Raw genomic sequence first — 109,984 nt, 5'->3', positions numbered from 1 at the left:
CGTGCTTTTTCTTCCGGGGTGCTGTCGATCTGGTCGAACGCACGCGCCTGGCCACCGTTGGTTTTAGCCAGAACGGTAGTGATAGCTGCAGTCAGGGTGGTTTTACCGTGGTCGACGTGACCGATGGTGCCCACGTTTACGTGCAGTTTGTTACGTTGAAATTGCTCTTTCGCCATGGCGATATTCCTTACGTTATGCCTTCATCACTTTGGATGAAGGCATCAGTTCAAATTTAAACCGTAGCTTATTTGCTACGAGCTTCAATAACGGCCTGCGCAACGTTGTTCGGCGCGTCGTCATACTTCAGGAACTCCATGGAGTACGAAGCACGACCTTTGGTCAGAGAGCGCAGCTGAGTTGCATATCCGAACATTTCAGACAGCGGGACTTCAGCGTGGATCTGAACGCCAGTAGCGTTAGATTCTTGCCCTTTGAGCATACCACGACGACGGCTAAGGTCACCGATTACGTCACCGGTGTTCTCTTCTGGGGTCTCGACTTCAACCTTCATGATAGGCTCAAGCAGAACTGGCTGCGCTTTCTTAAAGCCATCTTTAAAGGCAATAGACGCGGCTAGTTTAAACGCCAGCTCAGAGGAGTCAACGTCATGGTAAGAACCGAAGTGCAGACGAACACCCAGATCCACAACCGGATAACCGGCCAGTGGGCCTGATTTCAGCTGCTCCTGGATACCTTTATCAACCGCAGGGATGAATTCGCCAGGAATTACACCACCTTTGATATCGTTGACAAATTCGTAACCTTTCGGGTTCGAACCTGGCTCCAGTGGGTACATGTCGATAACAACATGACCGTACTGACCACGACCACCAGACTGCTTGGCGTGCTTACCTTCAATACCGGTAACTTTAGAGCGGATCGCTTCACGATAAGCAACCTGTGGTTTACCCACGTTTGCTTCAACGTTGAATTCACGCTTCATACGGTCAACGATGATGTCGAGGTGCAGCTCACCCATACCGGCGATGATGGTCTGGTTGGTTTCTTCATCAGTCCATACGCGGAATGATGGATCTTCCTTCGCCAGACGACCCAGAGCCAGACCCATTTTTTCCTGGTCAGCTTTGGTTTTCGGCTCAACGGCGATAGAGATTACCGGCTCAGGGAATTCCATGCGCTCAAGAATGATGACGTTGTCTGGATCACACAGCGTGTCACCCGTGGTTACGTCTTTCAAGCCGATCGCTGCTGCGATGTCGCCCGCACGAACTTCTTTGATCTCTTCACGTTTGTTGGCGTGCATCTGAACAATACGGCCCAGACGCTCACGGTTTGACTTAACCGGGTTGAACACGGTGTCGCCAGTGTTAACCACACCAGAGTAAACGCGGAAGAAGGTCAGGTTACCAACAAACGGGTCGGTAGCGATTTTGAACGCCAGTGCAGCAAACGGCTCTTTGTCGTCTGAGTGACGCTCAGCCGGCGTGTCTTTACCGTCGTCCAGCATACCGTTAATCGCGGTAACGTCAGTCGGTGCTGGCAGGTATTCAACAACCGCATCCAGCATCGCCTGAACACCTTTGTTCTTAAATGCAGAACCACAGGTAACCAGGATGATTTCGTTCTTCAGAACGCGTTTGCGCAGAGATGTTTTGATCTCTTCTTCTGTCAGTTCTTCACCGCCGAAGAATTTCTCCATCAGCTCATCAGAACCTTCAGCTGCAGCTTCAACAAGCTTCGCACGCCATTCTTCAGCCAGTTCCTGCATATTAGCTGGGATATCTTCGTATACGAAGGTAACGCCCTGATCGGCATCGTTCCAGTTGATAGCTTTCATTTTCACCAGGTCAACAACACCGGTAAAGCCGTCTTCTGCGCCGATGGCCAGCTGAAGTGGAACTGGGTTTGCACCCAAGCGCGCTTTCATCTGATCAACAACTTTCAGGAAGTTAGCACCCATGCGGTCCATTTTGTTAACGAACGCAATGCGTGGAACTTTATATTTGTTCGCCTGGCGCCATACGGTTTCAGACTGTGGCTGAACACCACCAACCGCACAGTAAACCATGACTGCGCCATCAAGCACACGCATAGAACGCTCAACTTCGATGGTGAAGTCAACGTGTCCCGGGGTGTCGATGATGTTTACGTGGTGTGGTTCAAACTGCTTAGCCATACCAGACCAGAAACAGGTGGTCGCAGCAGACGTGATGGTAATACCACGTTCCTGCTCCTGCTCCATCCAGTCCATGGTTGCTGCGCCGTCATGGACTTCACCGATTTTGTGGTTTACACCGGTGTAGAACAGAACACGTTCGGTAGTTGTAGTCTTACCGGCGTCGATGTGGGCACTGATACCAATGTTACGGTAGCGCTCAATGGGTGTTTTACGAGCCATTTGATTCCTCTGATTCTTAGACGTTCTAAGTTAAAAAAGCCCAGCAGGTGAGTCACTGGGACGCCCGCTGGGTTAATAACAACTACGAAGCTGTTACCAGCGGTAGTGTGCGAACGCCTTGTTGGCTTCTGCCATGCGGTGAACGTCTTCACGTTTCTTAACTGCAGTACCTTTGTTTTCTGCAGCATCAGAAAGTTCGTTCGCCAGGCGGAGAGCCATAGATTTATCACCGCGTTTACGAGCAGCTTCTACGATCCAACGCATTGCCAGGGCATTACGACGAACCGGACGGACTTCAACTGGAACCTGGTAGGTAGACCCACCAACGCGACGTGACTTAACTTCGACAGTCGGACGCACGTTCTCGAGAGCAACCTCGAACGCTTCCAGGCCATCTTTACCAGCGCGTTGAGCCAGGGTCTCAAGCGCGGTGTAGACGATAGTTTCGGCAGTAGACTTTTTACCATCTACCATCAGGATGTTTACAAATTTAGCCAGCAGCTCTGATCCGAACTTAGGATCCGGCAGAATTTTACGCTGACCAATGACGCGACGACGTGGCATGGAAATACTCCGTTGTTAATTCAGGATTGTCCAAAACTCTACGAGTTTAGTTTGACATTTAAGTTAAAACGTTTGGCCTTACTTAACGGAGAACCATTAAGCCTTTGGCTTCTTCACGCCGTACTTGGAGCGTGACTGCTTACGGTCTTTAACACCTGAGCAGTCCAGCGCGCCACGGACGGTGTGGTAACGCACACCTGGCAAGTCTTTAACACGACCGCCACGGATCAGGATCACGGAGTGTTCCTGCAGGTTATGACCTTCACCGCCGATGTAGGAGGTAACTTCAAAACCGTTAGTCAAACGCACACGGCAAACTTTACGCAGTGCTGAGTTTGGTTTTTTAGGAGTGGTAGTGTACACACGAGTACAAACACCACGTTTCTGCGGGCAAGCTTCCAGCGCCGGCACGTTGCTCTTTGCAACTTTGCGGACGCGTGGTTTGCGAACCAGCTGGTTAACTGTTGCCATTAAATAGCTCCTGGGATTTAGCTTTTTGCTTCGTAAACACGTAATAAATCACCTCGTAGAATTACGAGGAGGCAGAATTTTAGGGCTGTGTCAAAAGGGTGTCAAGAAATAACCAGGGGGTCAGCGAATTACCAGGCCATTTGTTGTCGATGTTTTACCGTTAACGCAACGAAAAAAGTATAGTCTACTGGCTGCACAATGGGAGAAATTTGCTCACTCAGCCCGCGTGCGCTCAGATCGTCTTGCAGCGCCCAGAGTTTTACACCGCAGGCGCTCAGTTTTTCCAGCGCCCTACTGCCCTGGATCGCTGCCAGTACGCCGTCCTGCAACAATAACAGGTCGTCGTCCGGGCTCAACAGTAATGACAGCGTATCAATGTCGCTGTAAGCCGGCGAATGAAATAAAGTATGCAGCATGACTCGCTCTTAAAAAGTCAGGATTCGGTCAAAGCCAGCCAGTTTTTGACGCAGTAACGGCGCATCTAAAATCTCAGCATCCAAAATACGCGGAGCACTTTCCGCTAAACCGCGAACCCGCAACGCGTCCCGACACAGGTAACATTGCTCGATATCATACAGCGCCAGCACACCAAAGGTCGCGGCATAATGACGACTGTGAATATTTTCTGGCTGTTGCCCGCTGTTGAGCTGAAGTACACCGTCACCAATAAAAAACAGGCCGATGTCATCGCTTAATGCACCGGTCGCCAAGGCAGCATCCAGCCCTTCACGACCTGCACTGGTGCCATGCGGCGCACGGGTAAAGACAAACGCAACACGATTCATCAGAACTGCACCATGCGTTCGCACCGCAGTGCCGCTTCAGCCAGCGCACCCAAGCCGGCCAGCATGAAGCCGGGTTGCAGATTAGCGCCGGGCAACGCCAGCCTTGACGCTTCCTGTTGATCGGTCACGCCGCGCCGTAATGCTGCTGCGACACAGATATTCAGCGCGACGCCCTGTGCCTGGCTCAGTGACTGCCACGCCCGGACCAGATCAAACTCATCACTGGCCGGTGCCGTCAGCTGATTCGCATTCAGCACGCCTTCCCGGTAAAAAAACACACTGTCCAGTTGATGGCCGGCTGCCAGCAACGCGTTGGCAAACAGCAGAGCGCTGGTCGCCTGTTGCGTGCCATAGGCGGGGCCCGTGACCAACAGCGCGTAACGCATTAGCGATCCTGCCCCTGGAAGTCACCGTTTTTAAACTGACGGATGTAGAGATACACGGTGTGCTTGGAAATATTTAAGCGGTCTGCAACCTGGTTGATGGCATCTTTGATGTCGAAAATACCTTTCTCATACAGGTTTAATACGATCTGACGGTTCTTGGCATTATTCGACACATTGCGATCGGCGCTCACTTCTTCAATAGTAAATTCCAGCGTTTGCATGACCAGGTCGTCTACCGAACTGGCAAAGTTAACGTTGGAGTCAACCTGCTGCATTTCAGGCGGCAGAAATGTCGACATAATCTGTGAAAACGGCACATCAAGGTTCATGTTGATACACAACAGCCCAATAACCCGCTGCTGACGATTGCGAATCGCGATTGTCACTGACTTCATCAACACACCGCTTTTCGCACGGGTAAAGTAAGCGCGGGAAACATTGCTGTCTGCGCCCTGCATATCATGCAGCATGCGCAACGCTAAGTCCGTAATGGGCGATCCGACTTTACGACCAGTGTGCTCACCGTTAGCAATACGCACAGCCGAACAGTTCAAATCCTCCAGTGAGTGCAGGACGATTTCACAATGCGAGCCGATCAGCATGGCAAGGCCATCTACGACAGCCTCATACGACTTTAAAATATCGTAATCAGTTTGCTCGAACGGATGCTGCTCCAGAAGATCGAAGTCGCTCAGTTCACCGGGATTGAATGGATTAGACATTGAAGACATCACCCTACATGGCTGGAGCCTGTCACAGCGGCTTACGGGCAGACTCAATATTGGGATAATTATGCAGGCGATAGTCTGGCAAATGTCGCGGGCTTATGCCAGAGGTTTGTCATAACGCGCAGAAACCGCCACCCGAAGGTGGCGGCAGACAGATTACTGGGATTTCTTCGCGTCAGCAGCAGGTGCCTGCGTTTTTTCATCTGCTTTTGGTGCAGGTTTGATATCAAGCAGTTCAACATCAAAGACCAGGGTAGAGTTCGCTGGAATACCCGGAACGCCGTTCTTACCATAGGCAAGATTCGGTGGGATAACCAGTTTGATCTTACCGCCTTTCTTAACGTGCTTCAGGCCTTCGGTCCAGCCTGGGATCACGCCATCAAGACGGAATGACAGTGGCTCACCGCGGGTGTAAGAGTTATCGAACTCCGTACCGTCGATCAGCGTACCTTTGTAGTTTACGACCACGGTATCGCTGTCTTTCGGCGCATCACCGGTGCCTTCTTTCTCTACTTTGTACAGCAGACCGCTGTCGGTTTTCTTCACGCCGCTCTCTTTGGCAAACTTAGCGCTGTAAGCTTCACCTTTCTCGGCATTTTCTTTCGCATCTTTTTCCATCTTGGCTGAAGCCGCGCCTTTCACACGCACTTCAAACGCCTGCAGTGTTTGCTCGATCTCTTCGTCAGACAGTTTGCTCTTGCCACCAAACGCATCCTGAACACCGGCAATCAGCTGCTGTTTGTCCAGTTTGATGCCCAGCTTCTCTTGTTCTTTCAGAGAGTTGTCCATATAACGGCCCAGTGACGCACCCAAAGCATACGCAGATTGCTGATCTTCATTTTTGAAGGCTGCATTTTTTGGAGCCTGAGGAGCAGTCTGAGGCGCATCGGCTGCTGCCGGTGCCGCTGCAGTTTCTGCAGCCATTGCCAGCGGAGCATTCAGCGCGACGGCCATGGTGGTAGCTAACAATGTGACTTTGAACAGTGATTTCATCCTTTCTCCAAAACCGAAGCCTGACACCTCGGGAATCATTGCGGACTGCGGGCCCACACTATAACTTTACGTGGCAGTGGCGAACACTCCCACAGCGTAATTATCTGGTCTACTTCCGACCTTTTTTGCGTCAGGAAGTTTCACCAGAGATGATGCCATCTGGGCCTTTTTCAAGCTAAACGCTAAATAAAACATAAAAAATAGGGCAATTCTGCAACGTCAGCCTTTAGAATTATGCGCTGAGTAGCACCTTAACAGGAGAACAGGTCATGCAACAGTCAGAGTGGGAACAACGTATTGAAACGCTTGAAAGCAAACTGGCTTTTCAGGAGATGACTATCGATCAACTGAACAATACCGTGGTCCAGCATGAACTTGAAATGAGTAAGATGCGCGAACATATGCGTCTGTTGCTTGAGAAGTTTAAAGCCAGCGCGCCATCGATGATTGCCGATCCGTCAGAAGAAACCCCACCGCCGCATTACTGATACAGGCCTGGGTCCCCGAACATCTGGCGCGATCCGAAAGACGCAAAAAAGTAAGGCCACCCGGAGGTGGCCTTGAAATGCAGAGTCGAACTTAGTGGCTGCAACCGCAACCGCCAGTGCCGCAACCACCCTGACCGTGGTCATGATCGTGGTCGTGGTCATGGTCATGGTCGTGATCGTGGTGATGGCCATCAGCACCGTGAACGTGGCCATGAGCCAGCTCTTCCGGTGTGGCTTCACGAATCGCAACCACCTCAACATTGAAATTCAGGTTCTGACCCGCCAGCATGTGGTTACCGTCAACCACAACATGCTCGTCTTCAACTTCGGTGATTTCAACCGGCACTGGACCCTGGTCGGTTTCCGCCAGAAAACGCATGCCAACCTGTAATTCGTCAACGCCCATAAAGACGTCTTTAGGTACGCGCTGTACCAGGTTGTCATCGTACTGACCGTAAGCGTCGTTTGCCGGGATATGCACGTCAAACTTATCGCCCGCTACGTGGTTTTCCAGCGCGTTTTCCAGACCAGAAATCAGGGAACCATGACCGTGCAGATAGTCTAACGGTGCACTCACCGGTGACTCGTCAACCAACACACCGTCTTCTGTACGTACCTGATAGGCCAGGCTTACCACCAGGTCTTTTGCTACTTTCATGATATCTCCTAACCGTTGAGAACTAAGATCCCGTCTCATTGGTCTATTCTTGCGTGCAATAACACCAACCAGAAAGGTTCGGGGCTGAGTACAAGAGGCTGTCTTTTTCTCTTGCGACCACAGCGTTAATGGCGTCAATTGTAACGGAATTCAATCCCGCTGTGTGGTTAAGCTTAAAAAAAGCTGGGCCATTTCGCTACTCTGGATGGAAAATTCCTATCACTTGCTCATTGCCACGAACCTGATCGCGCGCCTGTTTATCCGCTTCGCGCATTTGGTGGCCGCACTTCACACACTCAACGACATCGACATTGTTTTCGCGCCACATAGCCAGCGTGTCTTTTTCCTGGCAGTGCGGACAAACCGCACCGGCAATAAAACGTTTACGCATGATGCTCTACCTGCCTCTTCTGATTACTCATCGTCGTCCCAGTCATGGATCTGACGCCTTTCGTGCTGCATTTCGCGCTGAAAAATATCTTCAAGTTCACGCCGAGCTTCACGTACCCGAGAAATCTGTGCCTTGTCAGATTGGGCGGGCACCAGTTCCCGCAACATACGCATATCCAGCCGACGGAAGTGCTGCTGCGCACGGTGCGCCTGATGCGGATGCATCCCCAGCGACATCAATGTCTTGCGGCCCAGCTCCAGCGCACTGGAGAAGGTTTCACGCGAGAACTGCGTGACGCCTGCCTGCAGCAGTTCATGGGCTTCTACGCGGCCGCGAGCCCGCGCCATGATATGCAGATGCGGAAAATGCTGCTGGCAGAGATGCACAATCGTCATGGCATCTTCAGGATTGCTACAGGTAATTACGATGGATTGCGCACTGGCCGCACCCGCCGCACGTAGCAGCTCCAGCTCGGTGGCATCACCATAATAAACCTTGTAGCCATATTTTCGCATCAGGCTCACTGCGCTGATATCCCGCTCCAGTACCGTGATACGTTTATTGTTCGCCATCAGTAAACGACCAACGACCTGACCAAAACGACCAAAGCCCACCACGATGACCTGGGGCTGATCGTCCTCGACGAACGGTTTTTCGGCATCTTCGTCAATTTCATTAAAACGACGCGCTAACAGCCGATCGATGACCTGCATCAGAAGTGGCGTGGTCATCATGGACAGGGTTACGGTAACCAGCAGGAGCGGCAGTTGATCGCCCGAAAACAGTTTGGCCGATGAGGCCGCAGAAAACAGCACAAAGGCAAACTCTCCGCCCTGGCTCAGTACACCGGCAAACTGCTGGCGCTCCGAGCTGCGCAAACCATAAATCCGTCCCAGCACATACAAAACCAGGATCTTCACCGCCACCAGCACCAGTACGCCCAGCAAGATCGCGATAATATGGGTATAGAGCACGCCAAGATTCAGCGCCATGCCTACCGAAATAAAAAACAGCCCAAGCAGTAAACCTTTAAACGGCTCGATCGCCACTTCCAGCTCGTGCCGGTATTCACTTTCCGCCAACAGGATGCCGGCGATAAATGTCCCTAACGCCATGGATAAGCCCAGCGCATCCATAAACAGCGCCGAACCCAGCACCAACAGCAATGACGCCGCGGTAAACACCTCGCGTACGCCCGAGGCCGCGATATAGCGAAAAATGGGGCGCAGCAAATAGCGGCCCCCAATTAACATGCCGGCAAAGGCCAGCACCTTCATGCCCACTTTCATCCAGTCGATGCTGCCGCTGTCATTTCCTGCCAACAGTGGAATCAACGCCAGAGCCGGTATCACCGCCAGGTCCTGAAACAGCAGCACCGAAAAACCTAACTGCCCGGATTCGCTGCGATTCATGCCTTTATCGCGCATCAGCTGGAGCGCCATCGCCGTGGATGACATTGCCAGGCCAATACCGCCAATGACCGCGGCTCGCCAGTCAAACTTCGTCAGCCACAGCAATGCGCCCAGAATCGCCGCTGAAAAAATGACCTGCGCCGCGCCAATACCAAAAATGGAACGGCGCAGCGCCCACAGCTTTGCCGGATTAAGTTCCAGCCCGATGATGAACATCAGGAACACGACGCCCAGCTCGGAAAAGTGCAGGATCTCGTCAACGTCGCTAATAAAACCCAGTCCCCAGGGTCCGATAGCAATACCGGCCAGCAAATATCCCAAAACTGCGCCAATACCGAGGCGCGCCGCTACCGGTACGATCAGTACCGCCGCGACCAGATAGATCACTCCCGCGGTCAGCAGCGTTTGTCCTTCCATTTATAACCCTCCATTCGGCAGCGGTGCTGCCAGCCAGTCGCTGTATGCGCGGGCATAATTTTTCAGTAAATCGGGGTGCTGGCGGCGGGCCCAGTAGACAATCATCGGCGGCATCCAGTGCATACGGCACATCTGCGCCGTCAGCTCAAAGGGGCGCAAAATGTCATTCATGGAATAACGGTTAAGCCCGTGCTTCTGGAACGCCGTTTCTGGCTCTCCTGTGGTCACAATGCTGCGCCAGTATTTTCCTTCCAGCGCATTACCATCTACGCCGTTGGCAAACCCCCGCGACAGTACGCGATCCAGCCACTCTTTTAACAGCGCCGGACAGCTATAGGTATAGAGCGGATGCTGAAAAATAATCACATCATGCTCACGCAGCAGCTGCTGCTCGTGGTAGACATCGATAAAAAAATCCGGGTAGGCAGCATAGAGATCGTGAACGGTGACATGTTCTGTTTTCTCAGCCGCCTCCAGCAAAATGCGATTTGCTTTCGAATCCTGTGCTTCAGGATGAGCAAATAGCAGCAAAATCTTAGGTGGCTGCGACATCCTTTCCCTCCAAAGCGTCGTCATTGGTGCAGATTTCCGCTACCATGCACAACGCAACAAGAACCCAATTATGTTGCAGGTAAATTAACATATTCTGACGATACGGCGCTTATGATTGTCTTCTCTGCCCTACAAATTCGCCGCGGTATTCGCGTCCTGCTCGATAACGCGACCGCTACCATCAATCCCGGCCAAAAAGTCGGGCTGGTGGGTAAAAACGGCTGTGGAAAATCCACGCTGCTGTCGTTGCTGAAAGGCGAGATCAGCAGCGATGCTGGCTCCTTCACCTTTCCCGGCAACTGGTCACTCGCCTGGGTTAATCAGGAAACTCCTGCCCTGAGCCAGGCTGCCCTTGACTATGTCATCGATGGCGATCGTGAGTACCGCCAGCTTGAAGCGGAACTGGCAGAGGCGAACATCAGCAATGACGGAAATGCCATCGCCCTGTTGCACGCTAAGCTCGACACCATTCAGGCATGGACGATTCAGTCACGTGCCTCAAGCTTGTTGCACGGGCTGGGATTTAGTCAGGAACAGCTTCAGCGTCCGGTGAGTGATTTTTCTGGCGGCTGGCGCATGCGACTTAACCTGGCGCAGGCGTTGCTGTGTCGTTCAGACCTGCTGTTGCTGGATGAACCGACTAACCACCTCGATCTGGATGCGGTTATCTGGCTGGAGCGCTGGCTGAAAAGCTATGAAGGCACGCTGATTCTAATCTCGCACGATCGCGACTTCCTTGATCCTGTGGTGGATAAAATTATCCACATCGAACAGCAAACGATGATCGAGTACACCGGCAACTACAGCTCCTTCGAACGCCAGCGCGTAGCCAAGCTGGCACAGCAGCAGGCGTTATATCAGAGCCAGCAGGAAAAAGTGGCTCACCTGCAAAAATATATTGATCGCTTCCGCGCTCAGGCGACCAAAGCGAAGCAGGCCCAAAGCCGCATTAAGATGCTGGAGCGCATGGAGCTGATTGCGCCTGCGCACGTCGATAATCCCTTTAGTTTCAGCTTCCGCGCCCCGGAAAGTCTGCCTAATCCGCTGCTGAAAATGGAAAAAGTGACCGCAGGCTATGGCGATCGCATTATTCTTGATGCCATTAAGCTTAACCTGGTGCCCGGCTCACGTATTGGCTTGCTGGGCCGCAACGGTGCCGGTAAATCCACGCTGATCAAGCTGTTGGCTGGCGAGCTTAGCGCGAAGGCGGGCGAGATTGGCCTGGCAAAAGGCATTAAGCTGGGTTACTTCGCCCAGCATCAGCTCGAATTCCTGCGTGCCGACGAATCGCCTTTACAGCACCTTTCCCGTATCGCACCGAAAGTGTTAGAGCAGCAGCTACGTGATTACCTTGGCGGCTTTGGCTTTCAGGGCGATAAAGTCACGGAGATCACCGAACGGTTCTCCGGTGGAGAAAAGGCTCGCCTGGTGCTGGCGCTCATCGTCTGGCAGCGCCCTAACCTGCTGTTGCTGGATGAACCCACCAACCATCTGGATCTGGATATGCGTCAGGCATTAACCGAGGCGCTCATCGATTTCGAAGGGGCGTTAGTGGTGGTCTCGCACGATCGCCATCTGTTACGCGCCACAACGGACGATCTCTATCTGGTTCACGATGGCAGCGTCGATGTGTTCCCCGGCGATCTGGAAGATTATCAGCAGTGGCTGAGCGATCTGCAAAAACAGCAGACGCAGCAGGACGCGGCACCTAAGCAGGACAATGGCAACAGCGCCCAGGCCCGTAAGGATCAGAAGCGCCGTGAGGCGGAGCTACGGACGCAAACCCAGCCGCTGCGCAAAGAGATAGAGAAATTAGAAAAGCAGATGGCGAAATGGCAAAGCCAGCTCGCCGACGCCGAAGCACTCCTCTCGGACAGCGCCATCTACGAACAACAGCGTAAGGCCGATCTCACTGCCGCGCTACAGAAGCAGGCCGAGAGTAAATCGGCGCTGGAAGAGGTGGAGATGGCCTGGCTGGAGGCGCAGGAGCAACTGGAAACGATGCTCACCGCCTGATCCAGGCGGCTGCGTTGGGACGTCTTCATCCCATCTGAGTTCACACCGCCGTACCGGCTCAGCGTCCGGTACGGTTCAATAGGGTTTATCGCCCAGCACCGTTGCCCGTTGCATCACCCGCCGTGTTGGATAATAGTCCGCATTCGCATAGTGCTGTGTGACCCGGTTGTCCCATATGGCCAAATCGTTTGGCTGCCAGCGCCAGCGCACCTGAAACTCCGGTTTCGTCACGTGGGCAAACAAGAAGCCCAGTAGCGCCTCGCTCTCTTTCTGACGGATATCCATGATTCGGGTAGTAAATCCCTCATTCACAAACAGGGCTTTTTTGCCGCTGACGGGATGCGTACGGATCACCGGATGGTACACCGGTGGGTTTTTCGCGACGGCCTGTTGCCAGCGCTGATGCTCCTCTGGCGTATTGCGGTGCTTGTATTCCGGAAACGATTTTGTAAAGTCATGTTCAGCCTGCAGTTCAGCCAGTAAGGTTTTAAAAGGCGCAGACAGCGCCTCATACGCCGCGATGCCGCTGGTCCACAGCGTGTCACCGCCACACTCCGGCAGCACTTTGGACGCAAGCAACGCCACGGCTGGCGGCGTTTGAATAAAGGTCACATCGGTGTGCCAGTTATCATTATCTGGCGGATTATCCTGATGCGTATCCAGAACAATGATCTCTTCAACGCCTTCCGCATGCGGATAAACCGGGTGGATATGAAGATCGCCAAAGCGAATCGCCAGCGCACGATGCTGTTCGGGCGTAATAACCTGCTCACGCAGGAACAGGACCTGGTGGCGCAGCAGCGCATGATAGAGCTGTTCAAACTGCGCATCACTGAGCGGACGGGATACATCAAGGTTGCCAACCTGGGCACCAATAAAAGGCCCGAGTGGCTTAATCTCTAACTTTTCGTTCATTTTTGCTCTCCATTCCAGGGCGTCAGGCGGCGCTGCAGCGCACGCAGACTCAGCTCTAAACTAAACGCAACCACGGCAATGACCGCGATCCCCGCCAGCACCACATCTGTCGCCAGAAACTCACCCGCCGACTGCACCATAAAACCTAAACCCCGGGTGGCCGCGATAAGCTCGGCGGCCACCAGTGTTGACCATCCCACACCAAGGCCAATTCGTAATCCCGTCAGTATCTCTGGCAAGGCGCCGGGTAAAATGACCCAACGTAGCTGCTGCCAGCGGTTCGCTCCCAGCGATGCCGCCGCGCGCAGACGCACCTGCTGCGCATTGCGCACGCCAGCGACCGTCGACAGCACCACCGGGGCGAACATCGCCAGAAAAATCAACAATATTTTCGATGTCTCACCAATACCGAACCAGATGACCATCAGGGGCAAATACGCCAGCGGCGGCACGGGCCGGTATAGCTCAATCAGCGGGTCGACCAGCGCACGCACCACCGGGCTGATGCCCATGGCAATCCCCACCGGGATGCCGATGGCCGCTGCCGCAGTTAAGGCAATCAGCATACGTGTCAGGCTGGCGGCCAAATGCTGCCACAGCGTGGCGTCCATAAAGCCTTGTGAACCGGCAACCAACAGCAGCTTTCGCACCACCTGCTGTGGCGAAGGTAAAAACAGCGGTGCAATCAGCCCCAGCGCGGTCACACTCCACCAGATGAACAGCAGCAGGAGCAGGCTTAGCGCGCTCAACGTAAACGGGGTGGAAAAAGGCCAGCGCAGGCGACGCTGGCGCACGCTTGTCGGCTCGTCATTGAGCAGCGCACTCATACAAATGCCTCCCGTTGTTCAAATACCCGACTCAGTACATATTCCCGCTGAGCAATAAAATCAGGATCGGATTTGATGCTGCGGCAGGGTTCGCCCTCCACAAAACGCTGACCGAAATTAAGCGTCAGTTTTTCCTGTACCCGGCCCGGCGACGGAGAGAGCAGCACCAGCTCGCTGGCCAAAAAGATGGCTTCTTCAATGTCATGGGTGATAAGCAGAATCTGCTTACCGCTGTTACGCCACAGGGTTAATAACAGCGTTTGCATTTGCTCACGGGTGAACGCGTCAAGCGCGCCGAAAGGCTCATCCAGCAGCAATAACTGTGGATCGGCCGCCAGCGCCCGGGCGATACCAACGCGCTGACGCTGACCACCGGATAGCTGCCAGATCTGCCGTTTTTCCGCGCCTTCCAGCCCAACGCTTTTGATAAAGCGCCGCGCAATCACCTCACGCGGCTGGCGCGCCATGCCGGCGAGCTGTAAACCGAAAGCCACATTATCCAGTACGTTACGCCACGGCAGCAGGCCTTCACTCTGAAACACCACGCCACGCTCTGCGCCCGGCCCGAGAACAGGCTTTCCGTCCAGGGAAATCGCGCCGGATTCGACCGGTAAAAACCCGGCAATCAGGTTAAGTAAGGTGGTTTTGCCACAGCCTGACGGCCCCAGAACCACCATCAGCGCTTTTTTATCAAGCTGCAGCGTGATGTCCTGTAACACAGGCTGACCGGCATAACTCGCGTTCAGGTGAGCGATACGTAACATGCTGTTCTCCTCAGGGTTTAACCAGGGGCGCAACAAAACGGCTGGTCACATAACTGCTGTAATCATTGCCCGCCTGCGGCACTTTGCCCTGCGCTTTCAAAAACTGCGCCGTATCCACAATGGCTTGATTAACAGGCTGTTCCAACTGCGTAACCTGTTGCGCGGCGGTGAGGTAGGTATTGCCCTTAACCAGCGCCGGAACCTGCTGTTCTGGCACGCCGCTTAAACGCGCGAGTTTGCGCAGATTGTCGGGCTGTTTAAGCCACTGCTCAGGATTGTCGAGATAGGCTTTCTGCGCCTCAAGGGCGCTGCGGGCAAAGGCGGTAACGATATCAGGATGCTGCTGAGCGAAGTCTTTGCGCACGACCCAGACATCCAGCGTGGGCGATCCCCAGCGGCCAACCTGTGAAGAGTCCGTTAAGACGTGGCCGTCCTTTTCCAGCGCATTCACTGCGGGCGCCCAAACGTACGCACCGTCAATGTCGCCGCGTTGCCAGGCTGCCACAATGGCGGGCGGTTGTAGATTCACCAGTTGAACCTGGGAAGGCTTGATGCCCCAGTGTTTTAAGGCGGAGAGCAAGCTGTAGTGCGTGGTGGAAATGAACGGGACGGCGATGCGTTTACCTATCAGGTCCTGAGGACTGGCGAGGTTTTTTTTGACCACCAGCGCCTCTGAATTCCCTAACTGTGAGGCCAGTAAAAAAGCTTCGACAGGCAGCTGTTGCGTCGCCGCCACGGCTAACGGACTGGACCCAATATTGCCGATCTGGACATCACCCGAAGCCAGTGCCCGCAGTACGCCCGCGCCGCTGTCGAATTTGCGCCACGCAACCGTCGCACCGCTCTCTTTGGCAAAGGTGTTATCTGCCTGCGCCACTTTGGCCGGTTCCGCCGAGGTTTGATAAGCCACCGTCACGTTGACCGCGCAGGCCTGAAAGGCCAGCAGTGACAGCACAGAAGCCAGAATCGTTAATCGCCCTTTCAACATGATTTTTTCCCATCACTTTTATGATGTGGGCAGTGTTGCTGGCGGGATTAATTTCACAAAGGAATTAAAAGTTATCCCTAATAGAAAGAAATTCTTAGATCATCATCTGCAATAGATTGCCGTTATATGCAAATTAAAATTCAGACAAAAAGCCATAAATTTGTCAGGCGCTCACATGCAGGTTGTGCTATTGATATGCGCTATTATTTGCTCCCTGGTGAGGTCTGCGAGTTCGATGTCGATCGACAAAGTTGCCCTGTTAGCTGGCGTGTCTAAGGCCACGGTATCCCGCGTGCTTAACGCTCACCCAGGTGTGAAGGCGGATACGCGTCAGAAAGTGCTGGATGCCATTTCCACAAGCGGCTATCAACCCAACCTGTTAGCCCGTCAACTGCGTACCTCGCAAAGCCATATGTTGCTGGTGCTGATTTCAGATATCACCAATCCCTTTTGCGCCAGAGTGGTGCAAGGCATTGAAGCGGAAGCAGAAATGCACGGTTACCACATCCTGCTGTGTAATTCTGCCTCACAGTTTAAACGTGAGGCCGCTTACCTGACGCTGTTAACGGGCAAAGTGGTTGATGGCGTCATTACGATGGACGCGGCGGCCGGCCTGCAAAGCCTTATTGATATCATCGGCGATTCGCCCTGGATTCAGTGCTGTGAGTTTGACCCACAGATTGCGGCCTCCTCGGTCTCCATTGATCATCTTGAAGCCGCCCGTGACACCATACATTACCTTGCCGCCAGGGGCCGCAAGCGCATCGCGCTGGTGAATGGCGACCTGCGTTATCTGTATTCCCAGTATCGTGAGCAGGGCTATCGCCAGGCCATCGAACAGTCGGATTTAGGCTGGGCAGAGGTGGTGTATACCGAAGGCATTTCCTGTGAGGAAGGCAGCCGGGCGTTACAGGAGATGTTGCGCCTGCCAGAACGACCGGACGCCGTCTTTGCCGTTTCCGATGTGCTGGCAGTTGGCGTGGTCCATGCGGCGCTGGAAGCTGGCTTGCGCGTACCGGACGATCTCGCCGTGGTCGGTTTTGACGGTATCCCGTTTACCAGTAGCCTGAATCCGCCGTTGACCACCATAGAGCAACCGATGTATCAGCTGGGTGCACGCAGCGTACAGTTGCTCCTGAAGAAAATTCGCCAGCCGCACGCGCCGGTTGTCAGGGAAGTGTTACCCTGGAAACGCCTGGAGCGAGCGTCCAGTTAGGATCAGTGCCAGATCAGCAGTACGCACGCCGCCGTTAACAGCCCCATGCTGAGGTTAAATATTTTCCACGCGCGCGGACTGCGTAAAATACGGCCGATCATGGCGCCAAAGCCCATCCAGATAATGCCCGCCACCAGATTGACCATAAACATCCCCCCGCTGATTAACAGTACAGAGTGATGATAACCGGCACCGGCCAGGCTAAAGCTCGCTATCGCCCCCAGGGCCATTAACCAGGCTTTGGGATTGATCAGCTGCAACAATCCTCCCTGCCAGAAAGGCATGGGCGCGACCGGCACCGCATCGGTCTCGAGCTTTTCATAGGCCGCGGTGGCGATTTTCCATGCCAGCCACAGCAAATAGAGGCTACCGGCCACTTTCAGAATCAGGTGCAATGAGGGATAGAGCAGAATCAATCCCCCTACGCCAAACGCCACCATGAGGAGCATCAGCTGCATACCAATCATGATGCCAACCATCAACGGAATGGTGCGAATAAAACCAAAGTTGGCACCTGAGGCGGTGAGTAACATATTATTAGGTCCGGGTGTTATCGCCGCGACCCAGAGAAACCCTAACAGTGATAAAAAAAGACTGAGTTCCATTTAACCGGGTTCTCCCTCCATTATGTAAAAACTTATCGAAGCTAACAGTGTGATATGGAACAGACAAGCCTTTACAACATGAAATTTTCGGGCCCGGATGGCGCGGCGTTTATCCCTGTGCGCGGCCTGGCGAATCCTCATCTGCAAACCCTGCTGCCGCGCCTCCTCCGCCGTACGATAAGAGTCACGCCTCACTGGCAACGGCTTGATTTACCCGATGGTGATTTTGTCGACCTGGCCTGGAGTGAAGATCCGCAGTTTGCACAGCATAAACCGCGCGTCGTGTTGTTTCATGGTCTGGAAGGCAGTTTCCACAGTCCTTATATCCACGGCCTGATGCAGGTTTGCAAGCAACGTGGCTGGCTGGCCGTAGTGATGCATTTTCGCGGCTGCAGCGGCGAGCCGAATCGTCTGAACCGGATTTATCACTCAGGAGAAACCGAGGATGCACGCTTTTTCCTGAACTGGCTGACGACGCGCTGGGGCCGCGTTCCGACCGCCGCGGTGGGGTTCTCACTGGGCGGGAACATGCTGGGTTGCCTGCTGGGGCAACAGGGCAATGATGCCGTCATTGATGCCGGCGTTATTGTTTCTGCGCCGCTGCTGCTTGAGCCCTGCAGCGCCCGACTGGAACGTGGATTTTCCCAGGTTTATCAGCGTTACCTGCTGAGCCAGCTTAAAAAAAATGCCCAACGCAAACTGCACGCATGGCCTGACACTTTGCCGATAGATCTTAAACAGCTCAGCGCGCTGCGCCGCCTGCGAGACTTCGACGACGCGATCACCGCCCGCGCACATGGCTTTGCCGATGCCACAGATTATTATCGCCGCGCCAGCGCCATGCCGCTGCTTCGCTCGGTGGCAAAACCGTTGCTGATCATCCATGCGAAAGACGACCCGTTTATGAGTGATGAGGTGATCCCGCAGAATGACCAATTATCTGCCACTATTACCTATCAGCTGACGCGCCATGGCGGTCATGTTGGCTTTGTTGGTGGCACCTTGCGTCAGCCTCAGTTGTGGCTCGAACAGCGCGTGCCACAGTGGATTTCCCCTTACCTGGATAGCTAACCCTGTGATGATTCCCTGGCAACAGGTTTCCCCCGAAACCCTCGAAAATTTAATTGAAGCCTTTGTCCTGCGCGAAGGCACCGACTACGGTGAACAGGAGCTCAGCCTGACGGAAAAAGTCGCCGATGTGCGACGTCAGCTGCAGCAAGGTGAGGTGGTTCTGGTCTGGTCTGAGCTTCACGAATCGGTAAACATCATGCGCAAAAGCGAGTTTCGCGGCTGATGCACAGAATGAAAAATCGTGCTAACAATGCTCATCGCCCGACTTCACAGGGAGTTTTACTATGTCTGCACGCCATCCGATCATTGCGGTAACGGGTTCCAGTGGCGCGGGAACCACCACCACCAGCCTGGCATTCCGTAAAATTTTTCAGCAGCTCAATTTGCACGCTGCCGAGCTGGAAGGTGACAGCTTTCACCGTTTTACCCGGCCAGAAATGGATATGGCGATTCGTAAAGCACGCGATCTGGGTCGTCACATCAGCTATTTTGGCCCGGAAGCGAATGACTTTGGCCTGCTGGAACAAACCTTTATTGAATACGGTGAGCACGGCAAAGGCCAGTCACGGAAATACCTGCACACCTACGACGAAGCCGTGCCCTGGAATCAGGTGCCGGGCACCTTTACGCCGTGGCAGCCGCTGCCCCCGGATACGGACGTGCTTTTTTATGAAGGACTGCACGGCGGGGTGATGACGGCTCAGCATAACGTCGCTGAAAAGGTGGATTTACTGGTCGGCGTGGTGCCGATTGTCAACCTGGAGTGGATTCAGAAGCTGGTCCGCGATACCGGTGAACGCGGTCATTCCCGTGAGGCCGTCATGGATTCAGTTGTGCGCTCAATGGAAGATTACATCAACTTCATAACGCCACAATTCTCACGCACCCATATCAACTTTCAGCGCGTCCCTACCGTGGATACCTCCAACCCGTTTGCGGCCCGCACCATTCCTTCGCTGGATGAGAGTTTTGTCGTCATTCACTTTCAGTGTCTGGAAGATATTGATTTCCCTTATCTGCTGGCCATGCTGCAGGGATCGTTCATTTCCAATATCAATACGCTGGTGGTACCGGGCGGAAAAATGGGGCTGGCGATGGAGTTGATTATGGCGCCGTTGGTGAAACGGCTCATGGAAGGCAAACGCATTGAATAAAATCAGAGGCCGCGCGGGCCTCTGAGAGATCACAGCTCGATAACCTCGTAGCTGTGGGTGATCGCGACCCCTTTGCCTAACATAATGGCAACCGAGCAATATTTTTCCGCCGACAGGTCGACCGCACGCGCCACGGCTTTATCTGAAAGTGCTTTTCCACTCACGATAAAATGCAGGTTGATACGGGTAAAGATGCGAGGGGCTTCTTCCCGACGCTCTGATTCGAGTTTTACTTCGCAATCAGCCACATCGTTGCGGCCTTTTTGCAAAATTGAAACCACATCGATTGCGCTGCAACCACCGGCCGCCATCAGCACCATTTCCATAGGACTGGGCGCTTTATCACCGGAATTACCATCCATTAAGACCTGATGGCCGGATGATGATTCGCCGAGGAATGTTAACCCTTCAACCCATTTGACTCTTGCCTGCATAATTTCGCCCCCAGAATACCCTGTTTTTGCGCCAGAGTACGCTTTTGCCTGGTAAACAGCAATCCAGAGAAATCAGCCTCATTGCTGAAGCGAGACAACACAAGACAGTCGGCGAAAGCTGTGCTACAAACAGTGCTGAAAATATTTTTTCGTCATCCGAAGATGAAGCCGGGAAGAATTATGCGCTCTGCGCCGAATGCAGCCCGAATAATTTCCTGAATGGAAACACGCTTAACGCTTTCATCGCCTGGCAGGGAAACAGAGCCCTGTATTTTGGGCACGATTACAATAGAGGATAATAGCGAATGGTTCTCGGCAAACCGCAAACAGACCCTACACTTGAATGGTTCCTGTCCCATTGCCATATTCACAAGTATCCATCCAAAAGTACGCTGATTCATCAAGGTGAAAAAGCCGAAACGCTTTACTACATCGTGAAAGGTTCCGTCGCGGTACTGATTAAGGATGAAGAAGGCAAGGAGATGATTCTTTCTTACCTGAATCAAGGCGATTTTATTGGTGAGCTTGGCCTGTTTGAAGAAGGTCAGGAACGCAGCGCCTGGGTACGTGCGAAAACGGCGTGCGAAGTAGCAGAAATTTCCTACAAGAAATTCCGTCAGCTCATCCAGGTTAACCCGGATATTCTGATGCGTCTTTCTTCACAGATGGCGCGCCGTCTCCAGGTGACGTCAGAAAAAGTGGGAAATCTCGCGTTCCTGGATGTCACCGGACGCATTGCACAGACGTTGCTTAACCTGGCTAAACAGCCTGACGCCATGACGCATCCTGACGGCATGCAAATTAAAATTACTCGTCAGGAAATTGGCCAAATCGTTGGTTGTTCACGTGAAACCGTGGGCCGTATCTTGAAGATGCTGGAAGATCAGAATCTGATCTCCGCACACGGCAAAACCATCGTTGTTTACGGCACCCGCTAAGCCTTATTATTCACGGCGTGATGGCAACATTATGCCGTGAATATCTTGTGTTGAGCCCATGTGGCGAAGAATAATTTATCACCCCGAAGTTAACTATGCGCTGCGCCAGACTCTGGTGTTGTGCCTTCCGGTCGCGCTCGGCTGGCTGTTTGGCGATCTGCAAAAAGGGTTGCTGTTCTCATTAGTTCCCGCCTGCTGCAATATTGCTGGCCTGGATACACCGCACAAACGTTTCTTTAAGCGCCTGATTATTGGCGGCAGCCTGTTTGCCTTTGGCAGTTTGCTGATGCAGTGGCTACTGCTCAAAGACGTCCCTCTGCCGTTGATTCTGTTTGCGATGCCGTTACTCCTTGGCGTCACCGGTGAAATCAGCCCGCTGCACGCCCGACTGCTGCCCGGTACGCTGATTGCGGCGATTTTTACCATCAGCCTGATTGGTCGTATGCCCATTTACGTGCCCCCGCTGCTCTATATCGGCGGTACACTCTGGTACGGCGTATTCAACTGGTTTTGGTTCTGGCTGTGGAAAGAGCAGCCGATGCGCGAAAGCCTGAGTTTAATCTACCGTGAGCTGGCAAATTACTGTGACGCAAAGTACAGCTTGCTGACGCAGCTTACCGATCCTGAAAAAGCCCTGCCGCCCCTGCTGGTGCGTCAGCAAAAAGCGGTCGACCTGATTAACACCTGCTACCAGCAGATGCATATGCTGTCCGCAAGTCGCGATCACAGCCATAAACGTCTGACCCGGGCATTTCAGGTGGCGCTGGATTTACAGGAACATATCTCCGTCAGCCTGCATCAGCCGGAAGAAGTCCAGAAGCTGGTGGAACAAAGCCATGCGGAAGCCGTTATCCGCTGGAATGCCAGGACGATTTCAGCCCGACTGCGCGAGCTGGCCGACGATATTCTGTATCACCAACTCTCCAGCCGTTTTGATATGGACAAACAGCTGGGTGCGCTGGAAAAAATCGCCCGCCAGCATCCGGACAATCCGGTGGGTAACTTCTGCCTCTATCATTTCAGCCGCATCGCCCGGGTACTTCGTACCCAAAAGCCGCTTTATCAACGTGACCTGATGGCCGATCGCCAGCGTCGTTTGCCGCTGCTGCCCGCGCTGCGAAGCTATCTGTCGTTGCGTTCTTCCGCGCTGCGCACCGCCGGTCGTTTTGCCGTCATGCTGATGCTGGGCAGCGCCCTGGCGGTGTTTTTCTCCATTCCAAAGCCCTACTGGATTTTGATGACAATCATGTTTGTCAGCCAGAGCAACTACAGTGCAACCCGGGTTCGTATCCAGCACCGGGCCCTGGGCACCTTTGCCGGGTTGGTCATTGCGGCAGCCTCGCTGCGCCTGGATGTGCCAGAGCCGCTGGTGTTGAGCATCATGCTGGCCATTACCTTTATCAGCTATCGCTTTACCCGACAGTTTTACGGCTGGTCGATGGTAGGATTTACGGTCACGGCCGTTTATACGCTGCAACTGCTCTCCCTTAACGGGGCACAGTTTTTATTGCCCCGCCTGCTGGATACGCTGATGGGTTGCCTGATCGCCTTTGGTGGCATGTTATGGCTGTGGCCGCAGTGGCAGAGCGCGCTGTTGCGTCAGAATGCGCATGATGCACTGGAGGCCTGTCAGGACGCACTGCGGATGTTACTCGGCCCGGAGCAGTCTCCAGATAAGCTGGCTTACCAGCGGATTAAGGTCAACCAGGCCCATAACGCGGTGTTTAATTCCCTGAATCAGGCGATGCAGGAGCCGGGATTTAACTCACGCTACCTGCAGGATATGCGCTTATGGGTCACGCACTGCCAGTTTATTGTTGAACACATCAATGCCATGACAATTCTGGCGCGCGAACACACCATGCTGCCACCCACGCTGGCCGAGCACTATCTGCAATGGTGCGAGATTGCACTGCAACGTTGCCAGCAACGACTGGAATATGATGGGGAAAGTTCGCAGACGGATCTGCTGCAGGGCGTTGAAGATATTAACGAGGGGCCCGTCACGGTGCTGGAGCAGCACGTCCGGCGCATTCTTGATCATCTGAAAGTGATGCACACGATCTCATCTTTGGCCTGGAACCAGCGGCCTCATCATGGCCGCTGGCTGATGCGCAGTCTGCGCCGGAAATAACTCAGGCCGACAGCACCTTCTCTACCGCGTTGGCAAAGCGCGTCATGCCCTCTTCTATATCGGCAGGCTCGATAATCAGCGATGGCGCAAAGCGCATCACATCAGTCCCGGCCACCAGCACCATCACGCCTTCTGCGGCTGACGCATTCAGGATATCGCGCGCCTTGCCCGCATGTTGCGGTTTCAGGGCTGCACCAATCAGTAGACCTTTACCCCGGATATCGCTGAACAGATCGTGACGCGCATCAATCGCCTTAAGGGCCTCCACAAACTGCTGACGACGGATTTCCACGCCATTCAACACCTCTGGTGTATTGATGATATCCAGCGCGGTTTCTGCAATCGCACAGGCCAGCGGATTTCCGCCATAGGTGGTGCCATGAACGCCAGGTGCCATAGTTGAGGCCACCTCATTCGTGGTCAGCATCGCACTGACCGGAAAACCACCGCCCAGCGCCTTCGCCGAGGTCAGAATGTCTGGCGTCACGCCATAGTGCTCATAGGCAAACAATTTACCGCTGCGTCCCATGCCGCTTTGTACTTCATCCAGTACCAGCAGCGCCTGGTGTTTGTCGCACAGTTCACGTAAGCCCTGCAGAAACGCTGGCGTGGCCGGCATCACACCGCCCTCGCCCTGAATCGGCTCCACCACAATCGCGCAGGTATGATCGTCAATGACGGCTTTTACCGCATCCAGGTCGTTGAAAGGCACGTGAACGATATCGGCGGGTTTCGGACCAAAACCATCGGAATACTTTGGCTGTCCACCCACCGTTACGGTGAACAGCGTCCGGCCGTGAAAGGCATTATGAAAGGCAATAATTTTACTTTTGAACGGGCTATGGCGTTTGCAGGCATAATAGCGAGCCAGCTTAAAGGCGGCTTCATTGGCTTCCGCACCGGAATTAGCAAAAAAGACGCGCTCCGCAAAGGTCGCGTTGATGAGTTTACTGGCCAGCCGCAGCGCGGGTTCATTGGTGAACACATTGCTGGTATGCCACAAGGTTTCACCCTGTTTCTTCAGGGTTTCAACCAGCGCCGGGTGACAATGGCCCAGTGCGGTGACGGCAATCCCGCCAGAGAAGTCGATATACTCTTTGCCCTGCTGATCCCAGACCCGGCTCCCTTTGCCTTTTACCGGTACAAACTGTGCAGGTGCATAAACAGGCAAAATAACCTGATCGAACGTCTCCCGCGTTACCGCCATATTTTCCGCTGCCATTGACAACCTCGTTAACTAGTTCGTTGAGTCAAGATGAAATAATAATCATGAAATATGCATAAAAAATCACTTAAAGGCAAACACAACTTCATTGATTCAGGAAATTAGCTAACAGCAGGTGCCCCTGCTCACTGAGGATGCTCTCAGGGTGAAACTGCACGCCTTCCAGCGCCAGGGTTTTATGGCGAATCCCCATAATCTCATCCGGCTGACCATCGCGCACGCTCCAGGCCGTGACATCAAATTCATCAGGCAGCGTATCCGCTTTAACGATAAGAGAGTGGTAGCGCGTCACGGTCAACGGCTGATTAAGGCCACGGAACACACCACCACCATTGTGCTGTATCGCCGAGGTTTTACCATGCATCACGTCGCGGGCACGCACGATTTGCGCACCAAAAACCTGAGCGATGGCCTGATGACCCAGGCAAACACCTAACACCGGAAGACGACCGGCGCAGTGGCGAATGGCCTGCAACGAAATACCGCTCTGATCGGGCGTACAGGGGCCAGGCGAGATCACCAAATGGCTCAGCGGCAGGGCGCGCATCTCATCAAGAGTGATGGCATCATTTCTCACTACCCGTACGTTGGCTCCCAGTTGGCAAAAATACTGGTAGAGGTTCCAGGTAAACGAGTCGTAGTTATCAATAAGCAGCAGCATGGTTATGGTTTCAGGCAGACCGGAAGGATGCGCGCATCGCTCGGCATCCAGAGTGATGTCCAGAGCGGCATCTTACCATGCTGTTCAGGGTGAGTGTGATGCGGGGAAGCAGGAAAGCCCATGTCGCACAGGGAGGCACACTGCTGGCGTCTCCCTTAGGCTGCAACGGTTCAGGCGGCTTTGGCTTCACTGACGATGCTGGCGAAAACCTTTTCAAGCGGTTGCACATCACCGGACGCCCCGGCCTGATTTGCCGCAACCCATGCTTCCGCGCTCAGACTGTCCCATGCCAGCAGGTAGCCGGCATGCAGAGCCAACTGCTCGAAGAAAACACGCTGCGCCCTGCCGTTACCTTCGCGGAAGGGATGCAGCATATTGATTTCACAGTAGTACCAGGCAATCCGCTTCGCAAAGTCAGCCAGGGGGAGATCGGCCAGGCCCTTCTCGTCTTCCAGTGCTGCCAGCAACGCATTCCCCTCTTTTTCGATGTACTCGAAATGGCAGAAAGGGGTTTCGTCGCGCCAGATGTCGAGCGTACGCAGTTCGCCAGCCCAGCTGTAAACGTCCTGAAACAACGTACGGTGAATATGGCAAAGATAGGGTAATCCGGCGTTGCGCGGGCCCAGTTCAAGCGTGGCGAGTCGTGCGGCACTGAAGCTTAACTCGGCTTTACGCAGCTGCGTCGCATCGTGAATACCAAGACGGTTTTTCAACACAGTGTCGTTTTGCCACAGGTAGGGGTCCTGAGTAACGGCAGTATTAGCAGCCATATTGCCTCCTCAGTGAGGCCAGGCGCTCTTCTGCATCTTCACCCTTGATTTCAGGTTCTGTCAGGGTAAAGCCTTCGAGTCGGCAACTTGCCCGATAGCTGGCATGTCGCCGCTGTTGCCAGAGCACTGCTTTTTGTTTATCTGTGAGTGTGTTTGCCATACCGCCTCCTGCTCAGGTTTGCCCTAAGTATAAGAGCAAATTTCCCCTTTGCCGGAGACGAGATGGCATTACACCGAATTAGGGTAAAACTTTAGCCGACAGAATGACCACGGGCTTGATGGGGACATTCTGATAGGGGCCCACGTCTTTGGTCGGCACCTGAGAGATTTTGTCCACGACGTCCTGGCCTTTTACAATCTTACCAAACACGGCGTAACCGAAATCGCGTTGACCATGATCCAGGAAAGCGTTGTCAGTAACGTTCAGGAAGAACTGGCTGGTTGCGCTGTCTTTATCGGCGGTACGCGCCATAGAGATAGTGCCACGCAGATTGCGTAAGCCGTTATCCGCTTCGTTTTTGATCGGCGCGTTGGTCTGCTTTTGCTGCATTTCACTGGTGAAGCCACCCCCCTGGATCATAAAGCCAGGAATCACGCGATGAAAAATCGTGTTGTTGTAAAAGCCGTTGTTCACGTAGTCCACGAAGTTTTTAACGGAAACCGGCGCTTTTTGATTATTCAGTTCGAGTTCGATATTGCCGGCAGAGGTGTTAAGCAGGACATGCGTATCACCTTTAGCCGCTAAAGCTGAGACGGAAACAGAAGAGAGCGCTAACAGGGCAACTGCCGCTGTCAAAGTACGTTTAAACATGAGTAATTCCTTACTTTGGAGAGCTAGCTCAAAAACGATATTGATTGTAAAGAGCATGTAATACAAGAGCCAGCGTTTTACCTATATTTACGCTAACAATGCGCACTATAGCTGGAATAATGTTGCTTCCGCTTCGTGACTAAAATCACAGTATTGATGAAATGAATGACATCTGTTTTCACTGTTAGTTTATTAAGATCACGGTTACGTTTACAATTTCTGACGCTTCAGGCCCTCCGGCTTCTCAACAGGTTCAGAACATGACAAATCGTAATCGTATCGGCCTTACCTGGATTAGCTTTCTCTCATACGCGCTTACCGGCGCACTGGTGATTGTCACCGGCATGGTAATGGGCGATATTGCGAAAGATTTCCAGATTCCTATCGACAGTATGGGTAACACCTTCACCTTCCTGAACAGCGGCATTCTGGCTGCGGTTTTCCTTAATGCCTGGTTGATGGTAATTGTACCGCTCAAACGGCAACTGATTTTTGGCTTTGTACTCATGGTATTAGCCGTCATCGGCTTAATGACCAGCCGTGATCTGTCGGTATTTTCACTGTGCATGTTCGTACTTGGCGTGGTCAGCGGCATTACCATGTCGATTGGGACGTTCCTGATTACCCACATGTATGAAGGCCGTCAGCGCGGTTCACGCCTGCTGTTCACGGATTCGTTCTTCAGCATGGCAGGCACCATTTTCCCTGTGCTTGCCGGTATTCTGCTGGCGCGCCATCTGCCGTGGTACTGGGTTTACGTCTGCATTGGTGTGATTTACGTCGGCATATTCATCATGACGCTGTTTGTTGAGTTTCCCGTGCTGCGTAAGCCAGAGAACAGCCCGACCGTCGAGAAAGAAAAATGGGGCGTTGGCGTACTGCTGCTGGCTATTGCAGCGCTATGCTACATCCTGGGTCAGTTAGGCTTTATTTCCTGGGTGCCAGAGTACGCGACGAAGGTCATGGGCATGAACATCGACGATGCCGGCCAACTGGTGGGAAGTTTCTGGACTGCCTATATGGTGGGCATGTGGGCGTTCAGCTTCCTGCTGCGCTTCTTCGATCTGCAACGTATTCTGATGGTTCTGGCTGGCCTGGCGACGGTGTTGATGTACTGGTTCGTGAGCAGTCACGACGCGGGCATGCTGAGGTGGATCATCTTAACGCTGGGCTTTAGCTCTAGTGCGATTTACACCACGATTATTACCCTGGGCTCGCTGCAAACCAAAGTCGCCTCACCCAAGCTGGTTAACTTTATCCTGACCTGCGGCACGGTCGGCACCATGCTGACCTTTATTGTCACGTCACCAATTGTGAAAAACAGCGGCGTTCACAGCGCGCTGTTAACCGCAAATGGCCTGTACGCGGTCGTGTTTATTATGTGCGTACTGTTAGGTCTGGTGACTAAACACCGTACCCACGGTCACAACACGCATTAATTCCGTCGGGCGGCGTTACCACGCCGCCCACGTGTTTTAGCGTTTAAAGGTCACGTCTTCCCACTGTTCTAAACAGATGGCGCTGTTGGCGGGCTGTGTTGCGGCGATAACATTTCCGCGACGAAGCGAATAACGCACCGGCACTTGCCTTCTTACCGCGTCGAAGCCATTCTCCGCTGGCAGAATAATCAAGCTGGCATCATGACCGCGCTGAATGCCATATCCTGAAAGATTCATCGTTCTGGCACTGTTGTGGGTGATCAGATCGAGCCCGGCATTGATTTGTTCATAGCCCATCAACTGACACACGTGTAATCCCATATGTAGCACCTGGAGCATATTTCCCGTGCCCAGCGGATACCAGGGATCGAACACATCGTCGTGACCAAAGCAGACGTTGATGTCCGCCTCCAGCAGCTCTTTGACGCGGGTAATGCCACGGCGTTTGGGATAACTGTCGAAGCGGCCCTGTAAATGAATATTGACCAGCGGATTGGCGACAAAGTTAATGCCGGAGAGCTTCAGTAGCCGAAACAGACGCGATGTGTAAGCCCCGTTATAGGAGTGCATCGCCGTCGTATGGCTCGCGGTCACCCGCGCGCCCATGCCGTCGCGGTGTGCCAGCGCAGCCACGGTTTCAACGAAGCGCGACTGCTCATCGTCAATTTCGTCACAGTGCACATCCACCAGCCTGTCGTAACGGTTAGCCAATGCAAAGGTTTTATGCAGGGACTCCACGCCGTATTCCCGGGTGAACTCAAAATGGGGAATGGCCCCAACGACATCGGCACCGAGTCGAAGCGCCTCTTCAAGTAATGCTTCGCCATTGGGATAAGACAGGATGCCTTCCTGTGGAAACGCCACAATTTGAAGAGTAATCCAGGGCGCCATTTCGGCCTTAAGTTCCAGCATCGCCTTGAGTGCCGTTAAGGCGGGATCGGACACATCGACATGGGTGCGAACACACTGTATGCCGTTGGCTATTTGCCACTTCAGCGTCTGCATCGCCCGCCGTTTGACATCTTCATGACTCAGCAAGGCCTTGCGCTCTGCCCAGCGTTCAATGCCCTCAAACAGCGTACCAGACTGATTCCAGGCAGGCTCTCCCGCAGTTTGCGTCGTATCCAGGTGAATATGGGGTTCAACAAAGGGCGCGAGGGCCAGGCCGCCTTCCGCATCCAGCGCTGCGCCGTCGGCGGCTATCTGCTGAGGCTGTGCCGAAATACGGGCGATTTTTCCTTCATCAATTTCTATCTGCCACAGGCCGTCACGCGTGGGCAAACGCAGATTATTGATCCAGCGAAGTGGTGCGGTTGTCATACCTGGCTCCTGATGAGTTAAGCGCTACTGATTAAAGCTAACACGTTAGCGCTGCCCTGCTCCAGATGACTTTGTGAACTGCACGCGCAGGACGCTGAATCGTGACACTCACCCTGAAGAGGTATATCGCATTACGATTGATGTACATCAATAAGCGCCAGACAAGCCGCGCTATTGTAGCCGCAGATATCGCAAATTTGAGGCAAAAATGAGCAATCACAGTGTCGTCATTATCGGTAACGGCATGGTCGGTCACCGCTTCATCGAAGAACTCATGGATAAAGCCGCGCCTGGTCAGTTTTCCTTAACGGTTTTTTGTGAAGAACCCCGTGTCGCCTACGATCGCGTTCACCTCTCCGCTTACTTCGCTCACCATACCGCTGAAAAACTTTCCCTTGTCCGGGAAGGCTACTACGAAAAACATCATGTCAATCTGCTGCTGGGCGAGCGTGCCATGACCATTAACCGTGATGAAAAGCGGGTTCACTCCAGCACCGGGCGCGCCGTGCATTATGACACGCTGGTCTTTTCGACCGGTTCCGTCCCGTGGATTCCGCCTGTTGCGGGCGCAGAGGGCAGTGATTGCTTTGTCTACCGTACGATTGAAGATCTGAATGCCATTGAAGCCTGTTCGCGTCGTAGCCAGCGCGGTGCGGTAATCGGTGGTGGCCTGCTTGGCCTTGAAGCGGCAGGCGCGCTGAAAAATCTGGGCGTCGAAACCCACGTGATTGAATTCGCCCCCGTGTTAATGGCTGAGCAAGTAGACCAACAGGGCGGTGAGCTGTTACGTCATAAGATCGAGCAGATGGGCGTGCAGGTTCACACCGGCAAAAATACCCAGCAGATTGTGCATCATGATAACGGCGGCAAGACATTGCTGTTCGCTGATGGCAGCCATCTCGATGTCGACTTTATCGTGTTCTCCACCGGTATCCGCCCACAGGATAAGCTGGCCAAACAGTGTGGTCTGACGCTGGGTACGCGCGGCGGTATCGCCATCAACGACCAGTGCCAGACCAGCGATCCGGCTATCTACGCCATCGGTGAGTGCGCCGCCTGGCACAATCGTGCCTATGGCCTGGTGGCGCCGGGTTATAAAATGGCGCAGGTGGCAAGTGATGTGCTGTTGGGGCGTGATAACGCGTTTGCGGGTGCCGACATGAGTGCCAAACTGAAACTGCTGGGTGTTGACGTGGCCGGTATCGGTGACACCCGCGCCAGCACGCCGGGTGCCCGCAGCATTGTCTGGCTGGACGAGGCGAACTCCATCTACAAACGACTGATTGTGAGTCGGGACCACAAAACGCTGCTGGGCGCGGTGTTAGTGGGCGATACCCGCGACTACGGTAATCTGCTGCAGTTGGTGCTGAATGCCATTCCGCTTCCGGCCAACCCGGAAACGCTGATCTTACCCGCAGGCAACGGTGAAAAAGCCTCGATTGGGGTGGACGCGCTGCCTGCCAGTGCGCAAATCTGCTCCTGCTTTGATGTCAGTAAAGGCGATATCGTTAACGCCGTGAAAGGCGGTTGTCACACTGTCGCCGCGCTCAAGGCCGAAACCCGAGCCGGCACCGGTTGTGGCGGCTGTATTCCCCTGATCACCCAGGTCCTGAACAGTGAGCTGAGTCATCAGGGCATTGAAGTGAATAATCATATATGTGAGCACTTCCCCTACTCTCGTCAGGCGTTGTATCACCTGATTAAGGTAGAAGGGATTAAAACCTTTGATGCGCTACTGGCGAAGCACGGCCATGGCTATGGCTGTGAAATCTGTAAACCGACTGTTGGCTCGCTGTTGGCGTCCTGCTGGAACGAGTACATTCTGAAACCCGAGCACGCCTCTCTGCAGGACAGCAACGACAACTTCCTGGGCAATATCCAGAAAGATGGCACCTATTCTGTCATTCCACGTTCACCGGGCGGGGAGATAACGCCACAGGGACTTAAGGTCATTGGCGACATCGCACAGCAGTATCATCTCTACACCAAAATCACCGGCTCCCAGCGTATTGGCCTGTTTGGTGCGCAAAAAGATGATTTACCCGCCATCTGGTCGCAGTTAATCGCCGCTGGATTTGAAACCGGTCAGGCCTATGCCAAAGCGCTCCGTATGGCAAAAACCTGTGTAGGCAGCAGCTGGTGTCGCTATGGCGTGGGTGACAGCCTTGGCTTCGGCATCATGCTGGAGAACCGCTATAAAGGCATTCGCACGCCGCATAAAATGAAGTTCGGCGTGTCGGGTTGCACCCGTGAATGCGCCGAAGCCCAGGGCAAAGATGTTGGGATTATCGCGACGGAAAAAGGCTGGAACCTGTATGTGTGCGGTAATGGCGGCATGAAACCCCGTCATGGCGATCTGCTGGCGGCAGACCTTGATGACGCGACGCTGATTGCTTATCTGGACCGCTTTATGATGTTTTATATCCGCACCGCCGATCGGTTACAGCGGACCTCACTGTGGCTGGAGAGCCTTGAAGGTGGTATCGACTACCTGCGCAGCGTCATCGTTGATGACAGCTTAGGGCTTAACCCGCAGCTCGAACAGGATCTGAGCATTCTGCGCGCCAGCGCCGAATGTGAGTGGCAAACGGCGCTGCAGGACCCGCAAGGCCTGGTGCGTTTTGCCCATTTCATCAATACACCTCAGCGCGATCCCAACGTACAGGTCGTTGCCGAACGCCTTCAGCATCGTCCGGCGCGCCCGGATGAACGTATCGCCGTCACGCTGATCGAGGAGAACACACTATGAGTGAATGGACCCGCGTCTGCCCGTTAGCGCAGATCCTGCCTGCCACCGGCGTCTGTGCCTGGGTCAGTGGTCATCAGATTGCCGTCTTCCGCCCCAGCGCTGACGATCGCGTATTTGCTCTCAGTAACCTTGACCCTTTTGCAGACGCCAGCGTTCTGTCTCGCGGGATTATCGGTGAACATCAGGGCGAACTGTGGGTCGCCAGCCCGTTGAAAAAACAGCGTTTCCGTCTGCGTGATGGATACTGCATGGAGGATGCATCACGCTCTGTGCCGGTGTATCCGGTCCGCGTCAATGCAGGCCAGGTTGAGGTTAAGGCACTGCCCGCGCGGATTTAGCGCCACCTGTTCCCCAAAACGATTATCATCGTTTATCCCTCTCAAGCCAGCCCGTGAATACGGGCTTTTAGCAGGACTGGCTATGGACTATTTCCCTCTTTTTTGTCGCCTGCAAGGCAAATGCTGCCTGCTGGTGGGTGCCGGCGACGTCGCCGAGCGCAAAGCCCGGCTGCTGTTGGCCGCCGGGGCCAGCCTCAGCGTGGGCGCACTGACCTTTTCTTCTGCGTTTCAGCACTGGGCGCAAGCGGGAGAGCTGACCTTGATACACGGTGAATTTCACCCGGACTGGCTGGCGGGCTGTTGGCTGGTCGTCGCGGCCACCAACGATGAGGGTGTTAATCAACAGGTCGCCGACGTGGCTGAAACGCAGCAAATCTTTTGTAATCTGGTCGATGCACCCGAGCAGGCCAGTGCCATCATGCCCTCCATTATTGACCGCTCGCCGCTGATGATTGCCGTGTCCTCCGGCGGTCGGGCACCCGTGCTGGCAAGGCTTCTGCGTGAAAAACTAGAGGCGATGTTGCCGCAGCACCTGGGGAAACTGGCCCAGCGAGCCGGAACCTTGCGCAGCAGGGTGAAAAAGCAGTTCACCGCGATGGCGCAACGTCGCCACTTCTGGGAACGTTTTTTTAGCAGCGCCAGGCTGGCGCAAAGCCTGGCGAATGGCGACAACACACGGGCAGATGAACTAACCGAAACCCTGTTCGCAGAGGATCGGCGAACCCAAGGTGAAGTGGTGCTGGTCGGTGCCGGCCCGGGCGATGCGGGGTTACTGACGCTCAAAGGTTTACAGCAGATCCAGCAGGCGGATGTGATCGTTTACGACAGGCTGGTTTCCGATGCCGTTCTCGATCTCGTGCGTCGTGATGCGGAACGCGTCTTTGTGGGTAAACGTGCAGGTCACCACTGCGTGCCCCAGGATGAGATCAACCAGCTGTTGCTCCAGCAGGCCCAGCGCGGTAAACGGGTCGTACGTTTGAAAGGCGGCGATCCCTTTATCTTTGGCCGGGGCGGTGAAGAGCTGGAGATTCTGGCACAGCATCAGATCCCCTTTAGCGTGGTGCCCGGCATTACGGCAGCATCGGGCTGTGCCGCCTACAGCGGTATTCCCCTCACCCATCGCGACCATGCGCAAAGCGTACGGCTGGTCACCGGCCATCTGCAAAAGCAGGGCTCACTGGCCTGGCAGACGCTGGCGGCAGAACAGCAAACGTTGGTGTTTTATATGGGCCTCACGCAGGCAGCAGAAATTCAGCAACAGCTTATTCATCACGGCATGCGCGCCGATATGCCCGTAGCCCTGGTGGAGAAAGGCACCAGCACAGACCAACGCGTTCTTACCGGTACGCTGCAAGCGCTCAGCGATTTAGCGCAACAGGTTACCAGCCCCAGTCTGATTATTGTGGGCAGCGTGGTCAGCCTGCGCGAAACATTACGTTGGTTTTAAAACAATAACGGCGAGCTTTCGCTCGCCGTTGAGGTTATGCCAGCACTGACTAAGGCTGAGAAACAAAACCCACGGCGGCATACACCTTTTTCAGGGTTTCCTGCGCCTGAGCACGGGCTTTTTGTGCACCCTCACGCATCACCTGCTCCAGCAACGCTTCATCGTTACGGAAGCGATGATAACGTTCCTGCAGATCAGTCAGCATGCCAGATACCGCATCCGCGACCGCGCCTTTCAGGTGCCCGTACATTTTGCCTTCAAATTCCTGCTCCAGCTCCGCTACCGGCTTGCCGGTCACGCCGGACAGGATGTCCAGCAGGTTTGACACGCCCGCCTTCTCTTTAACGTCATAGCGAATGACCGGTGGCTCTTCAGAGTCAGTCATCGCACGCTTGATTTTTTTAACCACGGATTTGGGATCTTCCAGCAGGCCGATAACGTTATTGCGGTTATCGTCCGACTTAGACATCTTTTTCGTCGGTTCCAGCAGGGACATCACGCGTGCGCCAGATTTAGGAATGAACGGCTCAGGCACTTTAAAGACATCGCCATACAGGGCATTAAACCGGCTGGCAATGTCGCGACTCAGTTCAAGATGCTGTTTCTGATCTTCACCCACCGGCACCTGCGTCGTCTGATAAAGCAAAATATCTGCGGCCATCAGCACCGGATAGCTGAACAATCCCGCGTTAATGTTTTCTTCATAGCGCGAGGATTTGTCTTTGAACTGCGTCATACGGTTCAGCTCACCAAAATAGGTGTAGCAGTTCAGAATCCAGCTCAGCTGCGTGTGCTCTGGCACATGAGACTGAACGAAGACAGTGCTCTTCTTTGGATCAATACCGCAGGCTAGGTACAGCGCCAGCGTATCTAAGGTGGCTTTACGCAGTGCTGTCGGGTCCTGGCGAACGGTGATCGCGTGCAGGTCGACGATACAGTAAATGCAGTGGAAATCGTCCTGCATCTGCACCCACTGACGCAGCGCACCCATATAGTTGCCAATGGTCAGTTCGCCGGACGGCTGTGCGCCGCTGAAAACGATGGGTTTGCTCATGCTTATGTCCTGATAAATTACCGCCCGATAGCGGGCAAAAGGTCGTCAAAAGAGTCAAGGGTGAGATCGGGCTGGCTGGTGGCAATAGGTTCGCCATAGTTATAGCCAAAAGTCATACCGATATTGGGTACACCAGCCGACTGCGCAGCCAGAATATCATTGCGCGAATCGCCAACAAACAGCAGTTGGTCAGGCAACAGGCCAAATTTACCCAGCACCAGAAAAATAGCAGCAGGATGGGGTTTTTTAACCACCACGTCGTCACCGCCAATAATCAGTGAAAACGCGCCATCGATCCCCAGGGAGGCCAGCAAGGGCGCAACGAATGGCGTGGGCTTATTGGTGACAATCGCCATCGGGATGTTCAGCGCCTGAAGTTTTGCCAGCGTTTCTTTAACCTGAGGAAACAGCGTACTGCCGGCGTCCACCGTATTGGCGTAATGTTTGTCAAATAATACCCGGGCATCGCGCTGCTCATCCTGCTGAGGCTCGCGTCCCAGTGCCCAGGTCAGGGCGCGCGACATCATGATATCCGCACCGTTACCAATCCAGGTGGACACGCGCCCGACGCCAGCGGCAGGCAAACGCAGGTCCGCAAGCGTCAGATCGATAGCATCAGCCAGGCCCGGCGCGCTGTCGACCAGCGTGCCATCCAGGTCGAACGCCAGCGCGTGAATATCAGTGAAATGAGCCATTCGCTTTCTCCAGCTCGTTCCGCATGTCGTCGATCACTTTTTTATAGTCCGGATGCCCAAAGATGGCTGAACCGGCCACAAACATATCCGCACCCGCGGCGGCGATTTGGCCAATATTATCAATCTTCACACCACCATCCACTTCCAGACGAATGCTGTAGCCGCTCTGATCGATGCGTTTACGCGCTTCACGAAGTTTATCCAGGGTGCCCGGAATAAATGACTGACCACCGAAACCGGGATTCACCGACATCAGCAGAATGATATCCAGCTTATCCATCACGTAGTCGAGGTAGCTGAGCGGCGTGGCGGGGTTAAACACCAGACCGGCCTTGCAACCGTGCTCTTTAATCAGCTGCAGCGTACGGTCAACATGCTCGCTGGCTTCCGGGTGGAAGGTGATATAGGTGGCGCCGGCTTTGGCAAACTCGGGAATTAACGCGTCCACGGGCTTCACCATTAAATGCACATCGATCGGGGCCGTAATACCGTAGTCACGCAGCGCTTTCAGTACCATCGGTCCCATCGTCAGATTAGGAACATAGTGGTTGTCCATAACGTCGAAGTGAACCACGTCGCCTCCAGCCGCCAGTGCTTTCGCAGTGTCTTCACCCAGGCGGGCAAAGTCTGCCGAAAGGATTGAAGGGGCCAGCAAATATTGTTTCATCCGATTCTCCACTGTTGTGCGCCAGCATCACTGCTGGCGAAATACCCTGGCCGCGGACGAAACAGACTAGCGATAAAGTGCCAGCAGTTCGTCGACCTTGGTGCGGCCGGTTATGCTTCGGCTAATAGAACGCCGGACTTTGACCACATGTAACACGGCATCCTGATACCAGCAACGCGTCAGTTCAGTATCATGGTTAGAAATCAGCACCGGGATTTGACTCTCCGACGCCAGCTTCGCAGCCAGTTGCGCCAGATGTTGCTGCTCATTCAGACTGAAACTATTCGTATGGTAAGCCGTAAAGTTAGCCGTCGCGGACAGTGGCGCGTACGGCGGATCACAATATACCACAGAGCCTTTCTGGGCATTGTTCAGGGTAACATCGTATGATTCGCAGACAAACGTCGCTTTTTGCGCACGTTCAGCAAACCAGAGCAGCTCGGCTTCCGGAAAGTAAGGTTTGCGGTAGCGACCAAAAGGCACATTGAACTCGCCGCGCAAATTGTAACGACACAGACCGTTGTAACAATGGCGATTGAGATAGAGGAATAACAGCGCACGCTGATAAGCGTCTTTGCTGAGATTAAATTCAGTACGGAGCTGATAATAGCAGGCTTCGTTATTGCCTTCAGGCGTGAACAGCAAACGCGCATCGCGAATAAAATCCGCCGTACGCGTTTTCACGATGTTGTAGAGATTGATGAGATCGTTGTTGATGTCGGCCAGGTGATAGCGATCAAAATCGGAGTTGAGAAACACTGAGCCAGCGCCGACAAAGGGTTCGATCAGGCAATCACCTTGCGGCAAATAACGGTGGATCTCTTCGACTAAGGGAAATTTTCCCCCCGCCCATTTTAAAAAAGCGCGATTTTTTTTCATGCTGTCGTGGTATTTACATCTTATTGTGAGGCTGTGGTTGAACCGACAGCAGATCTGCGCTTAAAACGGGACCAGCAGCTGCCGGCCCCATATCATTTATTGGCTGGCTTCTTTCCTGACCTGACTAACCGGTTTCACCCATGGATTCTGTGCGCGCACTTCAGCAGGCAACGCAGCTACGGCACGTTTCGCGTCTGCCGGTGTTGCATATGCACCACTTACCAGCACATACCAGGGCTGGCCGTTACGCGTTGTTTTATACACGTGATACGCGCTCAGATTTTGTTTCTTCGCCCAGGCATTCAGGCTCTCTGCCTTCGACGCACCACTCAGCTGCAGCGTATAATTACCGCCAGGCAGGGATTTACTCGCCGTTGCACCGTTGCCAGCGGCTTTAGCAGGCGCATTATTCACTGCGGTGTGCGCTGGCGTGGTGTGGGTTTTATGTTCACTGGCCGTCGGCTTAGCGGCGGTTTTCACCGGCTGCTCACGCGTATGGCGTGGCGTCAATGCGGCCTGGCCTGCGTTGGTTCGGCCTGCTGCGGGCGTATTGGCGGCGGCGGAACCGGCTTTGCCACTGACCGTTGCGGGTGCCGTAGGCAGTGAGCTGCTGTTTTCTGCCCCCTGAGCCGCGCCATCAACCTGCTGCTGTTGATTCGTCAGGGCGGTGTTCAGATCGCCAGGTAAAGTAACACGCTGCTGATTCGCCGGAGTTTCAACAGGCGCGGCCTGCGTCGGCGTGGACGCAACTGGCGGCATGGAAATGTCGCGTGGCGCATTCGTCGCCTCCGTAGAAGATGCCGTGCCAGGTGCATTCTGGGTTGTCGCAGACGGTGATGGCGTCCCGGCGGCATTCTGTCCACCGCTCATGGCGGTTGAGCCACTCAGGTCAATATTTTTTTCGCTGCCAGAACCTGTCGAGCCAGTAGCAGGCGCGCTCTTGCTGCCATTGGCCGAAGAAGACTTACTGTCGTCAGAACCATTCAGCGCAGAGCCAATTCCCAGCACTACCAGCAGTAACACCAGAATACCAACGCCCATCATGACATGCTGACGCGATACCGGTGCTTTCGTCGCAGAAGACGATTTACGTGGGCGCGAGGGACGGCGGTCGCTGGCGTCAGGTTTTAACTCATCATCCGGTTTGAATTCATCATCCGGTTTGAACTCATCCATTCTGCCTCCTCCGTAAAGCGGCATCCCGCACTGCGCACCCGCGCGCCGCGTCACCACTTTCCTGCTTAATATCAAGATTTCTGGCAATCATTAATTGCAGCCATCACCATATCATGAGCTACGCCACCGCGCACTTCAGCACGTCCAATCGACAGCGGCAGTATCAGACGCAATTCACCAGCCAGAACCTTTTTGTCACGCATCATATGCGGCAAATAGTCTTCTGCCTGCATCTCTACCGGCCCGTTCACCGGTAAACCGGCACGTTGCAGTAGCGCAATGACGCGATCGCAGTCCTGTGCGCTGAACTGGCCCAGACGTTGCGCCGTGCGCGCCGCCATCACCATCCCAGCAGCAATCGCCTCACCGTGTAACCAGTTGCCATAGCCCATATGGGCTTCAATAGCATGACCAAAAGTATGACCAAGATTAAGTAATGCGCGCTGGCCGTGCTCGCGCTCATCTGCGGCGACGACCTCAGCCTTTAACTCACAGCAACGGCGGATACACCAGGCCAGTGCGGATTCATCCAGCGCCAGAAGACGATCAAGATTCTGCTCAAGCCACTGAAAGAATTCACCGTCCAGAATAATGCCGTACTTGATGACCTCCGCCAGACCGGAAGCCAGCTCACGCGGCGGCAGTGAGCGAAGACACTCGGTGTCGATCACGACAGACGCGGGCTGATAAAACGCGCCAATCATGTTTTTGCCAAGAGGATGATTAACGGCCGTTTTGCCACCAACCGAGGAGTCAACCTGGGACAGCAGCGTTGTCGGCACCTGAATAAAACGCACGCCACGCTGATAGCTTGCCGCCGCAAAACCCGTAAGATCGCCAATAACACCACCGCCAAGCGCCACCAGCGTGGTATCACGACCATGGGGTTTTTGCAGTAGTGCAGTAAAGACCTGATCCATCACGGCAAGCGTTTTAAATTGCTCACCGTCGGGCAAAATCACCTGATCCGTTTTCACCCCCGCCGCCTTCAGCAGAGCCGATACCTTATCAAGGTAGAGCGGTGCCAGCGTCTGGTTAGTCACCAGCATGGCATTATCACCCGCTTTTAACGGCCAAAAAGAAGCCGGATCGTTAAACAGTCCGGCGGCGATAGTGATGGGGTAACTACGTTCCCCCAGTGAAACGGTGATCTTCTCCATGGTGCTCGATACCTGTCAAAGAGCCTTCAAACGTTGGATCAACTTTTTTCCAACATGTTGATAATCTGATTCGCCACCACTTTTGCACTTTGATCGTCAGTGCGGATGGTAACATCGGCGATCTCTTCATAAAGCGGGTTGCGTTCATCTGCCAGCGCTTCAAGCACTTCACGTGGCGGCGACTCTACCTGCAGTAAGGGGCGTTTTTTATCACGCTGTGTACGTGCCAGTTGTTTCTCAATAGTGGTTTCAAGATAAACCACGACGCCGCGGGCGGAGAGACGATTACGTGTTTCCCGGGATTTTACGGAGCCGCCACCGGTCGCCAGGACGATGCCCTGCTTCTCGGTCAGTTCATTGATGATTTTTTCTTCACGATCGCGGAAGCCAGCTTCGCCTTCAACGTCAAAAACCCAGCCCACATCCGCTCCGGTGCGTCGCTCAATTTCCTGATCGGAATCGAAGAACTCCATATTGAGTTGCTGAGCCAACTGACGGCCAATAGTGCTTTTGCCGGCACCCATCGGCCCAACCAGAAAGATATTGCGTTTCTCTGCCATTTTGTCGGTATTACTAAGAATTCGTTAATGATACCCCGCTTTCAGCATTTTGCTGGCGGGACAGGAACTGAGACCTCATGAGCGTTAGCAAGAGTCAGACGAAAAATTATCTCAACACTCAAGGCTGTTTGGCAACCGATTATATTGCTAACAGCACATCCATTTCTGAATTGGCCCGTCGTTCGCGAAACTGTAATGCGTCAGTACAGCGTTGTGACATCACTGCTTACAGAGGAATTCTCTCATCTGTTTGCCTGGTTTTTCCAACACAGACGCTTACAACGTGTTAAAAATCGCTAAACCTTGTAAGCTAATTCCAGCCCTGCGTCAACGCAGTTGGACTTTATGGGCACATTTTCCGTTTTATCGTGCCGTAAGCGCTGCTTCCCTGACCAATCGCGGCGTCATAAAAATAACCAGCTCACGTTTCTTATGTTCTTCGGACTGCTGTCGAAACAGGTTGCCCACAGCGGGAAGATGACCAAGCAGTGGAACCTGGCGCTGCCCGCGCGTGCGCTGCTGATGGAAAATCCCGCCCAATGCCAGGGTTTGCCCGTCGTTGACCGTCACCTGGGTTTCAATTTCCTGCTTATCGATAGACAGGACCTGTGAATCACCGGTCTGAATCGCGCGCCCCGGTACGTTCTGGCTGATACGAATTTTTAGCTGAATGCGGCCATTGCCTAAAACGGTTGGCGTCACTTCCATGCCCAGCACCGCCTCCTTAAACTCGATACTGGTCGCCCCGCTGTTGCCCGCGGAGACTTCATAAGGGATTTCTGTTCCCTGTTTGATGGTGGCGGTTTGTTGATGCGAGGTAAACAGACGTGGGCTGGCGATAATTTCGACCTGATTCTCCTGCTCCAGGGCGCTGAGTTCTAAATCCAGGAGTTTACCCCCAATTCGCGACAGTGTGACGCCAACCGAGACGGCGGGCGAATTCAGCCCTAACGGAATATCAAGCAGAGGATGACGTAACGCACGGTCAACGACGTCGCCCGCATTGTACAGCCGCCAGTTAACGCCCAGCTCATGCAGGTGATCTTCGCTGATGGTGACGATATGTGCAGCCAGTTCCACCTGCTCCAGCGGTACATCGAGCGCGCGCACCCAGCGCTCGGTTTCTTTCAGGGCCGCCGCGCTGTCGCGTAGCAGCATGCTGTTCGTCCGGCTGTCGACCGTGGCGCTTCCTCTTGCTGTCATCAGCGACTGACGTTCGCCCTGCAGGCTGCGATGAACCTCACTGGCACTGGCATAGTGCAGGCTTATCCTGCGCTGTTGTAGGGGCTGTTGCTGCAACACCTCTGCTTGCTGCGCCTGTTCTGCCTCGCGCCGCTGCTGTTGCCAGTGCTCTGGATAAACCAGCAGAACGTTGTCCTCTTCCAGCAAGGTCAGCCGCGCCATGCGGGCGACCAGCGACAGCGCCTGCTGCCAGGGCACGTTATCCAGCCGCAGTGAGAGCGTCCCCTGAACCTCGGGGGAAATCATCAGGTTGACCTGTTGATAATCGGCCAGTGCCTGTAAAACCCGCTCAATGGGCGCATCGTCAAAGGCCAGGCTTAAGCCCTCATCATGGCTGGCGCGGGCGGACGTCAGGCAGATCAGCAGAAACGTCAGAATCGATATCCTTATCATGCGGGCTTCCTTTGAGATGAAAGGTGAAATATTGAGACGAACAGCTGCCGGGCACAGACAGCCTGAGTGTGCGCGACGTAAACTGGTCTGTTTGCCAGGGAAGCAGGGGAAAGGGTTGGTCGCTGAGCACTTTCACGGCGTTACCCTGCGGGGTCAGGAGCCAGCCCTGGAACCTCGGCGCACGGCCGATAATTCCCTGTAAGCGCCATTCGCTGAGCGGTTCAACTTCTGCCACACAAGCCACGCCGGTAAGAGGACGAAACGGATCGCGCGCCTGCGCAACGCCGCAGCAGAGCATGATCAGCATGACGCTAAAAGGTTTCATCAGCGTCCAGCCAGAGCTGCGCCACCAGGTGCGCCGGGTGTGCGGTGAGTTGAAAACGGCCAGGGAAAGCCGTCGCAGATTGGGACAGCGCTGTAAAAAGGGGCTGAAACTGCGACCACTCCAGGTGGAGCGTCAGCGCCCGCGGCTGTTCATCGCTAAGCCACGCCTCCAGTTGTGCGCCTCGCTCTGCGATAATGGCCTCCAGCGCCAGTTGCGCTGCGGGTTGCCTCGCCGCCGCCTGCGCCAGCTCAGCCTGTAACGCGTCAATGTCAGGATGCCGGGCCAGTTGCACCTGCTGCTGTTGCAGGCGTTGCTGCTGTTGTGCCAGCTGGTGCATGGCAGCGTCTAACGCTTGCCGCTGTGGCGCTAACACCGTCCACCAGGCAACAAAGAACAGGCCGGAAGCCGCCGCCAGCAGGCTGCCATAGCGAAGCGGCACGGCTAACTGCAGCCAGAACTGAAACCCGTTACTCACTGTTCTCCTCCTTCAGCCTGATGCGCAACGTGAAGTGGTAATCCCCTTCTGACTGGCGCTGCACATTGCCCTGCCTAATCTGTGAAAAAAGCGCCACGCCCGTTAAACGCTGGCGAAAATGGCGGATATCCTGCATCTGCTGCGCCTTGCCCTCCAGAAGCAAATCCGTATTGCGCTTCTCCAACCGGGTTAACCACAGCCCGTCGGGCAGCAAGCCGGGCAAGTCCAGCCAAAGCTGTTGCCAGACGCTAAACTGCCTGGCCTGCTGACGCAGCCAGCTGCGGCGTTGCTGTACCTCGGCCAGCTGTTGCAGCAGCAGTTTTTGCTGTTCCACGCGCTGCACAAGCGTCTCAAGGGCACGCGTAAGCCGGATATGCTGAAGTTCAGCCTGAGTGAGCGCCTGATGCCCTTGCCAGAACCGCAGTGCGACCGCTGACACTAAAATCAGTAACGTTATGGCCAGCGCAACAAGGCCCTGGCGTTGTTGGCGTTGCCAGCGCCAGCGACGCCAGGGTAAAAGGTTAACCGCGACCATTAGCGATCCTCGTGTCGCAGCGCCAGGCCGGTCGCCAGTACAAATGCAGCGGGGTTGTCAGGCAAAGGCGGCGACGGACAGCGCAACAGCTGCAAAGGTGAAAAAGGAACCGTACCGGCGGGGGATGAAACGCTATCAGCATCACAATAAAAAACGCGGCTTGCCTGAGGAAAAGCCTGCTTATGCAGCGCCGCCAGCCCGACCTCATCGGCAAAAGATGCGGCGTTGATGCCGTCACTCCACAGGTAGCGTGCATCCTGTCGCAAAACCACTACACTTCCCGCAGTAAATTGCGCCTGTTCAGTAACGATATTGAGCGCCTGGGTGGCAAGTTCAAATACGCTGGGTTTCAGTCCTGCCTGTGCCAGCGGAGCGTGCCACTGTTTAACCACATCCAGCCGGGCGGCCGTGACACACAGTTGCCCATGCGCGGGGTCGAGACGGTAATCCAGCGCCAGTTCGCGCGGATCAACGGGAAAAAGACGTTGGGCAGCCGCCCGGACAAAACGGCTTAATGCCGGTTCTTTTAACGGCGGTTCGGGAAGCGAAAGCGGCTGCTGCAGTACCAACTGGGCAGGAAGCCCTACACGCAGTGAGTAGCGCTGGGGTAAGCACTTTCGCCAGCGGTCTAACACTGACAGCAATTCAGGGGAAGATTGCAGCACGCCGTTTCTTAACGTATCTTGCGCCAGCCGCTGCTGCCACCAGTGGCATAATTGCCAACCCTGGCGGCGACGCAGGATGGCAAGGGCACAGCACTGCCTGTTCTGGATATCCAGCCCAATTTGCCAGGTGTGAAAAGCCATGCGCGCGATCTCCTTATCGTCCGGAAAAATGGACATATCAAAGCGTCTGGCTTGCCTTTATACTACTGCGCGGTTGCTTATAAACTGCCCAAACGACAACAGATGGGAAATCTCAGGTGAAGTTCGTAAAGTATTTATTAATCCTTGCAGTGTGTTGCATCTTGCTGGGAGCTGGCTCGATTTATGGTTTGTACAAATATATTGAGCCGCAGTTACCCGACGTTAACACGCTGAAAGATGTGCGTTTGCAAACCCCAATGCAGGTTTACAGCGCTGAGGGCGACCTTATCGCCCAGTACGGTGAAATGCGCCGTATACCGCTTAGCCTGCAACAGGTTCCGCCTGAGATGGTTAAAGCATTTATTGCAACGGAAGACAGCCGCTTCTATGAGCATCACGGTGTAGATCCCATCGGGATTTTCCGTGCTGCCAGTGTTGCGCTGGTGTCAGGCCATGCTTCGCAGGGGGCCAGTACGATAACCCAGCAGCTGGCACGTAACTTCTTCCTTAGCCCAGAACGCTCCCTGATGCGAAAAATCAAGGAAGCCTTTCTGGCGATTCGCATCGAGCAGTTGCTGAATAAAGACGAGATTCTTGAGCTTTACCTGAACAAAATCTACCTCGGCTACCGGGCTTACGGTGTGGGTGCCGCCTCACAGGTTTATTTTGGTAAGCCCGTTAATGAGCTGTCATTGAGCGAAATGGCGACCATCGCCGGTCTGCCTAAAGCCCCGTCGACCTTTAACCCGCTTTATTCACACAGCCGCGCCGTCGCACGTCGCAATGTCGTTCTGGCCCGTATGCTGGATCAGCATTACATCACCCAGCAACAGTACGATGAGGCGCGTAACACACCGTTAGTCGCCACCTATCATGGCCCTAAAATCGTCTTCTCTGCGCCTTATCTCAGTGAGATGGCACGCCAGGAGATGGTAAAACGCTATGGTAATAATGCTTACACCGATGGCTACAAGGTTTACACCACCGTCACGCGACGTCTGCAGCAGTCTGCGCAGGAAGCCGTGCAGAACAACGTAATGGCATATGATATGCGTCATGGCTACCGTGGCCCGACCAGCGTGCTGTGGAAAGTCGGTGAACCTGCATGGGGACAGGCGCAGATTGTTAAAGCGTTAAAAAATCTTCCTCTGTACGGTCCCCTTCATCCGGCCGTTGTTACCCATGCGCAGAGCGATGAAGCCACCGTCATGATGAAAGATGGTAGCAACGTGTCACTGACCATGGCTGGCGTTCGCTGGGCGCGTGCCTTTAAGTCTGACACGGTGCAAGGGCCAACCCCTAAAAGCCTGACTCAGGTTCTGCAGCCAGGCCAGCAGGTTTGGGTACGCCAGGTCGGCGATACATGGTGGCTGGGCCAGGTCCCGGACGTGAACTCGGCACTGGTTTCGTTAGATCCGACCAACGGTGCCGTGCGCGCACTGGTGGGCGGTTTTGACTTTAACCAAAGCATGTTCAACCGCGCTACTCAGGCACTGCGCCAGGTGGGCTCGAACATTAAGCCGTTCCTGTACACGGCCGCGATGGATCGGGGATTAACGCTGGCATCCATTCTTAACGACGTGCCTATTTCCCGCTGGGATGCAGGTGCCGGTGCGGACTGGCGTCCGAAGAACTCACCGCCTACCTACGATGGCCCGATTCGTCTGCGCCAGGGGCTGGGTCAGTCGAAAAACGTTGTGATGGTTCGCGCGATGCGTGCGATGGGCGTGGATTACGCGGCCGAGTACTTACAGCGCTTTGGCTTCCCGGCGCAGAACATTGTGCATACTGAATCACTGGCCCTTGGGGCAGCCTCGTTTACCCCTCTGCAGGTGGTGCGCGGTTATTCCGTCATGGCGAATGGCGGCTTCCTGATTGATCCTTACTTCATTAGCAAAATTGAAAATGAACAGGGACAAACTGTTTTTGAAGAAAAACCGAGAATTGCCTGCCCTCAGTGCAACTTACCGGTAATTTACGGTGAAACCAAAAAAGCGCTGGCGCTGAACGCCGAGAGCGTTGAGAACGTTGCGCCTTCGGCTCAGCAGCAAAACCAGACGGTGCCGCAGCCTGAGCTGGAGCAGGTACCGGCACAGCCGCAGCCGGGTGGTGAACAGCAGTATGCGCCGCACGTGATTAATACGCCGCTGTCATTCCTGATCAAAAGTGCGCTGAACAGTAATATTTTTGGCGAACCGGGCTGGATGGGCACGGGCTGGCGTGCCGGGCGCGACCTGAAGCGTAATGATATTGGCGGAAAAACGGGCACAACCAACAGTTCCAAAGATGCCTGGTTCTCGGGCTACGGCCCCGGCGTCGTCACCTCGGTGTGGATCGGCTTTGATGATGCGCGTCGCGATCTGGGTCGCAGTACCCTTTCTGGCGCGATTCCCGATCAAATATCGGGTTATGAAGGCGGCGCGAAGAGTGCACAGCCTGCCTGGGATGACTTTATGAAGGTCGCTCTGGATGGCGTGCCGGTTCAGCCGCTCACGCCACCGGATGGCATCGTGACTGTCACCATCGATCGGAGTACGGGCAAACTGGCAAACGGCAGTGGTAATACGCGCCAGGAGTACTTTATCAACGGGACGCAGCCAACCGAGTATTCGGTGCATGATGCCGGCACCACCATTATGGATAATGGCGAGAGCCACGAACTGTTCTGATAATCCTCAGGGGCGGCGCGAGTCGCCCCTGCTTATCCGGCCTGTCTTGCGCGGATGTTAATAGCTGATACGTCCCTGCTTCACCAGCCACTCACGTACCATAAACAATGCACTGACGTTGCGCGCTTCGCGAAAATCAGGCTCCTGCAATAATGCCAGCATGTTGCTTAACGGCCAGTGATGCACCACCAGCGGCTCAGGCTCATCGCCTTCCAGCTTCTCCTGATAAAGCCCTTCTGCCACGACAATATTCATCTTGCTGGAAAAGTACGACGGCGCCATGGTCAGTTTGCCCAGGGTAGTCAGCTGGCCCGCACCGAATCCCGCCTCCTCTTTGAGTTCACGGTCCGCAGCCTGGTTTACGGTTTCACCCGGATCGATCAAGCCTTTAGGGAAGCCCAGTTCGTAGGTCTCCAGACCCACCGCGTACTCTTCAATCAGCACCAGGTGATCATCGATAATCGGCACGATCATCACTGCTTCACGTTCCGAGGGCTTCATGCGCTCGTAAATACGCCGTGCGCCATTACTAAAGGCCAGGTCTACCGCTTCAACAGTAAACAATCGAGACCTTGCCACGGTTTCTACATTGAGGATGTCAGGTTTTTTTAACGACTTTTTCATATCAGCCTCAAACTTGCTGCGCCAGCACTCAGGAGCGAATTAGCATACCTAACGATCCGCCTTTGTGCGACTCTCCAACCGCACGCAGCGCGTATGCCGCTTTTATCTACGATAACACTGGTTTCCTGAGTACAAAAAATTTGTGTTAGTCAATATCTCGCTTCAAAATTCAGATAATGCCGATACAATAACGGGTGCACTGTCGTTACTATTCTGGCAGTGTGTGATGTCATAACGCCTAATTAAATGATTTACAGAACTATTTCGTTTATTGTTAAACGTGTCAGAGTTGTTTAACCTCCCATAAATCGTCTTGCATCGTGGGCGAATCTGGGGATGTAAGTTTAAAGTGAAGGCAGTATTTTGGCTGAATTGAGCAAAGCATGAGCACAATAATTATTATATTGGCCGTAGTGCTAACCTGTTCAATTCTGGCAGGTATTGGATTTTGGTACGCTATGCGGCGCAGGCCCCCGTTGGCGAAACCGCTGCCATTCATTAGCCCGCCCTGCCGTAAGCTGTCTGAACGGGAGCGCAAGGCGGTTGAACAGTACCTTGCTGCCCTTGAAAAACAGCCCCGTATCCTCAGTCCCGGTGAATCCCGCCGTCAACATGACAAGCTGGTGCTGACCGCGCAAAGCAACAATGTCTATCCTGTCACGCGGGCGATTACCCGTTATGGCCTCTCCACCGACGATCCCCATAAGTGGCGCTACTATCTGGATGAAGTGGAAGTCCATTTGCCGCCGCTGTGGGAACAGTACATCACGGATGAAAACTACGTTGAGCTCATCCGCACCCAGTCCGTTCCATTAATCATCTCTTTGAATGGACACTCGCTGGTGGATTACGCCGTTGATCAGCAGTCGCTACCCAGCCTGATACGTCCGGCTTCCACCAACGCGTCGATCCGCAAAGCGGAAAGTGAAAACGTGGAATTAGTGCGGGTGCGCAAAGAAACCCTGGAAGAGTATCGGCTGTCTCGCCCTGACGGCACGCGGGAAGCGGTCATTATTTCTTTTGCCTTGATGTTGTTTTTTATCGGCTTGCTGTTGCCAGCCAGCCTGATGATCTGGCTGTCGGTGATTGCGGGCATCATGATCGTCGCCAGTCTGTGGCTGATGTATCGTGTGCCTGGTGAGAATGGCCTGCGTGAAATTCACTGTCTGCGCGGCGCGCCCAAGCGCTGGGGCTTATTTGGTGAGTCAAATCAGGAACAGAGCAACATTACGCTGGGGATTATCGATCTGGCTTATCCTGCCCACTGGCAGCCCTACGTTGCTCACGATCTGGGTCAGGTGACGGACGTCGATATTTATCTGAATCGCCAGGTGGTGCGCCAGGGGCGCTTTCTTTCACTGCAGGATGAGGTCAGAAATTTTCCGCTGCAACGCTGGCGTAAAAATGTCGTGCTGGCCTGCGGCTCGCTGATTGTTCTGGCTTTGTTAATCACCTGGATTCCGCTCAGCATGCCCATCAAGCTGAGTCTGGCCTGGGCTAAAGGCACCGACAGCCTGGATGTCAGCAGCGTTAACCAACTGAGTAGCGTGGATCTTAAAGTCGGCGACAGCCTGAAGGTCACAGGGACCGGCATGTGTGCGGTGCCGGACAACTACCAAAGCAATCGCACCTATACCTATATGCCGTTCGATTGCTCACAAATTTACTGGAATAACGCAACGCCCCTGCCGCTGCCCCACTCAGATATTATTGAGAAAGCCTCGGCATTGCTGGATACCACGACGAAACAGCTGCATCCCGAAACCAACACCGATCCCAAACTGAATCCTCAGTTAGCCTCGGCAATTCAGAAATCGGGCATGATTCTGCTGGATGACTTTTCAGACCTGGTGCTGAAAACGCAGGCGCTCTGCAGCCAGGCACAGGACTGTATGCGCCTTAAAAATGCCCTGGTGAACCTGGGTAATGCCAAAGACTGGGACACCTTAGTCAGCCGCGCCGATTCCGGTCAGCTTAACGGGATGAATGTCCTGCTGCGTCCGGTCAGTGCTGAAGCGCTGGAAAACCTGGTACACACCGCGACCTCCACCTTCTTCTTCCGTGAAACGCGTCGCGCCGCTGAGAACCTTAACAGCCCACCGCCGGGCGGATTCGTTATCGCCAGCGATGAAGGGCACCAGCTCGTCAATCAGCCCCAGCCTGCTGTTCCGCTGTTTGATCTGGATGCATCGTCACAGTGGCAAGAGCTGCAACGTCTGTCCTCACTGTTGCTGCATACGCCGTTCAGCGCCACCGGCATCATTACCAATATCTATACCGATGCAAACGGCACACGCCACATCGCCCTGCACAATGAGCCTGATGCCATGGCAAAATGGCGCTATCTGGGTGCCGCGCTGTTGCTGATGGTGCTGCTGGCCTGCGGCATCGTGAACGGCCTGCTGGCATTGCGGCGCATTCATCTGAATCGTCAGCGTATGCATGCTATCCAGCAATATTACGATAAATGCTTTAATCCTACGTTAAGCACTATACAGGGCGTGCGCTCCATATTTTGAGCCCCCTGCAACTGTGCTACCCTGTTGCGCTAACTGGCAACGGGTAAATTCACCATGATGTTCAACCGGTCTGACTTTGACACCGTGCTGCTCGATATGGACGGCACGTTGCTCGATCTGGCGTTTGACCGCTTTTTCTGGCTGGAGCTTGTCCCTGATACCCTGCGTACCCAACGCGGTATTTCTGCTGCTCAGGCGCGTCAGATTATTGAAGAAAAATATCAGGCCGTGGCGCATACGCTAAACTGGTATTGTCTGGATTACTGGTCGCAGGCGCTGCAGTTAGACATTCATGCCATGACCTGGGAACAGCGCCATCGCGTCAGCTTGCGTGTTGATACACTGCCTTTTTTACAGGCTTTACGTCAGGCGGGTAAACGCACCATCCTGCTCACCAATGCGCATCCCTGGAATCTGGACGTTAAACTGAAACAAACAGGTTTAGCATCACACCTTGATTTATTACTTTCCACCCATACCTTTGGCTATCCGAAAGAAGATCAACGTTTGTGGCAGGCGGTTGAGCAGCACACTGGCTTTGATGCATCACGGACAGTGTTCATCGATGACAACGAAACCATTCTTGATGCCGCCAAATCATGGGGAATCGGCTGGTGCCTGGGCGTCAGTAATCCTGACTCCGGTCGTCCTGAACAACACTTTCAGCGTCACGGTGCAATAAGCGACTACCGCACACTGATTCAGGCCTGGGAGCAGCAATGAAAGAAAAACCAAGCGAAGGCGTTCGTCTTGATAAATGGCTTTGGGCGGCGCGTTTCTACAAAACCCGTTCTATCGCACGCGAGATGATTGAAGGTGGCAAGGTTCATTACAACGGCCAGCGCAGTAAACCCAGCAAGCTTGTCGAGCGGGATGCTGAGTTAACCCTGCGTCAGGGTAATGATGAGCGCACCGTAGTGATCGCCGACATCAGCGAGCAGCGCCGTTCTGCCAGTGAAGCACAGCTGCTTTACCGCGAGACGGAAGCCAGTATTGAAAAACGTGAAAAAGTAGCCCTGGCGCGCAAGATGAATGCGCTGACCATGCCCCATCCCGATCGTCGGCCCGACAAGAAAGAACGCCGCGATTTGATGAAATTTAAGTTATCGGGTGATGAATAAGCAGGTTACTGAACCTGTCACCGCCCGCCAAAAGAGAGAAAATTATGTCTGAGCACGATCAACTGCGTCGTTATCTGTTTGAAAATGCGTCCGTTCGCGGCGAACTGGTCAATGTTTCAAACACCTGGCAAGCCATCCTGAAAAATCACGACTATCCGCCTGCGGTACAAACCCTGCTGGGCGAATTGCTGGTGGCGACCAGCCTGCTTACCGCAACGCTAAAATTTGATGGTGAAATTACCGTTCAGCTCCAGGGCGATGGTCCCCTGACGTTAGCCGTGATTAATGGCAACAATCAGCAGGAGTTACGCGGTATCGCACGGATGAAAGGTGACATTCCTGACGACAGCACACTGAAGAGCATGGTGGGCAATGGCTATTTGGTCATTACCATCACGCCTGAAAAAGGCGAGCGCTATCAGGGCGTGGTCGGTCTGGAAGGCGACACGCTAAGTGAATGTCTGGAAGACTATTTTATGCGCTCCGAACAGTTGCCGACCCGCCTGTTTATTCGCACCAGCAACGCAGGCGCAGCCGGGATTCTGTTGCAGGTTTTACCGGCTCAGGACACCGATAAAGAAGACTTTGCGCATCTGGCTACGCTGACCGAGACGATTAAAACGGAAGAGCTGATCGATTTGCCCGCGACCGATGTGCTGTGGCGTCTTTACCATCAGGAAGAAGTGACCGTTTACGACCCGCAGCCGGTTGTCTATAAATGCACCTGTTCGCGCGAACGTTGCAGCGAGGTACTGAGAACGCTGCCGCAGGAAGAAGTCGACGAGATTATTGCTGAAGATGGCAAAATCGATATGAACTGCGACTACTGCGGATCACATTACGTGTTCGATGCGGTAGACATTGCCGGGATTCGTAGCCACTCCCTTGAGAACAGCAATCGCCTTCACTGATCCGACCAGGGCGGTCAGGCCGCCCTGCCTGCCCCATCGCTATGCCCTTAATTTACTTAGCAAATTATCTTTTTTTACTTTCTTAACATCTTAAAAACGTTCGAAACATACCCTTAACGCGCCCTGAGTCTCATTTTTAACGAACAAGCCTTTCTCGCCTGACACAGTAGCGTAAACTGCGCGCGATCGTGTTTCCGCACCTGGCCGTGCGGCATGTTACAGACGCGATCCCACACTCTCTTTGCCCTACAGAACAGACACCGATTTAAGGAGCAGTAAAATGCGCGTTAACGGCCTGACCTCGAAAGCCCTTGCCGATCTGGGCATCACCGATACCACTGACGTGGTTCATAACCCTGATTACGATACGTTGTTTCAGGAAGAGATGCGCCCGGAGCTCGAAGGTTTTGAGCGCGGCACCCTGACGCAAAGCGGCGCTATCGCAGTCGATACCGGGATTTTTACCGGGCGCTCGCCTAAGGATAAATATATTGTTCGTGATGACACCACGCGCGATACGCTGTGGTGGAACGATCAAGGCACCGGCAAGAACGATAACCAACCGCTGTCCCAGGAAACCTGGCAGGCGCTGAAAAAATGCGTCACCCAGCAGCTCTCCGGGAAACGCCTGTTTGTTATTGATGCCTTCTGCGGTGCCAACCCGGATTCACGTCTGAGCGTACGCTTTGTGACTGAAGTTGCCTGGCAGGCGCATTTCGTTAAAAACATGTTCATTCAGCCGAGCGCAGCCGAACTGGATAACTTCACGCCTGATTTTGTGGTGATGAATGGCGCAAAATGCACCAATCCTGACTGGCAGGCCCAGGGGCTGCATTCTGAGAACTTCGTCGCCTTTAATCTGACCGAACGTATGCAGTTGATTGGTGGCACGTGGTACGGCGGAGAAATGAAAAAAGGGCTGTTCGCGGTGATGAACTACCTGTTGCCGTTGAAGGGCATTGCCTCCATGCACTGCTCCGCTAACGTGGGTAAAGCAGGCGACGTCGCGGTGTTTTTTGGGCTTTCCGGTACGGGTAAAACCACGCTGTCTACCGATCCGGATCGCCAGTTAATCGGCGATGATGAACACGGCTGGGATGACGATGGCGTGTTTAACTTCGAAGGCGGTTGCTACGCCAAGACGATTAACCTCTCCGAACAGGCTGAACCAGAAATCTATCGCGCTATTCGTCGTAATGCCCTGCTGGAAAACGTGGTGGTGCGTGAAGACGGGAGCATCGATTTTGCGGATGGTAGCAAAACCGAAAATACCCGCGTGTCTTATCCGATTAACCACATCGACAATATCGTGCAGCCGGTTTCCAAAGCAGGCCATGCGAAGAAAGTCATTTTCCTGACTGCCGATGCCTTTGGCGTGCTACCGCCGGTCTCCAGGCTGACGCCAGAGCAGACCCAGTATCATTTCCTGTCCGGATTTACCGCGAAGCTGGCCGGCACGGAACGAGGTGTGACCGCACCAACCCCGACCTTCTCAGCCTGTTTTGGCGCAGCCTTCCTGACGCTGCATCCCACACAGTATGCAGAAGTGTTGGTGAAACGCATGGAAGCGGCGGGCGCGCAGGCTTATCTGGTTAATACGGGCTGGAACGGCAGTGGCAAGCGTATCTCATTGAAGAATACCCGCGCTATCATCAACGCCATTCTCGCAGGTGAGCTGGACGATGCGCCAACGGAGACCCTGCCGGTGTTCAACCTGCAGGTGCCAAAAACCCTGGGCGATTTGGATGCCGAAACGCTCGACCCGCGTCGTACATGGGAAAGCGAAGAGAAGTGGCACGCTGCCGCAGATGATTTAGCACAGCGTTTTATCACCAACTTTGAAAAGTATACCGATAATGCGGCCGGTGCCGCGTTGGTAAAAGCAGGTCCACAGCGCTAATAACAACGGCGCGGCTTAACCGGCCGCGCCGTTGTTGCTCAACTCAGCGTCAGGTTGCCGCTATTATGTGGAACCACCTCAGGATTTTCCGCTAAGGGTAACCAGGCACGGATGCGTAATCCGCCTCGTTCACTGTCACCTATCTCCAGCGACCCTTGATGCGCATCGATGATGCGTTGCACTATCGCCAGCCCCAGGCCCGTGCCGCTGGTGCTTCGTGCGCTGTCACCGCGCACAAAAGGCTGAAACAGATGGGCCAGCTGGTCAGGCTTAATGCCGGGACCGTCATCTTCAACCTGGAACCAGGCCCGGTGCAGTTCCCGTCCACTGCTGACCTTAATCCAGCCGTTGCCGTAGCGCGCGGCGTTCACCACCAGGTTAGCCAGGGCGCGCTTGATGGAGAGCGGATTGATCTCCAGCATAAGCTCTTCCGCCATGACCGCATTTTCAATTTCCCGTTCGTAACCGCTTTCTGCTGCCACCACCTCACCCAGCACGCTATTAAGATCGGCCAGCTCAGTCTGCATCTCCTGCCCGGTGCGCAGGTAATCAATGAATTGCTCAATGATGGCGTTGCACTCTTCGATGTCTTTGTTAATCGACTCGGCCAGGTAGCCATCCTGCTCATTCATCATTTCGGTCGCAAGGCGAATACGGGTTAACGGCGTACGTAAATCATGACTGACGCCCGCCATCAGCAGCGTTCTGTCATCGGCAAGCTGCTTGACGCCCGCCGCCATTTGGTTAAAGGCTCGCGTGACCGATCGCACTTCCGACGCGCCGTATTCACGTAACGGTGGCGGAATGATGCCTTTACCCACCTGAAGTGCGGCATGCTCTAAATCGACCAGCGGGCGGTTTTGAATTCGGATAAAAAGCCAGGCACCGCCTATCGCCAGCAACATAATCGCCAGGGTATAGCGGAACAGCGGGGAGAAGTCACCCTGATGGATTTCGGTTAACGGCACCCGTACCCAGATATCGGGCGATAGCCAGGTCTTTAACCAGACAACGGGGGAGTTTTTGTTTACCTCGACGCGAACGTCCGTGGGGCCGCCAAGCTGCTGGCCCATCTGATCGCTAAGAAACTTATAGTGCTGCGCCCAGCGCAGTCCGCTCTCCTCTGCTGCCGCATTGGTATAGAGCGAAATACCCAGTTCACGATAAATTTCGCGGCGAAAAGCGGGCGGCACTTCAAGCTGCGTGCCATCTTCCAGCTGTAAACGGTCTGTCATCAGCATACGCACTTCGTACGCGAGGACTTTATTAAACTGTTGCAGGCTGGGAAGAATGGCAAAGTTCAGCACCACCAGGTAGGTCGTTACCAGGCTGACAAACAGCAAGGTAACGATCAACAACAGGGTGCGGGCAAACGAACTTCGTGGCGAGAAGCGCAGCCGCCTCATGCTTTACTGCCGTCCGGAACAAACACATAACCCAGGCCCCAAACGGTCTGGATATAGCGTGGGTGAGCAGGATCTTCTTCCACCATACGGCGCAGACGAGAAATCTGAACGTCGATAGAACGTTCCATGGCGCTGTATTCACGACCACGGGCCAGGTTCATCAGCTTGTCGCGCGACAGCGGCTCACGTGGGTGGCTGACCAGCGCCTTGAGCACGGCGAATTCACCGCTGGTCAATGGCATAGGTTCATCTTCACGGAACATCTCGCGCGTGCCCAGGTTGAGTTTGAACTTACCAAAGGCAATGACCGCTTCTTCCTGAGAAGGCGCGCCTGGCAGTTCGTTGGCCTGACGGCGCAACACGGCACGAATACGCGCCAGCAGCTCACGCGGGTTAAACGGTTTTGGAATATAGTCGTCAGCACCGATCTCCAGTCCGACAATACGGTCCACTTCTTCACCCTTGGCTGTCACCATGATGATAGGCATCGGGTTGCTCTGACTACGCAGACGGCGGCAGATGGAAAGGCCATCTTCGCCCGGCAGCATCAGGTCAAGCACCATTAAATGGAAGGATTCGCGGGTTAACAGACGATCCATTTGCTCGGCGTTGGCGACACTGCGCACCTGAAAGCCCTGCTCGGTAAGATAGCGCTCCAGTAGTGCACGCAAACGCATATCGTCATCGACGACCAGAATCTTGTAGTTTTCTTGCATTTTTAACTCCCAAAGGCGCGATTGCCTGAGCCGATATTGTTAAAAAAAGATGCGGCACAGTGACAGTGTTTAATGGTTTATATTCTAGTCAAAATTGTTACAAAGCATATTAAACAGCAGCTTATATTTAAATTTCGGTCTGACTGCCTGAGAAGCTGTGTCATCACCACCTGCGTTGAACAGAATACGGCAAATCTGAAATATTAGGTAAAATTCCGCTATTGCCTGGTTTAAACAGGATGCACTGGCTGACAGTGCGAGTAAATTCAACTGCTTGCCAGAAAATTTGCCTTAAATTAAATCAGTGACGGATGACATATCTGGCATGTGGCGGTTTTCCCCTCTGATAACAGCATAATATCCCGCAAAAAAACAGGTTAATACGCGACCTCTCTCGGATTAGTTTGAGATCCACCCCCAATAAGGCCAGTTACAGGTAAAGAGAGATAAATCAATCAGTAAAGCCCGCTTTGCGCCCGGATAAATATCACCCAGACTGTAGCGACACCAATTTGCCGTTTTACGGGGAAACCATAATGAAAAAAACGATTTTACTGCTGAGCGCGCTGGCTTTATTCAGTGTGGGTCAGACTTATGCCGCAACCGCAACCGGTGAAGCTGCGGGCGCACAGGCCACCACCACAGCCCAGGGTAACTCAAATGCTATCGGTATTGGCGCAGTCGGCGCACTGTTAGGCGTAGCACTGGCAACGGCGGGCGGCGGCGGCGGTGACGGCAACGGAAGCAGCACCTCGACCACGACATCGACCAAGGCCGGTAAGTAAGACTTGCCCCTCAGGGGCGCGCATTGGTCTGACTAAGGCCGTGCCGTCCCCTGCAAAAGCTGTACAAGGGTTTTTTGATCCGTAAAAAACCCTTTTCCCACCTCTTTTTCGCCACGCCTGATTTGCTTTACACTGAAGCACTTTCGATTTTACCGGCTGCTGTACCATGAGAACCCGACTGATTACGCGTGAAGGTTTTAATACCTTAAAAGCAGAACTCGATCACCTGTGGCGTGAAGAGCGACCTGAAGTCACCAAAAAAGTGACCTGGGCTGCCAGCCTTGGCGACCGCAGTGAAAATGCGGATTATCAATACAACAAGAAGCGCCTGCGTGAAATTGACCGCCGTGTCCGTTATCTCAGCAAAAGCATTGAGCAACTGCGCATTGTGGATTACTCGCCGCAGCAGGACGGCAAAGTGTTTTTTGGTGCATGGGTTGAAGTCGAAAACGACGACGGCGACATCAAGCGCTTCCGAATCGTGGGTTACGATGAGATTTTTGGCCGCAAGGATTACATCTCCATTGACTCGCCCATGGCCCGCGCACTGTTAAAAAAAGCGGTCGGCGACGCGGCTGTGGTCGAGACGCCAGCCGGCCCGGCATGCTGGTATGTTAATGAAATTAGTTATATTGAAGCCTGATTCAGAATATCGCTGAAAGCGGGCCACTTCTCTGGCAATTTCAGCCATCAATCCGTATAACTATCGGCTATTTCTCAACCCAGAAAGCAAAATAGTCCGATGATGAATGTTCTTAGCCAGCTAATTGCAAGTGAGCTACAGGCGCGCCCCGAGCAAGTTGATGCGGCCGTCCGCCTGTTGGATGAAGGGAATACCGTGCCGTTTATTGCACGTTATCGTAAAGAGGTGACGGGCGGCCTGGATGACACACAGCTCCGCCAGCTCGAAACCCGCCTCAGCTACCTGCGTGAATTATCCGAGCGCCGGCAGGCCATCCTGAAATCCATTGAGGAACAAGGAAAACTCACCGACGAACTGGCGAATGCCATCAATACCACCCTCAGCAAAACCGAACTCGAAGATCTCTACCTGCCCTATAAACCTAAACGCCGTACACGTGGACAGATTGCGATTGAAGCCGGGCTGGAACCGCTGGCCGACACGTTATGGCAGGACCCGTCACAAGATCCTGAGCAGGTGGCGGCAGGCTATATCAATGCGGATAACGGCGTCGCTGATGTCCGCGCCGCGCTGGATGGCGCGCGTTACATTCTGATGGAACGCTTCGCTGAAGATGCCGCGCTGCTGGCTAAAGTCCGTCACTATCTATGGAAAAACGCCCACCTGGTTTCAAAAGTGGTGGAAGGGAAAGAGGAAGAAGGCGCTAAATTCCGCGACTATTTCGATCACCATGAGCCGCTGCACAGCGTTCCATCACATCGCGCGCTGGCCATGCTGCGCGGTCGTAATGAAGGTGTGTTACAGCTGTCGCTGAATGCCGATCCCCAGTTTGATGAGCCTCCGCGCGAAAGCCACGGCGAAACCTTGATTACAGAACACCTGAATCTGCGACTGAATAATGCACCGGCCGACAGCTGGCGCAAAGCCGTGGTCAGTTGGACATGGCGCATCAAGGTTATGCTGCATCTGGAAACCGAGCTGATGGGCACCGTACGTGAGCGCGCTGAAGATGAGGCCATCAACGTCTTTGCCCGTAACCTGCACGACCTGTTAATGGCGGCACCTGCGGGCATGAGAGCCACGATGGGCCTGGACCCCGGCCTGCGTACCGGTGTGAAAGTTGCCGTGGTTGACGCGACCGGCAAGGTGGTTGCTACCGACACGGTCTATCCGCATACCGGACAAACCGCCAAAGCAGCCGCTGCGGTCGCGGCGCTGTGCGTGAAACATCAGGTCGAACTGGTGGCCATCGGCAATGGCACGGGCTCACGTGAAACCGAGCGTTTCTTCCTGGATCTGCAAAAGCAGTTCCCACAGGTCACGGCACAGAAAGTTATCGTCAGCGAAGCCGGCGCTTCGGTTTACTCTGCGTCTGAATTAGCCGCGCTGGAATTCCCGGATCTTGATGTCTCACTGCGTGGCGCGGTCTCGATCGCCCGTCGTCTGCAAGATCCCCTGGCCGAGCTGGTGAAAATCGATCCGAAATCGATCGGCGTAGGTCAGTATCAGCATGACGTCAGCCAGAGCCAGTTAGCGAAAAAACTGGATGCGGTGGTAGAAGACTGTGTGAACGCCGTCGGTGTCGATCTGAATACGGCCTCGGTTCCGCTGTTGACGCGCGTGGCCGGGTTAACCCGTATGATGGCGCAAAATATTGTGGGCTGGCGTGATGAGAATGGCCGTTTCCAGAACCGCCAGCAGCTACTCAAGGTCAGCCGTTTAGGGCCTAAAGCGTTTGAGCAGTGCGCGGGCTTTCTGCGTATTAACCACGGCGACAATCCCCTGGATGCTTCAACGGTGCACCCGGAAGCCTATCCGGTAGTCGAGCGTATTCTGGCGGCGACCGAGCAGGCGCTGAATGCGCTGATGGGCAATCCCACCAGCCTGCGTAACCTGAAAGCGGTGGACTTTACCGACGACCGCTTTGGCTTACCGACCGTTACCGACATCATGAAAGAGCTGGAAAAGCCGGGCCGCGATCCTCGTCCTGAATTTAAAACGGCGCAGTTTGCCGAGGGCGTGGAAACCATGAACGATCTGATGCCGGGCATGGTACTGGAAGGTGCCGTCACTAACGTCACGAACTTTGGTGCGTTCGTCGATATTGGCGTGCATCAGGATGGCCTGGTGCATATCTCTTCGCTGTCAGACAAGTTTGTGGAAGATCCTCATCAGGTCGTCAAAGCGGGCGACATCGTTAAAGTCAAAGTGATGGAAGTGGATCTGCAACGTAAGCGCATTGCCTTGACCATGCGCCTTGACGAGCAGCCGGGTGAAGGAAATGCCCGGAGTGGTAAGAGCAATACGGCACGGGAAGAAAAACGTCCGGCCGCCAATAAAGGTCGCCCACGTCCCGTCAGCCAGCCCGCAGGCAATAGCGCCATGGGTGACGCTCTCGCGGCGGCACTGGGTAAAAAACGCTAGTAAAAACACGCAGTCACCTCTTATCCCAGTTGTCGGGGTGGAGGTGACTGTCATTGCTGCACCCACCGTCATTAACTCCTGTCCCGCGGCTGATTCGGTTTACCTGAACGCGCTAAACCCTTGCAACCCGACGTGGTCTACCGCGCGATGCCTGCAGTATTTGTGATGGATGCAGAGCATCCCGTCCGCTTCACGCTGACGGCTTTTCAGCGGTTTTTCAGACCGACCTTGCACGATTAAGTTGAAAATCCCCACCCTGACGCTACGCTAAAAAGACGCCCGTCATAATAACGACACCTGCTGTGGCACCCTTTTACATGGAAAAGATCACTGCTTTAATCGATAAGATTTATGACGATGCCTTTCCTGAGGCCATGCGTGAACGCCTGCTCGCCGCGATCGTCGAGGCCCGCGACACGAACAAGCTGCCAAGAAAGGCGCACTGGGATGAGCAGGACGTGATGCTGATTACCTATGCCGATCAGTTTCGCGAGCCGGGTAAACCCACACTCAACACCTTTTCGCGTTTTTATCAGCAGCATCTGCAATCCACCTTTCCGCTGGTGCATCTCCTGCCGTTTTATCCCTATTCGTCCGACGACGGTTTTTCGGTCATTGATTACCATCAGGTCGATCCGCTGTGTGGCGACTGGCACGACATTGCCTTGCTGCATCAGGAAACACGCCTGATGTTCGATTTTGTCTGTAACCATATGTCGGCACACAGCGCGTGGTTTAAACATTATCTGGCTCAGGATGAGGGCTGGGATGATTTTTTTATTAGTCTGCCGCCCAGCACCGATCTCAGTGCGGTCACGCGACCCCGTACATCGCCGTTGCTGACGCCGTTCACGCTGGCGAATGGTGAAATCCGGTTTATCTGGACCACGTTCAGCGCCGATCAGATTGACCTGAACTTTGCCAGTCCCAGGGTGCTCATGCGCATGGTTGAGGTCTTACTCGACTATCTGAAACGTGGGGCGGACTATGTGCGGCTGGATGCGGTGGGCTACATGTGGAAAACGCCGGGCACCCGCTGTATTCATCTGGAAAAAACCCATCTGCTGGTCAAACTGTTTCGCGCCATTGCCGATGTCGTCGCGCCAGGCACTGTTATCATCACGGAAACCAATGTGCCGCATAAAGACAACATCAGCTACTTTGGTAACGGGCAAGACGAAGCTCAGATGGTCTATCAGTTTTCTCTGCCGCCGCTGGTACTGCACGCCATTCACACCGGCTCGGCTCGTGCACTGCGTCAATGGGCCAGCACCCTGGAAGTGGGCAAGGGCAACACAACCTTTTTTAATTTTCTGGCCTCGCACGATGGCATAGGCCTGAATCCGGCTCGCGGAATTTTATCTGAAGTCGAGATTACGGCCCTGGTGCGCGATCTGGCGCTGGAAGGCGCACTGATTTCCTATAAAAATAACCCCGACGGCACCACCAGCCCCTATGAAATCAACGTCACCTATTTCGACGCGCTTAACCGTGAAGATGATGACGATGAAACGCGCCTCAGACGCTTTATGCTGGCACATGCTATTTTACTGGCCTTCCCCGGTGTGCCGGCGATCTATATCCAAAGCATACTGGGTTCACGCAATGATTATGACGGCGTGCGTGAGGCAGGGCATAACCGCGCGATCAACCGGCAAAAGTACCCGCTCTCCGTTATCGAAGACGCGCTGGTAAACAGCAGCGGCTTACGCCATCAGGTTTATACACAGCTAAGCAAACTGATTCAGCAGCGTCGGCGTTTGTCGGCCTTTCACCCAGATAATCCAGTGATGATATTTCAGAGCGACAATGCGCTACTGATGATGAAACGCTATCATCCAGACAGTGGTGAGGGATTGCTCTGTGTTTTCAATCTCAGTGGCAGGCAGGTCAAGGCGCAGTTACCGGAGGCGCACCTTTTTCAGGATGTGATAAGGGGTGAGAAGATTGATGGCACCCAGCCAGTAACGCTGGATGCCTGGCAATTCATGTGGCTACGATAATTACTTGTAAACTTCCGCTGTCGCACTGAACTTACCGTGCTCACGACCGGCGATCACCAGGAAATATTTGCCGCCCTTCTCGTCAGCTGCTTCGGACAGCTTCTTCTTGGCATCCATCGGCGAGGTGGTTTCTGCCGTGGTATTCACGGTGCCGATTTTGGTCAGGTTCATCTTCTGCACTTCTTCTTTGGTGACTTCTTTCGCCGCAAAAGCAGAGAATGACACTGCGCCCATCATCATTGATGCAACGACCCATTTCATAACCTTCATTTGTCTACCCTCATTCATGATCCATTGTTGAGATGTAAGCAGCCGCAAATCGCTTAAGGCTATATCGAACGGCATAGTCATCTCCCTGACTAATCGCATAGAAGTGCAGCGGCCTTGCTCACTCATGAAGTATTGTCGCTGTGCAGAAATTTGCCAGTTACGGCAGCGGTTATCTGTCTAATTGGCTGATAAAATACACAATCTGCTGGCAGAACGCATCAGGATGCGAAATAAAGGGCGCGTGGGCGGCTTTGTCCATCACGACAGAAGGCGACATCGGCAGCAACGCGTCCAGTTGCTGCGCGATACGGCGCGGTACCAGGCCATCCAGCGCGCCATATATCCGCAGAAAGGGCAGCCTAATGGCGGTAAGCCTGTCCCGTAAGTCGTCGTCGCTCAGTATTGTCAGCCCAGCGTTGAGCACCGCCACATCAGGCACAGGCTGCGACAAAACAATGTCTTTGAGTTTGCGCGCATCGGCACGTGCGGTTTCTGTTCCCATCGTCTGCAGCGCCAGAAAACGCTCCACGGTGCGCTGAAAGTCGTGGCTGAGCTGCTGCTGGAAGTTATGCAAGGTTAAGGGAGCAATACCCGGCCAGTCATCACGGGCGGTAAAACAGGGCGAAGAGGCCACCGTGATCAGCGCACGCAACCGTTCTGGCTCGCTCAACGCCAACTGCGTGGCGACCAGCCCGCCAAGCGACCAACCCAGGATAACGGCGCGCGGCGGCAGACGGGGCAACAGTGCCTGCGCCATCTGTTCCAGCGACAGGGCGCTGAAGCCCTGGCTGCGGCCATAGCCTGGCAGATCGACCAGGTGCAGACGATATTGTGCGCTGAGTCGCGGCACAATGTTTTGCCACACTTCCGCATTCAGTCCCCAGCCGTGCAGCAGCACAAGATCGTCATCGCCTTCGCCACAGGTATGCCAGTAAAGTGAGCTCATCCGTTACTATTCCATGATTGATAAGGAGGTCACTATGCTACCAATGCCTGCCCTGTGTTGGCTATGTCAGTTGCCGCTGCGCATCGCGCTGCATGGCCTGTGCTGCGTCTGTATGCGTCAGTTAACTCGCCTGCCGTCACGCTGTCCACGCTGCGGCCTGCCAGCCGTATCCGGCAGCCTGTCCTGTGGCCGCTGTTTGCGTAAACCGCCGCCCTGGCAGGCGTTAGTCTGCGTCAGCCATTATCAGCCACCGCTCAGTTCCTGGGTGAATCAATTAAAATTCTCGGGCATTACCGCACTTAGGGTGATGCTGGCCCGGCTGCTTTTGCTAAGCTGGTTGGATGCGTATCGCAGAGGACAGGCCATTCGTCCCGACTTACTGATGTGTGTTCCGCTGCATTCACAACGCTGCTGGTGGCGCGGTTACAATCAAACAGCCCTGCTGGCGACACCGCTGTCACGCTGGCTGGGCTGCGAATTCAGCCAGGCGTTATCCCGTCAGCGCGCAGCCGCCATTCAGCATCAGTTAAGTGCCCGTCAGCGTCGCCGCAATTTACGCGGCGCGTTTTGCCTTGAAACGGATGTGACCGGCCGCCATATTGCCTTAATCGATGATGTGGTCACGACCGGCAGCACGGTAAGAGAAATTAGCCGCCTGCTACACAGGCGAGGCGCAGCCAACGTGCAAGTCTGGTGCCTGTGCCGTACCTTGTAGAGCCTGGATGATGGGCGTATTATAACCAACTAAATTAGTCAACTATTGAGCAAATGACATGATCCGAATTACTGATTCTGCCCAAGAGCATTTTTCAAAACTGCTATCCAAACAAGAAGATGGCACCCAGATTCGCGTATTCGTGATTAACCCGGGTACGCCAACTGCCGAATGCGGTGTGTCCTACTGCCCACCTGATGCGGTGGAAGCGACTGATACTGAACTGAAGTTTGAAAAGCTGTCAGCCTATGTTGATGAGCTGAGCGCGCCTTATCTGGAAGACGCTGAAATCGACTTCGTGACGGATAACCTGGGTTCGCAACTGACGCTTAAGGCGCCTAACGCTAAAATGCGCAAGGTGTCCGATGATGCGCCCATGGTCGAGCGCGTTGAATACCTGTTACAGGCTCAGATTAACCCGCAACTCGCCGGTCATGGCGGTCGCGTTTCGCTGATGGAAATCACCGAAGACGGTTTTGCGATTCTGCAATTCGGTGGCGGCTGTAACGGCTGTTCGATGATTGACGTCACCCTGAAGGATGGCATTGAGAAAGAACTGCTGGCGGCCTTCCCACAGCTGAAAGGCGTGCGCGATATCACCGAACACCAGCGCGGCGAGCACTCCTTCTACTGATGTATCCGCGCGACAGCCCCGCTGTCGCGCGTCCTGACACTATCCCGCCTTACGTCGTTTGGTCACGGTTTTCAGCAGTTTATTCACCTCTTCATCGGCAAAGATGCTTTCCAGCGGTTGGGCCAGCTTACGCCGCCAGTTGGGATATTGCTCCACCGTTCCCGGCACATTCACCGGCGTGGTCATCCCCAGCCAGTCCTCTGGCTGCAGCCCGAGCAGGGCACTGTTTGTGTCCGCCAGGAAACGGTGAACGGACTGATTCAGTTCAGCCGTCATCGCCAGAGAATCCGCCCGTTTTGCGCTACGCGCCGGCACGGCTCCCGCTTTATGCAGCGCGTCGAGTAACGCCTGTTTCTGTTTCATCCGCTGCTGCTGCAAATTGAGTACTGTTTGCGCGTCAGGATACAGCCCGATTTTCTCACCAAGCTGCAAATCGCCTGCACTCCAGAAGCCGGTCAGCGTAGGGAGATCGTGCGTACTGGCACTGGCGATGGACTGGCGTGGATAATGCTGTGGCGCGCGATAATCGCCCTGTTTTTCCTGCTCAAACCACAACACTTTCCAGGAAAACACGCCGCTGTCGCGGAGCAGACTGACGATCTCTTTGGGTACGGTGCCTAAGTCCTCGCCAATCACCATGCAGCGCTGGCGCTGGCTTTCCAGAGCCAGAATGCCAAGCAGGTCGTGCACCGGGTAAGCGACGTACGCGCCTTTATCTGCCGTTTCCCCTGCCGGGACCCACCAGAGACGTAGCAGAGCCATCACGTGATCGATACGTAATGCACCGCAGTCACGCATATTGGCGCGCAATATATCGATAAAAGGCTGATAGCCCCTGGCCTGCAATACGTGAGGGTCCATTGGCGGCAGTCCCCAGTTTTGTCCCAACGGGCCAAGTCTGTCAGGCGGCGCGCCGATGGACGCCTTGAGGCGATAAAGCTCGGGATCGTGCCAGGTTTCGGCACTGCCCTCTGCCACGCCGACGGCCAGATCGCGATACAGCCCCACGCTCATTCCCAGCGCCTGACTCCGCGCCCAGCACTGAGAAAACTGTTGCTGAGCCAGCCACTGCAACCACTGCCAGAAGGCAATCTCATCCGCGTGCTGTGCGCACCAATCCTGAACGTCAGAAGACTGGCTGTTACGCCAGCCCTCAGGCCATGCTGGCCAGCCGGCGTGCGCGGCACCTTTGCCCTGCATTTCAACCTGCAGGCCATCATAGGCAGCCTGATAGCGCAGGCTGTCACCGCCCTGCTGGATAAACGCTGCAAACTGCCGCTTCTGCTCATCGTCTGCACTCCGGGCCTGAAACTGTGCCCAGCCGTGACGTAATGCCGTAATTTTCAGTGCCATGACGGCGTCGTAATCCACCCACTCGGTTTCACGAGCCTGATTTAACGCCTTTTGGGTTTTGGCACTTTTCCACCACTTCTGACCCGCACTGCTTTGTTGAAAATCGGCAACCTGTGACACATCGATGTAGATGATATTCAGCCAGCGACGCGATGAGGGGCTGTAAGGACTGGCAAAAGCGGGGCTGGCCGGATAGAGAGCATGCAAGGGGTTGAGTCCGACAAAGTCGCCGCCACGAGCGGCAAGATGCTCCAGCAGGGTTTCCAGATCGCCAAAATCACCGATGCCCCAGTTTTTACCGGAACGCACGGTGTAAAGCTGAACCAGCGCGCCCCAGCGTTTCTCTCCGGCGCGCAAGGCCGGAGGCAGATAGCAACGGCGCGGTGTAATGATCACGCGCGTGTGCCACTGACGTTTCCCCTTGCTCAGGGTAAGTTGGTGATAGCCCTGTCCCAAAGGGGAAGGCAATGTAAAGGCTTCACCGCCCGTCAGCGATCCGCTAAAAGTCTTTCCTTTTTCCGTCTGTAACTGCCAGTTTATGCTGCCGTCGATCTCGGGCGTGAGCACGCGTTGACGATTGCCACTGAAGACAACGACGGGCGGCAGCGGGGATTTACCGGCTTTCTGCGGGTTCTCCATCACGGCCAGTAAGGCGCGCTTGGTGTCATCACTGATGGCTTCGGGTTCACCGTTCGCATCGAAATACGTGAGCGCGATTCCCGCCGCCAGTGCGGCTTTATCAAGTGACGTAGATTTCATCGCAATTCCTTAGCGTTGCGCCTGCCAGATGCGCTGTTGGTAGTCCCGAATCGATCGATCCGAGCTAAAAATACCGGTTCGCGCCGTATTGAGAATCGCCGCGCGCGTCCAGGCTTCCTGATCACGCCACAAGGCCTCAACCCGTTTTTGCGCATCGATATAAGCCTGATAATCCGCCAGCACCAGCCAGGGATCACCATTTTTTGTCAGGCTATCCAACATTAGGTCGAATGCATGCTTATCGCCATGACTGAACTTCCCTTTTTTCAGTGACGTCAGCAGTGCATCCAGTTCTTTGTTGTGCTTACGGACTTTTTGCGGCTTATAACCTCCAGCTTTCAGGGCTTTAACGTCATCCACGGTATTGCCGAAAATAAAAATATTTTCTGCGCCGACCTGCTCCGCAATTTCCACGTTTGCGCCATCCAGCGTGCCAATCGTCAGCGCGCCATTTAGCGCCAGCTTCATGTTGCCGGTGCCGGACGCTTCATAGCCCGCCGTTGAAATTTGCTCTGACAAATCGGCGGCGGGAATCAGATATTCGGCTGCCGTGATGCGGTAATCAGGAATGAAAACCACCTTGAGTTTGTCGCCGACAAGCGGGTCGTTATTCACCACCTCAGCCACCTTGTTGATGGCATAGATAATGTTTTTTGCCAGGTAATAGCCCGGTGCAGCTTTAGCGCCAAACAGAAACACGCGGGGGATAATACTGGCATCGTTGGGGTTGTCGCGGACGTTTTTATAGCAGTGCAGGATATGCAACAGGCCGAGATGCTGGCGTTTGTATTCGTGCAGACGTTTGATCTGCACGTCAAAAATCGCGTTCGGGTTAACCACAATGCCGGTGCGCTGCGCAATGTAAGTGGCCAGACGCGCCTTGTTATGTTGCTTAACGGCACGAAAGCGCTGACGGAAAGCGGGATCGTCGGCGAAAGGCTCCAGCCCCTGCAACGCGGTCAGGTTATTGACCCATTCACGCTTCAGGGTTTCATCAATCAGCCCCGCTAACGCGGGATTACACTGCTTGATCCAGCGGCGTGGCGTAATGCCGTTGGTGACATTATGAAACTTCTGTGGCCAGAGCTGATGGTACTCGGGGAAAAGATCCGTCACGACCAGCCCGGAATGCAGTGCAGCCACGCCATTCACCGCAAAACCACTGACGACGCAGAGGTTGGCCATTCTGACCTGACCGTCGGCGACCACCGCCAGCTTGTTCCAAAGCGCTTTGTCATCAGGCCAGCGCTGCTTTATCTGCTGCTTCAGGCGACGATTAATCTCTTTGATAATCATCATGTGGCGCGGCAGCAGGCTGCGCATCAGCTTCTCATCCCAGCGCTCCAGGGCTTCGGGCATTAAGGTGTGATTGGTGTAAGCAAACACGCGGCTGGTGATGTGCCAGGCTTCATCCCAACTTAACTGGTGCTCATCCAGCAGCAGGCGCAGCATCTCCGGAATGGCGATAGTGGGATGCGTATCGTTAAGCTGAATCACTTCAAAATCCGGCAGGGCATGAATGCTTCTGCCCGCCTGATGATGGCGACGCAGAATATCGGCAACCGCACAGGCACACTGAAAATATTGCTGCATCAAACGCAGGCGTTTGCCCTGTGGATGATTGTCATTGGGATAGAGCACTTTGGTCAGGCTGGCGGCATCAATCCCCTGCTTCTCAGCCTGTAAAAACTTACCGTCGTTGAACAGGGTCAGGTCAAAGGGATGCTCACTGGTGGCTTTCCACAGCCGCAACGGCAGGGTGACGCCATTGCGATAACCCGTTACCGGTAAATCCCAGGCTTCTCCACGAAGATATATGGCGGGCTCCCACACTTTACGCCCGTCATCCTGCTTTATGATTTTTCCGCCCATCGCGACGCGGACATCCAGCGCGGCGTTATGACGAAACCAGGGATAGGTCTCGCGCTCCCAGTCATCGGGTGCCTCAACCTGTTTCCCCTCTTCAAAGCGCTGACGAAACAAACCGTACTGGTAGTTAAGCCCATGCCCAGTGGCGGGCTGCCCAACCGTCGCCATCGAGTCCATGTAACAGGCCGCCAGCCTGCCGAGGCCGCCATTGCCCAATGCCGGATCGACCTCTTCTTCCAGTAATTCGCTTAATTCAACCTGATATTCAGCCAGCAGGGATTTGACCTCATCATACCAACCTAAATTCAGCAGGTTATTTCCCGTAAGACGTCCCAGCAGAAACTCCATGGAAAGATAGTTCACGTGGCGCTGTGGTGTCGCGCCCCGGACGGTCGGTTGCGCATTGAGCAGTTCACTTACTGTGGCACTGATAGCCTGCCACCACTGGTGGGATGTCATTTGCCTTGCGGAGGAGAAACCAAGATGCTGCCAGTGACGGGTTAACGCAGCCTGAAAACGGGATTTGTTGAATTTCTGCTGTGGCATATCACTCCCTTCTGTATCCATATGGGTGAAGCAAAAATGGAATGCACATGGGCCAGCAATATTGCCAGCGACCCTATTCATTAAATACGTGAGTGGAGAAAAAAGCGACAGGCAGGTTTGAAAAACGCCAGTTGTCTAACTGGCGTAGAGGGGTCAGCAGAGTTCGAGATGAACCTCATGCTGTTCAATAACTTTCATAATGCTGTTAGGCGGCATTTTATCGGTGTAGAGATAATCAAGCTGGCTCATGTTGCCCAGATTGACCATCGCATTACGGCCAAATTTAGAGTGGTCGACGACCAGCATGACGCAGCGCGAGTTTTCGATAATGGCGCGTTTGGTGCGGACTTCGTGATAGTCGAACTCCAGCAATGAGCCGTCCATATCGATACCGCTGATGCCGAGGATGCCGTAATCGAGGCGAAACTGTGAAATAAAATCGAGCGTCGCTTCCCCCATGACCGCACCATCACGGGTACGCACTTCTCCGCCGGCGATAATGACCCTGAAGTCTGGCTTGCCCATCAACAGCATTGCCACGTTCAGGTTATTGGTCACCACGCGTAAATCACTGTGATTTAGCAACGCATGAGCCACGGCTTCCGGCGTGGTACCGATATCGATAAACAGCGTTGCGCCGTCCGGTATCTGGCTGGCAACCCGCTGTGCAATACGCGCTTTTTCTGCTGACCACATCATCTTGCGATCCTGCCAGGCGGTATTCTCTGAACTGGAAGGCAAGGCCGCGCCGCCGTGATGGCGCTGAATTTTATTTTGATCGGCAAGGTCGTTTAAATCACGACGAATCGTTTGTGGGCTGACCTCAAAATGATCGACCAGCTCCTCGGTACTGACATATCCCTGACGCCGAACCAGATCAATAATGGCGTCATGACGTTGCGTCTGCTTCACATTCCTCTCCTGTTTCGGGCTTATTCTTATTCGTTGTGACTACCGTTTACGCTTGCGTGTGTCGACAAACGCCATTGCCAGTCCGACAAGCAGTCCACCAACGTGTGCTGCGTTAGCGATAGCCAGACCAAATGCACCAAACCAGCCCACTACCAGCCAGACAAGTGCAAAACCGATTAACCCACGCTCCAGATAAATACCGCTGTCCGGATCGCGTTCGCCGCGCAGCCAGCAGTAACCCATCAGGGCATAGACCACGCCGGACAAGCCGCCAAACCAGATGCCGCTAAATTTCGACTGCAGCCAGCCGCTGAGCAACGCTGAAATGATAAAAATGACAAAAAGCTTACCACTGCCCAGCCGTTTTTCTACCGCACCACCGAGATACCACCACCACATCAGATTAAACAGGATGTGAAGCAGAGAGAAGTGAAGCAGCACATGGCTGAACCAGCGCCAGACTTCAAAATGCTGATCGCTATCTGGCCATGCCAGCCAGTACATTACGGTGCGATCGCCCAGGACCTGCATCAGCACAAACACCGCAATACAGGCGAACATCACTACCATGGTCAGTGGCCCGGCACGTTCACGGATATTTGCCCAAATATTGCCTCGCTCATAGCGCAAGCCGCTGTCGGTTTTGCCACTGTGCCAGCTTGCAGCCTGATAGCGAGGATGGTTGGGATCGCGCACAAACTGCTGAAGTTCGTTTTCGACCATCGAAAGCTGACTTTCATCATCCAGCATAATGACGTACTGACTTTCACGCTCTATACGCAATTTCACGCCGCGCGTTGCCATGTAGTCAACAAAAGCCTGCGCCATGCGCGGCTGATTAAATTGGGTAATGCGCATTGCTCACTCTCCGTGTTACGCCTGACCAGTCACTCAGCGCCACTGATCACCTGTTGGGGGAAGGCGGCGCGCCAGGCATCAAACCCGCCATCAATACTGTAAGCCGTCGTAAATCCCTGGCTGTGCAAATATTCTGCTGCACTTTTACTGCTGTTGCCGTGATAGCACATCACCAGCACCGGCAGGCTCGTGTCGGTTGAGCTGATAAAATCATTGAGGTTGGCGTTCGACAAATGCAAGGCGCCGCTGGCATGACCAAGAGCAAAGCTTTGCGCATCGCGGATATCCACCATCACTGCGCCTTGTGCCAGACGCTGCTCAGCCTGATGAACATCAATACATTGGTAGGTTTCCATGGTGTCTCTCATCACATCGTCAAAATGGCGTCTAGTGTAACCCGATAATCCTCGCCAATAACCTGACAATGACTACGGCTATTCACCTTTACGCCGACATAATGTTATCCATATCACGCAAAATTGTTTTTAGGTGGTTAAATACTGGCGTCAATGTTGGTTTGCGATTATGATTATGCTCGAAAACGAACATAAGTGAACTATTCCGAACATCGGAGGAGACAACGTGGAAACCAAAGACCTGATCGTTATCGGCGGCGGCATCAACGGTGCTGGCATCGCAGCAGACGCTGCAGGACGCGGACTGTCGGTGTTAATGCTAGAGGCGCGGGACCTGGCTTGCGCGACCTCTTCTGCCAGCTCAAAACTGATTCATGGTGGCCTGCGCTACCTTGAACATTATGAATTCCGTCTGGTGAGCGAAGCCCTGGCAGAACGCGAAGTGCTGTTAAAGATGGCGCCTCATATCGCGTTCCCTATGCGATTTCGCTTACCGCATCGCCCGCATCTGCGTCCGGCATGGATGATCCGCACCGGGTTGTTTATGTACGACCATCTGGGCAAACGTACCAGCCTGCCGAGCAGTAAGAGCCTGAGCTTCGGTGCAGAGTCAGCACTCAAGCCCGAAATTAAGCGCGGTTTTGAGTATTCCGACTGCTGGGTGGACGATGCCCGCATGGTGGTACTGAACGCGCAGGAAGTGGTTAAGCATGGTGGTGAAGTGCGTACCCGCACGCGTGTGACCCGCGCCTGGCGTGAAAAGGGTTTGTGGATGGTGGAAGCTGAGGATATCGACAGCGGCAAAACCTTCACCTGGCAGGCTAAAGGCCTGGTCAACGCCGCAGGCCCGTGGGTTAAGCAGTTCTTTGATGATGGCCTGGAACTGAAATCACCTTATGGTATTCGTCTGATCAAAGGCAGCCATATCGTGGTGCCGCGCGTACACAATGAGAAGCAGGCTTATATTCTGCAAAACGAAGACAACCGCATTGTGTTTGTTATTCCGTGGATGGACGAGTTTTCCATCATCGGTACCACCGACGTGGAATACAAAGGCGATCCGAAAAACGTTGCCATTGACGATAGCGAAATCGACTACATCCTGAAGGTGTACAACGGCCATTTCAAAAAGCAGTTAACGCCTGATGATATCGTCTGGACCTATTCCGGCGTGCGCCCACTGTGTGACGATGAGTCAGATTCGCCGCAGGCTATTACGCGCGATTACACACTGGATGTGCGTGATGACAACGGTGAAACGCCGCTGCTGTCCGTTTTCGGCGGTAAATTAACGACCTATCGTAAGCTGGCCGAACATGCGATGGAGAAGTTGTCGAAGTATTATCCTGACGCGGGTGCGGCCTGGACTAAAAACTGCGTGCTGCCCGGCGGTAATATTTCCGGCAGCAGCGACGATTACGCGGCCAGCCTGCGCCGTCGTTACCCGTTCATTACTGAAAACATGGCACGTCACTACGCACGCACTTACGGTAGCAGCACCGAAGTGTTGCTTAAAGATGCGACATCGCTGGAAGATCTGGGTGAAAACTTCGGTCATGAGTTTTATGAAGCTGAGTTGCGTTACCTGGTGCAGCACGAGTGGGTGCGTGAAGTGGATGACGCGATCTGGCGTCGTACCAAACAGGGTATGTGGCTGAACGAAGCCCAGCAGGCACGTATTGCCGAATGGCTGGCGGTCAAGGCGAAACCAACGCTTTCACTGGCATCGTAATAGCGCGTCAGCGCTGAGAAAGCGGTACAACGGGTTACGGCCTGTTGTGCCGTTTTTTTTTGCCTGAGCGGTGTTTAGTCGGATTCTGAAAAGGGATTGTTGGTCAGTCCCTCATTAGAGACGATCTATACCACGTTCTGCGCCAGCAGATGTACTTTCAACTCGCTTATTGCATTAAGCCACCTGCGGAAAACAGCCTTAGCTAATGTTTCTTCTTTGTTTAAGAGTAAAAGGTTGTCACCAGAAAATGTGCCCAACAAAATTTTTTTACCTGATTATTAGCGCTATTACTTCTGCGGTTCCATCCACCTAACCGAAAAATACCCGTCATTAATACCTTCAGCTCGCTGCACATCATGCACGAACCATGCATAAAGCAATGATGAATCAACACACCATCTAATCGGTGGCAATGTCCCGTTGTGTCCTGCTGCGCCGCATTCCAGAAAATACGCAGCGCGGGAGCGTGCAGGCATGAGAATATTGTCCAGATAAAGCTGAGGAGGATGATGATACTTCTGGGTCAGCAGAAGACTGGCAGCCTTCGCCACATCTGACAACCAACCCCAGTGTTTTTTCAGCGTTGCGATATCTTCCCTTACGTCATCACTTGCCTGACGGGCTTGAGGGATCATTCCTGATAATCCGGCCGCTGAAGACAGCGATGTCAGCACACGGCCCCGAAGATTTTCCAGCCGCCGGAGTTCGCTTTTATACTCATAAAACTGACGCCCCAGCCACTCAAAATAACCATCAAGATGACGGTTCAGCGCTCGGTAGCTCAGCACTGAGGCATTGATGGCGCTCTGATAGACCGTTACCCACTGTTCAACCGACTGGTTTTCTACACTGTCATGTGTGTCGAAATATGACCATACCAGCCGATCTGTATTATAGAGCGTGCTGAAATCAGGAAAGGGAACGCCAGCCTTCATAGCCTCAATATACATTTTTCGAAGCGATACACGGCACAGTTCCGCGCTGGGCTTTTGCTCGTCCGGTTTAATTCCGCCGCCGATATCCTCACTGCATCCAGGCATTAGCACTTCCTGATGCTGCAAACCGTTCCGTCCGGTGCGGTACACGCACCGCCAGCGTCGTCGCTCATGAGCAGCAACCAGATGAAGCGATTTTTTAACCGCCGCAGGCAGAGGAGACTGATGATTAAGACACTTACGCCCGAGCAGCGAGATGATTTGCCCCGCTGCCTCAGCGCGTTTTTCCGGCACCCATTCCAGTATGCTGCTGGCATAGTCCAGACCGTTATCACTGCTCATCGGCGTATCACGCGAACAGTCAAACAACCCGGTAAAGATGATATCAACCGGCACACCTCGGAAAACCGCTGCCCCATCCACATCACGGTCACATATCCCATCGAGCAGAATATCAATGAACTGCCGGGCCTGCGTTCCTCCCATATCGAAGCCAAATACAGACACGGATATCAGCCGCAAGGGAACCTCGCCATTTTTCATTGCTTCTTCACAGGCAAGCTCAAAACGCACTCTGGCACTGTTTAGCCGTGTATCAGCACCACTGACCATGCCATAAGCCATAATCGCGCTGTCGCGTATCCACGGCGTGGCTTCAATCCCTGCATGAATAAGGCCTTTTAGGGTGGTATCCCTGAGCAATTTAAGCTGGCCCTTTGGCGTCAGTAATCTCTTCTTCAGCTCATTGCGGACATCCTGATTGCTGGCACCGCCCAGTTTCGATCTGATAACATATTTCAGCGCATCGGCGGGCTGATTTTTTTGGCTCTCCAGCAGTGTTTTATTTGTCCTGTCCATGATCTGTTGTAATGCTTCGCCCTCCATTTCGACAAAGGGGGTTCCCAAGCCGGAGAGGTATACTCTTTGGTATGCTATTGTTGAACTGTTCTCCTCTATTGTAGGGTAAGCCCGGAAGAGCCTTGCAATGTTGCTCAGTCGGTCAATGGGCGCATCCTGCTCAACATTACGCCCGACCCCGTCAAAGAAGAATCCGATATGCAGCACTTTCGAGCAGTTTCCCAGCCGACAGTTACAAGCCTGCTGCGCCCGGCTCGCGGCCGCAATAATGGCATCGATATCCACGTCCATGGTCAGTTATTCTCCATATTACCTGGTGGCGTGTAGCCGGGGCTGCGCGGATCATAAGGCGAAAACGCGTTACCGCTCCACCCCAGCAGTACCCTGTCCCCCGGTAAAAAATGGACGTGCAGGTCGTTTTCGCCCCGCTTACGCTCCGGCAGAGGCATCACCACCCGGCGCCGCTCCGGGCGCATTCCTGCATCATACTGTGGCCCGGTTACACTTAGTGTCCAGATAACCTCCGCCGTGTTTCCCCTGACCGAGCCGCAGCAGGTTGCCCCGCCGCCGCCGGCAGCATAGGGATTGTCAGGATTATGAGCAGCGGCATTTGCGCCCGCCACCCCGTTCACACTGAACCCCAGTATCGGCCGGTCAATTTTGCTGTGAATGATCAGGGTCACGCCGCCCATCGGCGGTGCCCAGAACATCACCCAGATTATCCACCCCACAGCACACCATACCGGCAGCGATACCAACCCCCAGAGCCATGCCCGGTAACGGGCATAAAAACGGGTCAGCGCCGCGTCCGTCCGTGCCAGACGTTTACATAAACTCATCGTTCATCCCTGCTGTTCATTGACGGGCTTTTGTCCCGCACTCCCCGCGTTATCGTCCCGCCGCCATCATACGGAAGGCACAGGCAATCTCCTCTGATCCGGATCAGAACGGAAACGGTTATGCTTAAGCAGGAAAGGAAACTCTCTCATGAAATTGCAGACGGGCAAGTGCTGCAGAGTGGCGCTGAAAATCCGGCACGCCGGTATGCGCACGAGGAAGAGGCGGTATTTTATCGCCCCGGCAGCACCGCTTATCGCATCTGCCTGGCAGACCAGGGAAGATTACCTTTGATATAACGAAAGAAAACGCTTTCAGAGAGAGCAGATCATTCCCGTGCCGGATCGAAAAAGGGCTGTTGCCAGCCCTTGTCGTTTTAGAAGCAACGTCTCAACTACAACCTTACTGGCGAAATATTCCAAATCTCATCCGCGTACTCCTGAATCGTACGGTCAGACGAGAAATAGCCCATACCAGCAATGTTCATCGCCGCGCGGTACTGCCATTCATCCGGCTGGCGATACAGCTCATCAACCTTATCCTGGGTATCCACATAGCTGCGGTAATCCGCTAACAATTGATAGTGATCGCCGAAGTTAACCAGCAAATCGAACAGATTCCGATAGCGACCAGGGTCCTGCGGGCTAAAGACACCTGAGGCCAGCTGAGTCAGCACCTGATGCAGCTCGGCATCTTCTTCATAGTATTTACGCGGGTTATAGCCTGCTTTACGCAAGGCTTCGACCTGCGGCGTGGTATTACCAAAAATGAAGATGTTTTCTTTGCCCACATGATCAAGCATCTCAACGTTAGCACCGTCCAGCGTGCCGATAGTCAACGCACCGTTGAGCGCAAACTTCATGTTACTGGTACCCGATGCTTCAGTCCCTGCCGTTGAAATCTGCTCGGAGAGATCGGCGGCAGGAATAATAATCTGCGCCAGGCTCACGCTGTAGTTAGGAATAAACACGACCTTCAGTTTGTTTTTAACCTGCGGATCGTTATTAATGACCTTAGCCACATCGTTGATCAGATGAATAATGTGCTTGGCAACGTAGTAAGCCGATGCCGCTTTACCCGCAAAAATGTTAACACGCGGTACCCACTCGGCGTCAGGATCGGCCTTGATACGGTTGTAGCGCGTAATCACGTGCAAAACGTTAAGTAGCTGACGCTTGTACTCATGAATGCGCTTAATCTGCACATCAAACAGCGCATTCGGATCGATAACAACATCCAGATTCTTCGCTACCCAGGTCGCTAAACGCTTTTTGTTTTCGAGTTTGGCTTCCGCCACTTTCTCAATAAACGCCGGGTAATCAATACACGTCTTCAGCTCGCTGAGCTGGCTTAAGTCTGTACGCCAGTTACGACCGATTTGTTCGTCCAGTAATTCTGACAGCGGCGGGTTAGCCAGCGCCAGCCAACGACGCGGTGTCACCCCGTTGGTTTTGTTACAGAAGCGGCCAGGGAACAGGCGGGAGAAATCAGCAAACAGGGACTGAACCATCAGATTCGAGTGCAGCTCAGAAACGCCGTTAACTTTATGGCTGACGACCACAGCCAGCCAGGCCATACGTACACGGCGCCCGTCGTTCTCATCAATGATTGAAATACGCGCCAGCAGATCCCAGTCATCAGGGTAGTATTCCTGAATCGTTTTCAGGAAGAAGTCGTTAATTTCAAAAATAATGCTGAGGTGACGCGGCAGGATCTTACCGATCATATCGATCGGCCAGGTTTCCAGCGCTTCGCTCATTAACGTATGGTTGGTGTAAGAGAACACCTGGCAGCACACATCAAACGCATCATCCCAGGTAAACTTATGCTCATCAATCAATAAGCGCATGAATTCCGGAATAGCCAATACCGGGTGCGTGTCATTGAGGTGGATAGCAATTTTGTCCGCCAGGTTGTCCCAGGTACGATGCATCATCCAGTGACGATTCAGGATATCCTGCACAGTGGCTGACACCAGGAAGTACTCCTGACGCAAGCGCAGTTCACGGCCGGAATAGGTCGAGTCATCGGGATAGAGTACGCGCGACACGTTTTCTGAGTGGTTTTTATCTTCCACTGCCGCAAAATAGTCGCCCTGATTAAATTTACCCAGGTTGATTTCGTTACTGGCCTGCGCGCCCCACAAGCGTAACGTATTGGTCGAGTCTGTGTCGTAGCCAGGGATAATTTGATCGTAGGCCATGGCCAGAATTTCTTCGGTTTCGAGCCAACGCACCTTGGCACCTTCGTGCTGGAGGCGACCACCGAAGCGGACTTTATAGCGGGTGTTGAAACGCTGAAACTCCCACGGGTTACCATATTCCAGCCAGTAATCCGGGGATTCTTTCTGCTCGCCATCGACAATGTTCTGTTTGAACATGCCGTAATCATAACGGATGCCATAGCCGCGTCCTGGCATGCCCAGCGTCGCCAGAGAATCCAGGAAGCAGGCAGCCAGGCGGCCTAAACCACCGTTACCCAGCCCAGGATCGTTCTCTTCTTCCATCAGCTCGGCCAGATCGAGACCCATTTCGTCCAGCGCCATATTGAGATCGTCGTAGATCCCCATGGCCAACAGCGCATTGCCCAGTGTGCGGCCCATCAGGAATTCCATCGACAGATAATAAACCTGACGAACGTCCTGAGAAAGTTGAGCGCGGTTAGAACGCAGCCAGCGCTCGACCATGCGATCGCGCACGGCAAGCAGCGCAGCATTCAGCCACTCATGTTTGTTAGCAATTGAAGGGTCTTTACCAATGGTGAACATCAGCTTGTAAGCAATTGAGTGCTTTAAAGCATCAACCGTCAACGTAGGTGAAGCGTAAGTGAATGGTGTCGTCATTTTCTGTTTCCCAGTCCGTTACAACAAACGTTGGTAAAGATCGCGGTAGGCTTGTGCGGCGACCTGCCAGCTAAAGTCCATGCCCATCGCCTGACGCTGCACATAGCGCCAGAGTGAAGGACGAGACCACAATACGAACGCGCGACGAATTGCCCTCAACAGTGACCAGGCATTACTGTCTTCGAAACTGAAGCCGCTGGCAATGCCATCCGCCAGATTTTCTAATGAGCTGTCGTTAACCGTATCAGCCAGTCCGCCGGTCCGGCGAACCAAGGGCAACGTACCATATTTCAGTCCATACAGCTGTGTCAGACCGCAGGGCTCAAAGCGGCTCGGCACCATAATGACGTCGGCTCCGCCAACAATACGGTGAGAAAAGGCTTCGTGATAGCCAATCTGTACGCCTACGCTGCCGGGATGTTCCGCCGCCGCGGCCAGAAAGCCTTGCTGCAGCTCGGCATCGCCCTGCCCTAATAGCACCAACTGTCCGCCCTGCGCCAGTAAACCCGGCAGCGCTTCCAGCACCAAATCCAACCCTTTTTGCCGGGTCAGACGGCTGATAACGGCAAATACCGGTGCTTTGTCATCGACCTTCAGGCCCATCGCAACCTGTAACTGGCGCTTGTTTTCTGCTTTCGCTTCCAGCGTATCCCGGTTGTAACGGGAGCTCAGCAGGAGATCGTGTGAAGGGTCCCAAATCGCTGGATCGACCCCGTTCAGAACCCCACTCAGCCGGCCTTCGCGCATGCGCTGTGCCAGCAGCGTTTCCATGCCATAGCCATACTCTGGCGTGGTGATTTCATGTGCGTAGGTCGGGCTGACCGCCGTCACGTGATCGGCGTAAAATAAGCCGGCTTTCAGGTAAGAGATCTGACCGAAGAATTCGAGGCCAAACATATTAAAAAAGGCGCGCGGCAGTTGAATCTCGTCCAGATGGTGCGCTGAGAACAGTCCCTGATAAGCCAGGTTATGGACGGTGAAGACAGATTTGGCCGGTCGGCCGCGTGCCTCCAGATAAGCACAGGTCAGGCCGGCATGCCAGTCGTGCGCATGAACGATATCTGGCCGCCAGTAGCTATCCAGCCCGCAGCCCAGCTCACAGCCCATCCATCCCAGTAAAGCAAACCGTAAATAGTTGTCGACGTAGGCAAACTGCGATTCATCATGGTAAGGGCTTCCCGGCCGATCGTAGAGATCGGGGGCGTCGATAAGATAGATGCCCACCCCATCGAAGCGCCCAAAAAGCAGGCGAACCGGACCGGCAAAGGTTTGCAGCTCCGCGACCACCTGAGTATCCGGTATTCCTTTACGCAATGCAGGAAACGCGGGCAATAACACACGCGTATCTGTTCCACCCGCAATTTGTGCCTGAGGTAATGCTCCGACTACATCAGCCAGCCCGCCCGTTTTCAGCAGCGGGAAAAGTTCTGAACAGACATGTAAAACCTGCATCCTCGACCTCATTAAGTTACCAGGCACGATCCTCGTGCCGATTGGGTGTGTGCCGCTTGTCGTTTATGATCCCGCACTATTTAATTTGGCAAGCATGGTGCGGGTGACCAGTACAATGCCTTCTTCTGAACGGAAAAAACGGCGGCTGTCTTCATCAGGGTTTTCACCAATCACCATCCCTTCTGGCAGCACACAAGCACGGTCAATGACACAGCGGCGCAGACGACAGGATCGGCCAACTACCACATCAGGTAGCAGTACCGTTGAATCAATATTGCAAAATGAGTTCACCCGCACGCGGGAAAACATGACCGAATTCACCACCACCGAGCCCGAGATAATACAGCCCCCAGACACCAGTGAATTCATCGTCATACCATGGCTACCAGAACGGTCCTGGACAAACTTTGCCGGTGGCAAAGGTTCCATGTGCGTACGAATCGGCCAGGTGCTGTCGTACATATCCAGTTCAGGTGTCACTGAAGCCAAATCAAGGTTGGCGCGCCAGTAGGCTTCCAGCGTCCCAACATCCCGCCAGTAAGGCGGTGCCTCGTGATCGTTTTGCACACAAGAGATCGCAAACGAATGGGCGTAACCTTCACCACTTGCGACCACTTTGGGCAGAATATCTTTGCCGAAGTCGTGGCTTGAACCCGCCTCGTTCAGATCGTCTTCCAGTAAGCCATAAAGGTAATCGGCATCGAACACATAAATCCCCATACTGGCCAGCGATTTTGTGTCGTCACCCGGCATGGTCGGTGGCTTCGGCGGTTTCTCCACGAAATCGATTACTTTATTGTTTTCGTCTACGGCCATCACGCCAAATGCGGTCGCCTCATGCACCGGTACGGGCAGGCAGGCAATGGTGCACCGGGCTTCATTCAGCACGTGATCCAACAACATCCTTGAATAATCCATCTTGTAGATATGATCGCCGGCAAGGATCACCACGTACTGTGCGCCATAGCGCCGAATAACGTCGAGGTTCTGTGTGACGGCATCGGCTGTACCGCGATACCACTGCTCAGTGGAAAAGCGCTGCTGAGCCGGTAGCAGATCGACAAATTCATTCATCTCTTCGTTGAAGATAGACCAACCGCGCTGAATATGTTGGGTTAACGTATGAGATTGATACTGCGTAATGACCCCAATACGGCGAATGCCTGAGTTAACACAGTTGGAAAGGGCAAAGTCGATAATACGGAATTTACCACCAAAGTGAACGGCGGGCTTGGCACGCTTAGCGGTAAGATCCACCAGACGCGTACCGCGTCCACCAGCCAGTACAAGGGCAACGGTTTGTGTAGGGAGCTGGCGCGCCAGCATAAGATGTTCTGCTCTTTCTAATTTGACCATGTCTGACTCCTTATCATTGCTTTTGGAACACACACACAGCGTGTGCGGGACCATGCCAGACAGTTAACCGGATGGGGTGACTTTCCCCGGTGAAAGGAGGAAGGACTTGCCATTCTCCGTCTGGTAAGGCGATATCACATATCGAATCTGTCGCATTTATTGTTATTAACCAGCGGCCTGAGAGCAGAATTTGCAACCTGCGCACGCGCTGCTTCCAGCCATCTTCTTCTATAGGTTTACCCTGGTCGTCCAGCCACTGAACGTTGCCGTCATCGTTCTGCCACCAGCGATCCGAGGTAAGTGCCGGGATGCGCTTACGCAGTTGAATCAGTGATGCAGTAAAATCGACCAGTCCTTTTTCTTCTTCGTCCCAGTTGATCCAGCTCAGCGGGTTGTCCTGGCAATAGGCATTGTTATTACCCTGCTGACTTTGACCGCGTTCGTCCCCTGCCAACAACATGGGCGTTCCCTGTGAAAGCAGCAACGTCGTCAGCAGCCCTTCCATGCTGCGCCTACGGCGTTGTGCCACCTCAGCACTGCTCTCCAGACCTTCTGTACCATGATTGTGACTATAGTTGTTACCGTGCCCGTCACGGTTTTCTTCACCGTTACCTTCATTATGTTTGCCATTGAAGCTCACCAGGTCGCGCAGCGTAAAACCATCATGGGCGGTGATCAGATTGATGGTCGCATGCGGCTTGCGATCGTCATGCTGGAAAAGATCGCTTGAAGCGGCAAACCGGCAGGCAACATCACCGTTAGTGACATCGCCATGCAACCAGGCACGCCGGGCTGTATCACGGAACCGATCGTTCCACTCTGCAAAAGGCGAAGGGAAATTTCCCACCTGATAACCACCGGGGCCGATATCCCAGGGTTCCGCGATCAGTTTGACCGTTGACAGGATTGGGCAGGCGCGAATGGCCTCAAACAAGGCAGCGTCACGGTGATAGTCAGGTTCGCGTCCCAGTACGGGAGCAAGGTCAAAACGAAAACCATCAACGTGGCAGGTGCGTACCCAGTAACGCAGCGCCTCCAGTATCCAGTTCATGACCTGCGGATGACTGAGATTCAAGGTATTGCCGCAGCCGGTCCAGTTCAGATAAGCGCCTTGATCGTCCAGCCAGTAATAGCTGGCGTTATCAATGCCGCGAAAGGAAAGGGTTGGCCCGGTGTCATCCAGTTCTGCCGTATGGTTAAACACCACATCCAGCAGCACCTCAATACCGGCAGCGTGCAGGCGTTTGACCGCCTGTTGGAACTCCTGCAGCGGAGACAAGCCGTTCTGACCAGACGCATAACGGGGATCGACAGCCCAGAGCGCAAAAGGGTTATAGCCCCAGTAGTTGGTCAGGCCCAAACGCAGCAGGCGGGGTTCGCTGGCGAAGTGGGCGATGGGCAGTAGCTCAATGGCGGTAATGCCCATCTTAAGCAGATAATCCACCATCACCGGATGGCCAAGCGCCGCATAGGTGCCGCGCAGCGCTGTTGGAATGCCGGGATGCTGCTGCGTCAGACCGCGTACGTGCGCTTCGTAAATGACACTGCGGCCCCATGACGTGCGTGGCGGCACATCGCCTTGCCAGTCGAAATCATCCGTCACCACCACACATTTCGGTGCCAGTGCGGCGTTGTCGCGACTGTCAGGTTCAGTGTAGCCACAGTGAAAACGCGGGTCATCGGGCACATCGCCCTGCACCGCTCTGGCACAGGGATCGACTAACAGTTTGGCAGGATTAAAAAAGTGTCCCTGCTGGGGCGCCCAAGGCCCGTGTACCCGGTAGCCATAACGCTGTCCGGGTTTGAGTCCGGGAAGATAGCCGTGCCAGATATCGCCGCTCCTGTCAGTGAGTTCAACGCGCTGCTCAATGCCGTTCTCATCGAACAGGCACAGTTCAACGCGCTCAGCATGGTGGGAGAACAGCGTAAAGTTGACGCCCTTCCCGTCATAGCTCGCACCCAGCGGTTGGGGATGTCCGGCACCTAATGTCATTCCCCCTCCCGCACTAACCATACCGTAGAGAGCGGTGGTAAATTCAGGCTCAGTGACTGCGGGCGACCGTGGCTTTCCTGTTGATCGGTGTGCACCAGATGATTACGCACGTCACTGCCGTGGTACTCATGTTGGTCGGTATTGAGCACCTCGCGCCAGCTGCCAGCCTGATTAACGCCAAAGCGATAAGCAGGGCGCGGCACAGGCGTAAAGTTGCTGACAACGATCACTTCGTTGCCGTCGCGGTCACGACGAACAAAAGCAAAGACCGAATGTTCAGCATCGTCCACCACCAACCATTCAAATCCTGACGGATCAAAATCAAGCTGATGGAGCGGCGTGTAATATTGATAGGTGTGGTTCAGGTCGCGTACCAGACGCTGCACGCCGTGATGCCAGTTGTCCTCGCCTTCCAGCAGGTGCCAGTCAAGACTGACATCGTGATTCCACTCTCTGCCCTGGGCGAACTCATTGCCCATAAACAGCAGTTTTTTACCTGGGAAAGCCCACATCCACCCGTAATAGGCACGCAGGTTGGCAAATTTCTGCCAGGCATCGCCTGGCATGCGGTCAAGGATAGATCGTTTACCGTGCACCACTTCATCGTGCGACAGCGGTAATACGAAGTTTTCGCTGTAGTTATACATGATGCCGAAGCTCATCAGATTATGATGATAACGGCGATGTATCGGGTCGAGCTTCATGTAGTCCAGCGTGTCATGCATCCAACCCAGGTTCCACTTATACCAGAACCCCAGGCCGCCACCTTCCGGGGGCCGTGAGACGCCAGGATAGTCCGTCGACTCCTCAGCCATGGTTACGGAGCCAGGTGCGACATGCCCCAGCGTACGGTTGGTATAGCGCAGGAAATTAATGGCTTCGAGATTTTCCCGACCGCCGTACTGATTGGGAATCCACTCACCCTCGGCGCGGCTGTAATCGCGGTAAATCATTGAGGCCACCGCATCGACACGCAGGCCATCAATACCAAAACGTTCCATCCAGTAAAGCGCGTTGCCCGCCAGGAAGTTACTGACTTCACGGCGGCCAAAGTTGTAAATCAGTGTATTCCAGTCCTGATGATAACCTTCGCGCGGATCGCTGTGCTCATACAGTTCGGTGCCATCAAACTTCGCCAGGCCAAAGTCATCGCTGGGGAAATGGCCCGGCACCCAGTCCAGTAGCACATTCAACCCCGCCGCATGGGCGCTTTCGATAAAGTAGCGGAAATCATCACGGGTGCCGAAACGTCGTGTTGGCGCATACATACCCAGCGGCTGATAGCCCCAGCTGCCGTCAAACGGATGTTCGTTGATGGGGAGCAGTTCGATATGGGTAAAACCCATCTCTTTGACGTAGGGCACGAGCTGCTCAGCCAGCTCTTTGTAGCTGAGCCAGAAGTTATCGTCGGTATGACGACGCCATGACCCCAAATGAACTTCGTAAATGGAGATGGGTTTATCAAACGCATTCGCCGCTCTGCGCGAGGCCGGCATCTCCACCTTTTCTGGCAGGCCGCAAATCATTGAGGCGGTTTGAGGACGCATTTGGGCTTCAAACGCTAAGGGATCGGCCTTGATGCGTAACTGGCCATGCGCATCGATGATTTCAAATTTATAGAGTTGCCCGTTAATGGCACCGGGAACAAACAGCTCCCAGACGCCCATCTCCTGACGCAGACGCATCGGATGGCGGCGGCCATCCCAAAAGTTGAAATCACCGACAACGGAGACGCGGCGTGCGTTGGGTGCCCAGACAGAAAACCGCGTACCAATGACACCATCGATCACATCGCCGTGCGCGCCTAAGGTTTCATAAGGTCGCAGGTGAGTGCCTTCCCCCAATAGCCACAAATCCATCTCTTGTAACAACGGGCCAAAACGATAAGCATCATCAATCAGATTTTGCTGGCCATGCCAGTTAACCGCCAGTTGATAGCGAAAAGGATTTTTACGGCGAGGCACCACGCCACTGAAAAAGCCACGGGGATCATCGCACTTCAGTTGGACAAGTTTGCGCCCTGTTGAGGTTTCAATGACCCAGACTTCAAGTGCTTCAGGAAGCAGCGCCCGCACTTCGAGTCCGTTGTCTGTTTTGTGCATCCCTAGTAGTGAAAAGGGGTCGGAATAATTACCCGCAAAAAGGGCATTGATCGCCTGGCGATCGGGTAGCTCTGACATGACTTTCTTCCTGTGATAGTTGGCAGGCGAAAAGACCACGATGCAGATTTATCGCGAGTCTCGTGCGCTGCTCTTCATTGAGCCATGAGTACAGCGGCGTGGGTGCCAGAACGAAACGCCTGCCACCACGCGCCTCCTTGAATCACAACCAGTTCGCATTAAGCCTGTCTGCTTGATGCAAGGCCCGAAGTTGCGCCAGACACTTGTCCGGCAACGACCCAGACCTTAAATGATATTCACGCGACGTCTCAGGCGGATGCCGGCTACCTTAAACGTGATTTGCCCACTTGTGCTGCTTGCATTCCGTCCGGTTTAAGGTTGAAAACCCGTCACCGTCGTTTCTGCGCGAATCGGGTACACCATTAAAGGATATTTATGTATAGCGGATCTGCGTTTCACATTCTTTAATAAAATACGGCGTTTTTCTCCTGCAAGGATAAATCAGCACGTTTACCGCATCATTTTTGCCAGGAGAGGCCAGACTGAGAGAGGAACGTTTCACTGCCCGCCAGTCTGCCGTGCTGAGGCCTTCTGCCTCATAAGCATTTCACCCGTCAGTTTCAGCGCAGAGTAAAACAGTCACAGTTGTTGGTGTTCTGCCAGCGAGAGACGCTTTTTGTCGCCTCGCGTGACCGATGCACGTTGCTAAAAACGGCACCACATCATGTCTTGTCAACGTCGCTTTACCCACTACGCCAACCCTGTCGTTGATAAAACAAAACCCTTAACTCGCGTTACGCCTTTGTTAAAGGATAGCTTGATGGCGGACGTTATCAGTGCAGAAAAGCAAAAATTTATTTCTAAACAGGCAAAAAGGGGAAGCGGATCACTTCGTGATCGTAACGGTAGAACGGTTTGCAGTGATTTGTGGGAAAAAGACCGGGAAAGCCCGGTCTTATAGGTAATTCAGATTTAGTCGATCAGCAGGCGCAACATACGACGCAGTGGCTCCGCCGCGCCCCAAAGCAACTGATCGCCCACGGTAAAGGCAGAAAGGTATTCTGGCCCCATATTCAGTTTGCGCAGACGACCGACCGGCGTGCTCAACGTGCCGGTAACGGCGGCAGGCGTGAGTTCACGCATCGTTATCTCACGGTCGTTAGGCACCACTTTCACCCATTCATTATGGGCGGCCAGCAGTTGCTCGATTTCTGCCAGCGGCAGGTCCTTTTTAAGCTTCAGCGTAAAGGCCTGGCTATGGCAGCGCAGCGCACCCACGCGGACGCACAACCCGTCGACAGGAATCACGCGTTGGGTTGCCAGAATCTTGTTGGTTTCAGCCTGGCCTTTCCACTCTTCGCGGCTCTGACCGTTTTCGAGTTGCTTATCGATCCAGGGAATCAGGCTGCCCGCTAACGGCACGCCGAAGTTATCCGTCGGCAATGTGCCGGAGCGGGTGAAATCCGTTACGCTACGCTCGATATCCAGAATCGCTGAAGCCGGGTTTTGCAGAGAGGTCGCGACGTGATCGTGCAACATGCCCATTTGCGTTAACAGTTCACGCATATGACGCGCACCGCCGCCAGAGGCCGCCTGATACGTTGCCACGGACGCCCACTCCACCAGATCCTGCGCAAACAGGCCGCCCAGCGACATTAACATCAGGCTGACGGTGCAGTTGCCGCCCACAAAGGTTTTCACGCCGCTGTCGATGCCCTGACGGATGACCTGGTGGTTAACCGGGTCCAGAATAATGATGGCATCGTCTTTCATGCGTAACGTGGAGGCTGCATCAATCCAGTAACCGTTCCAGCCGCTGGAACGCAGCTTTGGATAGACCTCAGAGGTATAGTCGCCGCCCTGGCAGGTAATAATGATATCCAGCGCCTTCAACGCCTCAATATCAAAAGCGTCCTGCAATGTCCCCTGCTGTTTACCGGCAAATGCCGGGGCCGCCTCACCGTGCTGTGAAGTGGAGAAGAAGACCGGATTGATCACATCAAAATCACGCTCTTCGCTCATGCGGGACATCAGCACTGAGCCAACCATTCCGCGCCAACCAACTAAACCTACATTCTTCATGTCATGTCCGTTTCAGGATGATCTACACCTGACTTTCTTATCGAAGGGAAAAGTGTCGTGGTACTCTCACGCCACTCTGCGTAATAATCAGCATTGCCTGTGTTGATTAACTCTACAAAATGCAGCTTTTCTGGCAAGTGAATTAATGTAATCAGGCCAACTTTTTCAGCAACAGTGCTAATAACCTGACTTTATCTATAACGAGAAGACCTAAAACGAATGACTGAAATGATCTCGGCAACAATATTATTGTTGTTAATAATGGATCCATTAGGCAATTTGCCGATTTTTATGTCGGTTTTAAAGCATCTGGAACCGAAACGTCGGCGAGTTGTGCTTATTCGCGAAATGTTGATTGCGCTCATTATCATGTTGCTGTTTTTGTTCACCGGCGAGCGAATCCTGGCCTTTCTAAACCTGCGCACCGAAACCGTGTCTATTTCCGGTGGCGTTATCCTGTTTTTAATCGCCATCAAAATGATTTTCCCGTCCCCTGAAAGCAGCAGCACAGGCTTGCCTGCCGGAGAGGAACCTTTTCTGGTGCCGCTGGCGATTCCCCTGGTCGCCGGCCCCTCACTCTTGGCAACCCTGATGCTGCTGTCGCATCAGTATCCCCATCAAATGTCGCATCTGGTGGGGGCACTGCTGATTGCCTGGGGCGTGACGGTCATGATTCTGCTGTTATCGGGGCTGTTTCTTCGCCTGCTGGGAGACAAAGGCGTAAACGCGCTGGAGCGCCTGATGGGATTGATTCTGATTATGCTGGCAACGCAGATGTTTTTAGATGGGATTCGCGTGTATCTGAAGTTATAGCGATGACCGGTTTCAACCGGGCAGCCCTGCCCGGTTGAAACGCATCAGGAAAGCAGCGTGAACGCGATCATGCCCACGACGGCACCGACGGTGCCCAAAATGGTTTCCATGAGCGTCCATGTCTTTAAGGTTTCCCCTTCTGTCGCCCCGGTAAATCGCCCAAACAGCCAGAAGCCTGCATCGTTAACGTGGCTGATAATAATGGAACCGCCACCGATACAAATGGATAAGGCCGCCAGCTGCGCGCCGTTATAATGCAGCGGCTCAATCACAGGCATGATTAACCCTACCGTCGTCAGACAGGCAACCGTTGCCGATCCCTGAATCACACGCACCGCGCCTGACAGAATAAAACAGGCCAGCGCAACGGGCAGACCAGCACCGGTCAGGGCATTCCCCAGCACCGGGCCGACGCCAGAATCGACCAGCACCTGTTTAAAGACGCCGCCCGCACCAATCACCAGCAAAATAATGCCCGCAGGCTGCAGGGCGCTGCCGCATATCTGCATCACTTTCTCTTTGTCCATGCCCTGACGATAAGCCAGACCGTAAATGGCAACCAGGCAGGCCAGCAGAATGGCGATGAAAGGATGTCCGATGAACTCCAGCCACTGGTAAAGCGTGGAGCCTTCGCGGGTGAAGCGCGCGCCAATGGTTTTGAGTCCAACCAGCACCAAAGGAAACAGGATTAAGGACAGGCTGAAACCAAAAGAGGGCAGCTTGTTTTCATCAATATCGGGCTGATGATCTTCAGGTGGCGCGCTGAACGACACGCGCTTAGCAATAAAATTACCAAACAGCGGTCCTGCAATCAGCATCCCCGGCAGGGCGGCACACAGGCCGATTAAAATCATCCAGCCGAAATCTGCATGCATTTGCGAGGCTAACAGCATGGGCGCCGGTCCCGGCAGCAGAAAGGCCGCGGCGGCCGCCACACCGGCAAACAGCGGAATCACCAGCTTCACCAGATTGTCGCCCGTGCGTCGCGCAACGGCGAAAGCGATGCTGATGAGCAGCACCACGGCGACTTCAAAGAAGAGCGGTAAGGCGCAGATTAACCCGGCGATGCCCATGGCAAAGTGGGCGCGGTTTTCGCCAAAGGTTTTCAGCATACGAATGGCAATCTGGTCAACGGCCCCGGTTTCATGCAGGATTTTGCCAAACATCGCGCCCAGCGCCACCACGATAGCCAGAAAGCCGAGCGTACCGCCCATCCCTTTCTGCATGGTTTCTGCGATTTTCTCCAGCGGCATACCGGATAACAGCCCGGCCCCGACCGATACCACCATCAGGGCGAGAAAGGCATGCATACGGGCTTTCATCACCAGAAAAAGCAGCAGCAGGACAGAGCCTGCTGCGGTCAAAATAAGTGTTGCGGTATTCATGGCCTAGCCTTGATTGATAGCGTCCTTGATAGTCGCAACCGTAGCCGCCACAACCTCGTCCAGCGGGTTCGCGATATCCACGACCAGCACATCTGTCTCGTCACTGCCCGGCTCTTCCAGGGTGGCAAACTGTGTTACCAGCATTTGCGGCTTAAAGAAGTGGCCTTTGCGCGCTTTCAGGCGGGATTCGATGGTATCGAAATCCCCTTTCAGATAGATAAAACGCAGGTTGTCATTGCCCTGGCGCAGAATATCGCGGTAATGCTTTTTCAATGCAGAACAGACGATGATCGAGATGGCCTGAGTCCGCTGCATGGCGAAAGCCGCATCGTTCAGCGCCTGTAACCATGGCAAACGGTCATCATCATTCAGCGGATGACCTTCTGCCATCTTCAGAATATTGGCGCGCGGATGGAGGAAATCACCATCCAGAAAAGCGGTGTTTAACTGGTGGGAAACCTGGTTGGCGACAACGGATTTACCGCTGCCTGAAACACCCATCAGAATAAAGACGTGATGTGGCGTGGATTGCGTTGTCATTTTTTCACTCCGGCAAGTTCAGCTCGCCATGTTACCGATAACAATGATGGATGACATTGTCCTGGCGGTATTACACGCTGGCAACCTTTTTACTTCACAAAGCGTTAAAGTGTGAGCTGACTCATAAAATCGTGTTAATCAGATACTGCCACCTTCCAGAATCTCAAATCCGATATCCAGCGGTTGGGTGACGCTGTGTTCACCGACGATACGCGCCAGTAACAACGCGGCAGACTCACGTCCCATTCGGTCACGTGGCGTTAATACGGTCGCCAGCTGTGGCGTCACAACCTGACTAATATCATGGCCGTGGAAGCCAGCAATCGCCATCTGCGAAGGCACCTTAAGGCCCTGTCGCTGGCACTCAAACATCGCGCCAACCGCCAAATCATCATTGGTGCAGAACAGGCTGTCTGTTTGGGGATAACGGCGCTGCGCTTCACGCAGGAGATCGCCACCCGCACTAAAAGAAGAGGCTTCTTCCATCATCACGCTGCGCGGCGTTAAGCCGGCTTCACGCATTGCGGCTTCATAACCACGTTGCTTTTGCAGCGTACGCTCATCCAGGCGCGCGCCCAGATAAACGGTGTGCCGATGACCTTTGTTTAAAATCGCCAGCGTCATTTGCCGGGCCGCTTCGACATTGTCAAAGCCCACCGCCATATCAAGACAGGGGGTGACGCTGTCCATCATTTCAATAACCGGAATACCGGCCACTTCCAGCATGCGCAACGTTCCCGGCGTATGGGTTCGCTCCGTGAGAATAACGCCGTCGATGTTCCAGCCCAGCAGCGAACGGAGCTGGCGCTCCTCTTTTTCCGGGTTATAGCCAAAGTGCGCCACCAGCGTCTGGTAACCGGCTTCATCGGTAACGGCTTCAATGCCACGCAGTACGTCGGCGAAAACCTGATTGGTCAGGGAAGGCAGCAACACGCCAATGGCCCGGCTGGTCGCATTCGAAAGCATATCAGGGGCACGATTCGGGATGTAACCCAGTTCATCCAGCGCCACGGCAATCTTTTCCCCCAGCGCAACAGACACTTGATCGGGATTGCGCAGATAACGACTGACAGTCATTTTGGTGATACCGATACGATCGGCAACGTCCTGTAAAACCGGTCTTTTCTTCTTCATCGTAAGCGCCTGGGTAGACCTGAAAGCAAATTACGACGAGTCTATCACTTTTTTACGGCCAGATTGCCAGTGGGGCGAGATATGCCCGCCCCACACAGCCTTACACCGGCGGCAGATCAAACAGCAGAACTTCTGCGTCGCTGTCGGCCTCAAGCACAAGACGGCTTTCATCCCAGACGGCAAAGGCATCGCTGTTTGAAGCTGGCTGACCATTCACCTTCACCTCGCCCTTCACGACCTGGACCCAGATACGGCGGCCCGCATCGAGAGTCACGCTGTCGCTATCACCCGCAGCAAACACCCAGCGCGACAACGTCATGTCCTGCCAGACTTTGAGCGAGCCGTCACGCGCGTCCGGCGTCAGAATAAACTGACGACCCTGTACGTCCGGGAAGCGACGCTGAGCGTAGCGCGGCTCAATACCGGTGCGCTCTGGAATAATCCAGATTTGATAAAGGTGCAGGGGTTCGGTTTTGCTGGCGTTATATTCTGAATGACGCACGCCCGTACCGGCACTCATAATCTGAAATTCGCCCGCCGGAATCTGCTCTTTATTCCCCATGCTGTCCTGATGTTCAACCGTACCCGACAACACATAGGTCAAAATTTCCATGTCTTTATGGGGATGCGTACCAAAGCCCTGGCCCGGGTCGATCACGTCTTCGTTAATGACGCGCAACGCCGAGAAGCCCATAAAATTCGCGTCGTGATAGTTGGCAAATGAAAAGGTATGCCAGCTGTCCAGCCAGCCATGATTCGCGTGACCACGTTCTTCAGCTTTACGTAAATAGATCATGTTCAAATCTCCTCAATGTTTTTTATAGTGTGGTATCTGGTGGAAAAGATTGATAGCTGAAAAACTTCACCTCTCTGTTCAAAAATTATGAACATTGAATGAAGGGTTGTTGAAAGGCGCTGAAGAAGGTGTCGCGGAAGAGCGGGCAAAAAAAAGCCAGCACGTGGCTGGCTAAATAATACTGGAAGCAATGTGAGCAATGTCGTGCTTTCTAAAGTGTCGCTGACACCGGAGAATGCATGGCAATAATAATCATTATCATTCGCGTCTGTAAAGTCTTTTTGCGCATTATTTTTATTGACGCCCAACGTGAATTCCTTGATGTTTAAAGGGTTTATCGCGCCACCCACAAGGAAAATAGCCATGAGCCCAGTGACCATCCGTCATGCCATTCCCACGGATGCGCCCGCATTAACGCGCCTCTATAGTCAGCCGGAGACCCAGGCGGCGACGCTGTAGTTGCCCTATCCATCGCCCACGCTGTGGGAGCAAAAACTTAACCATCCGCGCGCGCGCGTCCACATGCTGGTGGCGTGTCTCGATGAGCAGGTTGTTGGGCAACTGACGCTTGAGGCCATGACGGCTGCGCGGCGTCGGCACTGTGCCACACTTGGAATGGGCGTCGATCCGGCGTTTCATCGCCGGGGCATTGGCAAAGCTCTGATGGCGGCCATGATCGATCTCTGCGACAACTGGCTACAGATTACGCGTATTGAACTCTCGGTATTTACCGACAATGACAAAGCGATAGCGCTCTATCACGCGTTCGGTTTCCGGATTGAAGGCACCGCGCAAGGCTATGCCATGCGCGACGGTGCCATGATTGATACACATTATATGGCGAGACTGAAAGTATAGCGTGACGGGCAACCCCAAGGTTGCCCTTTTAAATCAATATCCTGCACTCAGATCGTCTACAGAGCGCGGATCAGAAGCCCCGTAGAGCGTCCCGTCAGGTCCAATCATAATACTTTGTGTACTGCCCATCGACGGCAGCACTTTCACATGCTGACCTTTGGCTTCCAGCAACCGCAAGGTATCCGGGCTGAACCCCTTCTCAACCCGCAGTTGATCGGGCAGCCACTGGTGATGGAAGCGTGGAGCATTGGTTGCCTCTGCCACGTTCATACCGTAATCAATGCTGTTTACCACCATCTGTAATACCGTCGTGATAATGCGGCTACCGCCAGGGCTGCCCGTTACCAGCCAGGTTTTCCCGTCTTTCGCCACGATAGTCGGTGACATCGAAGAGAGCGGACGTTTCCTGGCCTGCACGGCATTGGCTTCGCCACCCACTAACCCATAAACATTTGGCGTACCCGGCTTGGCTGAGAAATCATCCATCTGGTTATTCATCAGAATGCCGCTGTTACCGGCGACGATACCGCTGCCGAAGTAGGTGTTAAGCGTGTAGGTGACTGCGACCGCATTGCCACTTTTGTCCACAACCGAAAAATGGGTGGTTTGGTTGCTTTCATACGGGGCCAGTTTACCCGGCTTGATGTCGCTGGACGGGCGGGCTTTGGCAATATCAATCTGCTGCGCCAGGGACTTCGCATAAGCTTTACTGGTCAGCGCCTGCCACGGCACCTTAACGAAATCCGGGTCGCCGAGATATTCTGAACGGTCCGCGTAGGCATATTTCTCCGCTTCCGCCATGACCTGCATCGCGTCCGCACTGCCGAAGCCCATTTTGCCCAGGTCAAAATTTTCCAGGATATTCAGGATCTGCACAATATGAATACCGCCCGATGAAGGCGGTGGCATGGAGAAAACCTCATAGCCACGATAGGTGCCGCTGACAGGCTTGCGTTCAACCGCGTGATAGGCTGCTAAATCGGCTTTATTGATTAACCCACCATGCTGGGCCATTTCGGCAGCGATTTGATCGGCAATTTTCCCTTTATAGAAGGCATCCGGGCCTTGCTGAGCAATCAACTGTAAGCTGTGGGCCAGATTTTTTTGTACCAGACGGTCGCCCTTTATCCACGGCGTGCCATCTGGCTTATAGAAAATGGCTTTGCTGTTTGGATGGGTGATCAGCACTTCCTTTCCGTAGGTTTTCAGATCATCAGCCAGCGCATCGTTGACGACAAAACCGTCGCGCGCCAGTTTAATGGCGGGAGCCAGCAGCTTGCTGAGCGGCAGCGTGCCATATTTGTTGACGGCTAAAGCAAAACCCGCCACGGTGCCGGGCGTACCTGAGGCCAGATGTGAAGTGAGTGAAAGCTTGCTATCGGCATTTCCCTGCTTATCCAGGAACATGTCGCGTGAAGCCGCCGCCGGGGCCATTTCACGGAAATCGATGGCCGTGGTCTGTCCTGATGCCGTGCGCAGCAGCATAAAGCCCCCACCGCCCAGGTTGCCCGCCTGCGGATGCGTCACCGCTAGCGCAAAACCTACCGCAACGGCGGCATCCACCGCGTTACCACCCTGACGCAGGATATCAACGCCGACCTGGGTTGCCAGCGCATCCACTGAGGCCACCATACCGTTATGCGCCTTAACCGGATGAAACGTATCGCTGTCGATACCATAAGAGACTGGCGGTGCCTGAACCGGCGCGGCACCCGCCCCGGTCACAACAGTAAAACTCATCAATAATGACCAGCCCAGCTGGCGAAGTTTGCCTTGCATCATCATGTTGTTTCCACTCTCCACTTTTATTTACATTTCTTTATTCTTTATGTAACTGACTACAAACACAGTCGAATATCAAGAAGTAACGCAAATTCAGCGCACTCCTGGAGCAGTAATTTGAACTCGTGCATAAACTTATCTGCACGACCCCGTGACCCGATTCGGGCATGCGCACACAGCATCCGGTCGTTTACTGGAGGATAAAAATGAAAAAGTGGCTTATGGTTTTCGCCGCCCTGTTGCCGTTAACCGGCATGGCAAACATGTTGAATAACACCAACAATCCTAATCAACCTGGCTATAACCCCAGCCAGCAGCGAATGCAAACGCAGATGCTCAATCAGTCGCAGCAACAGCAGAATAAACTGCAGCAGGACCAGCAGCGTCAGAACCAGGATTTACAGCGGAAATTGCAGGAACAGCGGGACAGTGCCCAGCAGCGCGTAATTAAATCGCAGCCGGGCCAGCAGCAGAATCAACAGACTCAACAGAATGCGTATTAACTAAAATCGGGGCCAATCAGGTCGATGCTGTCGGTACAGATGGCATCGACGCCCCATTTCAGCAGCGTTCTGGCCCGGTCAGGGCTGTTGACGGTGTAAACCAGAATACGCAGATCGGCCTCTTTTAGCTCTGCCACCCGCGCTTCGGTTAAAACCTTGTGATTCAGATGAATTGAGGTGCAGTCCAGCGCGCGAGTTTTCTCTTTCCATGCCGTATCCCAACTGTGAGATAACAGCCCACGCGGTAGCTGAGGCTCAGCCTGCATAGCGGCTTCCAGCGCCGCATACGAAAAAGAAGAAAGCAGCGGCAAGGTTTGCCCCTGCCATAGCGTTGCCGCCGCCTGAGCGATAGCGCGCCCGGTTTCCGCGTCCGTTCCTGTTGTGGGTTTAATTTCGATGTTTGCCATCATGCCATGCTGACGGCAGCGTTCTGCCACCTCATCCAGCCGGGCCAGTTTTTCGCCCTGGAAGACGTCACTAAACCAACTGCCAGCATCGAGTTGCGACAGTTTGTCCCATGGCAGCTCACCGGCAACGCCCCAGCCGTTACTGGTGCGATCTAACGTATCGTCATGCAGCAGGAAGATGTGCGCATCGGCCGACAATTTGGCGTCAAATTCAATCATAAGATGGCCATATTTTGCCCCCACATCAATCGCCGCAAGGGTATTTTCCGGGGCGACTTTGCCACCGCCACGATGGGCGACGATCGACGGATAAGGCCACAGTTTTTTGCTCATTCCAGACGTTTCCCGTGCGTTGAATCGAAGAAATGTAGCGACCCTACAGGCAGATGTAACCATAAGGTACTGCCTGCTTCAGGGCGCTCGCTGTGTGGCAAGCGTACCACTAAACGCGCCTCACCGATGCGGCCGTGTGCCAGATTATCCGCGCCCAACATTTCCAGGGTTTCCACCCGGAACGGAATGCCGCCCTGCTCCTGGCTGCTGATCTGAATATGTTCGGGTCGGACGCCCAGTACCACAGGACGATTGGCCCACTTCGCTTTCCCCTCGCCAACGGCGATGCCGTAAGAGGCATCAACCGTAAAGCGTGAGCCATCCTGGCTGATATTGCCATGGATCAGATTCATGGCCGGTGAACCCATAAATGAAGCCACAAACTGGCTTGCTGGTCGTTCATAGACCTCAACCGGTGTGCCGATCTGCTCAAGAATCCCTTTATTCATGACCATAACGCGCTGGGCCAGCGTCATCGCCTCTACCTGATCGTGCGTCACGTATAAGCTCGTGGTCTGCAAACGACGATGCAACTGCTGAAGCTCCAGCCGCATCTGAACACGCAGGCGGGCATCAAGGTTAGAGAGTGGCTCATCAAACAGAAAGACGGCTGGCTCGCGCACAATGGCACGTCCCATGGCAACGCGCTGGCGCTGCCCACCGGATAACTCGCGTGGACGGCGCGTCAGCAGATGATCCAGCTCCAGGCTCCGCGCGGCTTCCAGCACCCGTTGACGAACCTGTTCTTTGCTCATGCCGCGAATTTTCAGGCCATAGGCCATATTCTCTTCGACGGACATATGGGGATAGAGCGCATAGTTTTGGAACACCATGGCAATGCCGCGATCTTTCGGCTCTTCATGGGTCACGCGTTTATCGGCTATATAGATATCACCAGAGGTTACCCGTTCGAGTCCGGCGACCATACGCAACAGCGTGGATTTGCCGCAGCCGGAGGGGCCAACCATAACCATAAACTCACCGTCATTAATCGTGACGTTGAGTGGTTGGATGATCTGATTTTTACCGTCGTAAGACTTGGTCACCGCCTGAAGGGTTACGCCTGCCATCTCTATTTCTCGCTCTCAACCAGACCACGCACAAAGGCGCGCTGCATAACAAATACCACCACCACCGGTGGAATCAGGGTTAATAACATTGCCGCCATCACTTCGTTCCACTGGGTCGGCGAACCACTGGTGGAGATCATGCTTTTGATCCCGGCCACGGCGGTGCCCAGGTTTGCGTTATCGATAATTAACAGGGGCCAGAGATACTGGTTCCAGCCGTAGATAAAGGTGATAACGAACAGCGCCGCCAGGTTGGTTTTCGACAGGGGCAGCACAATGTCCCAGAAAAAACGCATCGCGCTGGCACCGTCAATGCGCGCCGCTTCGATTAACTCATCCGGTAGCGACATAAAAAACTGCCGAAACAGAAAGGTGGCGGTGGCCGAGGCCATCAGTGGCAGAGTCAGCCCGCTGTAGCTGTCCAGCAGGTTGAGATCGGCAATAACCTGCACTGTCGGGAAAATACGCACTTCGACCGGCAGCATCAGGGTGATAAAGATCATCCAGAAGAACAGTGAGCGCAGCGGAAAACGAAACCACACCAGCGCAAAGGCCGACAGAATCGACACCAGGATTTTGCCAATGGTGATCCCCAGCGCCATGATGACGCTGTTCATCAGCATCACACTAAAGGCCGGGCCGTTGCCGTTAACGCCGCGCGTCCAGATGTGCGAAATGTTTTCCCACAGGTGCGTGCCGGGAATCAGCGTCATCGGGACGTTATACACGGCGTCGTTATCCAGGGTTGCCGCCACAAAGGCAACATAGAGCGGAAACAGGATGGTCAGGATGCCGAGCACCAGCACCACATGGCTGAAAATGTCCAGCCCGCGACGATTTTCAATCATTGGTATTGCACCTTACGCTCAACGAAGCGGAACTGAATGACCGTCAGGCCAATAACCAGCAGCATTAACACCACGGACTGTGCCGCTGAAGAGGAGAGATCCAGGCCGGTAAAACCTTCCCGATAAATTTTATAGATAAGCGTCGTCGTCGCCTGTACCGGGCCACCGCCTGTCGCGGCATCAATGACCGGGAAAGTATCGAAGAAGGCATAAATCAGGTTGACCACCAGCAGGAAGAAACTCACGGGCGTGATCAACGGCAGCGAAATCGAGAAGAAGCGACGCACCGGGCCTGCACCATCAATGGCGGCGGCTTCAACCAGTGACTTCGGTATCGACTGTAATGCGGCGAAAAAGAACAGGAAGTTGTAGCTCATCTGTTGCCACACCGAGGCCAGCACCACCAGAAACATGGCCTGTCCGCTGTTCTGAGCAAAGTTCCAGTTATAACCCATATGGTTAAGCAGATAGCTTAATAAACCCAGACCGGGGCTGAACAGGAACATCCACAACACGGCAGCAATAACCGGCGCCACCGCGTAGGGCAGCAACAGCAGCATCTGATAGAGCTTACGCAGGCGCACCACGTAGTCCACCAGCGCGGCCAGCAGTAACGATGACACCATGCCAAAGAAAGCCACCATGCCGCTAAACTTGATGGTGGTCCAGAAGGTATCCAGATAAAGACCGTCGGCAAACAGCCGTTTGAAGTTGTCCAGCCCGACAAAGGTACTGGAGATACCGAAGGGATCAAGATTTTGCAGGGAATACCACAGGGCTTCACCGGCCGGCCAGACAAAGAAAATAGCGGTGATCAAGAGCTGCGGCAGCACCAGAAAATAGGGTAACAGTCGATTGCGAAACACCGGGCGAGAGGGAGACATAGCGTTCTCTGACTTTTAAGGAAAAAAGGCCAGCCGCAGCTGGCCCTGCAGAACGGATTACTTATTCTGTTGCTCGAAACGACGCAGCAGTTCGTTACCACGCTTCACTGCACTATCCAGCGCGGCCTGCGGCGACTGCTTGCCGGTCCAGACGCCTTCCAGCTCTTCATCCAGGATGGTACGGATCTGCGGCATATTCCCCAGACGCATGCCTTTGGTATAAGGCAATGGCGGCTTGTTCATCATCTGGCGAATCGCAATATCGGCACCTGGGTTTTTCTCGTAGAAGCCTTCTTTCTTCGTCAGCTCATAAGCGGCAGTGGTAATCGGCAAGTAGCCGGTTTTCTGATGCCATTCCGCCGCAATTTTTGGCTCGGTGAGGAATTTCATAAATTCCGCTGCGCCTTTATAGGTATTGGCATCTTTGCCCTTCATGACCCACAAGCTGGCGCCGCCGATAATGGCGTTCTGCGGTGCATTCGGGATATCCGCATCGTAAGGCATCATGCCGACGCCGTAGTTAAATTTGGCGTAATGGCGAATATCCGCCAGCGAGCCCGATGAGGCCGTGGTCATGCCACAGTCACCGTTATAGAACTTGGCGGTCGATTCGTCTTTACGACCAAAATAGGTGAAGTCCCCTTTCTTGTTCATATCTTCCAGTAGCTGGATATGACGAACCTGAGCCGGTTTGTTGAACTCCAGTACCGCATCGGTGCCGTCGAAACCGTTGTTTTTGGTGGCAACCGGCAGGCCGTTCCAGGCGCTGAAGTTTTCAATCTGAATCCAGCCCTGCCAGCCGCTGGCATAACCGCAACTCATGCCGGATTTACGCAGTGCGGCCGCATCCTTAGCCAGTTCCTGCCAGGTTTTGGGAGCCTGGTCCGGATTCAAACCTGCTTTTTTAAACGCATCTTTGTTGTAGTACAGCACCGGCGTGGAGCTGTTGAAGGGCTGAGAGATCAGCTGGCCTTGTGCGTTGCTGTAGTAGCCGGCGACCGCAGGGACAAACTGCTTCTCATCCATTGGGATGCCAGCATCTTTGAACACCTGGTACACCGGCACGATGGCTTTGGAGGCCATCATCGTGGCGGTGCCCACTTCATAAACCTGTAACAGGGCCGGGGCTTTTCCTGTGCGGACCGCAGCGATACCAGCCGCCAGACTTTGTTCGTAGTTCCCTTTGTACACCGGGACGATTTTGTAGTCCGGGTGTTCCTGGTTAAAACGTTGCGCCAGTGAGTCAACCTCTTTGCCTAACTCGCCTTCCATTGAGTGCCAGAAAGGGATCTCAGTAGCGGCCATTGCATTACCACTGATCGCCAGACCGAGCAGTGCGCTCATCAGGCTACGACGAAAAGTAACAACGGACATAGAATTTTCCTGTTCAGGTAGGTACGCGCGTTATCACGCATTTTTTGCTCGCGAAGTAACATGACACGCTGAAATGACGGAAAAATAACAGTCAGATGACGGAAAAATGACAGCGGAATGTCAGAAGATGACAGGGATAAGCGGGATTAATGCATGAGGACGATACGACGAGGGCAGGAAAGTTGAGCCAGATAACTGAAGTGTGACAGCGCCCCACCCTCGAACCCCAAAAAAGCGATAACGAGAGTGAGCGCTGCCCGGCATGCGCCTGGCCTGAGAGCCAGGCCTGCCACCTATGCGCCCAGATATGCGCTGCGCACGGCCTCATTGGAAAGTAACGCCTCGCCGCTGTCCTCCAGCACCACGTGACCGTTTTCCAGCACGTAACCCCGATCGGCCAGTTTCAGAGCCTGGTTAGCATTCTGCTCTACCAGGAAAATCGTCATGCCTTCGCTGCGTAACTGCTCAATCGTATCGAATATTTGCTGAATAATAATCGGCGCCAGGCCCAGGGAAGGCTCATCCAGTAACAGCAGGCGCGGTTGACTCATCAGTGCCCGGCCAATCGCCAGCATCTGCTGTTCGCCACCCGACATGGTGCCTGCCCGCTGAATTTTACGCTCAGCCAGACGCGGAAACAGCGTATACACCCGTTCGATGCGTTGCAGATACTGCTGGCGGCTGGCAAAAAAACCGCCCATTGCCAGATTCTCTTCCACGGTCATGCGTGAAAACACGCGGCGTCCTTCGGGCACGATGGCAATGGCTTCGCGCATAATCCGCGCCGTTTGCCAGTCGGTGATGGCTTTGCCGTCAAAAGTGATGGTGCCGCTGGTCGCACGCGGTTCACCGCATAACGTGCCCAGCAGCGTGGTTTTGCCCGCCCCGTTTGCACCAATCAGCGTCACAATTTCACCCTGGTCAATATGCAGGCTAACGCCGTGCAGGGCCTGGATTTTTCCGTAATGCGCACTGACGTTATCAATGGTTAACATGGCCATATTACGCCTCTCCTAAATAGGCACGGATCACATCCGGGTTATTACGAATCTCTTCCGGTGTGCCGTTAGCCAGCGGCGTTCCCTGATTCACCACATAGATACGATCGGAAATCCCCATGACCAGCTTCATATCGTGTTCAATCAACAACACGGAAACCTTATGCTCACCACGTAGCTCGGCAATCAACTCATCCAGCTCGTGCGTCTCTCGCGGGTTAAGCCCGGCAGCCGGCTCATCCAGCATTAAAATCTCCGGGCGCGTCACCATGCAGCGGGCAATCTCCAGTCGGCGCTGCTGACCATAGGCCAGATTACCGGCCTGACGATTGGCCATGTCCAGCAAGCCGACGCGCTCAAGCCAGGTGGCAGCACGATCCAGCGCGTCGCCTTCACTGCGGCGAAAAGCAGGCGTTTTAATCAGGCCCGAAAAGACGCCGCTTTTCAGATGCTGATGCTGCGCGACCAGCAGATTTTCAATCACCGTCATTTCGCGGAACAGACGTACGTGCTGGAACGTACGCACAATCCCCATGCGGGCGATCTTCTGCCCGGATAAACCGGCCAGATTCTTGTCACGCAGCGTAATGCTGCCGCCAGTGGGCTTGTAGAAGCCGGTCAGGCAGTTGAAGACGGTGGTTTTACCCGCGCCGTTTGGCCCGATAAGCGACACGATTTCCTGGGGCCGCAGTTCCAGCTTTACGTTGTTCACGGCTAACAGACCGCCGAAGCGCATCATCAGGCCCTCAACGGCTAACAAAGGCTGACTCATGCCTGCTCTCCTTGTTTACCCTGCCTGAGTTTCAGGTGCGGACGCTTCATGGGCAGTAAGCCCTGTGGACGCCAGATCATCATCAGCACCATCAATCCACCCAATACCAGCATGCTGTACTCATTGAGATCACGCATCAGTTCACGTGAAACCACCAGCAAAATGGCGGCCAGAATAACGGCGAACTGCGATCCCATCCCGCCCAGCACGACGATGGCTAAGACAAAAGCAGATTCGACGAAGGTAAAAGATTCCGGGCTGACAAATCCCTGACGGGCAGCAAACAGCGTACCGGCAAACCCCGCAAAGGCAGCACTGATGGTAAAGGCCGTGAGTTTAATACGGGTCGGGCTTAAACCCAGCGAGCGACAGGCAATCTCATCTTCACGCAATGCTTCCCAGGCCCGGCCGAGCGGCATACGCAGCAGGCGGTTAATCACAAACAGCGTCAGCACCACCAACAGTAATGCCACCAGATACAGGAAAATCACCCTGTCGCTGGGATCGTATTTCATGCCAAAGACGTCGTGAAACGTGCCCCATCCACCTTCACTGACGCGGCGGCCAAACTCCAGGCCAAAAAACGTGGGTTTGGGAATCTGGGCAATACCGTTCGGCCCACCGGTAATCGCGGTATTATTCAGCAGCAGGATACGGACGATTTCGCCGAAGCCGAGCGTCACAATCGCCAGATAATCACCACGCAACCGCAACACCGGGAACCCCAGCAGCAGACCAAACGCGGCGGCCACTAAACCAGCCAGCGGCAGGCTCTGCCAGAAACCGAAACCATAGTAATGATTGAGCAGGGCAAAGGTATAAGCGCCTATCGCGTAGAACCCGCCGTAACCCAGAACCAGCAGCCCTGACAGCCCAACCACCACGTTCAACCCCAGGCCCAGCATGATGTAGATGAGCGTCAGCGTCGCGATATCAACGCTGCCGCGTGAGACCAGGAACGGCCAGATAACGGCGGCGGCGATCATCAATGCCATGACGAGCTTTTGCTTTGGCGTGGAACCATCAAAGCCGGGCAGCACCAGGCCGCCGCTGCGTTTCAGCTTGCCCTGAAACAGCGGGCGCAGCAGCTGGAACAGGAAGACCACCGCACAACCGATAAATATCCAGTTCCAGCGCACGCTACCGGCATTCACCACCTGCAGCTTCGTACCATTCAGATCGAGGCGCATTCCCATAAAGAACGCGGCCAGAACCAGCAGCATGACCGTAGAGATCAGTGCATTGACCAGACCAAGGCGTTTCATACTTTCTCTACCTCCGGACGGCCCAGAATGCCGGTCGGCATCACCAGCAGCACCACAATCAGTAAGGCAAACGACACCACATCTTTATATTCGGTTGAGAGATAAGCCGAGGTCAGGGCTTCAGCAATGCCCAGCACCAGACCGCCAATCATCGCGCCGGGAATACTGCCAATGCCGCCCAGTACCGCTGCGGTAAAGGCTTTCATGCCTGCCATAAAGCCGATAAACGGGTTGATCGAGCCATAAAACTGGCCTAACAGCACACCGGCCACTGCCGCCATCGCCGCACCAATCACGAAGGTGAGCGATATCACGCGGTCCGTGTTAATCCCCAGCAGGCTGGCCATTTTCAGGTCTTCAGCACAGGCCCGGCAGGCGCGGCCCATGCGGGAATAGCGAATAAACAAGGTCAGCGCCAGCATGGTCAGGAACGTCACCACCCAGATCACCACCTGCATGGTCGACAGCGTGGCCGCAAAACCATTGCTTTCTCCCAGCGTCCACTGGCCGGTAATGAGACTCGGCAGCGCAAGATCGCGTGAGCCCTGGGTCAGGCTGACATAGTTTTGCAGGAAGATAGACATCCCGATGGCGGAGATCAGGGCAATGAGGCGCTTGGAGGAGCGGACCGGCCGGTAAGCCACCCGCTCAATGCTCCAGCCATAGGCGCTGGAAATAATCACCGCCATCACAAAACCGGCGGCAATCATCAGCCATGTGGTATCAATGCCCATCATCATCAGGGCGGCAATCACGATAAAAGAGACATAGCTGCCGATCATATAGACCTCGCCGTGGGCGAAGTTGATCATGCCGATAATGCCGTAAACCATGGTGTAGCCAATGGCGATCAGCGCGTAGGTGCTCCCGAGGGTTACCCCGTTGAACATCTGCTGAATGAAATAGAGAAACTGCTCGGACATAGTGAGGACCTACTCTGGAACCAGAAAACCCCTCTCCTGCCAGCAGAAGAGGGTTAGCAAGGCGAAGGCGGCACGACAGCGTGCGCATGGCCTTCGCCTGCTTCCCCGATCACCGGTCACGGGGAAGAGTCATTGCCTTATTTAACAGCGGTAGACGAACCGTCTTTGTGCCATTTGAAGACACCAAATTCAAAGCCCTTCAGATCGCCTTTCTGATCCCAGCTCAGGTCGCCCATCACCGTTGGAACAGGTGCGCCGGTTTTCAGGTTCTTCGCAATCGCATCGGGTTCATCGCTCTTGCTGCGCTCGATGCCGGTGACCAGAGACTGGATAGCCGCATAGGTGGTCCAGACGAAAGGTCCGGTAGGATCTTTACGGTTAGACGCGGTGTTGGCTTTAATGGCTTCAACAATCGCCTTGTTCTGTGGCAGCTGGTCGTAACGTTTTGGTAATGTGACGTACAGCCCTTCAGACGCATCGCCCGCGATGTTAGACAGCGAGGCATTGCCCACGCCTTCTGGTCCCATAAAGCCGGCCTTCAGGCCTGCGGCTTTAGCCTGGCGCAGAATCTGGCCCAGCTCCGGGTAGTAACCGCCGTAATAAACGAAATCCACGTTTTCTTTCTTCAGACGGGCAACCAGGGTAGAAAAATCTTTATCGCCTGCGGTGATCCCTTCAAACATCACCACGTTGCCACCTTTGGCTTTCAGGGTTTTCTGGACGGATTCCGCCAGGCCCTGTCCGTACTGCTGTTTGTCATGCACAACAGCGATACGTTTTGGTTTAATCACATCCAGGATGTAGTTCGCTGCGGTTGGGCCCTGATCAGAATCCAGACCGGTGGTGCGCATCACGTCTGCATAACCCCGTGCGGTCAGTTCAGGTGCCGTGGCGGCCGGGGTAATCATCAGCACGCCTTCGTCATTGTAGATGTCTGAAGCAGGCTGCGTTGAGGAAGAACACAGGTGTCCGATGACATATTTAATGCCGTCGTTAATCACCTTGTTGGCCACTGCAACCGCTTGTTTTGGGTCACAGGCATCGTCATATTCCACACCGACCAGTTTGTCGCCGTTTACGCCACCTTTGGCATTAATATCTTTAATCGCCTGTGCAGCGCCGGTAAATTCCATATCACCATACTGCGCGACCGGGCCAGTAGCGGCACCTACGATAGCTATTTTAATATCTTTCGCCATTGCCGCATGGCTCATCGCCAATGCAACGCATCCTGCCAGTAACGCGCGACCTGTCATTTTCATGCGAACTACCCCATCAGTTATGTCGTGTTTGTTGTGAGTGGTGTTATTTTCTGCCAGATAAAGTGGAAAACTGATTTAACAATAATGAGTTAGCACGCTTTTCTGGCTTTTATTAGTAATAAGGCTTTATATTTCAGACTATTAAACAGGAAGTATATTCTGTAAAGCAACTGACATATTCATGATTCGCAATGTTAAGCAGCATAATCATCTGGAGGCAATGCACAGCTTTTGCTTACCAGGCCAGCGCGTTATGCTGTCTTTAAAATCGGAATACCTGTTTATCACTATTATCCTGGCACTCGGTCGCGGTTTTGACCTGTTTTATTGCTTAAAATGTGTCGGGGTTCCGGTTACGGGAATTGACTACATTATCGGCTTTTTACACATACAGGTGTTTGTTATGAAGCTCACCATTATGCGTCTGACCTCGCTGACGCAGCAGGACCGGACAGACCTGGGGAAGATCTGGCCTGAAAGGGATATTGCGCAGTTGGAGGCGTCGTTAAATGAAAGCCATCGTCTTTACGCCGCGCGCTTCAACGATCGTTTGCTGGCGGCATTGCAGTTAGAAATTTCAGGGATTCATGGCAAGGTGCATCATCTGACGGTAAGAGAGGCCACCAAACGGCGTGGTGTCGGTCAGTATCTCCTGGAAGAAACGATGCAGCAGAATCCATCGCTGAACGACTGGTGGATTGCCGATGACGGCAGTGACGATCAACGCATCCGGGCGGCGTTTATGCAGGCGTGTGGTTTTCGTGCGCAGGTTGACGGCTGGGTGAAATAGCGCAGGCAGTAAAAAGGGCGACCTGAGGTCGCCCTGTCTCGTCAGGCTTCGATCGCCATTCGGAGTTTTTTCATCGCGTTCTTTTCAAGCTGTCGGACGCGCTCTGCGGAAACGCCGTAACGATCGGCCAGTTCCTGCAGGGTCGTTTTGTTGTCCTCATCCAGCCAGCGGGCACGGATAATATGCTGGCTGCGCTCGTCCAGGCCTTCCATTGCGTATGTCAGCTTATCGGCCGCATGGGATTCCCAGTTATCCTCTTCAATGCCGTCGGCAAAATCAGAAGTTTTATCCTGGAGATACAGCACCGGGGCCATGGATTTGCCTTCGCCGCTTTCATCGTCAGCGGACATATCAAAGGTCATATCCTGAGCCGCCATGCGCGATTCCATTTCTCGCACATCTTTGCTGCTTACGCCCAGCTCACGCGCGACCATTTCCACTTCATCCTGATTAAACCAGCCCAGACGCTGCTTGGTTTTACGCAGGTTAAAGAACAGCTTACGCTGTGCCTTGGTGGTCGCCACTTTCACGATACGCCAGTTACGCAGCACGTATTCGTGAATTTCCGCTTTGATCCAGTGAACGGCAAAGGACACCAGACGGACGCCAACTTCAGGATTAAAGCGACGAACGGCTTTCATCAAGCCGATGTTACCTTCCTGAATCAGGTCAGCCTGAGGCAGGCCGTAGCCTGAGTAGTTACGAGCGATATGAACAACAAAGCGTAGGTGAGACAGGATCAGCGTCTTTGCCGCATCCAGATCGCCCTGGTAATGCAGCCGTTCAGCCAACGCCTTTTCCTCTTCTGCCGACAACATCGGCCAGGTATTGGCAGCCCGAACATAAGATTCCAGGTTGCCCAGAGGAGCAATAGCTAAAGTTTGCATTTCTTTGGTCATTCAAACCCTCACAAAATCAGTGGAATTGCCGCATCTTTCCTTAAGCGCACGTCACATTATGTCAACGTCGCAGGAAAACCAAAAGCAATCTGTGCTACTTGGAAAACAAAGTTATCCACAAGTTCAATTATAGCAGTGTATATTTTACACACAGATGACAGCGGGGCAACATCCTCTGCACCCATTGTCGGCAGCAGAGGATGATTATAACAAAAAAATGTTGCAGCAGTTTACTGGGGCGTAAATCGGCGTAAATGTTGTACCGTCGCCAGCCAGGCCGCAATCCATCCGATGATGGCCGCAATCAGCAGCAGCAGCAGCGCCTCATCCCAGGAAAAACCTTCCAGAGAGAATGTCGTGCCAAACACCGAGGCAACATGCGCGACGACGGACTGCAGACGCAGGACCAACACTTCAGACAGAATCAGCGATAATACCGCCCCGGTGAAACCTAATAACGCACCGCCATACAGGAACGGACGCAGGATAAACCCATCGGTGGCACCGATCAGCTTCTGTACGTTGATGGTATCGCGCCGGGCAAAAATGCTCAGCCTGACGCTGTTGCCAATCACCAGGAACACCGCCACGATCATTAAGATACCGATCATGGAGGCAATTTGTCCCACCAGCCCGGTCAGGGCCGCAAGACGGGCGAACCAACTGTCATCCATGCGTACTTCGTCTACGCCCTGCACTTTTGCCACCCTGTCGCGCAGGGTTTGCAGGGTGTCGGAATTCTGGAAGTTTAGCTTAGGCGTAATAATGACAACGGCCGGCAGAGGATTCTGCTCCAGCATATCCATCGCGCCACCAAAGCCTGACCAGTTACGGAATTCGTTCAGGGCCTCTTCACGCGTCAGATAGTTAACGTGCTCCACGCCATCGACCTGCTTTAGCTGAGCCGTCACATTTTCCGCCGCGGTGTCGTCCAGGGTTTTAGAGAGATAAACCGTAAGCTGCGGAGCCGGATACCATTGCGTGGCGGCCTGGCTGACGTTTTTCCACACCATATAACACACGCTGGGCAGCGTCAGAGAAATGGCGATAACCATCACCGTCAGCAACGTCGCCAGTGGCTGACGCCACATGTCAGACAACGTACCGCGCAGCGCATAGCGCCACTGCTCCTGCATGCCGCCGCGTAACGCTTTGCTTTTCGACGGTTGCTTCGCCTTCGGCGCTGTCGCGCGTTTATTGCGTTTATTGACCATCGTGGCCTCCGTGCAGGCGTCCTTTGTTCAGCGTCATCACCCGATAATTTCGGCGACCGATAAGCGCCACATCATGTGTCGCCATCAAGACCGTCACCCCAACGCGATTAAACTCTTCAAACAGCCGCAGAATGTCTTCAGACAGGGCCTCATCAAGGTTACCCGTCGGTTCATCCGCCAGCAGTACCGCAGGTTTATTCACGACGGCACGCGCAATGCCGACGCGCTGCTGTTCACCACCAGAAAGTTGAATAGGATAACTTTTCGCTTTGTCGAGCAGGCCCACTTTGTCTAAGGCCGCGGAAACACGACGCCGGATATCCTCACCGCTGGCCCCGGATATGATCAACGGAATCGCCACGTTGTCGTACACGGAACGATCCATCAGCAGGTGGTGATCCTGAAAGATCATCCCAATCTGACGGCGCAGAAACGGCACCTCGCTGTTACGCAGACGTGAAATATCATGCCCGCTAAACCAGATTTGTCCGGCGCTGGGACGTTCAATGCCACAAATCAGCTTCAGCAAGGTACTTTTCCCTGCGCCAGAATGGCCGGTCAGAAACGCCATTTCACCAGGACGCAGATGAAAATCCACTCCCTGCAGCGCCTGACGTCCGCCGAGATATGCCTTACTGACCTCTTCAAAGCGAATCATCCTAATTAGTCCTCTCGGGCAAACAGTGCCTCAATAAAATCCTCGGCCTTGAAGGGCCGTAAATCTTCGATGCCTTCTCCAACACCGATATAACGGATAGGTATGCCAAACTGATCCGCCACCGAGAAAATCACGCCACCTTTGGCCGTGCCATCCAGTTTCGTCAGGGTAATGCCGGTCAGACCGACGGCTTCATTGAACAGTTTGGCCTGGCTGATGGCATTCTGCCCGGTGCTGGCATCAATTGTCAGCATGACTTCATGCGGCGCCTGCTCATCCAGCTTTTTCATCACGCGTGTGATTTTCTTCAGCTCTTCCATCAGGTGCGATTTGTTTTGCAAACGCCCCGCGGTGTCGGCGATTAAGACGTCAACGCCACGGGATTTGGCAGCCTGAATGGCGTCGAAAATCACCGAGGCAGAATCCGCGCCGGTGTGCTGCGCCACCACAGGAATGTTGTTGCGCTGGCCCCATACCTGAAGCTGTTCAACGGCTGCCGCACGGAAGGTATCGCCCGCCGCCAGCATGACCGACTTCCCTTCAGCCTGATACTGACGAGCCAGCTTACCGATGGTGGTGGTTTTACCCACACCGTTCACGCCGACCATCAAAATGACGAACGGGGTTTTACCTTCAAGGTTGAGCGGTGCTTCGACTTTCGCCAGAATCCCGGCCATCTCGCTTTTCAGCAGGCCATAAAGCGCCTCTGCATCGCGAAGCTGTTTACGATCGGCCTGCTGCGTCAGGCTGGTAATAATGCGGCGCGTCGTTTCAACCCCCACATCCGCAATCAGCAGTTGCTCTTCCAGCTCTTCGAAAAGCTCATCATCGATCTTCTTGCCACGAAACAGGCCGATAAAACCCGAGCCCAGGTTCTGGCGGGTTTTCACCAGGCTACGTTTCAGGCGGGCAAAGAAGCCTTCTTTCGTCGGACGATCCTGCTCCTGCGTCACTAGCGGCGCGGCGGCCAGGGGAAGATCGCTGACGGTATCGGTAGGTTCTGCCTGACCCGCATGGTGAGGCGCTTCCTCAACGGCATCCGCGCCCGCTAAAGCCAGCGCGGTCAGTTCGTCGTCGCTCAGCGGTGCGTCGTCTGCCACAGGGGCAGGTTCTGACATTACAGTTTCAGGCTCGTGAGGCGTAACCTCAACGATATCCGCATCGGCCAGCGCCAGCGCGGTCAGTTCGTCGTCGCTCAGCGGTGCGTCGTCTGCCACAGGGGCAGGTTCTGACGCCACAGTTTCAGGCTCGTGAGGCGCGACCTCAACGATATCCGCATCGGCCAGCGCCAGCGCGGTCAGTTCGTCGTCGCTCAGCGGTGCGTCGTCTGCCACAGG

The 109,984-nt window shown here is 54.2% G+C and carries 106 protein-coding genes and 1 pseudogene; 32 read left to right on the top strand and 75 right to left on the bottom strand.

The features are described 5' to 3' along the window. The 9 genes from NR177_RS16600 to fkpA form a co-directional block, all read right to left on the bottom strand. The coding region (locus NR177_RS16600) for a GTP-binding protein (protein ID WP_256853265.1) at positions 1–176 on the bottom strand (176 nt) is incomplete at its 3' end. Between the two features lie 68 nt (positions 177–244). After that, the gene (fusA, locus tag NR177_RS16595; RefSeq protein ID WP_063877470.1) at positions 245–2,359 is read right to left on the bottom strand and encodes an elongation factor G; all 2,115 of its coding nucleotides are present in this window, start codon (positions 2,357–2,359) and stop codon (positions 245–247) included. A gap of 93 nt (positions 2,360–2,452) precedes the next feature. Next, complete coding sequence (gene rpsG, locus NR177_RS16590) at positions 2,453–2,923, bottom strand: 30S ribosomal protein S7 (protein ID WP_063877471.1); 471 nt, start codon at positions 2,921–2,923, stop codon at positions 2,453–2,455. Between the two features lie 96 nt (positions 2,924–3,019). After that, a complete protein-coding gene (gene rpsL, locus NR177_RS16585) occupies positions 3,020–3,394 on the bottom strand; it encodes a 30S ribosomal protein S12 (protein WP_006120575.1) in 375 nt (124 codons plus the stop codon). A gap of 128 nt (positions 3,395–3,522) precedes the next feature. Next, positions 3,523–3,810 (bottom strand): sulfurtransferase complex subunit TusB, encoded by a 288-nt coding sequence (gene tusB / locus NR177_RS16580; RefSeq protein ID WP_063877472.1) that lies wholly within the window; start codon positions 3,808–3,810, stop codon positions 3,523–3,525. A 9-nt stretch (positions 3,811–3,819) separates the two neighbouring features. Next, positions 3,820–4,179, bottom strand: a complete 360-nt coding sequence (gene tusC, locus NR177_RS16575) for a sulfurtransferase complex subunit TusC (RefSeq protein WP_063877473.1) — start codon at positions 4,177–4,179, stop codon at positions 3,820–3,822. Beyond that, positions 4,179–4,565, bottom strand: coding sequence for a sulfurtransferase complex subunit TusD (tusD, locus tag NR177_RS16570; RefSeq protein WP_063877474.1), 387 nt, complete (start codon positions 4,563–4,565; stop codon positions 4,179–4,181). Before tusD ends, tusC begins: the two co-directional genes overlap by 1 nt. Continuing rightward, positions 4,565–5,287 carry a transcriptional regulator gene (locus tag NR177_RS16565; RefSeq protein ID WP_063877475.1) on the bottom strand — a complete coding sequence of 241 codons (723 nt, stop codon included), beginning with the start codon at positions 5,285–5,287 and terminating at the stop codon, positions 4,565–4,567. Before NR177_RS16565 ends, tusD begins: the two co-directional genes overlap by 1 nt. Before the next feature lie 162 nt (positions 5,288–5,449). Beyond that, positions 5,450–6,286, bottom strand: coding sequence for an FKBP-type peptidyl-prolyl cis-trans isomerase (gene fkpA, locus NR177_RS16560; RefSeq protein WP_024471368.1), 837 nt, complete (start codon positions 6,284–6,286; stop codon positions 5,450–5,452). A gap of 269 nt (positions 6,287–6,555) precedes the next feature. Here fkpA and NR177_RS16555 point away from each other — a divergent pair, with 269 nt between their 5' ends. After that, a complete protein-coding gene (locus NR177_RS16555) occupies positions 6,556–6,774 on the top strand; it encodes a protein SlyX (RefSeq protein WP_013027478.1) in 219 nt (72 codons plus the stop codon). A gap of 91 nt (positions 6,775–6,865) precedes the next feature. On the opposite strand, the gene slyD is transcribed toward NR177_RS16555, so the two are convergent. From slyD to kefG, 4 genes are all read right to left on the bottom strand, one after another. After that, positions 6,866–7,432: a peptidylprolyl isomerase gene (gene slyD, locus NR177_RS16550; RefSeq protein ID WP_063877476.1), complete on the bottom strand. Its 567-nt coding sequence runs from the start codon at positions 7,430–7,432 to the stop codon at positions 6,866–6,868. Between the two features lie 196 nt (positions 7,433–7,628). Continuing rightward, positions 7,629–7,823, bottom strand: coding sequence for a YheV family putative zinc ribbon protein (locus NR177_RS16545; protein ID WP_063877477.1), 195 nt, complete (start codon positions 7,821–7,823; stop codon positions 7,629–7,631). 23 nt (positions 7,824–7,846) lie between these two features. After that, positions 7,847–9,652 (bottom strand): glutathione-regulated potassium-efflux system protein KefB, encoded by a 1,806-nt coding sequence (gene kefB, locus NR177_RS16540; protein WP_096011082.1) that lies wholly within the window; start codon positions 9,650–9,652, stop codon positions 7,847–7,849. Next, positions 9,653–10,204, bottom strand: coding sequence for a glutathione-regulated potassium-efflux system ancillary protein KefG (kefG, locus tag NR177_RS16535; protein WP_256853263.1), 552 nt, complete (start codon positions 10,202–10,204; stop codon positions 9,653–9,655). 111 nt (positions 10,205–10,315) lie between these two features. Here kefG and NR177_RS16530 point away from each other — a divergent pair, with 111 nt between their 5' ends. Continuing rightward, entirely contained in the window at positions 10,316–12,220 is a 1,905-nt protein-coding gene (locus NR177_RS16530; protein ID WP_241568164.1) for an ABC transporter ATP-binding protein, read from the top strand. A 75-nt stretch (positions 12,221–12,295) separates the two neighbouring features. On the opposite strand, the gene tauD is transcribed toward NR177_RS16530, so the two are convergent. Genes tauD through tauA form a run of 4 tightly spaced genes read right to left on the bottom strand, consistent with a single transcriptional unit; the run spans position 12,296 to position 15,714 of the window. Next, positions 12,296–13,135: a taurine dioxygenase gene (tauD, locus tag NR177_RS16525; protein WP_063877481.1), complete on the bottom strand. Its 840-nt coding sequence runs from the start codon at positions 13,133–13,135 to the stop codon at positions 12,296–12,298. Further along, on the bottom strand, positions 13,132–13,962 hold the full coding sequence (gene tauC / locus NR177_RS16520) for a taurine ABC transporter permease TauC (protein ID WP_256853262.1): 831 nt from the start codon (positions 13,960–13,962) through the stop codon (positions 13,132–13,134). The genes tauD and tauC overlap by 4 nt, the downstream gene beginning before the upstream one ends. Further along, on the bottom strand, positions 13,959–14,726 hold the full coding sequence (gene tauB, locus NR177_RS16515) for a taurine ABC transporter ATP-binding subunit (protein WP_256853261.1): 768 nt from the start codon (positions 14,724–14,726) through the stop codon (positions 13,959–13,961). Before tauB ends, tauC begins: the two co-directional genes overlap by 4 nt. 10 nt (positions 14,727–14,736) lie before the next feature. Beyond that, complete coding sequence (gene tauA / locus NR177_RS16510; RefSeq protein WP_256853260.1) at positions 14,737–15,714, bottom strand: taurine ABC transporter substrate-binding protein; 978 nt, start codon at positions 15,712–15,714, stop codon at positions 14,737–14,739. Between the two features lie 235 nt (positions 15,715–15,949). Between tauA and NR177_RS16505 the strand changes: the two genes are divergently transcribed. Beyond that, positions 15,950–16,930: a LacI family DNA-binding transcriptional regulator gene (locus NR177_RS16505; RefSeq protein WP_096011076.1), complete on the top strand. Its 981-nt coding sequence runs from the start codon at positions 15,950–15,952 to the stop codon at positions 16,928–16,930. Positions 16,931–16,932: 2 nt separating this feature from the next. Here NR177_RS16505 and NR177_RS16500 read toward each other — a convergent pair whose 3' ends face one another. Beyond that, the gene (locus NR177_RS16500) at positions 16,933–17,535 is read right to left on the bottom strand and encodes a LysE family translocator (protein WP_063877486.1); all 603 of its coding nucleotides are present in this window, start codon (positions 17,533–17,535) and stop codon (positions 16,933–16,935) included. A gap of 54 nt (positions 17,536–17,589) precedes the next feature. Here NR177_RS16500 and NR177_RS16495 point away from each other — a divergent pair, with 54 nt between their 5' ends. From NR177_RS16495 to NR177_RS16485, 3 genes are all read left to right on the top strand, one after another. Beyond that, positions 17,590–18,606, top strand: coding sequence for a hydrolase (locus tag NR177_RS16495; protein WP_256853259.1), 1,017 nt, complete (start codon positions 17,590–17,592; stop codon positions 18,604–18,606). Between the two features lie 4 nt (positions 18,607–18,610). Continuing rightward, complete coding sequence (locus NR177_RS16490; protein WP_063877488.1) at positions 18,611–18,829, top strand: YheU family protein; 219 nt, start codon at positions 18,611–18,613, stop codon at positions 18,827–18,829. A 61-nt stretch (positions 18,830–18,890) separates the two neighbouring features. After that, positions 18,891–19,760 (top strand): phosphoribulokinase, encoded by an 870-nt coding sequence (locus NR177_RS16485; RefSeq protein ID WP_063877489.1) that lies wholly within the window; start codon positions 18,891–18,893, stop codon positions 19,758–19,760. Between the two features lie 29 nt (positions 19,761–19,789). On the opposite strand, the gene NR177_RS16480 is transcribed toward NR177_RS16485, so the two are convergent. Then, positions 19,790–20,194 (bottom strand): OsmC family protein, encoded by a 405-nt coding sequence (locus tag NR177_RS16480; protein ID WP_063877490.1) that lies wholly within the window; start codon positions 20,192–20,194, stop codon positions 19,790–19,792. Between the two features lie 26 nt (positions 20,195–20,220). On the opposite strand from NR177_RS16480, the gene NR177_RS16475 reads away from it, so the two are divergent. From NR177_RS16475 to NR177_RS16465, 3 genes are read left to right on the top strand one after another with little or no spacing between them, the layout of a single operon-like run. Then, positions 20,221–20,493, top strand: a complete 273-nt coding sequence (locus NR177_RS16475; RefSeq protein ID WP_141248552.1) for a hypothetical protein — start codon at positions 20,221–20,223, stop codon at positions 20,491–20,493. 6 nt (positions 20,494–20,499) lie between these two features. Continuing rightward, positions 20,500–21,132 carry a cAMP-activated global transcriptional regulator CRP gene (gene crp / locus NR177_RS16470; RefSeq protein ID WP_000242758.1) on the top strand — a complete coding sequence of 211 codons (633 nt, stop codon included), beginning with the start codon at positions 20,500–20,502 and terminating at the stop codon, positions 21,130–21,132. Between the two features lie 58 nt (positions 21,133–21,190). Beyond that, positions 21,191–23,266: a YccS/YhfK family putative transporter gene (locus NR177_RS16465; RefSeq protein WP_256853258.1), complete on the top strand. Its 2,076-nt coding sequence runs from the start codon at positions 21,191–21,193 to the stop codon at positions 23,264–23,266. A gap of 1 nt (position 23,267) precedes the next feature. Here the strand turns inward: NR177_RS16465 and NR177_RS16460 are convergent, their stop codons facing one another. The 5 genes from NR177_RS16460 to ppiA all read right to left on the bottom strand — a co-directional run bounded on the left by NR177_RS16460 (position 23,268) and on the right by ppiA (position 26,733). Next, positions 23,268–24,488 (bottom strand): aspartate aminotransferase family protein, encoded by a 1,221-nt coding sequence (locus NR177_RS16460; RefSeq protein ID WP_063877492.1) that lies wholly within the window; start codon positions 24,486–24,488, stop codon positions 23,268–23,270. Positions 24,489–24,576: 88 nt separating this feature from the next. Continuing rightward, complete coding sequence (locus NR177_RS16455; RefSeq protein ID WP_256853257.1) at positions 24,577–25,152, bottom strand: aminodeoxychorismate synthase component II; 576 nt, start codon at positions 25,150–25,152, stop codon at positions 24,577–24,579. Between the two features lie 170 nt (positions 25,153–25,322). Continuing rightward, positions 25,323–25,922 carry a putative adenosine monophosphate-protein transferase Fic gene (locus NR177_RS16450; protein ID WP_256853256.1) on the bottom strand — a complete coding sequence of 200 codons (600 nt, stop codon included), beginning with the start codon at positions 25,920–25,922 and terminating at the stop codon, positions 25,323–25,325. Next, positions 25,912–26,082 carry a YhfG family protein gene (locus tag NR177_RS16445; RefSeq protein ID WP_074180980.1) on the bottom strand — a complete coding sequence of 57 codons (171 nt, stop codon included), beginning with the start codon at positions 26,080–26,082 and terminating at the stop codon, positions 25,912–25,914. Before NR177_RS16445 ends, NR177_RS16450 begins: the two co-directional genes overlap by 11 nt. Before the next feature lie 78 nt (positions 26,083–26,160). Continuing rightward, complete coding sequence (gene ppiA / locus NR177_RS16440; protein WP_063877495.1) at positions 26,161–26,733, bottom strand: peptidylprolyl isomerase A; 573 nt, start codon at positions 26,731–26,733, stop codon at positions 26,161–26,163. Positions 26,734–26,993: 260 nt separating this feature from the next. Between ppiA and tsgA the strand changes: the two genes are divergently transcribed. Continuing rightward, a complete protein-coding gene (gene tsgA, locus NR177_RS16435; RefSeq protein WP_063877496.1) occupies positions 26,994–28,172 on the top strand; it encodes an MFS transporter TsgA in 1,179 nt (392 codons plus the stop codon). Between the two features lie 36 nt (positions 28,173–28,208). On the opposite strand, the gene NR177_RS16430 is transcribed toward tsgA, so the two are convergent. Then, positions 28,209–29,492: a cytosine deaminase gene (locus NR177_RS16430; RefSeq protein WP_256853255.1), complete on the bottom strand. Its 1,284-nt coding sequence runs from the start codon at positions 29,490–29,492 to the stop codon at positions 28,209–28,211. Between the two features lie 208 nt (positions 29,493–29,700). Between NR177_RS16430 and nirB the strand changes: the two genes are divergently transcribed. From nirB to cysG, 3 genes are all read left to right on the top strand, one after another. Further along, complete coding sequence (gene nirB, locus NR177_RS16425) at positions 29,701–32,241, top strand: nitrite reductase large subunit NirB (protein WP_256853254.1); 2,541 nt, start codon at positions 29,701–29,703, stop codon at positions 32,239–32,241. Further along, positions 32,238–32,579 carry a nitrite reductase small subunit NirD gene (gene nirD, locus NR177_RS16420; protein WP_063877499.1) on the top strand — a complete coding sequence of 114 codons (342 nt, stop codon included), beginning with the start codon at positions 32,238–32,240 and terminating at the stop codon, positions 32,577–32,579. The genes nirB and nirD overlap by 4 nt, the downstream gene beginning before the upstream one ends. Before the next feature lie 82 nt (positions 32,580–32,661). After that, a complete protein-coding gene (cysG, locus tag NR177_RS16415) occupies positions 32,662–34,026 on the top strand; it encodes a siroheme synthase CysG (protein ID WP_256853253.1) in 1,365 nt (454 codons plus the stop codon). A gap of 49 nt (positions 34,027–34,075) precedes the next feature. Here cysG and trpS read toward each other — a convergent pair whose 3' ends face one another. The 12 genes from trpS to pilM all read right to left on the bottom strand — a co-directional run bounded on the left by trpS (position 34,076) and on the right by pilM (position 43,993). Further along, positions 34,076–35,080: a tryptophan--tRNA ligase gene (trpS, locus tag NR177_RS16410; RefSeq protein ID WP_063877501.1), complete on the bottom strand. Its 1,005-nt coding sequence runs from the start codon at positions 35,078–35,080 to the stop codon at positions 34,076–34,078. A gap of 17 nt (positions 35,081–35,097) precedes the next feature. Further along, positions 35,098–35,775, bottom strand: coding sequence for a phosphoglycolate phosphatase (locus NR177_RS16405; RefSeq protein ID WP_096011069.1), 678 nt, complete (start codon positions 35,773–35,775; stop codon positions 35,098–35,100). After that, complete coding sequence (gene rpe / locus NR177_RS16400) at positions 35,759–36,442, bottom strand: ribulose-phosphate 3-epimerase (RefSeq protein ID WP_014594778.1); 684 nt, start codon at positions 36,440–36,442, stop codon at positions 35,759–35,761. The genes NR177_RS16405 and rpe overlap by 17 nt, the downstream gene beginning before the upstream one ends. A gap of 66 nt (positions 36,443–36,508) precedes the next feature. Then, positions 36,509–37,321, bottom strand: coding sequence for an adenine-specific DNA-methyltransferase (dam, locus tag NR177_RS16395; protein WP_096011068.1), 813 nt, complete (start codon positions 37,319–37,321; stop codon positions 36,509–36,511). A 96-nt stretch (positions 37,322–37,417) separates the two neighbouring features. Continuing rightward, entirely contained in the window at positions 37,418–38,521 is a 1,104-nt protein-coding gene (locus NR177_RS16390) for an SPOR domain-containing protein (protein ID WP_256853264.1), read from the bottom strand. A gap of 47 nt (positions 38,522–38,568) precedes the next feature. Further along, positions 38,569–39,657, bottom strand: a complete 1,089-nt coding sequence (gene aroB / locus NR177_RS16385; RefSeq protein WP_063877504.1) for a 3-dehydroquinate synthase — start codon at positions 39,655–39,657, stop codon at positions 38,569–38,571. A gap of 38 nt (positions 39,658–39,695) precedes the next feature. Next, positions 39,696–40,217: a shikimate kinase AroK gene (gene aroK / locus NR177_RS16380; protein ID WP_063877505.1), complete on the bottom strand. Its 522-nt coding sequence runs from the start codon at positions 40,215–40,217 to the stop codon at positions 39,696–39,698. A gap of 363 nt (positions 40,218–40,580) precedes the next feature. Next, positions 40,581–41,852 carry a DNA uptake porin HofQ gene (hofQ, locus tag NR177_RS16375; RefSeq protein ID WP_241568173.1) on the bottom strand — a complete coding sequence of 424 codons (1,272 nt, stop codon included), beginning with the start codon at positions 41,850–41,852 and terminating at the stop codon, positions 40,581–40,583. Beyond that, on the bottom strand, positions 41,788–42,177 hold the full coding sequence (locus tag NR177_RS16370; RefSeq protein WP_256853252.1) for a HofP DNA utilization family protein: 390 nt from the start codon (positions 42,175–42,177) through the stop codon (positions 41,788–41,790). The genes hofQ and NR177_RS16370 overlap by 65 nt, the downstream gene beginning before the upstream one ends. Next, positions 42,164–42,652 carry a hypothetical protein gene (locus tag NR177_RS16365; RefSeq protein WP_256853251.1) on the bottom strand — a complete coding sequence of 163 codons (489 nt, stop codon included), beginning with the start codon at positions 42,650–42,652 and terminating at the stop codon, positions 42,164–42,166. Before NR177_RS16365 ends, NR177_RS16370 begins: the two co-directional genes overlap by 14 nt. Further along, positions 42,645–43,187 (bottom strand): PilN domain-containing protein, encoded by a 543-nt coding sequence (locus NR177_RS16360; RefSeq protein ID WP_256853250.1) that lies wholly within the window; start codon positions 43,185–43,187, stop codon positions 42,645–42,647. Before NR177_RS16360 ends, NR177_RS16365 begins: the two co-directional genes overlap by 8 nt. After that, positions 43,187–43,993: a pilus assembly protein PilM gene (gene pilM / locus NR177_RS16355; protein WP_256853249.1), complete on the bottom strand. Its 807-nt coding sequence runs from the start codon at positions 43,991–43,993 to the stop codon at positions 43,187–43,189. The genes NR177_RS16360 and pilM overlap by 1 nt, the downstream gene beginning before the upstream one ends. A 116-nt stretch (positions 43,994–44,109) precedes the next feature. Here pilM and mrcA point away from each other — a divergent pair, with 116 nt between their 5' ends. Continuing rightward, on the top strand, positions 44,110–46,662 hold the full coding sequence (gene mrcA / locus NR177_RS16350) for a peptidoglycan glycosyltransferase/peptidoglycan DD-transpeptidase MrcA (protein ID WP_096011061.1): 2,553 nt from the start codon (positions 44,110–44,112) through the stop codon (positions 46,660–46,662). A gap of 57 nt (positions 46,663–46,719) precedes the next feature. Here mrcA and nudE read toward each other — a convergent pair whose 3' ends face one another. Further along, a complete protein-coding gene (gene nudE, locus NR177_RS16345; RefSeq protein WP_063877511.1) occupies positions 46,720–47,286 on the bottom strand; it encodes an ADP compounds hydrolase NudE in 567 nt (188 codons plus the stop codon). 383 nt (positions 47,287–47,669) lie between these two features. On the opposite strand from nudE, the gene NR177_RS16340 reads away from it, so the two are divergent. The 5 genes from NR177_RS16340 to pckA all read left to right on the top strand — a co-directional run bounded on the left by NR177_RS16340 (position 47,670) and on the right by pckA (position 53,737). After that, entirely contained in the window at positions 47,670–49,805 is a 2,136-nt protein-coding gene (locus NR177_RS16340; RefSeq protein ID WP_145394616.1) for an intracellular growth attenuator family protein, read from the top strand. A 57-nt stretch (positions 49,806–49,862) separates the two neighbouring features. Beyond that, positions 49,863–50,528 carry a GMP/IMP nucleotidase gene (gene yrfG / locus NR177_RS16335; protein ID WP_371560244.1) on the top strand — a complete coding sequence of 222 codons (666 nt, stop codon included), beginning with the start codon at positions 49,863–49,865 and terminating at the stop codon, positions 50,526–50,528. Next, a complete protein-coding gene (gene hslR / locus NR177_RS16330) occupies positions 50,525–50,926 on the top strand; it encodes a ribosome-associated heat shock protein Hsp15 (RefSeq protein ID WP_063877514.1) in 402 nt (133 codons plus the stop codon). Before yrfG ends, hslR begins: the two co-directional genes overlap by 4 nt. Before the next feature lie 44 nt (positions 50,927–50,970). Then, entirely contained in the window at positions 50,971–51,837 is an 867-nt protein-coding gene (hslO, locus tag NR177_RS16325; RefSeq protein WP_096011058.1) for an Hsp33 family molecular chaperone HslO, read from the top strand. A 280-nt stretch (positions 51,838–52,117) separates the two neighbouring features. Next, positions 52,118–53,737 carry a phosphoenolpyruvate carboxykinase (ATP) gene (pckA, locus tag NR177_RS16320; RefSeq protein WP_063877516.1) on the top strand — a complete coding sequence of 540 codons (1,620 nt, stop codon included), beginning with the start codon at positions 52,118–52,120 and terminating at the stop codon, positions 53,735–53,737. Between the two features lie 38 nt (positions 53,738–53,775). On the opposite strand, the gene envZ is transcribed toward pckA, so the two are convergent. Both envZ and ompR read right to left on the bottom strand, forming a co-directional pair. Beyond that, complete coding sequence (gene envZ, locus NR177_RS16315) at positions 53,776–55,143, bottom strand: two-component system sensor histidine kinase EnvZ (protein ID WP_256853248.1); 1,368 nt, start codon at positions 55,141–55,143, stop codon at positions 53,776–53,778. Continuing rightward, on the bottom strand, positions 55,140–55,859 hold the full coding sequence (gene ompR / locus NR177_RS16310; RefSeq protein ID WP_001157751.1) for a two-component system response regulator OmpR: 720 nt from the start codon (positions 55,857–55,859) through the stop codon (positions 55,140–55,142). The genes envZ and ompR overlap by 4 nt, the downstream gene beginning before the upstream one ends. 536 nt (positions 55,860–56,395) lie before the next feature. Between ompR and yjbE the strand changes: the two genes are divergently transcribed. The 4 genes from yjbE to NR177_RS16290 all read left to right on the top strand — a co-directional run bounded on the left by yjbE (position 56,396) and on the right by NR177_RS16290 (position 61,714). Then, the gene (gene yjbE / locus NR177_RS16305; RefSeq protein WP_063877518.1) at positions 56,396–56,644 is read left to right on the top strand and encodes an exopolysaccharide production protein YjbE; all 249 of its coding nucleotides are present in this window, start codon (positions 56,396–56,398) and stop codon (positions 56,642–56,644) included. Between the two features lie 166 nt (positions 56,645–56,810). Next, positions 56,811–57,287: a transcription elongation factor GreB gene (greB, locus tag NR177_RS16300; protein ID WP_096011057.1), complete on the top strand. Its 477-nt coding sequence runs from the start codon at positions 56,811–56,813 to the stop codon at positions 57,285–57,287. Positions 57,288–57,386: 99 nt separating this feature from the next. Next, positions 57,387–59,711 carry a Tex family protein gene (locus NR177_RS16295; protein WP_063877520.1) on the top strand — a complete coding sequence of 775 codons (2,325 nt, stop codon included), beginning with the start codon at positions 57,387–57,389 and terminating at the stop codon, positions 59,709–59,711. Positions 59,712–60,028: 317 nt separating this feature from the next. After that, complete coding sequence (locus NR177_RS16290; protein WP_256853247.1) at positions 60,029–61,714, top strand: alpha-amylase family glycosyl hydrolase; 1,686 nt, start codon at positions 60,029–60,031, stop codon at positions 61,712–61,714. Here NR177_RS16290 and NR177_RS16285 read toward each other — a convergent pair whose 3' ends face one another. Then, the gene (locus NR177_RS16285; protein ID WP_063881049.1) at positions 61,715–61,984 is read right to left on the bottom strand and encodes a YdgH/BhsA/McbA-like domain containing protein; all 270 of its coding nucleotides are present in this window, start codon (positions 61,982–61,984) and stop codon (positions 61,715–61,717) included. It lies immediately after the preceding gene. 169 nt (positions 61,985–62,153) lie between these two features. Beyond that, a complete protein-coding gene (bioH, locus tag NR177_RS16280; RefSeq protein WP_256853246.1) occupies positions 62,154–62,930 on the bottom strand; it encodes a pimeloyl-ACP methyl ester esterase BioH in 777 nt (258 codons plus the stop codon). Between the two features lie 34 nt (positions 62,931–62,964). Here bioH and gntX point away from each other — a divergent pair, with 34 nt between their 5' ends. Both gntX and nfuA read left to right on the top strand, forming a co-directional pair. After that, positions 62,965–63,645, top strand: coding sequence for a DNA utilization protein GntX (gene gntX, locus NR177_RS16275; protein WP_256853245.1), 681 nt, complete (start codon positions 62,965–62,967; stop codon positions 63,643–63,645). A 58-nt stretch (positions 63,646–63,703) separates the two neighbouring features. Further along, positions 63,704–64,279 (top strand): Fe-S biogenesis protein NfuA, encoded by a 576-nt coding sequence (gene nfuA, locus NR177_RS16270; protein ID WP_063877524.1) that lies wholly within the window; start codon positions 63,704–63,706, stop codon positions 64,277–64,279. 39 nt (positions 64,280–64,318) lie between these two features. On the opposite strand, the gene malQ is transcribed toward nfuA, so the two are convergent. From malQ to glpE, 5 genes are all read right to left on the bottom strand, one after another. Beyond that, the gene (gene malQ, locus NR177_RS16265) at positions 64,319–66,391 is read right to left on the bottom strand and encodes a 4-alpha-glucanotransferase (RefSeq protein WP_256853244.1); all 2,073 of its coding nucleotides are present in this window, start codon (positions 66,389–66,391) and stop codon (positions 64,319–64,321) included. A 9-nt stretch (positions 66,392–66,400) separates the two neighbouring features. Then, a complete protein-coding gene (gene malP / locus NR177_RS16260; protein ID WP_109717813.1) occupies positions 66,401–68,806 on the bottom strand; it encodes a maltodextrin phosphorylase in 2,406 nt (801 codons plus the stop codon). Between the two features lie 153 nt (positions 68,807–68,959). Continuing rightward, positions 68,960–69,718: a DeoR/GlpR family transcriptional regulator gene (locus NR177_RS16255; RefSeq protein ID WP_013027531.1), complete on the bottom strand. Its 759-nt coding sequence runs from the start codon at positions 69,716–69,718 to the stop codon at positions 68,960–68,962. Positions 69,719–69,757: 39 nt separating this feature from the next. Further along, positions 69,758–70,576, bottom strand: coding sequence for a rhomboid family intramembrane serine protease GlpG (glpG, locus tag NR177_RS16250; protein ID WP_063877528.1), 819 nt, complete (start codon positions 70,574–70,576; stop codon positions 69,758–69,760). 29 nt (positions 70,577–70,605) lie between these two features. Beyond that, the gene (glpE, locus tag NR177_RS16245) at positions 70,606–70,932 is read right to left on the bottom strand and encodes a thiosulfate sulfurtransferase GlpE (protein WP_256853243.1); all 327 of its coding nucleotides are present in this window, start codon (positions 70,930–70,932) and stop codon (positions 70,606–70,608) included. 226 nt (positions 70,933–71,158) lie between these two features. Between glpE and glpD the strand changes: the two genes are divergently transcribed. Next, positions 71,159–72,664, top strand: coding sequence for a glycerol-3-phosphate dehydrogenase (gene glpD, locus NR177_RS16240; protein ID WP_063877530.1), 1,506 nt, complete (start codon positions 71,159–71,161; stop codon positions 72,662–72,664). 287 nt (positions 72,665–72,951) lie between these two features. On the opposite strand, the gene NR177_RS16235 is transcribed toward glpD, so the two are convergent. Both NR177_RS16235 and NR177_RS16230 read right to left on the bottom strand, forming a co-directional pair. Further along, positions 72,952–74,748 carry a phospholipase effector Tle1 domain-containing protein gene (locus tag NR177_RS16235; protein WP_256853242.1) on the bottom strand — a complete coding sequence of 599 codons (1,797 nt, stop codon included), beginning with the start codon at positions 74,746–74,748 and terminating at the stop codon, positions 72,952–72,954. Between the two features lie 2 nt (positions 74,749–74,750). Beyond that, complete coding sequence (locus NR177_RS16230; protein ID WP_256853241.1) at positions 74,751–75,296, bottom strand: DUF3304 domain-containing protein; 546 nt, start codon at positions 75,294–75,296, stop codon at positions 74,751–74,753. Between the two features lie 120 nt (positions 75,297–75,416). Between NR177_RS16230 and NR177_RS16225 the strand changes: the two genes are divergently transcribed. Further along, positions 75,417–75,593: a hypothetical protein gene (locus NR177_RS16225; RefSeq protein WP_256853240.1), complete on the top strand. Its 177-nt coding sequence runs from the start codon at positions 75,417–75,419 to the stop codon at positions 75,591–75,593. Between the two features lie 95 nt (positions 75,594–75,688). Here NR177_RS16225 and glgP read toward each other — a convergent pair whose 3' ends face one another. The 5 genes from glgP to glgB all read right to left on the bottom strand — a co-directional run bounded on the left by glgP (position 75,689) and on the right by glgB (position 85,117). Continuing rightward, on the bottom strand, positions 75,689–78,136 hold the full coding sequence (gene glgP / locus NR177_RS16220; protein WP_145394625.1) for a glycogen phosphorylase: 2,448 nt from the start codon (positions 78,134–78,136) through the stop codon (positions 75,689–75,691). An 18-nt stretch (positions 78,137–78,154) separates the two neighbouring features. Further along, positions 78,155–79,588: a glycogen synthase GlgA gene (gene glgA, locus NR177_RS16215; protein WP_063877532.1), complete on the bottom strand. Its 1,434-nt coding sequence runs from the start codon at positions 79,586–79,588 to the stop codon at positions 78,155–78,157. A gap of 63 nt (positions 79,589–79,651) precedes the next feature. Next, positions 79,652–80,944 (bottom strand): glucose-1-phosphate adenylyltransferase, encoded by a 1,293-nt coding sequence (gene glgC, locus NR177_RS16210; RefSeq protein WP_063877533.1) that lies wholly within the window; start codon positions 80,942–80,944, stop codon positions 79,652–79,654. A 13-nt stretch (positions 80,945–80,957) separates the two neighbouring features. Beyond that, positions 80,958–82,937, bottom strand: coding sequence for a glycogen debranching protein GlgX (glgX, locus tag NR177_RS16205; protein WP_186440824.1), 1,980 nt, complete (start codon positions 82,935–82,937; stop codon positions 80,958–80,960). Next, positions 82,934–85,117, bottom strand: a complete 2,184-nt coding sequence (glgB, locus tag NR177_RS16200; protein ID WP_145394627.1) for a 1,4-alpha-glucan branching enzyme — start codon at positions 85,115–85,117, stop codon at positions 82,934–82,936. Before glgB ends, glgX begins: the two co-directional genes overlap by 4 nt. Positions 85,118–85,781: 664 nt before the next feature. On the opposite strand from glgB, the gene NR177_RS16195 reads away from it, so the two are divergent. Further along, positions 85,782–86,018 carry a hypothetical protein gene (locus tag NR177_RS16195; protein ID WP_145394628.1) on the top strand — a complete coding sequence of 79 codons (237 nt, stop codon included), beginning with the start codon at positions 85,782–85,784 and terminating at the stop codon, positions 86,016–86,018. Positions 86,019–86,029: 11 nt separating this feature from the next. Here the strand turns inward: NR177_RS16195 and asd are convergent, their stop codons facing one another. Beyond that, positions 86,030–87,139: an aspartate-semialdehyde dehydrogenase gene (gene asd, locus NR177_RS16190; RefSeq protein ID WP_063877536.1), complete on the bottom strand. Its 1,110-nt coding sequence runs from the start codon at positions 87,137–87,139 to the stop codon at positions 86,030–86,032. A 219-nt stretch (positions 87,140–87,358) separates the two neighbouring features. Between asd and NR177_RS16185 the strand changes: the two genes are divergently transcribed. Then, complete coding sequence (locus NR177_RS16185) at positions 87,359–87,952, top strand: YhgN family NAAT transporter (protein WP_063877537.1); 594 nt, start codon at positions 87,359–87,361, stop codon at positions 87,950–87,952. Between the two features lie 44 nt (positions 87,953–87,996). Here the strand turns inward: NR177_RS16185 and gntU are convergent, their stop codons facing one another. The 5 genes from gntU to NR177_RS16160 form a co-directional block, all read right to left on the bottom strand. Then, positions 87,997–89,337, bottom strand: a complete 1,341-nt coding sequence (gene gntU / locus NR177_RS16180) for a gluconate transporter (RefSeq protein WP_109717817.1) — start codon at positions 89,335–89,337, stop codon at positions 87,997–87,999. 3 nt (positions 89,338–89,340) lie between these two features. Further along, positions 89,341–89,877 carry a gluconokinase gene (gene gntK, locus NR177_RS16175; RefSeq protein WP_256853239.1) on the bottom strand — a complete coding sequence of 179 codons (537 nt, stop codon included), beginning with the start codon at positions 89,875–89,877 and terminating at the stop codon, positions 89,341–89,343. A gap of 138 nt (positions 89,878–90,015) precedes the next feature. Next, the gene (gntR, locus tag NR177_RS16170) at positions 90,016–91,011 is read right to left on the bottom strand and encodes a gluconate operon transcriptional repressor GntR (protein ID WP_256853238.1); all 996 of its coding nucleotides are present in this window, start codon (positions 91,009–91,011) and stop codon (positions 90,016–90,018) included. A 100-nt stretch (positions 91,012–91,111) separates the two neighbouring features. Further along, entirely contained in the window at positions 91,112–91,807 is a 696-nt protein-coding gene (locus NR177_RS16165; protein WP_063877541.1) for a pirin family protein, read from the bottom strand. Positions 91,808–91,809: 2 nt separating this feature from the next. Beyond that, on the bottom strand, positions 91,810–92,172 hold the full coding sequence (locus tag NR177_RS16160; RefSeq protein WP_256853237.1) for a hypothetical protein: 363 nt from the start codon (positions 92,170–92,172) through the stop codon (positions 91,810–91,812). On the opposite strand from NR177_RS16160, the pseudogene NR177_RS16155 reads away from it, so the two are divergent. Next, positions 92,171–92,665: pseudogene (locus NR177_RS16155) on the top strand (GNAT family N-acetyltransferase). The gene NR177_RS16160 and the pseudogene NR177_RS16155 overlap by 2 nt on opposite strands. Before the next feature lie 33 nt (positions 92,666–92,698). On the opposite strand, the gene ggt reads toward NR177_RS16155, so the two are convergent. Next, entirely contained in the window at positions 92,699–94,450 is a 1,752-nt protein-coding gene (gene ggt / locus NR177_RS16150; RefSeq protein ID WP_109717818.1) for a gamma-glutamyltransferase, read from the bottom strand. A gap of 203 nt (positions 94,451–94,653) precedes the next feature. Between ggt and NR177_RS16145 the strand changes: the two genes are divergently transcribed. Beyond that, a complete protein-coding gene (locus tag NR177_RS16145; RefSeq protein ID WP_145394631.1) occupies positions 94,654–94,950 on the top strand; it encodes a DUF2756 domain-containing protein in 297 nt (98 codons plus the stop codon). Here NR177_RS16145 and ugpQ read toward each other — a convergent pair. The 10 genes from ugpQ to NR177_RS16095 all read right to left on the bottom strand — a co-directional run bounded on the left by ugpQ (position 94,947) and on the right by NR177_RS16095 (position 105,086). Further along, positions 94,947–95,690, bottom strand: a complete 744-nt coding sequence (ugpQ, locus tag NR177_RS16140) for a glycerophosphodiester phosphodiesterase (protein ID WP_256853236.1) — start codon at positions 95,688–95,690, stop codon at positions 94,947–94,949. The two genes, NR177_RS16145 and ugpQ, sit on opposite strands and share 4 nt — an antisense overlap. Next, positions 95,687–96,760 carry a sn-glycerol-3-phosphate import ATP-binding protein UgpC gene (locus NR177_RS16135; protein WP_256853235.1) on the bottom strand — a complete coding sequence of 358 codons (1,074 nt, stop codon included), beginning with the start codon at positions 96,758–96,760 and terminating at the stop codon, positions 95,687–95,689. Before NR177_RS16135 ends, ugpQ begins: the two co-directional genes overlap by 4 nt. Before the next feature lie 2 nt (positions 96,761–96,762). After that, entirely contained in the window at positions 96,763–97,608 is an 846-nt protein-coding gene (gene ugpE / locus NR177_RS16130) for a sn-glycerol-3-phosphate ABC transporter permease UgpE (protein WP_063877548.1), read from the bottom strand. Then, positions 97,605–98,492 carry a sn-glycerol-3-phosphate ABC transporter permease UgpA gene (ugpA, locus tag NR177_RS16125; RefSeq protein ID WP_063877549.1) on the bottom strand — a complete coding sequence of 296 codons (888 nt, stop codon included), beginning with the start codon at positions 98,490–98,492 and terminating at the stop codon, positions 97,605–97,607. The genes ugpE and ugpA overlap by 4 nt, the downstream gene beginning before the upstream one ends. A 57-nt stretch (positions 98,493–98,549) precedes the next feature. Beyond that, complete coding sequence (gene ugpB, locus NR177_RS16120; protein ID WP_063877550.1) at positions 98,550–99,866, bottom strand: sn-glycerol-3-phosphate ABC transporter substrate-binding protein UgpB; 1,317 nt, start codon at positions 99,864–99,866, stop codon at positions 98,550–98,552. Between the two features lie 293 nt (positions 99,867–100,159). Further along, positions 100,160–100,867 (bottom strand): high-affinity branched-chain amino acid ABC transporter ATP-binding protein LivF, encoded by a 708-nt coding sequence (gene livF / locus NR177_RS16115; RefSeq protein ID WP_063877551.1) that lies wholly within the window; start codon positions 100,865–100,867, stop codon positions 100,160–100,162. A gap of 1 nt (position 100,868) precedes the next feature. Then, entirely contained in the window at positions 100,869–101,636 is a 768-nt protein-coding gene (gene livG, locus NR177_RS16110; protein ID WP_063877552.1) for a high-affinity branched-chain amino acid ABC transporter ATP-binding protein LivG, read from the bottom strand. Beyond that, positions 101,633–102,901: a high-affinity branched-chain amino acid ABC transporter permease LivM gene (locus NR177_RS16105; protein ID WP_063877553.1), complete on the bottom strand. Its 1,269-nt coding sequence runs from the start codon at positions 102,899–102,901 to the stop codon at positions 101,633–101,635. The genes livG and NR177_RS16105 overlap by 4 nt, the downstream gene beginning before the upstream one ends. Next, the gene (gene livH / locus NR177_RS16100; RefSeq protein ID WP_063877554.1) at positions 102,898–103,824 is read right to left on the bottom strand and encodes a high-affinity branched-chain amino acid ABC transporter permease LivH; all 927 of its coding nucleotides are present in this window, start codon (positions 103,822–103,824) and stop codon (positions 102,898–102,900) included. Before livH ends, NR177_RS16105 begins: the two co-directional genes overlap by 4 nt. A 137-nt stretch (positions 103,825–103,961) precedes the next feature. Beyond that, positions 103,962–105,086 (bottom strand): branched-chain amino acid ABC transporter substrate-binding protein, encoded by a 1,125-nt coding sequence (locus NR177_RS16095; RefSeq protein ID WP_063877555.1) that lies wholly within the window; start codon positions 105,084–105,086, stop codon positions 103,962–103,964. A gap of 403 nt (positions 105,087–105,489) precedes the next feature. On the opposite strand from NR177_RS16095, the gene panM reads away from it, so the two are divergent. Continuing rightward, entirely contained in the window at positions 105,490–105,876 is a 387-nt protein-coding gene (gene panM, locus NR177_RS16090) for an aspartate 1-decarboxylase autocleavage activator PanM (protein WP_063881050.1), read from the top strand. 41 nt (positions 105,877–105,917) lie between these two features. On the opposite strand, the gene rpoH is transcribed toward panM, so the two are convergent. The 4 genes from rpoH to ftsY form a co-directional block, all read right to left on the bottom strand. Continuing rightward, complete coding sequence (rpoH, locus tag NR177_RS16085; protein WP_013027559.1) at positions 105,918–106,775, bottom strand: RNA polymerase sigma factor RpoH; 858 nt, start codon at positions 106,773–106,775, stop codon at positions 105,918–105,920. 230 nt (positions 106,776–107,005) lie between these two features. Continuing rightward, on the bottom strand, positions 107,006–107,989 hold the full coding sequence (gene ftsX / locus NR177_RS16080) for a permease-like cell division protein FtsX (protein ID WP_063877556.1): 984 nt from the start codon (positions 107,987–107,989) through the stop codon (positions 107,006–107,008). Continuing rightward, positions 107,979–108,647: a cell division ATP-binding protein FtsE gene (gene ftsE / locus NR177_RS16075; RefSeq protein ID WP_063877557.1), complete on the bottom strand. Its 669-nt coding sequence runs from the start codon at positions 108,645–108,647 to the stop codon at positions 107,979–107,981. Before ftsE ends, ftsX begins: the two co-directional genes overlap by 11 nt. 5 nt (positions 108,648–108,652) lie before the next feature. Further along, positions 108,653–109,984 (bottom strand): signal recognition particle-docking protein FtsY (gene ftsY / locus NR177_RS16070; protein WP_256853234.1); only part of this gene is annotated, 1,332 nt, incomplete at its 5' end.

Source organism: Pantoea sp. Fr+CA_20 (assembly GCF_024520835.1).
Taxonomy (GTDB): Bacteria; Pseudomonadota; Gammaproteobacteria; order Enterobacterales; family Enterobacteriaceae; genus Pantoea; species Pantoea allii.
Note: the sequence above shows the minus strand (reverse complement) of the source record. Positions and strands in the feature narration are given on the sequence as shown.

What these genes read in the sequence shown, in the direction of transcription:
- fusA (WP_063877470.1), bottom strand. Translation starts at nt 2,359, where the DNA reads ATGGCTCGTAAAACACCCATTGAGCGCTACCGTAACATTGGTATCAGT.
- rpsG (WP_063877471.1), bottom strand. Translation starts at nt 2,923, where the DNA reads ATGCCACGTCGTCGCGTCATTGGTCAGCGTAAAATTCTGCCGGATCCT.
- rpsL (WP_006120575.1), bottom strand. Translation starts at nt 3,394, where the DNA reads ATGGCAACAGTTAACCAGCTGGTTCGCAAACCACGCGTCCGCAAAGTT.
- tusB (WP_063877472.1), bottom strand. Translation starts at nt 3,810, where the DNA reads ATGCTGCATACTTTATTTCATTCGCCGGCTTACAGCGACATTGATACG.
- tusC (WP_063877473.1), bottom strand. Translation starts at nt 4,179, where the DNA reads ATGAATCGTGTTGCGTTTGTCTTTACCCGTGCGCCGCATGGCACCAGT.
- tusD (WP_063877474.1), bottom strand. Translation starts at nt 4,565, where the DNA reads ATGCGTTACGCGCTGTTGGTCACGGGCCCCGCCTATGGCACGCAACAG.
- NR177_RS16565 (WP_063877475.1), bottom strand. Translation starts at nt 5,287, where the DNA reads ATGTCTAATCCATTCAATCCCGGTGAACTGAGCGACTTCGATCTTCTG.
- fkpA (WP_024471368.1), bottom strand. Translation starts at nt 6,286, where the DNA reads ATGAAATCACTGTTCAAAGTCACATTGTTAGCTACCACCATGGCCGTC.
- NR177_RS16555 (WP_013027478.1), top strand. Translation starts at nt 6,556, where the DNA reads ATGCAACAGTCAGAGTGGGAACAACGTATTGAAACGCTTGAAAGCAAA.
- slyD (WP_063877476.1), bottom strand. Translation starts at nt 7,432, where the DNA reads ATGAAAGTAGCAAAAGACCTGGTGGTAAGCCTGGCCTATCAGGTACGT.
- NR177_RS16545 (WP_063877477.1), bottom strand. Translation starts at nt 7,823, where the DNA reads ATGCGTAAACGTTTTATTGCCGGTGCGGTTTGTCCGCACTGCCAGGAA.
- kefB (WP_096011082.1), bottom strand. Translation starts at nt 9,652, where the DNA reads ATGGAAGGACAAACGCTGCTGACCGCGGGAGTGATCTATCTGGTCGCG.
- kefG (WP_256853263.1), bottom strand. Translation starts at nt 10,204, where the DNA reads ATGTCGCAGCCACCTAAGATTTTGCTGCTATTTGCTCATCCTGAAGCA.
- NR177_RS16530 (WP_241568164.1), top strand. Translation starts at nt 10,316, where the DNA reads ATGATTGTCTTCTCTGCCCTACAAATTCGCCGCGGTATTCGCGTCCTG.
- tauD (WP_063877481.1), bottom strand. Translation starts at nt 13,135, where the DNA reads ATGAACGAAAAGTTAGAGATTAAGCCACTCGGGCCTTTTATTGGTGCC.
- tauC (WP_256853262.1), bottom strand. Translation starts at nt 13,962, where the DNA reads ATGAGTGCGCTGCTCAATGACGAGCCGACAAGCGTGCGCCAGCGTCGC.
- tauB (WP_256853261.1), bottom strand. Translation starts at nt 14,726, where the DNA reads ATGTTACGTATCGCTCACCTGAACGCGAGTTATGCCGGTCAGCCTGTG.
- tauA (WP_256853260.1), bottom strand. Translation starts at nt 15,714, where the DNA reads ATGTTGAAAGGGCGATTAACGATTCTGGCTTCTGTGCTGTCACTGCTG.
- NR177_RS16505 (WP_096011076.1), top strand. Translation starts at nt 15,950, where the DNA reads ATGTCGATCGACAAAGTTGCCCTGTTAGCTGGCGTGTCTAAGGCCACG.
- NR177_RS16500 (WP_063877486.1), bottom strand. Translation starts at nt 17,535, where the DNA reads ATGGAACTCAGTCTTTTTTTATCACTGTTAGGGTTTCTCTGGGTCGCG.
- NR177_RS16495 (WP_256853259.1), top strand. Translation starts at nt 17,590, where the DNA reads ATGGAACAGACAAGCCTTTACAACATGAAATTTTCGGGCCCGGATGGC.
- NR177_RS16485 (WP_063877489.1), top strand. Translation starts at nt 18,891, where the DNA reads ATGTCTGCACGCCATCCGATCATTGCGGTAACGGGTTCCAGTGGCGCG.
- NR177_RS16480 (WP_063877490.1), bottom strand. Translation starts at nt 20,194, where the DNA reads ATGCAGGCAAGAGTCAAATGGGTTGAAGGGTTAACATTCCTCGGCGAA.
- crp (WP_000242758.1), top strand. Translation starts at nt 20,500, where the DNA reads ATGGTTCTCGGCAAACCGCAAACAGACCCTACACTTGAATGGTTCCTG.
- NR177_RS16465 (WP_256853258.1), top strand. Translation starts at nt 21,191, where the DNA reads ATGTGGCGAAGAATAATTTATCACCCCGAAGTTAACTATGCGCTGCGC.
- NR177_RS16460 (WP_063877492.1), bottom strand. Translation starts at nt 24,488, where the DNA reads ATGGCAGCGGAAAATATGGCGGTAACGCGGGAGACGTTCGATCAGGTT.
- NR177_RS16455 (WP_256853257.1), bottom strand. Translation starts at nt 25,152, where the DNA reads ATGCTGCTGCTTATTGATAACTACGACTCGTTTACCTGGAACCTCTAC.
- NR177_RS16450 (WP_256853256.1), bottom strand. Translation starts at nt 25,922, where the DNA reads ATGGCTGCTAATACTGCCGTTACTCAGGACCCCTACCTGTGGCAAAAC.
- NR177_RS16445 (WP_074180980.1), bottom strand. Translation starts at nt 26,082, where the DNA reads ATGGCAAACACACTCACAGATAAACAAAAAGCAGTGCTCTGGCAACAG.
- ppiA (WP_063877495.1), bottom strand. Translation starts at nt 26,733, where the DNA reads ATGTTTAAACGTACTTTGACAGCGGCAGTTGCCCTGTTAGCGCTCTCT.
- tsgA (WP_063877496.1), top strand. Translation starts at nt 26,994, where the DNA reads ATGACAAATCGTAATCGTATCGGCCTTACCTGGATTAGCTTTCTCTCA.
- NR177_RS16430 (WP_256853255.1), bottom strand. Translation starts at nt 29,492, where the DNA reads ATGACAACCGCACCACTTCGCTGGATCAATAATCTGCGTTTGCCCACG.
- nirB (WP_256853254.1), top strand. Translation starts at nt 29,701, where the DNA reads ATGAGCAATCACAGTGTCGTCATTATCGGTAACGGCATGGTCGGTCAC.
- nirD (WP_063877499.1), top strand. Translation starts at nt 32,238, where the DNA reads ATGAGTGAATGGACCCGCGTCTGCCCGTTAGCGCAGATCCTGCCTGCC.
- cysG (WP_256853253.1), top strand. Translation starts at nt 32,662, where the DNA reads ATGGACTATTTCCCTCTTTTTTGTCGCCTGCAAGGCAAATGCTGCCTG.
- trpS (WP_063877501.1), bottom strand. Translation starts at nt 35,080, where the DNA reads ATGAGCAAACCCATCGTTTTCAGCGGCGCACAGCCGTCCGGCGAACTG.
- NR177_RS16405 (WP_096011069.1), bottom strand. Translation starts at nt 35,775, where the DNA reads ATGGCTCATTTCACTGATATTCACGCGCTGGCGTTCGACCTGGATGGC.
- rpe (WP_014594778.1), bottom strand. Translation starts at nt 36,442, where the DNA reads ATGAAACAATATTTGCTGGCCCCTTCAATCCTTTCGGCAGACTTTGCC.
- dam (WP_096011068.1), bottom strand. Translation starts at nt 37,321, where the DNA reads ATGAAAAAAAATCGCGCTTTTTTAAAATGGGCGGGGGGAAAATTTCCC.
- NR177_RS16390 (WP_256853264.1), bottom strand. Translation starts at nt 38,521, where the DNA reads ATGCCGCTTTACGGAGGAGGCAGAATGGATGAGTTCAAACCGGATGAT.
- aroB (WP_063877504.1), bottom strand. Translation starts at nt 39,657, where the DNA reads ATGGAGAAGATCACCGTTTCACTGGGGGAACGTAGTTACCCCATCACT.
- aroK (WP_063877505.1), bottom strand. Translation starts at nt 40,217, where the DNA reads ATGGCAGAGAAACGCAATATCTTTCTGGTTGGGCCGATGGGTGCCGGC.
- hofQ (WP_241568173.1), bottom strand. Translation starts at nt 41,852, where the DNA reads ATGATAAGGATATCGATTCTGACGTTTCTGCTGATCTGCCTGACGTCC.
- NR177_RS16370 (WP_256853252.1), bottom strand. Translation starts at nt 42,177, where the DNA reads ATGAAACCTTTTAGCGTCATGCTGATCATGCTCTGCTGCGGCGTTGCG.
- NR177_RS16360 (WP_256853250.1), bottom strand. Translation starts at nt 43,187, where the DNA reads ATGGTCGCGGTTAACCTTTTACCCTGGCGTCGCTGGCGCTGGCAACGC.
- pilM (WP_256853249.1), bottom strand. Translation starts at nt 43,993, where the DNA reads ATGGCTTTTCACACCTGGCAAATTGGGCTGGATATCCAGAACAGGCAG.
- nudE (WP_063877511.1), bottom strand. Translation starts at nt 47,286, where the DNA reads ATGAAAAAGTCGTTAAAAAAACCTGACATCCTCAATGTAGAAACCGTG.
- NR177_RS16340 (WP_145394616.1), top strand. Translation starts at nt 47,670, where the DNA reads ATGAGCACAATAATTATTATATTGGCCGTAGTGCTAACCTGTTCAATT.
- yrfG (WP_371560244.1), top strand. Translation starts at nt 49,863, where the DNA reads ATGTTCAACCGGTCTGACTTTGACACCGTGCTGCTCGATATGGACGGC.
- hslR (WP_063877514.1), top strand. Translation starts at nt 50,525, where the DNA reads ATGAAAGAAAAACCAAGCGAAGGCGTTCGTCTTGATAAATGGCTTTGG.
- hslO (WP_096011058.1), top strand. Translation starts at nt 50,971, where the DNA reads ATGTCTGAGCACGATCAACTGCGTCGTTATCTGTTTGAAAATGCGTCC.
- pckA (WP_063877516.1), top strand. Translation starts at nt 52,118, where the DNA reads ATGCGCGTTAACGGCCTGACCTCGAAAGCCCTTGCCGATCTGGGCATC.
- envZ (WP_256853248.1), bottom strand. Translation starts at nt 55,143, where the DNA reads ATGAGGCGGCTGCGCTTCTCGCCACGAAGTTCGTTTGCCCGCACCCTG.
- ompR (WP_001157751.1), bottom strand. Translation starts at nt 55,859, where the DNA reads ATGCAAGAAAACTACAAGATTCTGGTCGTCGATGACGATATGCGTTTG.
- yjbE (WP_063877518.1), top strand. Translation starts at nt 56,396, where the DNA reads ATGAAAAAAACGATTTTACTGCTGAGCGCGCTGGCTTTATTCAGTGTG.
- greB (WP_096011057.1), top strand. Translation starts at nt 56,811, where the DNA reads ATGAGAACCCGACTGATTACGCGTGAAGGTTTTAATACCTTAAAAGCA.
- NR177_RS16295 (WP_063877520.1), top strand. Translation starts at nt 57,387, where the DNA reads ATGATGAATGTTCTTAGCCAGCTAATTGCAAGTGAGCTACAGGCGCGC.
- NR177_RS16290 (WP_256853247.1), top strand. Translation starts at nt 60,029, where the DNA reads ATGGAAAAGATCACTGCTTTAATCGATAAGATTTATGACGATGCCTTT.
- NR177_RS16285 (WP_063881049.1), bottom strand. Translation starts at nt 61,984, where the DNA reads ATGAAGGTTATGAAATGGGTCGTTGCATCAATGATGATGGGCGCAGTG.
- bioH (WP_256853246.1), bottom strand. Translation starts at nt 62,930, where the DNA reads ATGAGCTCACTTTACTGGCATACCTGTGGCGAAGGCGATGACGATCTT.
- gntX (WP_256853245.1), top strand. Translation starts at nt 62,965, where the DNA reads ATGCTACCAATGCCTGCCCTGTGTTGGCTATGTCAGTTGCCGCTGCGC.
- nfuA (WP_063877524.1), top strand. Translation starts at nt 63,704, where the DNA reads ATGATCCGAATTACTGATTCTGCCCAAGAGCATTTTTCAAAACTGCTA.
- malQ (WP_256853244.1), bottom strand. Translation starts at nt 66,391, where the DNA reads ATGAAATCTACGTCACTTGATAAAGCCGCACTGGCGGCGGGAATCGCG.
- malP (WP_109717813.1), bottom strand. Translation starts at nt 68,806, where the DNA reads ATGCCACAGCAGAAATTCAACAAATCCCGTTTTCAGGCTGCGTTAACC.
- glpG (WP_063877528.1), bottom strand. Translation starts at nt 70,576, where the DNA reads ATGCGCATTACCCAATTTAATCAGCCGCGCATGGCGCAGGCTTTTGTT.
- glpE (WP_256853243.1), bottom strand. Translation starts at nt 70,932, where the DNA reads ATGGAAACCTACCAATGTATTGATGTTCATCAGGCTGAGCAGCGTCTG.
- NR177_RS16235 (WP_256853242.1), bottom strand. Translation starts at nt 74,748, where the DNA reads ATGGACGTGGATATCGATGCCATTATTGCGGCCGCGAGCCGGGCGCAG.
- NR177_RS16230 (WP_256853241.1), bottom strand. Translation starts at nt 75,296, where the DNA reads ATGAGTTTATGTAAACGTCTGGCACGGACGGACGCGGCGCTGACCCGT.
- NR177_RS16225 (WP_256853240.1), top strand. Translation starts at nt 75,417, where the DNA reads ATGCTTAAGCAGGAAAGGAAACTCTCTCATGAAATTGCAGACGGGCAA.
- glgP (WP_145394625.1), bottom strand. Translation starts at nt 78,136, where the DNA reads ATGACGACACCATTCACTTACGCTTCACCTACGTTGACGGTTGATGCT.
- glgA (WP_063877532.1), bottom strand. Translation starts at nt 79,588, where the DNA reads ATGCAGGTTTTACATGTCTGTTCAGAACTTTTCCCGCTGCTGAAAACG.
- glgC (WP_063877533.1), bottom strand. Translation starts at nt 80,944, where the DNA reads ATGGTCAAATTAGAAAGAGCAGAACATCTTATGCTGGCGCGCCAGCTC.
- glgX (WP_186440824.1), bottom strand. Translation starts at nt 82,937, where the DNA reads ATGACATTAGGTGCCGGACATCCCCAACCGCTGGGTGCGAGCTATGAC.
- glgB (WP_145394627.1), bottom strand. Translation starts at nt 85,117, where the DNA reads ATGTCAGAGCTACCCGATCGCCAGGCGATCAATGCCCTTTTTGCGGGT.
- NR177_RS16195 (WP_145394628.1), top strand. Translation starts at nt 85,782, where the DNA reads ATGTCTTGTCAACGTCGCTTTACCCACTACGCCAACCCTGTCGTTGAT.
- asd (WP_063877536.1), bottom strand. Translation starts at nt 87,139, where the DNA reads ATGAAGAATGTAGGTTTAGTTGGTTGGCGCGGAATGGTTGGCTCAGTG.
- NR177_RS16185 (WP_063877537.1), top strand. Translation starts at nt 87,359, where the DNA reads ATGACTGAAATGATCTCGGCAACAATATTATTGTTGTTAATAATGGAT.
- gntU (WP_109717817.1), bottom strand. Translation starts at nt 89,337, where the DNA reads ATGAATACCGCAACACTTATTTTGACCGCAGCAGGCTCTGTCCTGCTG.
- gntK (WP_256853239.1), bottom strand. Translation starts at nt 89,877, where the DNA reads ATGACAACGCAATCCACGCCACATCACGTCTTTATTCTGATGGGTGTT.
- gntR (WP_256853238.1), bottom strand. Translation starts at nt 91,011, where the DNA reads ATGAAGAAGAAAAGACCGGTTTTACAGGACGTTGCCGATCGTATCGGT.
- NR177_RS16165 (WP_063877541.1), bottom strand. Translation starts at nt 91,807, where the DNA reads ATGATCTATTTACGTAAAGCTGAAGAACGTGGTCACGCGAATCATGGC.
- NR177_RS16160 (WP_256853237.1), bottom strand. Translation starts at nt 92,172, where the DNA reads ATGGCTATTTTCCTTGTGGGTGGCGCGATAAACCCTTTAAACATCAAG.
- ggt (WP_109717818.1), bottom strand. Translation starts at nt 94,450, where the DNA reads ATGATGATGCAAGGCAAACTTCGCCAGCTGGGCTGGTCATTATTGATG.
- NR177_RS16145 (WP_145394631.1), top strand. Translation starts at nt 94,654, where the DNA reads ATGAAAAAGTGGCTTATGGTTTTCGCCGCCCTGTTGCCGTTAACCGGC.
- ugpQ (WP_256853236.1), bottom strand. Translation starts at nt 95,690, where the DNA reads ATGAGCAAAAAACTGTGGCCTTATCCGTCGATCGTCGCCCATCGTGGC.
- NR177_RS16135 (WP_256853235.1), bottom strand. Translation starts at nt 96,760, where the DNA reads ATGGCAGGCGTAACCCTTCAGGCGGTGACCAAGTCTTACGACGGTAAA.
- ugpE (WP_063877548.1), bottom strand. Translation starts at nt 97,608, where the DNA reads ATGATTGAAAATCGTCGCGGGCTGGACATTTTCAGCCATGTGGTGCTG.
- ugpA (WP_063877549.1), bottom strand. Translation starts at nt 98,492, where the DNA reads ATGTCTCCCTCTCGCCCGGTGTTTCGCAATCGACTGTTACCCTATTTT.
- ugpB (WP_063877550.1), bottom strand. Translation starts at nt 99,866, where the DNA reads ATGTCCGTTGTTACTTTTCGTCGTAGCCTGATGAGCGCACTGCTCGGT.
- livF (WP_063877551.1), bottom strand. Translation starts at nt 100,867, where the DNA reads ATGGCCATGTTAACCATTGATAACGTCAGTGCGCATTACGGAAAAATC.
- livG (WP_063877552.1), bottom strand. Translation starts at nt 101,636, where the DNA reads ATGAGTCAGCCTTTGTTAGCCGTTGAGGGCCTGATGATGCGCTTCGGC.
- NR177_RS16105 (WP_063877553.1), bottom strand. Translation starts at nt 102,901, where the DNA reads ATGAAACGCCTTGGTCTGGTCAATGCACTGATCTCTACGGTCATGCTG.
- livH (WP_063877554.1), bottom strand. Translation starts at nt 103,824, where the DNA reads ATGTCCGAGCAGTTTCTCTATTTCATTCAGCAGATGTTCAACGGGGTA.
- NR177_RS16095 (WP_063877555.1), bottom strand. Translation starts at nt 105,086, where the DNA reads ATGAAAATGACAGGTCGCGCGTTACTGGCAGGATGCGTTGCATTGGCG.
- panM (WP_063881050.1), top strand. Translation starts at nt 105,490, where the DNA reads ATGAAGCTCACCATTATGCGTCTGACCTCGCTGACGCAGCAGGACCGG.
- rpoH (WP_013027559.1), bottom strand. Translation starts at nt 106,775, where the DNA reads ATGACCAAAGAAATGCAAACTTTAGCTATTGCTCCTCTGGGCAACCTG.
- ftsX (WP_063877556.1), bottom strand. Translation starts at nt 107,989, where the DNA reads ATGGTCAATAAACGCAATAAACGCGCGACAGCGCCGAAGGCGAAGCAA.
- ftsE (WP_063877557.1), bottom strand. Translation starts at nt 108,647, where the DNA reads ATGATTCGCTTTGAAGAGGTCAGTAAGGCATATCTCGGCGGACGTCAG.